Annotated in this window: 60 protein-coding genes, 1 tRNA gene and 1 pseudogene; 13 read left to right on the forward strand and 49 right to left on the reverse strand. The window is 63.5% G+C overall.

Annotated elements, in window-relative coordinates; translation table 11 throughout:
* Window positions 1-85: 85 nt before the first annotated feature.
* From der to trmJ, 19 genes are all read right to left on the reverse strand, one after another.
* A complete protein-coding gene (gene der / locus SB765_RS14185) occupies window positions 86-1,549 on the reverse strand; it encodes a ribosome biogenesis GTPase Der (protein ID WP_016501390.1) in 1,464 nt (487 codons plus the stop codon).
* Window positions 1,550-1,665: 116 nt separating this feature from the next.
* A complete protein-coding gene (gene bamB, locus SB765_RS14190; RefSeq protein WP_003248513.1) occupies window positions 1,666-2,808 on the reverse strand; it encodes an outer membrane protein assembly factor BamB in 1,143 nt (380 codons plus the stop codon).
* Complete coding sequence (locus tag SB765_RS14195) at window positions 2,809-3,450, reverse strand: tetratricopeptide repeat protein (RefSeq protein WP_016501391.1); 642 nt, start codon at window positions 3,448-3,450, stop codon at window positions 2,809-2,811.
* Between the two features lie 39 nt (window positions 3,451-3,489).
* Window positions 3,490-4,779: a histidine--tRNA ligase gene (hisS, locus tag SB765_RS14200; RefSeq protein ID WP_049274109.1), complete on the reverse strand. Its 1,290-nt coding sequence runs from the start codon at window positions 4,777-4,779 to the stop codon at window positions 3,490-3,492.
* Between the two features lie 25 nt (window positions 4,780-4,804).
* Window positions 4,805-5,914, reverse strand: coding sequence for a flavodoxin-dependent (E)-4-hydroxy-3-methylbut-2-enyl-diphosphate synthase (gene ispG, locus SB765_RS14205; protein ID WP_016501393.1), 1,110 nt, complete (start codon window positions 5,912-5,914; stop codon window positions 4,805-4,807).
* 3 nt (window positions 5,915-5,917) lie between these two features.
* Window positions 5,918-6,943: a RodZ domain-containing protein gene (locus tag SB765_RS14210; RefSeq protein ID WP_016501394.1), complete on the reverse strand. Its 1,026-nt coding sequence runs from the start codon at window positions 6,941-6,943 to the stop codon at window positions 5,918-5,920.
* Entirely contained in the window at window positions 6,940-7,701 is a 762-nt protein-coding gene (pilW, locus tag SB765_RS14215) for a type IV pilus biogenesis/stability protein PilW (RefSeq protein ID WP_341797618.1), read from the reverse strand. The genes SB765_RS14210 and pilW overlap by 4 nt, the downstream gene beginning before the upstream one ends.
* A 14-nt stretch (window positions 7,702-7,715) precedes the next feature.
* The gene (rlmN, locus tag SB765_RS14220) at window positions 7,716-8,861 is read right to left on the reverse strand and encodes a 23S rRNA (adenine(2503)-C(2))-methyltransferase RlmN (protein WP_016484976.1); all 1,146 of its coding nucleotides are present in this window, start codon (window positions 8,859-8,861) and stop codon (window positions 7,716-7,718) included.
* A 28-nt stretch (window positions 8,862-8,889) separates the two neighbouring features.
* Window positions 8,890-9,315: a nucleoside-diphosphate kinase gene (gene ndk / locus SB765_RS14225; RefSeq protein WP_033701183.1), complete on the reverse strand. Its 426-nt coding sequence runs from the start codon at window positions 9,313-9,315 to the stop codon at window positions 8,890-8,892.
* 88 nt (window positions 9,316-9,403) lie between these two features.
* Window positions 9,404-9,604 (reverse strand): Fe-S cluster assembly protein IscX, encoded by a 201-nt coding sequence (iscX, locus tag SB765_RS14230; protein ID WP_003248529.1) that lies wholly within the window; start codon window positions 9,602-9,604, stop codon window positions 9,404-9,406.
* Between the two features lie 10 nt (window positions 9,605-9,614).
* Window positions 9,615-9,956, reverse strand: coding sequence for an ISC system 2Fe-2S type ferredoxin (gene fdx / locus SB765_RS14235; protein WP_016501396.1), 342 nt, complete (start codon window positions 9,954-9,956; stop codon window positions 9,615-9,617).
* Between the two features lie 3 nt (window positions 9,957-9,959).
* On the reverse strand, window positions 9,960-11,822 hold the full coding sequence (gene hscA, locus SB765_RS14240; RefSeq protein ID WP_341797617.1) for a Fe-S protein assembly chaperone HscA: 1,863 nt from the start codon (window positions 11,820-11,822) through the stop codon (window positions 9,960-9,962).
* Between the two features lie 42 nt (window positions 11,823-11,864).
* On the reverse strand, window positions 11,865-12,386 hold the full coding sequence (gene hscB / locus SB765_RS14245) for a co-chaperone HscB (protein WP_016501398.1): 522 nt from the start codon (window positions 12,384-12,386) through the stop codon (window positions 11,865-11,867).
* A gap of 8 nt (window positions 12,387-12,394) precedes the next feature.
* Window positions 12,395-12,718, reverse strand: coding sequence for an iron-sulfur cluster assembly protein IscA (iscA, locus tag SB765_RS14250; RefSeq protein ID WP_016501399.1), 324 nt, complete (start codon window positions 12,716-12,718; stop codon window positions 12,395-12,397).
* Between the two features lie 32 nt (window positions 12,719-12,750).
* The gene (gene iscU / locus SB765_RS14255; protein ID WP_003248539.1) at window positions 12,751-13,137 is read right to left on the reverse strand and encodes a Fe-S cluster assembly scaffold IscU; all 387 of its coding nucleotides are present in this window, start codon (window positions 13,135-13,137) and stop codon (window positions 12,751-12,753) included.
* A gap of 46 nt (window positions 13,138-13,183) precedes the next feature.
* Entirely contained in the window at window positions 13,184-14,398 is a 1,215-nt protein-coding gene (locus SB765_RS14260; RefSeq protein ID WP_016501400.1) for an IscS subfamily cysteine desulfurase, read from the reverse strand.
* Between the two features lie 46 nt (window positions 14,399-14,444).
* Window positions 14,445-14,936, reverse strand: a complete 492-nt coding sequence (gene iscR, locus SB765_RS14265) for a Fe-S cluster assembly transcriptional regulator IscR (protein ID WP_008092572.1) — start codon at window positions 14,934-14,936, stop codon at window positions 14,445-14,447.
* 179 nt (window positions 14,937-15,115) lie between these two features.
* Entirely contained in the window at window positions 15,116-15,901 is a 786-nt protein-coding gene (gene cysE, locus SB765_RS14270; RefSeq protein WP_016501401.1) for a serine O-acetyltransferase, read from the reverse strand.
* Between the two features lie 3 nt (window positions 15,902-15,904).
* The gene (trmJ, locus tag SB765_RS14275) at window positions 15,905-16,660 is read right to left on the reverse strand and encodes a tRNA (cytosine(32)/uridine(32)-2'-O)-methyltransferase TrmJ (protein WP_043196986.1); all 756 of its coding nucleotides are present in this window, start codon (window positions 16,658-16,660) and stop codon (window positions 15,905-15,907) included.
* Window positions 16,661-16,811: 151 nt separating this feature from the next.
* On the opposite strand from trmJ, the gene suhB reads away from it, so the two are divergent.
* Window positions 16,812-17,630, forward strand: coding sequence for an inositol-phosphate phosphatase (gene suhB / locus SB765_RS14280; protein WP_012270588.1), 819 nt, complete (start codon window positions 16,812-16,814; stop codon window positions 17,628-17,630).
* A 205-nt stretch (window positions 17,631-17,835) separates the two neighbouring features.
* Here the strand turns inward: suhB and SB765_RS14285 are convergent, their stop codons facing one another.
* From SB765_RS14285 to queA, 6 genes are all read right to left on the reverse strand, one after another.
* Window positions 17,836-18,378: a glycine zipper 2TM domain-containing protein gene (locus SB765_RS14285; RefSeq protein WP_026034597.1), complete on the reverse strand. Its 543-nt coding sequence runs from the start codon at window positions 18,376-18,378 to the stop codon at window positions 17,836-17,838.
* Between the two features lie 121 nt (window positions 18,379-18,499).
* The gene (gene secF / locus SB765_RS14290; protein ID WP_016484966.1) at window positions 18,500-19,408 is read right to left on the reverse strand and encodes a protein translocase subunit SecF; all 909 of its coding nucleotides are present in this window, start codon (window positions 19,406-19,408) and stop codon (window positions 18,500-18,502) included.
* Window positions 19,409-19,418: 10 nt separating this feature from the next.
* A complete protein-coding gene (secD, locus tag SB765_RS14295) occupies window positions 19,419-21,281 on the reverse strand; it encodes a protein translocase subunit SecD (protein ID WP_410910782.1) in 1,863 nt (620 codons plus the stop codon).
* Between the two features lie 63 nt (window positions 21,282-21,344).
* On the reverse strand, window positions 21,345-21,680 hold the full coding sequence (gene yajC, locus SB765_RS14300) for a preprotein translocase subunit YajC (protein WP_016484964.1): 336 nt from the start codon (window positions 21,678-21,680) through the stop codon (window positions 21,345-21,347).
* A gap of 42 nt (window positions 21,681-21,722) precedes the next feature.
* Window positions 21,723-22,838: a tRNA guanosine(34) transglycosylase Tgt gene (gene tgt, locus SB765_RS14305; protein ID WP_016501406.1), complete on the reverse strand. Its 1,116-nt coding sequence runs from the start codon at window positions 22,836-22,838 to the stop codon at window positions 21,723-21,725.
* A 14-nt stretch (window positions 22,839-22,852) separates the two neighbouring features.
* The gene (queA, locus tag SB765_RS14310) at window positions 22,853-23,902 is read right to left on the reverse strand and encodes a tRNA preQ1(34) S-adenosylmethionine ribosyltransferase-isomerase QueA (RefSeq protein ID WP_049274126.1); all 1,050 of its coding nucleotides are present in this window, start codon (window positions 23,900-23,902) and stop codon (window positions 22,853-22,855) included.
* A 107-nt stretch (window positions 23,903-24,009) separates the two neighbouring features.
* Between queA and SB765_RS14315 the strand changes: the two genes are divergently transcribed.
* A tRNA-Leu gene (locus SB765_RS14315) sits at window positions 24,010-24,094 on the forward strand.
* A gap of 74 nt (window positions 24,095-24,168) precedes the next feature.
* On the opposite strand, the gene SB765_RS14320 is transcribed toward SB765_RS14315, so the two are convergent.
* Complete coding sequence (locus SB765_RS14320; protein ID WP_063426328.1) at window positions 24,169-24,666, reverse strand: RidA family protein; 498 nt, start codon at window positions 24,664-24,666, stop codon at window positions 24,169-24,171.
* 79 nt (window positions 24,667-24,745) lie between these two features.
* Window positions 24,746-26,161, reverse strand: a complete 1,416-nt coding sequence (locus tag SB765_RS14325; protein WP_016501409.1) for an NAD(P)/FAD-dependent oxidoreductase — start codon at window positions 26,159-26,161, stop codon at window positions 24,746-24,748.
* A gap of 434 nt (window positions 26,162-26,595) precedes the next feature.
* Here SB765_RS14325 and SB765_RS14330 point away from each other — a divergent pair.
* Window positions 26,596-26,706 (forward strand): annotated as a pseudogene (locus SB765_RS14330) (effector protein); the annotation flags it as partial.
* Between the two features lie 15 nt (window positions 26,707-26,721).
* Here SB765_RS14330 and SB765_RS14335 read toward each other — a convergent pair.
* A complete protein-coding gene (locus SB765_RS14335) occupies window positions 26,722-27,144 on the reverse strand; it encodes a bleomycin resistance protein (protein WP_096425602.1) in 423 nt (140 codons plus the stop codon).
* Between the two features lie 342 nt (window positions 27,145-27,486).
* Here SB765_RS14335 and SB765_RS14340 point away from each other — a divergent pair, with 342 nt between their 5' ends.
* Both SB765_RS14340 and SB765_RS14345 read left to right on the forward strand, forming a co-directional pair.
* Window positions 27,487-28,134 carry a trypsin-like peptidase domain-containing protein gene (locus SB765_RS14340; RefSeq protein WP_341798855.1) on the forward strand — a complete coding sequence of 216 codons (648 nt, stop codon included), beginning with the start codon at window positions 27,487-27,489 and terminating at the stop codon, window positions 28,132-28,134.
* A gap of 152 nt (window positions 28,135-28,286) precedes the next feature.
* Window positions 28,287-28,766, forward strand: a complete 480-nt coding sequence (locus SB765_RS14345) for a GNAT family N-acetyltransferase (protein WP_341797614.1) — start codon at window positions 28,287-28,289, stop codon at window positions 28,764-28,766.
* Window positions 28,767-28,776: 10 nt separating this feature from the next.
* On the opposite strand, the gene SB765_RS14350 is transcribed toward SB765_RS14345, so the two are convergent.
* Complete coding sequence (locus SB765_RS14350) at window positions 28,777-29,073, reverse strand: addiction module antidote protein (protein ID WP_341797613.1); 297 nt, start codon at window positions 29,071-29,073, stop codon at window positions 28,777-28,779.
* A 320-nt stretch (window positions 29,074-29,393) separates the two neighbouring features.
* Between SB765_RS14350 and SB765_RS14355 the strand changes: the two genes are divergently transcribed.
* On the forward strand, window positions 29,394-30,287 hold the full coding sequence (locus SB765_RS14355) for a bestrophin family protein (RefSeq protein WP_063426321.1): 894 nt from the start codon (window positions 29,394-29,396) through the stop codon (window positions 30,285-30,287).
* A gap of 36 nt (window positions 30,288-30,323) precedes the next feature.
* Here SB765_RS14355 and phnE read toward each other — a convergent pair whose 3' ends face one another.
* The 4 genes from phnE to SB765_RS14375 are packed head-to-tail and all read right to left on the reverse strand — an operon-like array spanning window position 30,324 to window position 33,569.
* Window positions 30,324-31,091 (reverse strand): phosphonate ABC transporter, permease protein PhnE, encoded by a 768-nt coding sequence (gene phnE / locus SB765_RS14360; protein ID WP_410910781.1) that lies wholly within the window; start codon window positions 31,089-31,091, stop codon window positions 30,324-30,326.
* A complete protein-coding gene (locus tag SB765_RS14365; RefSeq protein WP_410910780.1) occupies window positions 31,088-31,915 on the reverse strand; it encodes a PhnE/PtxC family ABC transporter permease in 828 nt (275 codons plus the stop codon). The genes phnE and SB765_RS14365 overlap by 4 nt, the downstream gene beginning before the upstream one ends.
* Window positions 31,909-32,718 carry a phosphonate ABC transporter ATP-binding protein gene (locus SB765_RS14370; protein ID WP_019438899.1) on the reverse strand — a complete coding sequence of 270 codons (810 nt, stop codon included), beginning with the start codon at window positions 32,716-32,718 and terminating at the stop codon, window positions 31,909-31,911. Before SB765_RS14370 ends, SB765_RS14365 begins: the two co-directional genes overlap by 7 nt.
* Window positions 32,715-33,569: a putative selenate ABC transporter substrate-binding protein gene (locus SB765_RS14375; RefSeq protein ID WP_341797610.1), complete on the reverse strand. Its 855-nt coding sequence runs from the start codon at window positions 33,567-33,569 to the stop codon at window positions 32,715-32,717. Before SB765_RS14375 ends, SB765_RS14370 begins: the two co-directional genes overlap by 4 nt.
* A 126-nt stretch (window positions 33,570-33,695) precedes the next feature.
* Here SB765_RS14375 and selD point away from each other — a divergent pair, with 126 nt between their 5' ends.
* A complete protein-coding gene (gene selD, locus SB765_RS14380; RefSeq protein ID WP_341797609.1) occupies window positions 33,696-34,730 on the forward strand; it encodes a selenide, water dikinase SelD in 1,035 nt (344 codons plus the stop codon).
* A complete protein-coding gene (gene mnmH / locus SB765_RS14385) occupies window positions 34,730-35,842 on the forward strand; it encodes a tRNA 2-selenouridine(34) synthase MnmH (RefSeq protein ID WP_410910778.1) in 1,113 nt (370 codons plus the stop codon). The genes selD and mnmH overlap by 1 nt, the downstream gene beginning before the upstream one ends.
* A 123-nt stretch (window positions 35,843-35,965) precedes the next feature.
* Here the strand turns inward: mnmH and SB765_RS14390 are convergent, their stop codons facing one another.
* From SB765_RS14390 to hmpA, 16 genes are all read right to left on the reverse strand, one after another.
* A complete protein-coding gene (locus SB765_RS14390) occupies window positions 35,966-36,352 on the reverse strand; it encodes a lysozyme inhibitor LprI family protein (RefSeq protein ID WP_049274139.1) in 387 nt (128 codons plus the stop codon).
* 20 nt (window positions 36,353-36,372) lie between these two features.
* Window positions 36,373-36,912 (reverse strand): hypothetical protein, encoded by a 540-nt coding sequence (locus tag SB765_RS14395; protein WP_341797606.1) that lies wholly within the window; start codon window positions 36,910-36,912, stop codon window positions 36,373-36,375.
* Between the two features lie 67 nt (window positions 36,913-36,979).
* Window positions 36,980-39,505: a TonB-dependent siderophore receptor gene (locus SB765_RS14400; protein WP_410910777.1), complete on the reverse strand. Its 2,526-nt coding sequence runs from the start codon at window positions 39,503-39,505 to the stop codon at window positions 36,980-36,982.
* A 73-nt stretch (window positions 39,506-39,578) separates the two neighbouring features.
* Window positions 39,579-40,553 carry a FecR family protein gene (locus tag SB765_RS14405; RefSeq protein ID WP_410910776.1) on the reverse strand — a complete coding sequence of 325 codons (975 nt, stop codon included), beginning with the start codon at window positions 40,551-40,553 and terminating at the stop codon, window positions 39,579-39,581.
* On the reverse strand, window positions 40,550-41,077 hold the full coding sequence (locus SB765_RS14410) for a sigma-70 family RNA polymerase sigma factor (RefSeq protein ID WP_341797603.1): 528 nt from the start codon (window positions 41,075-41,077) through the stop codon (window positions 40,550-40,552). Before SB765_RS14410 ends, SB765_RS14405 begins: the two co-directional genes overlap by 4 nt.
* Before the next feature lie 56 nt (window positions 41,078-41,133).
* Window positions 41,134-41,697, reverse strand: a complete 564-nt coding sequence (locus SB765_RS14415) for a GNAT family N-acetyltransferase (protein WP_016501424.1) — start codon at window positions 41,695-41,697, stop codon at window positions 41,134-41,136.
* 194 nt (window positions 41,698-41,891) lie between these two features.
* Complete coding sequence (locus SB765_RS14420) at window positions 41,892-42,275, reverse strand: YkgJ family cysteine cluster protein (RefSeq protein WP_016501425.1); 384 nt, start codon at window positions 42,273-42,275, stop codon at window positions 41,892-41,894.
* Window positions 42,276-42,401: 126 nt separating this feature from the next.
* Entirely contained in the window at window positions 42,402-43,529 is a 1,128-nt protein-coding gene (locus SB765_RS14425) for a hypothetical protein (RefSeq protein WP_410931490.1), read from the reverse strand.
* 118 nt (window positions 43,530-43,647) lie between these two features.
* Window positions 43,648-44,856 carry an alanine transaminase gene (gene alaC / locus SB765_RS14430; RefSeq protein WP_063426301.1) on the reverse strand — a complete coding sequence of 403 codons (1,209 nt, stop codon included), beginning with the start codon at window positions 44,854-44,856 and terminating at the stop codon, window positions 43,648-43,650.
* 335 nt (window positions 44,857-45,191) lie between these two features.
* Window positions 45,192-46,079, reverse strand: coding sequence for a heme o synthase (cyoE, locus tag SB765_RS14435; RefSeq protein WP_016484944.1), 888 nt, complete (start codon window positions 46,077-46,079; stop codon window positions 45,192-45,194).
* An 11-nt stretch (window positions 46,080-46,090) separates the two neighbouring features.
* Window positions 46,091-46,423 carry a cytochrome o ubiquinol oxidase subunit IV gene (cyoD, locus tag SB765_RS14440; RefSeq protein ID WP_016484943.1) on the reverse strand — a complete coding sequence of 111 codons (333 nt, stop codon included), beginning with the start codon at window positions 46,421-46,423 and terminating at the stop codon, window positions 46,091-46,093.
* Complete coding sequence (gene cyoC / locus SB765_RS14445) at window positions 46,423-47,049, reverse strand: cytochrome o ubiquinol oxidase subunit III (protein WP_016484942.1); 627 nt, start codon at window positions 47,047-47,049, stop codon at window positions 46,423-46,425. Before cyoC ends, cyoD begins: the two co-directional genes overlap by 1 nt.
* 3 nt (window positions 47,050-47,052) lie before the next feature.
* Window positions 47,053-49,071 (reverse strand): cytochrome o ubiquinol oxidase subunit I, encoded by a 2,019-nt coding sequence (gene cyoB / locus SB765_RS14450; RefSeq protein WP_016501429.1) that lies wholly within the window; start codon window positions 49,069-49,071, stop codon window positions 47,053-47,055.
* A 3-nt stretch (window positions 49,072-49,074) separates the two neighbouring features.
* Window positions 49,075-50,019: a ubiquinol oxidase subunit II gene (gene cyoA / locus SB765_RS14455; protein WP_016501430.1), complete on the reverse strand. Its 945-nt coding sequence runs from the start codon at window positions 50,017-50,019 to the stop codon at window positions 49,075-49,077.
* A 559-nt stretch (window positions 50,020-50,578) separates the two neighbouring features.
* Window positions 50,579-51,085: a disulfide bond formation protein B gene (locus SB765_RS14460; RefSeq protein ID WP_341797601.1), complete on the reverse strand. Its 507-nt coding sequence runs from the start codon at window positions 51,083-51,085 to the stop codon at window positions 50,579-50,581.
* 502 nt (window positions 51,086-51,587) lie between these two features.
* Window positions 51,588-52,766, reverse strand: a complete 1,179-nt coding sequence (hmpA, locus tag SB765_RS14465; RefSeq protein ID WP_341797600.1) for an NO-inducible flavohemoprotein — start codon at window positions 52,764-52,766, stop codon at window positions 51,588-51,590.
* Window positions 52,767-52,920: 154 nt separating this feature from the next.
* Between hmpA and norR the strand changes: the two genes are divergently transcribed.
* From norR to SB765_RS14490, 5 genes are all read left to right on the forward strand, one after another.
* Window positions 52,921-54,477, forward strand: a complete 1,557-nt coding sequence (norR, locus tag SB765_RS14470) for a nitric oxide reductase transcriptional regulator NorR (RefSeq protein ID WP_410910773.1) — start codon at window positions 52,921-52,923, stop codon at window positions 54,475-54,477.
* 190 nt (window positions 54,478-54,667) lie between these two features.
* Window positions 54,668-75,925: a BapA/Bap/LapF family large adhesin gene (locus SB765_RS14475; protein ID WP_410931491.1), complete on the forward strand. Its 21,258-nt coding sequence runs from the start codon at window positions 54,668-54,670 to the stop codon at window positions 75,923-75,925.
* Between the two features lie 63 nt (window positions 75,926-75,988).
* Window positions 75,989-77,425 (forward strand): TolC family outer membrane protein, encoded by a 1,437-nt coding sequence (locus tag SB765_RS14480; protein ID WP_341797597.1) that lies wholly within the window; start codon window positions 75,989-75,991, stop codon window positions 77,423-77,425.
* A complete protein-coding gene (locus SB765_RS14485) occupies window positions 77,422-79,590 on the forward strand; it encodes a type I secretion system permease/ATPase (protein WP_016484934.1) in 2,169 nt (722 codons plus the stop codon). Before SB765_RS14480 ends, SB765_RS14485 begins: the two co-directional genes overlap by 4 nt.
* Window positions 79,587-80,771 carry an HlyD family type I secretion periplasmic adaptor subunit gene (locus SB765_RS14490; protein WP_410931492.1) on the forward strand — a complete coding sequence of 395 codons (1,185 nt, stop codon included), beginning with the start codon at window positions 79,587-79,589 and terminating at the stop codon, window positions 80,769-80,771. Before SB765_RS14485 ends, SB765_RS14490 begins: the two co-directional genes overlap by 4 nt.
* The last annotated feature ends 46 nt before the right edge of the window (window positions 80,772-80,817 follow it).

Raw genomic sequence — 80,817 nt, forward strand, 5'->3', positions numbered from 1 at the left:
CCCGCTCCCATTGGTGCTGCACAATATTCAAAATCTGTGGAGGACCTGTGGGAGCGGGCAAGCCCGCGAAGAAGCTGACGCGGAATCAGCGCTTGTCGCGGCGCTTCTTCTCAGCCTTCTTGTGGTGCGACATCAAGCGGCGCTTCTTGTTGACCTGGCGGTCGGTGAGGGTGTTCTTCTTGCCCTCGAACGGGTTCTCACCACCCTTGTACTCGATGCGGATCGGCGTACCGACCAGCTTCAGCACCCGGCGGTAGGTGTTTTCCAGGTAACGCGAGTACGACTTGGGAATGCTCTCGGTCTGGTTGCCGTGGATCACGATCAGCGGCGGGTTGGCACCACCAAGGTGGGCATAGCGCAGCTTGATGCGGCGGCCGTTGACCAGCGGTGGCTGGTGCTCGCTGACAGCATCTTCGAGGATCTGCGTCAGGCGGCTGGTTGGCCAGCGGGTCACAGCCGAGGTGAATGCGGCCTGCACCGACTTGTACAGGTTGCCTACACCGGTGCCGTGCAAGGCGGAGATGAAGTGGATGTCGGCGAAGTCGACGAAGAACAGCCGGCGCTCCAGTTCGGTCTTCACGTAGGCGCGCTCACCCGGCTCCATGCCATCCCACTTGTTCAGCGCGATGACGATGGCGCGGCCGGCTTCGAGGGCGAAGCCCAGCAGGTTCAGGTCGTGGTCGACCACCCCTTCACGGGCGTCCATGACGAAGATGACGACGTTGGCGTCCTTGATCGCCTGCAGCGTCTTGACCACCGAGAACTTCTCGACCTCCTCGTGGATCTTGCCGCGCTTGCGCACCCCGGCGGTGTCGATGAAGGTGTACTTGTCACCATCACGCTCGAACGGGATGTAGATACTGTCTCGGGTAGTACCCGGCTCGTCGTAGACCACCACACGCTCTTCGCCGAGCATGCGGTTGACCAGGGTCGACTTGCCGACGTTCGGGCGGCCGATGATGGCGATCTTGATGCCATCCTTCTCGCTCGGGCCAGGAATGCGCACAGCCTCCTCGCCTTCGGCGACGTTCTGGTCGAGGGCTTCTTCCTCGGCATCACGTGGCAGGTGGCCGAGCACGGCTTCCATCAGGGCGCTGATACCACGGCCCTGGGAGCCCGCCACCGGAATGGCGTTGCCCATGCCCATCGGCGAGAACTCGGCGCGGGCAACATCGGGGTCGATGTTGTCGATCTTGTTGGCGACCAGAATCGCCGACTTGTTGCGCTTGCGCAGGTGCTCGGCAATCATCTGGTCAGCGGCGGTCATGCCGGCGCGGGCATCGACCAGGAACAGCACATAGTCGGCTTCTTCGATGGCCATGAGCGACTGCTCGGCCATTTTTTCGTCCATGCCTACTTCGTCACCGGTAATACCGCCGGTGTCGATCAGGATGAAGGAACGACCCTGCCAGCTGGCATCACCATACTGGCGGTCACGGGTCAGGCCCGACAGGTCACCCACGATGGCATCGCGGGTTTTGGTCAGGCGGTTGAACATGGTGGATTTGCCGACGTTCGGGCGGCCCACCAGGGCAATTACGGGAACCATCGGCTCTCCACTCTCGAATTCTTGAAAATGCAAAGGCCGCTGCAAGGCAGCGGCCGGAGTTTGGGCGGCGTGTCCTACGCCGCGGCTTGAAGCCCGCCAAGGCTTCAAGCATAGCTTCAGCGGATGGTCAGTGCCTCGAGCTTGCCGCTGTTGCCAAAGACATAGATGGTGTCGCCGACCACAAGTGGGCGGGCGCGCAGGCCATCGCTATCGATACGTTCACGGCCGACGAAGCGGCCATCCACCTGGCTCAGCAGGTGCAGGTAACCCTCAAAGTCACCCACAGCCACGTAGCTGCTGAACACTTCAGGGGCGGTCAGCTGGCGGCGAGCCATGCTGTCGTTGCTCCACAGGGCGCTGGAAGAGCGCTCATCCACGCCTTCCACGGTACCCGAAGCTTCGCTGACGTAGACGTTACCGAAGCCCTGGGCGACGCCCACATAGCTGGAAGCATCGCGCTGCCACAGCTCGCGGCCGCTTTCCAGGTCCAGGCCCGCTACACGGCCCTGGTAGGTGCTGACGTACAGGGTACCACCAGACAGCAGCAAGCCGCCGTCGATATCAACCACACGGTCCAGCTCGGAACGGCCCTTCGGGATGGCCACGCGGCTTTCCCACACCGGCACACCGTTGTTGATGTCCACCGCCACCACCTTGCCGGTGGACAGGCCGGCGACGGCCAGGCGGTTGGTGGCGATCGGAGCACCGGTACCACGCAGGGTCAGTACGGCCGGGGAGTTCTCGTAGATCCAGCGGCGGTCGCCAGTGGCGGCATCCAGGCCGATCAGGCGATCGTCCTGGGTCTGCACCACCACCACATCACCGTTGTTGGCAGGCGGGGCCAGCACTTCGCTGGTCACGCGCGAGCGCCAACGCTCTTCACCGGTGCTAGAGTCCAGGGCAATGACTTCGCCCTTGAGGGTGCCGAGCATGACCAGGCCGTAGCCCACGCCGACAGCGCCGGAAACCTGCAGCTCCAGGTCCTTCTTCCACACCACGTCACCGGTGATGCGGTCGAGGGCGAAGACTTCGCCATTGACGTCGGAGGCGTAGATACGGTCGTTTTCGATGGCCGGTACCAGGGTGTTGTAGGTCTCACCCTGGCCGTCACCGATCGAACGGCTCCACTGCTTCTTCAGCACCACTTCCTCGGTGAACTTGGTCAGCTCGGCCGGGGGCAGTTCCTTCTTGCTGTTGCTGCTGCAACCGGCGGCCAGTACGGCCAGGGTCAGCACTGCTGCATGTTTCCAACCGATCACTTACGCGTCCCCTTTAGCCAGGTCATCCAGCTTCAATTGCAGGCCACCGACCGCCGCCTCATCGGACAACGCAGCCTTGGCTTTTTCGTAAGCGCTGTGCGCGTCGTCGGCGCGACCCAGCTGTACCAGCAGGTCACCCTTCAACTCTTCACGGCTGGCCAGGAAGGCTTTGTCGGCGTCGCCGTCGAGCAGCTTGAGGGCATCCTCGGCCTTGTTCTGGGCGGCCAGCACGCGGGCCAGACGCTGGCGCGAAATCTCGCCCAGGGTCACGTCGGCCGGCTTGTCCAGCACGCCTTTGAGCTCGGCAGCGGCGTCGTCGAGCTTGCCGCTCTCGACCGCGACCTTGGCCACGAACAGGCTGCCGTACTGGGCATAGGCGGTACCGCCAAACTCGCTCTTGAGCTTGCCGGCCAGTTCCGCAACCTTGGTGGCGTCTGGCTGGCCAGTCGGCGTCAGGCTGGTTTCAAGCAACGCCTGATACAGCTGCGAGGCACCTTGCGACTGGTTGTTCTGGTACTTGTGCCAGGTATTCCAGCCCAACACCACCACGCCTGCCAGCAATGCGCCAGTCAGCAGCGGCTTGCCGTTGCGGTTCCACCAGTCCTTGACCCCTGCCAGGTCATCATCATCGGTACTCGACACCCCAATACTCCTTTTCGCCTATTCGCTTGTTGAACCGCGTTACGCTTGCGCGATCGCAGTTTCCAGGTGCTCTGCCAGAGCATCCCAGGCAATGTTCTGTTGTTCGCCCTGGCCACGCAGGGGCTTGAAGCCGATTTCTTGCCTGGCCAGTTCCTCGTCACCGAGGATCAGGGCGAACAGCGCCCCGCTCTTGTCGGCTTTCTTGAACTGGCTCTTGAAGCTGCCACCGCCCGCGTTCACCGCCAGGCGCAGGCCCGGCAAACGGTCGCGCAGGGTTTCGGACAGGCGCAGGCCAGCCAGCTCGGCCTGCTCGCCAAAGGCGCACAGGTAGACGTCGATCTGGCGGTTGATGGACTCCGGCACCTTGCCCAGGGTTTCCAGCAGCAGGATCAGGCGCTCGATACCCATGGCGAAACCGACGCCAGTGGTCGGCTTGCCGCCCATCTGCTCGACCAGGCCGTCGTAGCGGCCACCGGCGCACACGGTGCCCTGGGAGCCGAGCTTGTCGGTGACCCACTCGAATACGGTCTTGCTGTAGTAGTCCAGGCCACGCACCAGCTTGGTATTGATCACGAACGGAATGCCGGCGGCGTCCAGGCGGGCCTTGAGGCCCTCGAAGTGCACGCGCGAGGCTTCGTCCAGGTAATCTTCCAGCTTCGGCGCACCCACCAGCACCGCCTGGGTGTTCTGGTCCTTGCTGTCGAGGATGCGCAGCGGGTTGCTCTTCAAGCGGCGCTGGCTGTCTTCGTCCAGTTGCTCCAGGCGCGCCGAGAGGAACTCGACCAGCGCGTCACGGTAGCGCGCGCGGGCTTCGCTGGTACCCAGGCTGTTGAGCTCCAGCTTGACCGCGTCCTGGATGCCCAGCAGGCCCCAAAGGCGCCAGGTCAGCATGATCAGCTCGGCATCGATGTCCGGGCCATCCAGGTTGAACACTTCCACGCCAATCTGGTGGAACTGCCGGTAGCGACCCTTCTGCGGGCGCTCGTGGCGGAACATCTGGCCGATGTACCACAGTTTCTGCACCTGGCCGTTGCCGGTGATGCCATGCTCCAGCACGGCACGTACGCACGCGGCGGTGCCTTCGGGGCGCAGGGTCAGCGAATCGCCGTTGCGGTCCTCGAAGGTGTACATCTCTTTTTCGACGATGTCGGTCACTTCACCGATCGAGCGCTTGAACAGCTCGGTGAACTCGACGATCGGCGTACGGATCTGGCTGTACCCGTAGGTATCCAGCAGACCGGCCACGGTGCCTTCGAAGTAGCGCCACAGTGGCGACTGTTCTGGCAGGATGTCGTTCATGCCACGGATGGCTTGCAGCGATTTGCTCACGAAAAGTCCTTACGAATTCTGTGTGTCAGCCACGGGCGATCAGCGCCGCGTCGGCTTCGACCTTTTCGGCCGCTTTCTGACGGATGAGCCTTTCCAGCTCATCGACCAGGTTGTCATTGGTCAGTTTCTGCGCCGGCTTGCCGTCGATGTAGATCAGGTTCGGCGTGCCGCCGGTCAAGCCTACATGGGCTTCCTTGGCTTCACCCGGGCCGTTGACCACACAACCGATCACCGCCACGTCCAGCGGCACCAGCAGGTCTTCCAGGCGCCCTTCCAGCTCGTTCATGGTCTTGACCACATCGAAGTTCTGCCGCGAGCAGCTCGGGCAGGCGATGAAGTTGATGCCACGCGAACGCAGGTGCAGCGACTTGAGGATGTCGTAGCCGACTTTCACTTCTTCGACCGGGTCGGCCGCAAGCGAGATACGGATGGTATCGCCAATGCCCTCGGCCAGCAGCATACCGAGGCCGACGGCGGATTTCACCGTCCCTGAACGCAGGCCACCGGCTTCGGTGATGCCCAGGTGCAGCGGCTGCACGATCTGCTTGGCCAGCAGCCGGTAGGCTTCGACGGCCATGAACACATCGGATGCCTTGACGCTGACCTTGAAGTCCTGGAAGTCCAGGCGGTCGAGGTGCTCGACGTGGCGTAGGGCCGACTCCACCAGCGCCGCCGGGGTCGGTTCGCCGTACTTCTTCTGCAGGTCCTTTTCCAGGGACCCGGCGTTGACGCCGATGCGGATCGGGATGCCACGGTCGCGGGCAGCATCGACCACGGCGCGTACACGGTCTTCGCGGCCGATGTTACCCGGGTTGATACGCAGGCAATCGACGCCCAGTTCGGCCACGCGCAGGGCGATCTTGTAGTCGAAGTGAATGTCGGCGACCAGCGGCACGCTGACCAGTTGCTTGATCTTGCCAAACGCCTCGGCCGCGTCCATGTCCGGCACCGAAACCCGCACGATGTCCACGCCGGCATCGACCAGGCGCTGGATTTGCGCCACGGTGGCGGCGACATCGTTGGTGTCGGTGTTGGTCATGCTCTGCACCGCGATAGGTGCATCACCACCTACCGGCACATTGCCGACCCAGATTTTGCGGGATTCGCGACGTTTGATCGGAGATTCGCCGTGCATGACTTACTGTCCCAACTTCAGGCGAGCAGTCTCGCCACTGGTGAACGGGGCAACATCGACGGCCTGGCCGTTGTAGCTGACCTGGGCGCCACGGGCAAAGCCCAGGCGCACCGCGAACGGCGGCTTGCCGGTCAGCTCGAGGTTGTCCCCCTTGCGCTTGACGGCGCTGAACAGCACCTTGCCGTTGCCATCGGAGACCTGGGTCCAGCAATCGGCGGTGAACTGGATGGCGACCTTGGCGCTGCCTGCCGGTACTGCGGCGGGCTCGGCAGCGGCCACGGCGGCTGCAGGTGCTGCGGGCGCAACAGCGGCCGGTGCTGGGGTGGCCGGTGCGACCGGAGCAGGCGCTACGCTGGCTGCGGGTTGCGCAGGCACCTGCTGGGCGGGTGCGGGTGCAGCAGCCGTTGGCGCCGGGCTTGCCGGGGCCTGTTCGGCGGTAGCGGCAGGCTGTTCGGCAGTGCCCTGCTCCAGTGCCAGCGGCGCGCTCTCAGGCTGCTGGCCAGCGGTAACAGCCTGATCTTCAGGCTCGTCAAGCGGGTGAATCTGAGTGGTGCCGTCGGCGCTTTCGACTTCGACGTGCTCCAGGGCCATCTTGGCCAGGTCCTTGCCACGCAGGCTGCCCTGGTCCTGCCACCAGACGAAGCCACCGCCGACCACGGCCACCAGCAACAACAGGCTGACGCCGCGCAGGATGTTGTGCGACAGGCGTACCGGCTCTTCGATGCGCCCCAGCGAGTGCACATCGCTGCCTTTGGCGTGGGTACCGGTGTAGCGGTCGAAGGCTTCTACCAGGGTGGCCTGGTCAAGGTCCATCAACTTGGCATAGGCGCGGATATAGCCACGGGCGAAGGTATGCCCGGGCAGCTTGTCGAAGGCGCCGGTTTCCACATGGTTCAACGAACTGACAGTGAGGTTGAGCTTGCGGGCCACCTCGGCTTGAGACCAGTCCCGTTTCTCACGGGCCAGGCGCAAAAGCTCACCGGGGTTCTGGCCAGGCGCTACTGCTACTTCGGGATGCGCGGCGTTCATCGTTGCTCCGACAGGTATTGCTGATATTCCGGCGTACCGGGATAAAGTCGTTGTAATTGCTGGCCCAGCTCGGCCAATGTGCCCTGCTCGTCGAACACCCTGGCAAGGCGGCTACCCAGCAGCAGGCTACGGGCATCGTGGTCGCTCAGCTGGCTGAAACGATCGTAGTAGTCCCGGGCCGGCACATAATGCCTGTTTTCGTAGGACAACTCAGCCATTTCCAGCAACGCTTTCGGTTGCCGCTGGTTGAGTTGCAACGCTTTGAGCAGATACGCGTGCGCCGCCTCGCGGCTATCGAGCTTGAGGGCGGTCAGGCCCAGGTTCTCGTACACGCGTGAGCGCTCAGGATACAGGGTATCGCTACTGGCCAGGCGAAACATCTGCTCGGCCTCGGCAAATCGCCCCTGAGCATAAAGGAAACTGCCGTAATTATTGCGAATTCGCGTGTCGCCCGTGCGGGCCTGCAAGGCTTTGCGAAAATGCGCCTCCGCCAGTGGCGGCTCACCTTCGGCCTGGAACACCAGCGCCAGGGCGGCATGTGCGTCGGCATCACGGCTATCCAGGGCCAGGGCCTTGCCCAGCGGCGCCTTGGCCTGCTCGGTCAAACCCTGTTGCAAATAACCCAGGCCAAGCTGCACATAAGCACGCCCCGCATCCGCCCTGCCCTGGCGGCTGGCCAGGGGGTCGCCCGCGCCGCCCGACACGCAGCCGGCCAGCAGCAAAAGCGCAAGGATCGACAGCGCAGCGCGCAGGCTCATGGGCTAAGTCCCGGTCAGTGGCTGGCGGCGCTGTCTTGCAGCTCGACGTCCGCGGAAAGCTGGCGTACGGCGATGTAGCGCTCGCTGCGACGGGTGCGGTCGTTGACCTGGCCGACCAGCTGGCCACAGGCGGCATCGATGTCCTCACCACGGGTGGTACGGGTGGTGACGTTGAAACCACCGTGGTGCAGCAGGTCCTGGAAGCGACGAATGGCGTTGTTGCTCGGCCGCTCGTAGCCCGAATGCGGGAATGGGTTGAACGGGATCAGGTTGATCTTGCACGGCACATCGCGCAGCAACTCGATCATCTGCGCGGCATGCTCGGGCTGGTCGTTGACGTCCTTGAGCAAGGTGTACTCGACGGTGAGCACGCGCTTGCCACCCAAGGTGGACATGTAGCCCATGCACGACTCCAGCAGCACTTTCAGCGGGTACTTCTTGTTGATAGGTACCAGTTTGTTGCGCAGCTCGTCGTTCGGTGCGTGCAGCGACAGGGCCAGCGACACGTCGATGTGCTTGGCCAGTTCGTCGATCATCGGCACCACGCCCGAGGTGGACAAAGTGACGCGACGCTTGGAAATGCCATAGCCCAGGTCATCCATCATGATTTTCATGGCAGCGATGACGTTGTCGAAGTTCAGCAAGGGCTCGCCCATGCCCATCATGACCACGTTGGTAATCGCGCGGTCGACTTTGGCAGGAACGGTCCCGAAGGATTTGTTGGCAAGCCACACCTGGCCGATGACTTCAGCGGCAGTGAGGTTGCTGTTGAAGCCTTGCTTGCCGGTGGAGCAGAAGCTGCAATCCAGGGCACAGCCGGCTTGCGACGATACGCACAGGGTGCCGCGGTCGTCGGTAGGAATGTAGACGGTCTCGACGCAGCTGCCGGAGGCAACGCGGATCACCCACTTACGGGTGCCGTCGGCGGAAATGTCTTCACTGACCACTTCCGGTGGGCGAATCTCGGCAACGGCCTCAAGCTTTTCGCGCAAGGCCTTGCCTACGTTGGTCATGGCCGCAAAGTCGGACACGCCAAAATGGTGAATCCATTTCATCACCTGGCCGGCACGGAAGCGCTTCTCCCCGATTGAGTCGAAGAATTGTTCCATTTCCGGCTGGGTCAGACCCAACAGGTTGATTTTGCCAGTAGATGTCGTCATGGATTCACCCTCACCCGTAAGCTTTCGCTTAGCGAGTGGTTACCTCGGTAGCAGCGAAGAAGTAAGCGATTTCGCGAGCAGCAGCAGCTTCGGAGTCCGAACCGTGAACGGCGTTGGCGTCGATCGACTCGGCGAAGTCAGCACGGATGGTACCGGCAGCAGCTTCTTTAGGGTTGGTAGCGCCCATCAGCTCGCGGTTCAGAGCGATGGCGTTTTCGCCTTCCAGAACCTGAACAACAACCGGGCCGGAAGTCATGAAGGCAACCAGGTCACCGAAGAAGCCGCGCTCGCTGTGCTCAGCGTAGAAGCCTTCGGCTTCGGCTTTGGACAGTTGCTTGATTTTCGAGGCAACGATTTTCAGGCCGGCGTCTTCAAAGCGAGTGGTGATCTTGCCGATGACGTTTTTGGCAACTGCGTCAGGCTTGATGATCGAGAAAGTACGTTGAACAGCCATGGAAAACTCCAGAATATGAGTGTTACGAAAAATTAAACCCGCGAATTATACGCGGGTTTCAGGGGATTGCCTAACCTGCACATGACGCTTAGTCGGCTTCGTCGATCCAGGCGGCCTGGATTGCCTCAAGCACTTTCTCACCGCCGCGTGACGGATCGTCGCTGAACTCTGGCAATGCCAGCACCCAGCGGTGCAGGTCCACGAAATTCACATAACGAGGATCGACCTCAGGCTTGCTTTCTGCAAGCTGGATGGCGATCTCAAGTACATCAACCCATTTCAGACTCATGTACAAGACCTCAGTGCGGCGCTTCGGCAGCGTGGTTGAGCGAATACTTGGGGATCTCGATGGTCAGGTCGGTATCCCCCACGACCACCTGGCAACCAAGGCGCGACTGCGCTTCCAGGCCCCACGCCTTGTCCAGCATGTCCTCTTCCAGCTCGTCGGCTTCTTCGAGCGAATCGAAGCCCTTGCGCACGATGCAGTGGCAAGTGGTGCAGGCCTTGACGCCGCCGCAGGCGCTTTCCATCTCGATGTGATGGTCGTGGGCCAGCTCCAGGATGTTGGTCCCGGGCTCGACCTCCACGGTCAGCCCTTCTGGGCAGAACTTCTCATGCGGCAGGAATGTCACCAGCGGCATCGGTTACTCCTCGATCTCATTCAGGTTGCGCCCGGCCAGTGCGGCTTTGACCGTCGAATCAAGGCGACGGGCGGCAAATGCGTCGGTCACCTGCGACAGACGCTTGGTCTGTTGCTCGATGGCTGCGCCATCGGTGCCGGCCAGCAAATCACGTAGTTCTTGCATCTGGAATGCAATGGCGTCGCGCTCGTCGCTGCTAAGCAGGCGCTCACCGTCGGCGTCCAGGGCGCCCTGTACCGCTTCGAGCAAGCGCTCGCCGTCCACCTGGTGCTCACGCAACTGGCGGGCCTGCTTGTCGGAACCTGCGTGTTCGAAGGAATCCTTGAGCATGCGGGCGATTTCGCCGTCGGTCAGGCCGTAGGACGGCTTGACCTGGATGCTGGCTTCCACACCCGAACCCAGTTCCCGGGCGGCAACGCTGAGCAGGCCGTCGGCATCCACCTGGAAGGTGACGCGAATTTTTGCAGCCCCGGCAACCATCGCTGGAATGCCGCGCAGCTCGAAGCGCGCCAACGAGCGGCAGTCGCTGATCAGCTCGCGCTCGCCCTGCAGCACGTGGATCATCATGGCCGACTGGCCATCTTTATAAGTAGTGAACTCCTGGGCACGCGCCACCGGAATGGTGGTGTTGCGCGGGATCACTTTCTCCATCAGCCCACCCATGGTCTCAAGACCCAGGGACAGCGGGATGACGTCAAGCAGCAGCAGTTCACCGCCTTCGCGGCGGTTCCCTGCCAGGGTATCGGCCTGGATGGCGGCACCGATGGCGACCACCTGATCAGGGTCGATCGAAGTCAGCGGCGTGCGGCCAAACAGTGTACCGACAGCCTCACGCACACGCGGTACGCGGGTCGAACCACCGACCATGACCACCGCACCCACCTCCTCAAGCTCGACACCGCTGTCGCGCACGGCGCGGCGGCAGGCCTTGAGGCTGCGGGCGATCAGCGGCTCGATCATGGCATCGAAGGCCGCCCGGCTGAGCTCGCCCTGCCAGGCACCGTGACTGACGCTGACCACGTCAGCGTCGGTCAGGGCTTCCTTGGCGGCGCAGGCAGCCTGCAACAGTTGGCGCTGGGTACCCGGGGAGAGGTCGGAGGACAGGCCGGCCTGCTCGATGATCCAGCCAGCAATGGCGTGGTCGAAGTCGTCACCACCCAAAGCGGTATCACCGCCAGTGGCCAGCACTTCGAACACACCAGCAGTCAGGCGCAGGATCGAAATATCGAAAGTACCGCCCCCCAGGTCATAGATGGCCACCAGGCCTTCGGCATTCTGGTCCAGGCCGTAGGCAACGGCAGCGGCAGTTGGCTCGTTGAGCAGGCGCAGCACATTCAGGCCGGCTAGCTTGGCCGCATCCTTGGTCGCTTGGCGCTGAGCGTCGTCGAAATAAGCCGGCACGGTGATCACCGCGCCTACCAGGTCACCGCCCAGGGTCGCTTCGGCACGCTCACGCAGCACCTTGAGGATGTCAGCGGACACTTCCACAGGGCTCTTCGGCCCTTGGACGGTGTCGATGAACGGCATGTGCGATTCACCGCCAATGAAGCGGTACGGCAGCTGCTCACCCAATTGCTTGACGTCGGCCAGGCCGCGCCCCATCAGGCGCTTGACCGACAACACGGTGTTCAGCGGGTCACTGGCGGCCGCCTCACGCGCAGCCTGGCCGACCTCAGTGTGGTCAGCCAGGTAGCGTACCGCAGAGGGCAGAATGACGTTGCCCTGCGCATCGGGCAGGGGTTCGCTGCGACCGCTGCGTACGGCAGCGACCAGAGAATTGGTGGTACCCAGGTCGATACCAACCGCCAGGCGGCGCTGGTGCGGCTGAGGGCTTTGACCGGGTTCGGCGATCTGCAGTAGGGCCATGCTTATCTGAATACCTTAGGCGTCATCACGGGCAACGCCGGGTTAATCGTCGAGGCGCTCTTCCAGTTGGCGCACTTCTTGGGCGAGCTTGTCGAGGAACTGCATGCGGCGCATCAGGCGCTCGGCCTTGTCGCGCTCGGCAGGCACATCCCAGCAGGCGGCGAAATCCTCGTTCAGCGTGTCCTGTGCACCTTTGAGGCGCTTCTTGAACACGGCAACACCATCGAGGTCGGCTTCATCCTGCAGCTCTTCAAGCTCTTCGCGCCACTGCATTTGCTGCAGCAGGAAGTCGGGGTCGTGGACCGTGACCTCCTGGGGCACTTCGTGGCCGCCGATGGCCAGCAGATAGCGGGCACGGCGCGGCGCACTGCGCAGCGTCTGGTAGGCGTCGTTGAGGGCCGCGGACTTCTCCAGCGCTACCCGCTGCTCACGCTCGGAAGCGTCGGCAAAGCGGTCAGGATGGACCTCGCGGGCCAGCTCGCGGTAGCGAGTGGCCAGCTTGTCGAGGTCCAGCCGAAAGCACGGCTGGAGATCAAACAGAGCGTAATGACAAGGAGTACCCACAGCCAGCCTCAGACGTTGAAGCTTTCGCCGCAGCCACACTCACCGCGCACGTTGGGGTTGTTGAACTTGAAGCCTTCGTTCAACCCTTCCTTGACGAAGTCCAGTTCGGTGCCGTCAAGGTACACCAGGCTTTTAGGGTCGATGATGACCTTCACGCCGTGGTTCTCGAACACCTGGTCTTCGCCCGCCACTTCGTCGACGAACTCCAGCACGTAGGCCAGGCCCGAGCAGCCGGTGGTGCGCACGGCCAGGCGAATGCCTTCGCCCTTGCCGCGCCCCTGGAGGGAACGCCGCACGTGGTTGGCGGCGGCTTCTGTCATGCTGATAGCCATCAGAACTCCTTACCTCTTACCTTGCAGGCGACTTAGATCAAGCCTTTTTTCTGCTTGTAATCGCGAACGGCTGCCTTGATGGCATCCTCGGCGAGTACCGAGCAGTGGATCTTCACTGGCGGCAACGCCAGTTCTTCCGCCAGCTGGGTGTTCTTGATGGTTTCGGCTTCGTCCAGGGTCTTGCCCTTCATCCACTCGGTGGCGAGGGAGCTGGAAGCGATGGCCGAACCGCAGCCGTAGGTCTTGAACTTGGCGTCTTCAATGACGCCCTGCTCGTTGACCTTGATCTGCAGGCGCATCACGTCACCGCACGCTGGAGCACCGACCATGCCGGTACCGACATCCGGGTCCTCGGCATTCATCTTGCCGACGTTGCGTGGGTTTTCGTAGTGGTCGATGACCTTTTCACTGTATGCCATGGTGCAATTCCTTCCTCATCAGGGAGCCGCTCTTGCCGGCGACTGCTTAGTGGGCGGCCCACTCGATCTTGGAGATGTCAACGCCGTCTTTGTACATGTCCCACAGCGGCGACAGCTCACGCAGTTTGTTAACGGCCTCGCAGACTTTCTGCGCGGCGTAGTCGACTTCTTCTTCGGTGGTGAAGCGGCCGAAGGAGAAGCGGATCGAGCTGTGCGCCAGCTCGTCGTTGCGGCCCAGAGCGCGCAGTACGTACGACGGCTCGAGCGAAGCGGAGGTGCAGGCCGAACCGGACGATACGGCGATGTCTTTCAGCGACATCAGCAGCGACTCGCCTTCGACGTAGTTGAAGCTCAGGTTCAGGTTGTGCGGCACGCGAGCGGTGCTGCTGCCGTTGACGTACAGCTCTTCGAGGTCCGAGACCTGCTTGAAGAAGCGGTCGCTCAGGGCCTTGATGCGCACGTTTTCGGCGGCCATTTCCTGCTTGGCAATGGCGAACGCTTCGCCCATGCCGACAATCTGGTGGGTCGGCAGGGTGCCCGAACGCATGCCGCGCTCATGGCCACCGCCGTGAATGATGGCTTCAAGGCGTACACGCGGCTTGCGGCTGACGTACAGCGCGCCGATGCCTTTCGGGCCGTAGACCTTGTGCGCCGAGAACGACATCAGGTCGACTTTCAGCTTTTGCAGGTCGATTTCGACCTTGCCGGCCGACTGGGCGGCGTCGACATGGAACAGCACGCCGCGCGAACGGGTCAGTTCACCAATGGCGGCGATGTCGTTGATCGAGCCGACTTCGTTGTTCACGTGCATCAGCGAGACCAGAATGGTGTCATCGCGCAATGCTGCCTCGACCTGGGCCGGGGTGACGATGCCGTCTGCGCCTGGCTCGAGGTAGGTCACTTCGAAACCTTCACGCTCGAGCTGGCGAGCGGTATCCAGGACCGCCTTGTGCTCGATCTTGGAGGTGATGATGTGCTTGCCCTTGGTCTGATAGAAGTGCGCGACGCCTTTAAGTGCGAGGTTGTCGGACTCGGTGGCACCGCTGGTCCAGACGATTTCGCGCGGATCGGCGTTGATCAGTTCGGCAACCTGGCGACGACCGTTCTCGACCGCTTCCTCGGCCTTCCAGCCGAAAACGTGGGAGCGCGAGGCCGGGTTACCGAAGTTCCCGTCGACCAGCAGGCAGTCGGCCATTTTCTGGGCCACACGTGGGTCGACCGGGGTGGTCGCGGAGTAATCGAGGTAGATCGGCAACTTCATTTGTCTCTCCTATCAGGCGGTGGCGTCGCTCGTCGTCCCTGGGGGATCAATCGACGGCGGACGTCTCAATCTTGTCCAGCTGGGCGGTTCGGCCTGCGACACGACGCAGGTCCTGGCGCTGGGCAACTTCCTGCACCTCACGGCGCATGACGAGGTCGGCCAGGCTGATGCCGCTGAGGAATTCATGGATCTGCTGACTGAGGTCACACCACAGGTGGTGGGTCAGACAGGTATCACCGGCATGGCAGTCCCCGAGGCCCTGGCAACGGGTAGCATCGACCGATTCGTTGACCGCATCGATGACCTGGGCCACCTGGATGGTTTCCATGCCCCGCGACAGCTGGTAGCCACCACCTGGACCGCGCACGCTGGAGACCAGGCTGCTGCGGCGCAGCTTGGCGAACAGCTGTTCCAGATAAGAGAGGGAAATGCCCTGGCGCTCGGAAATGTCGGCCAAAGACACCGGCCCATGCTGCGCGTGCAACGCCAGGTCGAGCATGGCAGTCACGGCGTATCGGCCTTTGGTAGTCAGTCGCATGGCTATTGGGTACCACGGGAGTTTCGGGATGTGTGCGAGTATGCGATTCCCGAGCATTTAAGTCAACTATTAGACCTACTGCTTTAGTCGGGTTTGCGTCGGGGAGGCGGGCGCGATTGTAGCAGACGAGGGGCGTGAGCACACGCCCCGTATGTCACCAGGGTTTCAGCGCGGCGCAATCAATGCGACTGAGTGTCGCGCTGGGCCACCTGGGCAACCTCGGTGAAATCATCTTCCGGCAGAGCCGGCAGCTCCTTGGCGCAGTAGTCGCTACCCATCTTGGTCAGGGCGCCACACATGCCCTCCAACCGCTCGTCGACGGCCTGCAAGTGGTCGAGCATCTGGCCGATGGCTCGCGCCACCGGGTCAGGCATGTCGCCACTGACACCGTAGGCATCGAAGCCGATCTTCTCGGCCATGGCCTTGCGCTTGGCCTCGACTTCGGTGTCCTCGCTCTTGACGATGATCCGCCCCGGGATACCCACCGCTGTGGCGCCGGCCGGTACAGCCTTGGTCACCACCGCATTGGAGCCGATCTTGGCCCCGGCGCCGACGGTGAACGGGCCCAGCACCTTGGCCCCCGCCCCTACCACCACGCCGTTTTCCAGGGTGGGGTGGCGCTTGCCTTTGTTCCAGCTGGTGCCGCCGAGGGTCACACCTTGGTAAAGGGTGACGTCGTCGCCGATCTCGGCGGTTTCGCCGATGACGATGCCCATGCCGTGGTCAATGAAGAAGCGCCGGCCGATGGTCGCACCGGGATGGATCTCGATACCGGTCAGCCAGCGGCCGAAGTTCGACACCAGCCGGGCCAGCCACTTGAAATCACGCTTCCACAGGGCATTGCCCAGGCGGTGCAGCCAGATGGCATGCATGCCCGGGTAGCAGGTGAGCACCTCGAAGGCATTGCGCGCAGCCGGGTCACGGTGGAATACGCTTTGAATATCTTCACGCAGGCGTTCGAACATCTGTCAGTCCTTCCGTTTATGCGGCTCGCCACGGACCACTTTCTGGGTCTCGGTGAGGATGCCGCGCAAAATGCTCATTTCCGTACGCTCGACCGCCACCCGCCCATACAGCCGGCGCAGGCGCGGCATCAGGTGCTTGGGTTTTTCGGGGTCGAGGAAGCCGATGCCCACCAGGGTTTTCTCCAGGTGGTCGTAGAACAGCTCCATTTCGTCCATTGTCGCCAGCTCGCTGGCGTCAACCTTCTCGACTTTGCCCGGCGCCTCACCGGCAGCCAGCGATGCCATGCGCACCTCGTAAGAGAGCACCTGCACAGCGGCCGCAAGGTTCAGCGAGCTGAAGTCGGGGTTGGAGGGAATGTGCACGTGGAAGTGACATCGCTGCAGTTCTTCGTTGGTGAGGCCGGCGTGTTCGCGTCCGAACACCAGGGCGATCTCTTCGCCCCCCTTGGCATGCTCCACCGCCTTGGCGCCGCACTCGCGCGGGCCAATCAACGGCCAGGGGATGCTGCGCTCGCGGGCGCTGGTACCCATCACCAGGTTACAGCCGACCAGCGCCTGTTCAAGGCTGTCGACCACCTGGGCGTTATCCAGCACATCGTCGGCGCCCGAGGCGCGGGCACTGGCTTCCAGGGCGGGGAATTCTTTCGGCTGCACCAGCACCAGGCGCGACAAGCCCATGTTTTTCATGGCACGCGCAGCGCCGCCGATGTTGCCGGGGTGGCTGGTATTGACCAGAACAACACGAATATTTTGCAGCAAGGTGTTGTGCTCACAGATGCAGGAATCAGGGCCTTCGATCTTACAGAACCGACAGACGTAACGCCATGAAAGCAAATGTGACACTTCTGCCGACAAACTTTTCTGCTAGAATGATCGGCTTTCTTCTTTAACATCTCCAGGTGACCCGCCCATGCAGCCTATGCTGAATATCGCCCTGCGCGCCGCTCGCAGCGCCAGTGAACTGATTTTCCGCTCCATCGAACGCCTGGATAGCATCAAGGTGGACGAGAAAGAGGCTAAGGACTACGTTTCCGAGGTTGATCGTGCCGCCGAGCAGAAGATCGTCGACGCGCTGCGCAAGGCCTACCCGAACCACTCCATCCAGGGTGAAGAGACGGGCATGCACGCGGGCACCGGCGAAGAAGGTAAAGACTACCTGTGGATCATCGACCCACTGGACGGTACCACCAACTTCCTGCGCGGTATCCCCCACTTCGCCGTCAGCATCGCCTGCAAATACCGTGGTCGCCTTGAGCACGCCGTGGTGCTCGACCCGGTACGCCAGGAAGAATTCACCGCCAGCCGTGGCCGTGGCGCCCAGCTCAATGGCCGTCGCCTGCGTGTCAGCTCGCGCACCAGCCTGGAAGGCGCCCTGCTGGGTACCGGCTTCCCGTTCCGTGATGGCCAGATGGCCGACATGGACAACTACCTGGGCATGTTCCGCGCCCTGACTGGCCAGACCGCCGGCATCCGCCGCGCCGGCTCCGCCAGCCTGGACCTCGCCTACGTGGCCGCTGGCCGCTTCGACGCCTTCTGGGAGTCGGGCCTGTCCGAATGGGACATGGCAGCTGGCGTGCTGCTGATCCAGGAAGCCGGTGGCCTGGTGAGCGACTTCAACGGTGGCCACGACTTCCTCGACAAAGGCCACATCGTTGCAGGCAACATCAAGTGCTTCAAGGCCGTGCTGACCGCTATCCAGCCGCACCTGCCAGAAAGCATGAAGCGCTAAGCGCGAATTGCCAGAAAGCAAAAAGCACCCCTCGGGGTGCTTTTTTTGTGCCCAGAGCTTACGCAGTCCTTGTGGGAGCGGCCTTGTGTCGCGATAGGGCTGCAAAGCAGCCCCGGGAATCTCTGATGGATCACAGATCCTGGGGTCGCTGCGCACCCCATCGCGACACAAGGCCGCTCCCACACAAAGCAGACCGCGTACGAAATTACTGGGCAGCTTCGCTCAGGATCAGCTTGCCATTCTTGTCCAGCGGAATGGTGGACCCCGGCTCGCGGTCCATCTTCACCTTGCCTACCTGATCACCGATGGAATAGGTCACGTTGTAACCCACCACCTTCTCGCTGATGTCATTGACCGTATTGCAGCGGGTTTGCGTGGTGGTGTAGGTGTCACGCTGCTGCATGCCTTCCTGCACCTTGTTACCGGCATAACCACCACCGACCGCACCGGCTACGGTAGCGATCTTCTTGCCAGTACCACCACCAATCTGGTTACCCAACAAGCCACCTGCCAGCGCACCGACCACGGTACCGGCAATCTGGTGCTGGTCCTTGACCGGCGCCTGACGCGTCACGGCCACGTCCTTGCATACTTCACGCGGGGTTTTCACCTGCTGCTTGATCGGCTGCACGTCCGTCACCTGGGCGACTTCGGGGCCTTTGTTCACCAAGCTGTAGGTCGCCACAGCACCTCCGGCTGTTACACCGACAGCACCCAGCACCGCACCCACCAGCATTGATTTGTTCACGTGAACCTCCTGATCGTACCAGCGGGCATTAACCCGCGCTTCTCCCAGCCTTGGAGCAAAAAAAAAGGCGCGAGTTCAACACTCGCGCCTTTTGGTCGCCGCACGACGTAGGGACAAGGCCTTACGGGCGCTCGTCCACACCTTCAGCCTTGACTGGAGGGATCAGGTCTTCGCTGTTCAGGTTCAGCCAGATCAGTACCACGTTGGCGATGTAGATCGACGAGTAGGTACCGGCCATGACACCGATGAACAGGGCCAGCGAGAAGCCGAACAGGTTGTCGCCACCGAAGAACAGCAGTGCGGCAATGGCCAGCAAGGTCGAAACCGAGGTGGCGATGGTGCGCAGCAGGGTCTGGGTGGTCGAAACGTTGATGTTCTCGATCAGCGAAGCCTTGCGCATGACGCGGAAGTTTTCACGCACCCGGTCGAACACGACGATGGTGTCGTTCAGCGAGTAGCCGATGATCGCCAGCACCGCCGCCAGCACCGTCAGGTCGAAGGTAATCTGGAAGAACGACAGGATACCCAGGGTGACCACCACGTCGTGGATCAGCGAAACGATCGCACCCACGGCGAACTTCCACTGGAACCGGAAGGCCAGGTAGATAAGGATGCCGCCCAAGGCCATGAGCATGCCCATGCCTCCCTGGTCGCGCAGCTCTTCCCCCACCTGCGGGCCAACGAACTCGACACGCTTGAGCGTGGCCGGGTTGTCGCCGCCAGCCTTCTGCAGGGCAGCGGCTACCTTGTTACCCAGCTGCGGGTCATCGCCCGGCATACGCACCAGCAGGTCGGTGGTAGCGCCGAAGCTCTGCACCACGGCCTCGTGGAAGCCGGAGTCGACCAGCTCGGCACGCACCGCCTTGAGGTCGGCCGGGCGCTCGTATGTCAGCTCAATCAGCGTACCGCCGGTGAAGTCCAGGCCAAAGTTGAGGCCCTTCTGCCACCAGCTGAACAGCGCCAGCACGGTGAGGAGCACGGTAATGGCGAACGCAACATTGCGCACGCCCATGAAGTTGATGGTTTTCATCGCAGCTCCCTCAAACCCACAGCTTCTTGATGTCACGCCCGCCGCAGGTCAGGTTGACCATTGCGCGGGTCACCATGACGGCGGTGAACATCGAGGTGAAAATCCCGAGGGACATGGTAACCGCAAAGCCTTTGACCGGGCCGGTACCCATGGCGAACAGGATGCCGCCGACCAGCAGGCTGGTCAGGTTGGCGTCGATGATCGCGGTGTAGGCGCGGTTGAAGCCTTCGTGGATGGCGCGCTGTACCGACATGCCGGCTTTCAGCTCTTCGCGAATACGCGAGAAGATCAGCACGTTGGCGTCCACCGCCATACCCATGGTCAACACGATACCGGCAATACCCGGCAGGGTCAGGGTGGCACCGAGCAGCGACATCAGCGCCAGCAGCAGCACCATGTTGCCCGCCAGGGCGATGGTGGCGATCACGCCAAAGCCGCGGTAGATGGCGATGATGAACAGCGAGACGAACAGCATGCCCCACAGCGACGCATCGATACCCTTGGTGATGTTGTCGGCACCCAGGCTTGGGCCAATGGTACGTTCTTCAGCGAAGTACATCGGCGCGGCCAGACCACCGGCACGCAGCAGCAGGGCCAGCTCGGACGATTCGCCCTGGCCGTTCAGGCCGGTGATGCGGAACTGGCTGCCCAGTGGCGACTGGATGGTCGCCAGGCTGATGATCTTCTTCTCTTCCACGAAGCTTTGTACGGCAACGTCCTTCTCGACGCCGTCGACGGTCTGCTTCACGTAGCGGGTGACCGGCTTCTGCTCGATGAAGATCACTGCCATGCTGCGGCCGACGTTGCTACGGGTAGCACGGCTCATCAGCTCGCCACCGTGGCCATCCAGGCGGATGTTCACTTGTGGGCGACCGTGCTCGTCAAAGCTGGCCTGGGCGTCGGTAACCTGGTCACCGGTGATGATCAGGCCGCGCTCGACCGGCGCAGAACGGCCGCCTTCGCGGAACTCGAACACTTCGGTAGTGGCCTTGGACGCACCCGGCTCGGCACCAAAGCGGAACTCCAGGTTGGCGGTTTTACCGAGGATACGCTTGGCTTCGGCAGTGTCCTGCACGCCCGGCAGCTCGACCACGATACGGTTGGCGCCCTGGCGCTGTACCAGCGGCTCGGCCACGCCCAGCTCGTTGACACGGTTGCGGACGGTGGTGAGGTTCTGCTTGATCGAGTATTCGCGGATCTCGGCAACTTTTGCCTGAGTCAGCGCCAGACGCAGCACGGCGAGGTCGTTGCGCTCGGTGGTGGTCAGGTCGAAATCATTGAAATTCTTGCGGATCAGGGCACGTGCCTGTTCGCGGGTAGCATCGTCAGCGAAGCCCAGCATGATGCCGCCATCCTGCTGAGGCAGGCTGCGGTAGCGGACGCGCTCTTTGCGCAGCAAGGTCTTGACCTCGCCTTCGTAGACTTTCATGCGGGCCGTCATGGCCTTGTCCATGTCCACTTCCAGCAGGAAGTGCACACCACCGGACAGGTCCAGGCCCAGCTTCATCGGGCTTGCACCCAGGCTGCGCAGCCATTGCGGGGTAGTTTGTGCCAGGTTCAGGGCCACGACGTAATCATCGCCCAGTGCCTTGCGCACCACATCCTTGGCTGGCAGCTGGTCTTCCTGGTTGGTCAGGCGGATCAGCCCGCTGCCCTTCTCACCCAGGCTAACGCCCTTGACGGCGATCTTGGCATCGACCAGCGCCTTGCTGACGCGATCGAGGTCGGCCTGGTTCACCTGCAGCGCCGAACTGGCACCGCTGATCTGTACCGCCGGATCATCCGGGTAGAGGTTGGGAGCGGAATAAATGAAACCGACCACCAGTACCAGCACGATCAGTGCATATTTCCACAGAGGGTATTTGTTCAGCATCACGCCGCCCGTTCAAGACGCGGGGCGCTTTGCGCGCCCCGACTGGAAAATAAAACCGGTAACTCAGATAGCCTTGAGCGTACCTTTTGGCAGGGTTGCCGCGATGGCGCCCTTCTGGAACTTCAGCTCGACAGTGTCGGAAACTTCCAGCACCACGAAATCATCGGAAACCTTGACGATCTTGCCGGCGATACCGCCGTTGGTGACAACTTCGTCACCTTTCTGCAAGTTGCCGAGCAGGTTCTTCTGCTCTTTGGCACGTTTGGCCTGTGGACGCCAGATCATCAGGTAGAAGATGACCAGGAAACCGACCAGGAAAATCCACTCGAAACCGGTACCGGCTGGGCCAGCGGCAGGTGCTGCAGCGTCCGCGTATGCGGCGGGGATGAAGAAGCTCATTGGGCACTCCTAATGTAATTTTCTAATAATGGATGCAGACAGTCAGTCCAAAGGCGGTACAGGAAGCCCGCGCTTGGCGTAGAAGGCGTCGACGAAGGCGGCCAATTTACCCTGTTGAATAGCCTCGCGTAAACCGGCCATCAAGCGCTGGTAATGGCGCAAGTTGTGGATGGTATTCAGCATGCTGCTCAACATTTCGCCGCACTTGTCCAGGTGATGGAGATAGGCACGGGAGAAGTTGGTGCAGGTGTAGCAGTCACAGGTCGGATCCAGCGGCGATTCATCGTGGCGATGAAACGCATTGCGGATCTTGATCACCCCTGTATCGACGAACAGATGGCCGTTACGCGCGTTACGCGTAGGCATCACGCAGTCGAACATGTCGACGCCGCGGCGCACACCCTCAACGAGATCTTCCGGTTTGCCTACCCCCATAAGGTAACGAGGTTTGTCAGCAGGCATCATGCCCGGCAGGTAATCCAGCACCTTGATCATTTCGTGCTTGGGTTCGCCCACCGACAGGCCGCCGATGGCCAGGCCGTCGAAACCGATGTTTTCCAGGCCTTCCAGCGAGCGCATGCGCAGGTCCTGGTACATGCCGCCCTGGACGATGCCGAACAGCGCCGCCGTGTTGTCGGCGTGGGCGTTCTTCGAGCGCTGGGCCCAGCGCAGCGACAGCTCCATGGAAGTACGTGCCACGTCGTGCTCGGCCGGGTACGGGGTGCACTCGTCGAAGATCATCACCACGTCCGAGCCCAGGTCGCGTTGCACCTGCATCGACTCTTCAGGGCCCATGAACACCTTCGAGCCATCGACTGGCGAGGCGAAGGTCACGCCCTCTTCCTTGATCTTGCGCATGGCGCCCAGGCTGAACACCTGGAAGCCACCGGAGTCGGTGAGGATCGGGCCTTTCCACTGCATGAAATCGTGCAGGCCGTTGTGCTTCTTGATCACCTCGGTGCCCGGGCGCAGCCACAGGTGGAAGGTGTTGCCCAGGATCATCTCGGCGCCAATGGCCTCGATATCGCGTGGCAGCATGCCCTTGACCGTGCCATAGGTGCCCACCGGCATGAACGCCGGGGTTTCCACCGTGCCGCGTGGGAAGGTGATGCGACCACGACGGGCCTTGCCGTCGGTAGCCAGCAGTTCGAAGGACATTCGACAGGTGCGACTCATGCTTGATCCTCGGGGCCGCGTGGCGCCGGATTGCGGGTGATGAACATGGCATCACCGTAACTGAAGAAGCGGTACCCGTTCTCGACCGCCGCCGCGTAGGCAGCCATGGTCTCGGGGTAACCGGCGAACGCCGAGACCAGCATCAGCAGCGTGGACTCCGGCAGGTGGAAGTTGGTGACCAGGGCATCGACCACATGGAACGGCCGGCCCGGGTAGATGAAGATGTCGGTGTCGCCGCTGAAGGCCTTGAGCACGCCATCGCGCGCCGCGCTTTCCAGCGAACGCACGCTGGTGGTGCCGACCGCGACCACCCGGCCGCCACGTGCGCGGCAGGCCTCGATGGCATCGACCACATCCTGGCCCACTTCGAGCCATTCTTTATGCATGTGGTGGTCTTCGATCTTGTCGACCCGCACCGGCTGGAACGTGCCCGCGCCCACGTGCAGGGTAACGAAAGCCCGCTCCACACCTTTGGCAGCAATTTTTTCCAGCAGCGCTTCGTCAAAGTGCAGGCCCGCAGTGGGCGCGGCAACCGCACCGGCGCGCTGGGCGTACACGGTCTGGTAGCGCTCACGGTCGGCGCCCTCGTCGGGGCGGTCGATGTAGGGCGGCAGCGGCATATGGCCGACGCGGTCGAGCAATGGCAGCACCTCTTCGGTGAAACGCAGCTCGAACAGCGTGTCATGGCGCGCGACCATTTCGGCCTCGCCACCACCATCGATGAGGATCACCGCGCCCACTTTCGGCGCCTTGCTGGCACGCACATGGGCCAGCACCCGGTGGCTGTCGAGCACCCGCTCGACCAGCACTTCCAGCTTGCCCCCGGAGGCTTTCTGGCCAAACAACCGCGCCGGGATGACCCGGGTGTTGTTGAACACCATCAGGTCGCCGGGACGCAGGTACTCGAGCAGGTCGGGGAATTGCCGGTGCGCCAGCGCGCCGGTCGGCCCATCGAGCACCAGCAGACGGCTGCCATGGCGCTCGGCCAACGGGTGGCGGGCGATCAGGGAATCAGGGAGTTCGAAGGAAAAATCGGCGACGCGCATGATGATGTTCGGTTCGGCAGGGCCGGGAAGTTTAGCCCAATGTGTGAAAATTGACCATGAAAGCCGATTGACCGACTAGCGGCACCTCTCTATACTGCGCGCCACACGCCCTGATGGCGGAATTGGTAGACGCGGCGGATTCAAAATCCGTTTTCGAAAGGAGTGGGAGTTCGAGTCTCCCTCGGGGCACCAAAATCCGGAAAAAACCGACCTTATGGTCGGTTTTTTTGTGCCCGACGATTTTGTCGGGCTGGGCCAGGGTCCTCTCAGGGACGAACCGCTGTCACTTCGATCTCAACCCGCCAGGCGGGGTGCGCCAGGCCTGCAATCTGGAACGCCGAGCGCGCAGGTAGCACCGGCTGCTTGGCGGCTGGCCCGAAGAACTGGGTGTAGCCGGCCATGAAACCGTCGAAATCCATCTTGCCGCCGTTCTCCGGCCCGCCCACCAGGAATACCTGCATCTTCACCACGTCAGTCAGGCCAAGACCCAGCGCTTTCAGCTGCTGCTGGATGCTTTCAAGCACATTGATGGTTTGTGCCTTGGTATCACCGTAGGCTTCCAGCGAATCCTTGGGCGCGTCGGGATGGATCACCGACGGGACGGAACCGCTCAGATAGACGATCGACTTCCCGGCAGGAATCTCTACTGCCGAGGAGATAGGGAAACTACCTGCGCCATGGCGCACGATATCTTGTGCATGAACGCTGCCGGCACCGGCTAATCCCAACGCCAATGCAGCAACGGTCTTGAACGCGAATTTCATATTTCTCTCCTGATGGTTACACAAGAATGTACACGCACCGGTGATGCGTGTACGGGTCATTCCATTGCGGTATGTGTGCTTAGAATCGATACAAACTGAAGGGTTTAGGGTCCAGCACCGGCGCCTTTCCAAGCAGCAGGTCTGCCGTCAGCTCGGACGACACCGGGCTTTCCGTCATACCCCAACCGGTGGCGGTGTTGATGACCAGGCCAGGGTACTCATTGACCTGCGAAATGATCGGGTTCTCATCCGGGGCGATGGCCATGGCACCGCTCCACTGATCGATCAACTTCGCATCCTGGAAGGCAGGGAACTCGACCTTGAGCTTTTCCAGAGATGCATCCAGCTCTGGAATATCCGGGGCCGCCGTCATCAGCCTGTTTTTCTCGAAGGGCGATACCTCGTCCAGCCTCCACTGGGTGGGCTGAGTGAACGAATCAATCAGTTGCTTGTTGAGTGAGATGTGCACCGGGAAGTCGGGAATGGCCAGCAATGGCAGGTATTTATAGCCATACATGAACGATTCTTTGACCACCGGGGCAACGACGACGCGCGGTGAGGTGGCGTATGTACCGTCGGCCTGCTCGCGGAAGTAGATGTTCCCTGGCAATGCAACGTTGCCCCCCGGTGCACGGGGTGCCGCGCTGATGATTTGCTGGGACTGGTAGGCCGGCAAGGTAGGCACATCGACGCCCAGGTTCTGCATGAACAGCCTGGACCAGGCGCCGCCTGCCACGACCACGCGAGAAGTGCTGATGGCGCCCTTCTCGGTCACCACATCGGAGATGACGCCTGCCTGGGTTTCCAGACCCCTTGCGGCGCAGTGGGTGTAGATGCGCACACCCATTTTCTTGGCGTACTCCGCCATGACAAACGATGCGCGCTCGGCGTCCAGGCTACCGGAGTCTTCCTCGAAACCTGCAATTTTCCAGCTCGATGATGCACCGCGCAGCCGCTGTTCGAGTTCATTCCCCTGAATGATCCGAGTCTTGAAGGGGTTGTCCGCTGCTACTTCCCGGCTTTTGACATCAATCCACTTTCTGACGCTTTCCAGGTCTTCTTCATCGAAAGGAACTTCGACCCGGCCCTGTGTGCGATAGCTGGTATCTGCACCCACTTTGGCGTTCATCTCGCGCCACCGTTGTTTGGCAAGATGGTGCAACTGGAACGTCGCATCAGGCATCTTGTAGGTCATGACCTGACCATAGAACCTGCATGACTGCTCGCCGGCAATATCACCTTTTTCAACGACGACTACCGAGAGGCCACGCTCGACAAGATTGATCGCGGTCATGAGCCCCAGAATACCAGCGCCAACAACTACCACGTCCGCCTGCTTGGGAAGTGCACCTTCCGTGCCTTCTACAAAACCAAACCGCGGTTTGCCGGGGATCAACCGGCCTTCGCGGGTCAGCAAGGGGGTCAGAATGCCTGCGCCACCTGCAATGGCCACGACGCCGCCGCCGATCAAAAACTTACGCCTCGTCATTCCCATGACACTTTCCTTTCCTGGTAAACGGTGTGGGGTCATCAGTTCAGGCGGAGAGTCACCTACTTGGCCGCCAGCCGCCGCGGTCAACTTTCGGCCACCGCGTCAGGCTGATGGTTAAAATTGAAGGGCGGCTATTTTGTTGATGACCCGCTTCGGGAAAAAGCGCTGTGGGCAAATACTTAGTTCAGCCATTTTGAAACTATCGTGCAAGGGACATAAATAGTTGATATAGCGACACTCAACACTCGAAAGAGAGAAGTTAGTCCGGGCGAAGATACTGGATTAGTTCCGAAAGTGCGCGGAGGCAATAAGCGCCGCAAATTCAATAACTGTGTGGGTGTATAGCGATATGTGGCGACACTTCATTGCCACATATTCAGTGTGGACAAAGGCATCAGCATCTGACGGTGGTAGATCTGTCCAATGCACAGGGTGGCATCGAGCGGATCGGCACGGATTTGCAGAGCCTGTTCAGGTTCAGTGAGCACCAGACCCAGATGGATACCCTTTTCGAGACCATCGAGCGCAACCTGGGGTCAATTTTCCGTGGATCCGCCCTTGGCTCAGGCGCTCTTCACGCCGAGATCTTCAGCAAACCGAAGCAGGTAGCCGTCCGGGTCTTGCACCAGGAAATTGCGCTGGCCGACCAGCATGCCGCCCTGGCGGTACCAACACTCTTCAATCGGCTTTCTGATGCTATGCCCCGCAACCCCCAGCGACGCGACCAAGGACAGTGCATCAGCGCATTCGATCGACAGGTTGATGCCTCGACCATACGGCGGCTCCAGCGGGCCGACCCGCCAGGGTGACTCACTCTGCCAGTCCTGCTCCAGCATCAGCTGGCTGCCACCAAAGGACAGGAAGGCAAAATGCTCTTCTGGCCGGTCGTATTCAATCTTGAAGCCGAGTACGCCGCAGTAGAATGCCAGGCTGCGAGGTAGATCAGAAACGATCAGCTCGGGCACCAAGGGATTTAGCTTAAACAATGTTCTGATTCCTTTCAGGGTAAGTCGACTGGCAACTATGAACAGGTCGCCCTGAAAAAGGTAGCTTGTCAGTGTGATAGCCCAATGCAGCCCAATGCAGCTCACACCCATCAGATCCGCCCGAAAAAAATCCCTCCACTTTGACGCCGCCCCAATGGCTCTGGGACCTGTAGCCATACCTGCATTCTATTGGCCGCCGTCATGACTAACACTTAAGCTGTCATTCGTCGGGTATATGCCGAAAGTATTGCCAGCGTAATGGCACTTAGCCATAGTTGCGCTCCCATTTCTCCACACCCTGTGTGACACATGAAAACAATCGCGCCCTGCATGGCGGCAATGATGCTGCTCAGTGGGTGCAATGGAGTGCCAACGTCGTACGTTTCAGACCCCGTCTACAGCCAGGCTTTCGTGGTCACTTCCGGTGCACCGCTGCCGATGTTGCTGATGGCCAGCGCCATCCAGTGGAACGAGGATTACGCAGTAACCGCCAAACACACCCCCTTCCTGCGCAACGTGGTCCACGAGGGCCTCGGTGACGTAGTGTTCTTCAAGCACAAGGCCAGCAGCGTGCCGCACTGGCGCCAGTACGTGCCTGGGGAAGCCGTGACGGCGGTGGGTTTCAACAGTTTCATGATGCCAATGCAGGGCAAGGGCCATGCCCTGTCGTCACTGGTACGGCTTGAAGGTACGCCTGGCAGCGTCTTCTACTCAGTGCATGACGGCCCGATCACCAAGGGTATGTCGGGTGGGCCGGTGTTTGCCGATGACGGCAAGGTGGTGGGCATCAACGTGGCCATCATCCCCACCAGCGAGATCGACGCCGGCAAGCGGCCGGACCTGGCCGGCAAGGACCGCATCAGCGTGTTCATGTCGTTCAGCGAAATCGACAAGGAATGGCGGCGTTACCAGTACCTGCTGGCGCACAAGGCCAAGCCCCAGGCACCGGCTTCGGTCAAAGGCTACGTGGCGGTGGCCGCCAAGCCGTGAATCGGGTCGCGGTATTGGATGGAAAGCGGCCTATGATGTGAGGCTGATGGCCTCTTCGCGGGTAAACCCGCTCCCACAGGGCCTGCACAGGATTTGAGCCTTGTGCAGTACCCGCGAAGAGGCCGTGCCAACCAACGCGAGAAGGACCTGCCATGCACCTGACCCACCGCCCCATCCGGCCTGAAGACATCCCCGTCATCTGCAGCTTCCCGCAGAACCCGGACGAACTGTTCTACATGTTCCCCAAAGCCACCTACCCCCTCACCCCCAACCAGCTGAGCGACGCCATTGCCCAACGCAGCGGCTCCACGGTAGTGGAAGGTAACGGCGCTGTCCTGGCCTTCGCCAATTTCTACAAAGCCGAACATGGCGGCGTATGTGCCCTGGGCAACGTAGTGGTGGCCCCCAGCGCCCGCGGCCTTGGTGTAGCGCGTTATCTGGTAACGGCAATGATCGACCTCGCCCGTCAGCAGTACAGCGCTCGGGAGGTCTGGGTGTCATGCTTCAATCACAACACCGCCGGCCTGCTGCTTTATCCACAGCTGGGCTTCACACCGTTCGGCATCGAGGAGCGGCAGGCGTGGGACGGCACGCGGGTAGCGTTGGTGCAGATGAAGCAAATACTGACTTAACCGAGCTGGATCAGCGGGTCATTGCATGTGGCTGAACGAGAAGGTCCACCCCCAGAGCACGAATGACCCTCAATACAGTGTCAAAACGAGGCTTCGCGCCAGGGCTCAGCGCCTTGTACAGGCTTTCTCTACCCAGCCCACTCTCCGTAGCAATATTTGTCATGCCTCGTGCACGAGCGATATGTCCAAGTGCTCGAATGATTTCCTCGGTATCGCCATCTGATAGCACCTGGCTAAGGTATTCACTGATTGCCTCATCGCTGCTCAACAAGGCTGCCATATCAAACGGGATCAATTTTTCGCTCATTTCATCTCCTTCAGCAGCTTTCTGGCTTTGAGGATATCGGCGGCCTGGGTGGCAGTAGCCAAGCGGCAAAGCTTTTCGTCTGTTCAACGAGAAACATCAAGTGGTCACCCAATCGTATCCTTATGGATACACCTATTCAAGGATTGAAGCGACCCACTCTGTCGTTTTTGAGCTGAATCAGGAATTCAGGCACATCTGACAGGCTGGTCGGATTTTTCCCTTCGTTTCAGCTACAAAATCCCTTGCAACATTCAACCCTCGAACCTTCGACGAGCCTCGGCGTCCCATCCTGCATCCCCCGCGTTTCGAGGTGCCCCCGCGTGAAAGACATCATCACCCGCAAGTACCGCCTGGCCGTGAAGACCATCGGCTACATCGGCTGGTCGCTGTTCTGGCTGCTGATCTGGGATGTGCTGGTCACCATCGACTTCATGCTGTTCTTCAACAGCAAGTTCACCCTGCCGCTGATCCCATTGACCTTGCTGGGCTCGGCGCTGGTGGTGCTGGTGAGTTTTCGCAACAGTAGCGCCTACAACCGCTGGTGGGAGGCACGCACGTTGTGGGGGGCGCTGGTGAACGGGTCGCGCAGCTTCGCCCGGCAGACGCTGACCCTGATCGACGACCCGGATGATGGCCTGAACCCGGTCAAGGCCACCCTGCTGCGCAGGCATATCGCCTATGTGAACTGCCTGGCGGCGCACCTGAAGGGTGAACGCTGCCCGGACGAGCTGATGGCCTTCATCCCGCCTGCGGAGTTCGAGCGGCGCAACCGTTCGAATAACTTCGCCAATGACATTCTCGGCGGTTCAGCGGCCTTGCTGGCGCGGGAATACCAGGCCGGGCGGCTGGACAGCATCCGCCTCGCACGGCTGGAGTCGACGCTGGTGGACCTGTCCAATGCCCAGGGTGGCATGGAGCGGATCGCCAACACGCCGCTGCCCTACCCTTATGTGTATTTTCCGCGGCTGTTCATTACTTTGTTCTGTTTGATCGTGCCGGTGGGGCTGGTGGAATCGCTGGGTTGGTTCACGCCGCTGGCATCGACGGTGGTAGGGTTCATGCTGCTGGCCATCGAGCGGATCGGCACGGACTTGCAGAGCCCGTTCAGGTTCAGCGAGCATCAGATCCAGATGGATACCATATGCGAGACGATCGAGCGTAACCTGGAGTCGATGCAGCGGGAGGCGCAGTGTGCCGAGGCTGTAGACGCCTGAGAGATGTCGGGGCTGCATTGCAGCCCGGGCTTTCCGTCAGGCCCGCACATAGCGCTGGCGCAACACGTCACTCAACACATCCACCAGCAACACCAGCACCAGCATCCCGATGATCACCGTGCTGGCCTGGGCCTCCTGGAACAGGCTCAAGGTGGTGTACAGCATCTGCCCCAACCCGCCCGCCCCGACGAATCCAAGCACGCTGGCCATGCGGATGTTGTTCTCCCAGCGGTACAAGCTGTAGGCCAGCAACTGCGGCCACAGGTTGGGCAGGGTACCAAAGCAGAACGCCGCCACTTGGCTGCCCCCCTGCAAACGGATCGCCGCCGCCGGCTCTGGCGGTGCGTTCTCCAGCGCCTCGGCAAACAACCGCCCCAGCACGCCAGCGGTGTGCAACGCCAAAGCCAGGGTACCGGCATTCGGCCCCAGCCCAGCCGCCAGCACAGTCAGCGCAGCCCACACCAGTTCAGGGATGGCCCGCAGTGCATTCAGCAACAACCGCGCCGCGCCCTGCAACGGCCAGCCGAAGCGCCCCGCCGCCGGCAGCGCCAGCAACATCCCCAGTACCATCGCCAACAAGGTGCCCAGGCCAGACATGGCAAGGGTCTCCAGCGCCCCACGCCACACTGCCTTCAGGTGATCGGTAGACAGGTCCGGGTGCAGGAAGCGCCCGGCATACTCGCCCATCTGCCCCAGCCCGCCGTTGCCTACCAGTGCGCGCAGGTCCAGCTCCAGGTAAGCAAACGAGGCCACCACCGCCACCGCGATGGCGCCAAGCAGCAACAGGTTGATTGCGCGGTTCATGCCAGCCTCCAGCGCAGCAGGCGGCTGAGCAGGTCGGCCAGCATCACCAGCAGCAAGAACGTAAGCAGCATGCTCGCCACTTGCGCACCATCGAACATGCGCATCGACAGGTCGATCTGCTGGCCCAGCCCGCCGGCACCGACAAAGCCCATCACCACCGAAGCCCGCACCGCGCACTCCCAGCGGTACACGGTGTATGACACCACTTCCGATGCAGCATTGGGCAGGATGCCGTAGAAAAACGCCGCCAGCCGGCCACTGCCCGCCTGCAACAAGGCATGCGCCGGGCGCTGGTCGACCGACTCGAATATTTCGGCGTAAACCTTGCCGAGCATGCCACTGTAGGTGATGGCGATAGCCAGTACGCCCGCCGTCGGCCCCAGCCCCACGGCGCGCACGAACAGCAACGCCCAGACGATCTCCGGCACGCTACGCAGGAAAATCAGCAGCCCGCGCACCGGCAGACGCAACAGTCGCGACCAGAACCCGGCCCGCCCGCCGCGTGAAGCAGCACGCAAGGACAAGGCACGGCTGGCCAACAAGCCAGCCGGGATCGCCAACAACAACGCCAGCGCCATGCCGGCAGTCGCCACGGCCAGGGTCTGCAAGGTGGCTTCATAGAGCAGTGCAAGAAAATCGGCATCATGTGCCGGCGGCCAGAAGGCGCTGGTAAAGCTGGCAATCTGCTGACGGTTGTCCGCCTGCAACAGCACCCCGGGGTTCAGTTCGCTTGTCAGGATAGCCGGCCACAGTACCGCTACCGCCAACAGGGAAAGCAGCAACCGCGGCAGCAGCGCGGGGTCGCGGGCGTCGGCCTTCAGCATCGCGGAATCTGCACGGTCAGGGTCGGCCCCTGGGTTGGCGGCGGAGCCAGTTGTTCGTTGGCGTATAGCGCGTCCAGCAGTTGCTCGGTGACCGCTTCGGCCGGGCAGTCGAACACAACCTGCCCTTCCCGAATGCCAATCACCCGCGGAAAATGCGCCAGCGCCAACTCTACGGCGTGCAGGCTCGCCACCAACGTCACGCCAGTGGCCTGGGCATGGCGATTGAGCAAAGCCAGGCTGTGGTCGGCCAACACCGGATCCATGGCCGACACCGGTTCGTCGGTCAGCAGCACCTGCGGACGCTGGTACAACGCCCGAGCAATGCCCACCCGCTGCAACTGGCCACCGGACAACTGCCCACACTGCACGAATAGCTTGTCGGCCAGGCCCAGTTCAGCCAACACCTGGCGCGCCCCCGGCACATCGCTGGGATACAGCAGGTTGAGCAAGCCGCGCAGCGTACCCCACTGCCCCAGGCGACCCGCCAGCACGGCGGTCACCACCCGCTGACGCGGTGGCAAAGGCGGCGACTGATGCACCAGGCCAACCCGCGCACGCAGTCGCTGGCGTGCCCTTGCCGACAGTGCCCAAGGTTGCTCGCCAAGCAACTCCAGGCGCCCACTGCTGGGCTGGATGGCCGTGGCCATCAGGTGCAGCAAGCTGGACTTGCCCGCCCCCGACGGCCCGATGATGGCGACACGCTCGCCCTGCGCGATACGCAGGCTCACCGCGTCAAGCGCGCGTACCTGGCCATGGCGCAGGCTGGCACCGTGCAGATGAATTGCCGCATTCGAAGCTGTCACTTGAGCAGGCCGGCCTCGCGTGCAGCCTGTTCGGTGCCCTTGTAGTTCTCAGGCTTGGTCTCGATGAAGCGGCTGGCGGCCTGCAGGTCAAGGATCGCCTTGTGCTCCGGGTTGCTCGGGTCGAGGTCCAGGAAGGCTTTCTTGATTTTCTGTTTCAACGCCGGGTCCATGTTGCCGCGCACGGTCCAGTTGTAGTCGAAGTAGGTTGGGGTGGTGGCGAACACCTTCACCTTGGTGGTGTCGACCTTGCCTGCATCCACCAGCTTTTGCCACACGCTGGCGTTCAGCACGCCACCCTCGACCTTGCCAGCCTGCACCCAGGCCACGGTGGCATCATGGGCGCCAGAATAGGCCACGCGGCTGAAGTACTCTTCAGGCTTGATATTGTCCTGCTTGAGCATGAAGTAACGCGGCATCAAGCTGCCCGAAGTAGACGAGATGGAACCGAAGGCAAACGACTTGCCCTTCAGATCGCTCAGGCTCTTCACGTCGGGGTTGGCGGTGATGAACTTGGACGTGAATTGTGCGTCCTGCTCACGCTGTACCAGTGGCGTGGCGGTCGGGTCCTTCAGGTGCACCTGAACGAACGTGAAGCCCCCCAGCCAGGCCAGGTCGAGACGGTCTGCGGCCAGCGACTCCACCACCGCCGGGTAGTCCGCCACGGGTACGAACTTCACCTCCATGCCCAGTTGCTTGGCCAGGTACTCACCCAGTGGCTTGAATTTGCGCTGCAGCTCGGTCGGCGCTTCGTCGGGGATGGCGCTGACCCGCAGGGTTTCAGCGGCCTGTACGACAACGGCACAGCAAGACAGCACGAGGCCGGCGGCGAGCGCCAGGGGGCGTTTGAGCATGGGTGTTCTCCGGTTCAATAGCGGGGAAGTGCCGACAAATCCGCCGACATCGGGAATTATAAGAGGCAAGGGCCCAAAGGCCAGCTTTGCTACAATCGCGCAACAATTTGACCTGCTGAGGTACACATGAGCGAGCCGATTCGCCTGACCCAGTACAGCCATGGTGCCGGCTGTGGCTGCAAGATTTCCCCCAAGGTGCTGGACGTGATCCTCGCCGAAAGCGGCACCCAGGCCCTGGACCCTAAACTGTGGGTCGGCAACGCGTCACGTGACGATGCAGCAGTGTACGCGCTGGACGAAGAGCGCGGTGTGGTCTCGACCACCGACTTCTTCATGCCGATCGTCGATGACCCGTACGACTTCGGCCGCATCGCCGCCACCAACGCCATCAGCGACATCTACGCCATGGGCGGCGACCCTCTGATGGCCATCGCCATTCTTGGCTGGCCAGTCAACGTGCTGCCACCGGAAGTGGCCCGTGAAGTGATCCGTGGCGGCCGCGCCGTGTGCGCCGAAGCCGGTATCCCGCTGGCGGGTGGCCACTCCATCGACGCCCCCGAGCCAATCTTCGGCCTGGCCGTCACCGGTGTGGTCAGCAAGCGCCACCTCAAGCGCAACGACACCGCCACTGCAGGCTGCCAGCTGTACCTGACCAAGCCACTGGGCATCGGCATCCTCACCACCGCCGAGAAAAAGGCCAAGCTACGCCCGCAGGACCAGGGCCTCGCCCGCGACTGGATGTGCACCCTTAACACACCTGGCAGCCGCTTCGGCAAACTCGACGGGGTCAAGGCCATGACCGATGTCACCGGCTTCGGCCTGCTCGGCCACCTGGTCGAGCTGGCCGAAGGCAGCGGCCTCACCGCGCACCTGGACTACGCCGCGGTACCGCGCCTGCCCAGTGTCGACCACTACCTGGCCGAGGGCTGCATCCCCGGTGGGACCCTGCGCAACTACGACAGCTACGGGCACAAGATCGGCACCCTCACTGACGACCAGAAGCACCTGCTGTGCGACCCGCAGACCAGCGGGGGCCTGCTGGTGGCCGTTACCCCGGAGGGTGAAACCGACTTCCTCGCCGTGGCTGCCGAACTGGGCCTGCAACTGTCGCCTATCGGCAAGCTGGTCGAGCGACAGAGCCACGCGGTCGAGGTGATCTGATGCGCCCCGACTGCACCGACTTCCGTCAGCTGTTCCTCGACGACGTGCCGATGATGGACATGCGCGCGCCGCTCGAATTCGCCAAAGGCGCCTTCCCTGGCGTGGTCAACCTGCCGCTGATGAACGACCAGGAGCGGCAGAAGGTCGGCACCTGCTTCAAACAGCAAGGCCAGGCGGCCGCCATCGTCCTGGGTCACCAGCTGGTCAGCGGCGCCACCAAGCAGGCGCGGATGGATGCCTGGGTAGCGTTTGCCCAGATCCACCCGCAAGGTTACCTGTACTGCTTCCGGGGCGGCCTGCGTTCACAGATCGTGCAGGGTTGGCTGCGCGATGAAGCAGGCATCCAGTACCCGCGTGTCAAAGGTGGCTACAAGGCCATGCGCACCTTCCTGCTGGAAACCACCCAGCAGGCGGTGGCGCAATGCGATTTTGTGCTGGTGGGCGGTTTGACCGGTACCGGCAAGACCGATGTGCTGCACCAGCTGGACAACGTGCTCGACCTGGAAGGCCACGCCAACCATCGCGGTTCCAGCTTCGGCAAACGCGCCACCGCGCAGCCGGCGCAAATCGACTTCGAAAACCAGCTGGCCATCGATGTGCTGAAAAAGCGCGCCCGCGGCTGCGAGCAGTTCGTGCTGGAAGATGAAGGCCGCATCGTCGGCAGCTGCACGGTGCCACTGGAGTTGTATCAGGGTATGCAGCAGTACCCGCTGGTGTGGCTGGAAGACAGCTTCGCCAACCGCGTGGAGCGCATCTTGCGCGACTACGTGGTCAACTTGAGTGCCGAGTTTATCTCCGTGCATGGCGAAGAGGATGGCCGCCGGTTGTTTGCCGAGCGCATGCTGCAAAGCATGGCCAACATCTGCAAGCGCTTGGGTGGGGAGCGCTATCAGCGGCTTTCGCAGATCCTGCGCCTCGCCCTTGAAGCGCAACAGCGCAGCGGCGCGGTGGACCTGCACCGGGGCTGGATCGAAGGCTTGCTCAACGAGTATTACGACCCGATGTATGCCTACCAGCGTGCAGCCAAGGCAGAGCGTATCGAGTTTGCCGGGGATGCCGTGGAAGTGCGCGAATACCTCAAGGCCCGGGCGCTGCGCGAGCCTCGCCAGTAAAAGCGGGGCCGCTTCGCGCCCCATCGCCGGCAAGCCAGCTCCCACAGGTTGAGTGCCATCTTCTGCCTGTGAGCTGTACCTGTGGGAGCTGGCTTGCCGGCGATGGGGCCGGGACAGGCAACCTCACTGCCCGGGGCTGAGCACCCGTTCCAGCTCCGCCGCCCGGTCGCGGGTCATGTCCATCATGCATGACCCTCCCTCCAGCTGCGCCATCGTCCCGCCACTGGCCTGCACATGAAACTGGCAATTGCCATCGCGGTAGGCAAGCCATTTACGCTGCACATCCCGCAAGCTTTTCTGCTGCCCGGCATCCAGCTTGCCCATCAGCTGCTTGTACACCCGGTTCAGACGCTGGTCCTGCACGTGTGTCTCGGCCTGGATGCACTCGCTCATGGCCACGGTGCTGGAGGCCTTGTCCATGCACTTTCCGTAGGCCGGCGTGTAATCGTCCGCCACGGCCAGCGGCAAAACGCAGGCCAGTGCCAGGCCTGTCAGGCAATGCTTGATCATGCAAACCCTCCTTGCGGGTATCAAAACGACTGCGGTTGTTCCGGCGGCATCAGTACCTTGCCTGGGTGGAAGCGCAGCGATGGCATCTGCGTGGCTGAATAAAGCGCCACGCCCAGCGCCGCAATCAACGCCACATCCAGCCAGTTCCAGCCCGGCATGTCGTCGGCGCTACGTGCCTTCCAGCAATGCCAGGCCTGCCCCAGGCAGAACACCCCGATGGCCGCCAGCCACAGATAGAAACCAGCACCAAAACCGGTCAGGTCGTGAAACTCATAACTCTGGTTGTCGGGCAGGCGGGTGATGCCGAAGCTGCTGGCTGCCAGGTACACCGCCGCCAACCCGGCCAGCAATGCCAAGCGGCGGAACCGCCGATGGGCAAGGATGGCCAGGGCCAGCAGCGGGTTGGCAAACCATTGGTACAAACCGAAGGGCATGCCCCATGGCCCGTACAGCAACATCTGCAAGGCCGGCATATGACGCTCGCCGCTCATCAGCGCGCCATCGAAGAACAGGGCGAGCAAATACAGCAGCAGGCTGATACTCAGGTAGAAAGCGGGCAAAGGGGATTCCTGAGAGAAACGGGACAGCCTACGACCTTAACCCAGGCCCTGCCCCGCTTCCAAACCCTCAATAGGTGCCGCGCAGGGTCACCATGAAGTTGCGTGGTTCACCATAGTAGTTGCCATAGGTCGAAGTACCCACGGTTTCGTAGTACTTCTTGTCGAACAGGTTGTTGCCGTTGAGCGTGACGTTCCAGTGATCATCGACACGGTATTCGACCAACGCGTTCCAGATCGCATAGCCGCTCTGGTCGAAGTCGAACGGTACGTTTCGCTCAACCAGCGCGCCGCTGCTGTCGTAGCGATTCACTGTACCGCTCATGTACGTGGCGCTTTGCACCTGCACGCCGCCGCCAACCTTGAAGTCGCTGAGGATACCCGGCAGCCGGTAGGTGCTGTACAGCTTGAACAGGTGCTTTGGCATCACCGTGCTCAGCGGTGCATCGGCGCTGCGGTTACGGTTCAGGTTGAAGGTGTAGCCCCCCACCAGCATCCAGTCCGGCAGCAGCTCGCCAGACAGCTCCATGTCGATGCCCTTGCTCACCACCTTACCGTTGGACACATAGCAGCAGCTGCCCGAGAAGCCGGCATTGGTGGCCAGGAAGTTCGGGTCTTGCACCGCTTCGTTTTCGCGGGTGCTGTAGTACAGCGCCACGCTGGCGTTGAGTGCGCCATTGAACAACTCACCCTTGAGGCCGGTTTCGTAGGTTTTGCCGGTCATGGGCTCAAGCGGCGCACCGCTTTGCGCAGGGCCGCTGATTCGGCTGGACTGCGGTTTGTAGATTTCCGAATAGCTGACGTATGTCGACCATTGATCGTCAAGGTCGTAGACCAGGCCACCGAACGGGGTGACCTTCGTGCCTATACGCTGCTCCGGGCTGGAGATACTTGCTGGCGAGGTCAGGTTGTTGGTGTAGGTCTGCCAAAAGTGGAAACGCTGTGCACGCGCCCCGACAATCAGGTGCAGGGGTTCAGCCAGCTGCAAACGCAGGCTGCCGTACAGGCCGTACTGGCGTTGCGAGTTGGGGCTGTAGTCGCGCTTGTAGTCACGCCCGTTGCCGGGGTCGTCGAACGCTGAGCTGTCGGGGTCGAATACGTTGGCCGGCGCGCCCGAGGCGGCATAAGGCGCAGTGCCCAGCCACCGACTGTCGATCTTCTGGTAGTCGGCACCGAAGACCACTTCATGGTCCAGACCAAAGGCCTGGAAGTGGCCAGAGACGTTACCGTCATACAGGTGCTGCTCGTTCTCCTGGCGGGTCGAGGTGCCGTACCAGGTCGCCCCGCTATTGGTCACCGGGTCTACTGCATTCAGGGTGGTCGCCGTCTTGAACAACCCAAGGTCCCACGTGTTGGTGTAGCTGAGGTTGAGCTTCCAGTCGTCGTTGAATCGGTGGTCCACCTTGGCGAAGTACTCGCGCGCGGTGGCGTCGAGGTAGGCCCAATTCTTGGTCAGGCCGGTATGCCGTGGCAGGTTCAGGTCAGCACCATTGCTGTAGCGCGGCACCGCGCTATTGCTGCCGGTTTCGTGGGATTTGTTGTAGCGAGCACCGAAGGTGAGCATGGTGTCGTCCGTAACGTCCGCCTCCAGCACGCCATACACCAACGGCCGCTCGGTGGCGCGGTTGTCGGTGAAATACTGGCGATCGGTGTTGGACATCACCAGGCGTCCGCGCAGGCGGCCATCCCAGCCTAGCGGGCCGGAGAGGTCGAACTCCTGGCGGTAATTGTCCCAGGTGCCGGCCGACAGGGTCATCTTGAGCTGGTTGTAAGCAGTCGGCCGCTTGCGAACCATGTTGATGATGCCGCCCGGGTCGCCCGAGCCGCCATACAGCGCCGCGGTACCGCGCAGCACCTCGATATGGTCGAACTCGGCCAGCTCGAAGATGTTCGACGAATAGAACGAGCCCATCGCGGTCCCCAATGCCTGTGGCGCAGCGCCGTCGATCTGCAGGTTCTGGATGCTGAAGCCGCGTGAAAGGAAGTCTTGGGTGCGGAAGGTGGTGCTCTGGGTGACGATGCCCGGCGTTACTTTCATCGCCTGGTTGATGTCGGTCAGTTGCTGATCTTCGATCAGCTGTCGGGTCACCGTCGATACCGATTGCGGCGTCTGGCGCAAGCTGGTCGGGGTCTTGGAGCCGACGCTGATCAGGCCTGGGGCATACGAGCCGGTGTTCTCGGTACTTTCGCCCATGCCTTGGCCGGCCACGGTAGTAACGCCCAGTTCCATCGGGTCACCCGCCACGGCCACCTGCGGCTCGGCCACCAGCCGGTAGCCGTTGTCGCTGCGCTTCACCCGGTAACCACTGCCAGCCAGCAACACGGCAAAACCGCTGTCCACCGAATACAGACCGTGCAGGCCACTACTTTGCAGCCCGGTCAGCGCTTCGGGGGTGAAGGCCAGCGACACGGCGGCTTGCTGGGCATAGCTGCCAAGCGCCTCGGCCAGGTTGCCGGCGGGCACGTCGAAGCTACGGCGGGCGGCCTCCTCGGCCACGGCCGGCAGGGCTGCAATGGATAGGGCCAGCCCGGCGCAGGACAGGCGCAAGGCCAGGGCTAGCGGGCTGAGGACGGGGTGGCCAGGGAATCGGCGCATGGTGGATCGGCTCCTTGTTCTTGATCGGTTGGCCTCTTGTTTGACGGGCCACTGCGCAGAAGCGGAACCACCTTTATCGATTTTCTCGCGGGGCTGGCTCGACCGTGGTCCACCAGCGGCCAACACCGCCGATACGAATCGGCAACGCCTCGGCCAGCAGGCGCAGGGCGCGCTCGCTGTCATCCAGCGGCAGCACCGCCGAAACCTTGATGGCCTGCATGGCCTGGCGGTCGAAGCGCAGCACGCCGCGCCGCTGTTGCGACAACGCGTCCAGCACCTGATCGAGCGGCACGCCTTCGGCCACCAGTTGGTGGTGCTGCCAGGCCCGGTCTACCCGCGCCGGGTCGATGGCCGGCAGCGGTCCAAGCCCGTCACGTGCCACCCAGGCGCGTTCACCACGCCCGGCGACCAACTCATCACCGGACACCGCACTGCGCGCCTCGACCCTGGATTCGAGCATGGTCAGCTCGCTGCGTGCGTGACCTTGGCTGACCACGAAGCGCGTTCCCAGCGCCTTGAAGCTGCCCTCATCGGTTTGCACCACGAACGGCCGCGTCGGGTCATGGCTGACATCCACCAGCACCTGGCCATGCAGCAGGCGGATGCGCCGCTCGCCAGCGCTGAACTGCACATCCACGGCAGAATTGCCCGCCAACGTCAGCTGTGAGCCATCTGCCAGGGTTTCGCTATGCCACTCGGCCGGCGCGGTGTGCAGGTCGGCCAACCAGTCCGTTGGCGATACGCCGGCAAGCGGCAAGCCGCCCAGCAACGAGGCCGCCAGCACCAGGCCGAACAGGGTGCGCCGCGCACCCGAGCGTGGCGTCGAAGGCTGTAACCCGGCGCGCAACCCGGCGCCCACCGGCCCGCGTTGCTGGCGCAGCGCCTGGACCTGGCTGATCACCCCCTGCATGCGGCGCAAGGTGGCGCCGTGGCGCGGGTCGGCCTGCAGCCAGGCCTCAAGTTCGCACGCATCAGCGGCATCCAGTTCGCCTTCGCCCAGGCACAGGGCCCACTCGGCAGCCTCCTGTTCGATGCGGGACGGGTTCACGGTGCGGCAATGTCCAGCGTGCGGTGGCAGTGGATAAGCGCTTGGGCCAGGTACTTGCGCACCATGCGCGGGGAAATCTGCAGACGCTCGGCAATCTGCACCTGGGTCAGGTCGTCCAGGTAGTAACCCACGAACGCTTCACGTGCATTTACATGCAGGCCTTCGAGCAGGAAGGCGATCTGCTCCAGCGCCTCAAGGGTGATGAGGATGCTCTCGGGGGACTGGTGCCCTTCCAGTGCCTCGGCAGCCTGGGCCAGTTCGCTGAGGTAGGCCGCTTCGATCTGCTGCCGGCGTACCCGGTCGATCAGCAGGCGGCGCGCCGTAGTGCTGAGGTAGGCGCGTGGCTCGCGCATGCCCAGCAGGGCATCACGCGAAGCCAGGATGCGCACGAAGGTGTCCTGGGCCAGGTCGGCTGCGCTGTGAGAGCAGCGCAGCTTGCGGCGTAGCCAGCTGAACAGCCAGCCGTGGTGCTCGCTGTACAGCTGTTCAAGCGGGTACGGGCTGGTTGAGTCGGCTACGGGCATGGGGTACCGGGACACAAGTGAGAATTGTTCCCGAATAGTAGCTATTCGCCGTAAGACTATGCAACAGGTGGTTCAAGCAACAACCCGTAGATACCCGAGTCGGACAGCTCGCCGGCCACGCACCAGCGCGCCCGCAGGGTGCCTTCCAGCACAAAGCCCTGCCGCTCGAGTGTGCGCGCCGAGCCCTGGTTACGCGGGTCAATCTCCCCTTCAAGGCGGCGCATGTGCAGGGTGTGGGCGAGGTAGTCGATGAAGCAGGTCAATGCTTCGTCCATGTAGCCCCTGCCCTGCACGGCACTGGCCAGGCAGTAGCCGATTTCGCCGCGGCGGGACACATCGTCAATATTGAACAGCTGCACCATGCCGATGAGCTCGCCGTTATCACGGCGATACATGCCGAGCTTGAGCTGGTCGCCATTGGCATAGGCTTCGCGGTCGGCGGCCAGGGCGCTTTCGGCTTCGGCCAGGTCTTGCCAGGGGGCATGGTGCCAATAACGCATGACCTCGGGGTCGGCCATGATCGCCAGCCATTGCGCAGCATCGGCATGGCGCATGGGGCGCAAGTGCAGACGCGGGCTGTCGAGGCAGAGGTCACTGGGGAAACTGCGGGGTGGGGTCACGCCGGATCTCCTGTCCATTGCTGGGGAGATGACAGTTTAACGTCAAGTGCAGGGTTCAGGCATCCCGGGGCTGCTTTGCAGCCCATCGCCGGCAAGCCAGCTCCCACCAGGCCACCACAAAACCTAAGCCTTGTGCAGTACCTGTGGGAGCTGGCTTGCCGGCGACAGGGCCAGCCCAGGCGAGCATAAAGGGTTCAGGCCACCTCAGCCCCATCATCCGGCCAATGCGGCTCGTTGGCGCCTGGCGGCGTCAGTGGTGGCAGCCCATACGCCGCCCGCGCATCGTCGCAGCTGGGGTTATGCACACCCCCCTCCCACGATGCTTCGAATTCGCGGCAAGGGCTGGAGCGGTTGGCGTAAATGGTACAAGCGACTTCCTTGCCGATCTCGCCTTCAAGGCTGACGCAGCGGCAGGGCTTGGCATCGGTGCCGATCATGGCAACGCGGGTGGGGTTGATCTGTACCACCAGGTCGTCCGGCACAACGCCCCCGGCAGACTGGCATTCGCCCCAGAAGAAAGACACACGGAAGTACCCGCAGCAGGCGCCGCAGTCAAGGCAAGGGTTATATTCAGACATGATGCCACGGAGGGAAGGTTGTTGTTATCGGGGTTGGCCCGCGGCGCCATTCTCAATCGAACCCGGGGCGGCTGGATAGAGGGTGCATGCAAAAAAATTTGCCACTGATCCGGCCGCCCGCTTCGTTCAGCGCAATGCCTTGTAGGTGGAGACATCCCAACGCTGCAAGGCAAGCCCTTCGGTCGGGTCATAGTCATCACCACACACCTTGCTGAACTGCGTACGGTCCTCGCCGCAATGCACCAACCGGTCATGCTTCTGACCCTCGGTCAGCACTGTGTAGGATTTGACGCGCATGGCTTGGTACTGCGCTTCGGCTGCGGCCATGGCTTGGTGACACTTCATCAACTGGCTGTCGTTCAACGCCAGCTGCCTGCCCAGTTGAACCCCCCAGCGGGTCAGGCAGACTTCAGCGAAATGTCGCACGATCAGCCCGGGCTCCTTGAGCACCGTGCCGTCGCTTGCACCATCTACCGATGCGTTGCCGACCAGCGTGGCATGACGCCCGGGCATCGGATAAATACAGATTTGCGTGCCACTGGCGACTGACGGGATCACGCAGGCAAACCCTTTGGAACGCTCATCCCGCGAGTAGAAGCCGACATATTCACGCACGTTTTCCGCCAGTGCGATGCGCTCGGCTTGCACATTGCCGACACCAGGCACCGGGTCGATCGCAAAGATATTCACCGGTACGTTTCGCAATACCGGGTCTTTCGCCATGGCGTTGGCCAGCATGTGGCAGCTGATGCCGCCCCGGCTCCAGCCCACCAGGTTCACCTGGGTCGGAATGCGCGGTTTGCGGAACATGCTGATGATGCGCTCTTGCAACTCTTGCGGCGTTGGGTGGCGGTCACCGTAGTCGTAGGTACGCCAGAACCACGAGGCCGTGGATGACACTTCCGGAACAGGTACGCCAGCATCCTTCAGCCGCCCGTACTCTTCCTCGCTCAGCTTGGTGCGCTGCCAGTTGCTTTCGCCTTTGATCACCTGCAGCACGTGGTTGACGTTTTCTTCCCAGCCGCTACCGAACAACTGGCCGGTCCAGTTGAAGTAGCCGCCGGGCTCTACGAACAGCTTGTCATCCTGAAGGTTGCCGCTGCCGGGACCGTCAACGGCAATCCAGTGGGCGAATTCGCGGCCCTGGTCGTTGGCGGCCAGGGTCGAAACCAGCTCGCCGTTCCAGAAGTTGGGGTTTGCATCGTCGAAGCGATGCGAGCCGGTGCCGCAGAAGTAGGCGGTGAACACACTCATGGGGAGGGATCTCTTTGGTGAGAAATGAGTGCTGAAGATAGGTAGGCTGATCGGTGAAACGCAGGCGGAAAGCTCGCCCTGCTGGAAAATCGAGGGGCTGCTTTGCAGCCCCGGTTGCTTATTTGCGGGCCACCCCGTCAGCCCGGAACATCTGCCGGATGCCGCGAATGGCCTGGCGTATGCGGTCCTGGTTCTCGATCAGGGCAAAGCGCACGTGGTCATCGCCATACTCACCAAAACCGATGCCCGGCGACACGCACACCTTGGCCTCAGCCAGCAGCTTCTTGGAAAACTCCAGCGAGCCCATGTGTGCATATTGCTCAGGGATCTTCGCCCATACGTACATCGATGCCTTGGGGTTCTCGACCATCCAGCCCAGCTCGTGCAGCCCTTTCACCAGCAGGTTGCGGCGCTGGCGGTACTGCTCGGCAATGTCACGGACGCATTGCTGGTCACCTTCCAGCGCCGCAATGGCAGCGACCTGCAGCGGGGTGAAGGTGCCGTAGTCGTGGTAGCTCTTGATCCGGGCCAGGGCGTTGACCAGCTCGGGGTTACCGACCATGAAGCCGATCCGCCAGCCCGCCATGTTGTAGCTTTTGGACAGGGTGAAGAACTCCACCGCAATGTCCTTGGCGCCAGGCACCTGCATGATCGACGGGGCTTTCCAGCCGTCGTAGACAATGTCGGCGTAGGCCAGGTCATGCACCACCAGCACGTCGTACTGCTTGGCCAGGGCCACCACGCGCTCGAAGAAGTCCAGCTCCACGCACTGGGCGGTCGGGTTGGACGGGAAGCCGAGGATCATCATCTTCGGCTTGGGGATCGACTCGCGAATGGCCCGCTCAAGCTCGTTGAAGAAGTCCACACCCGGCACCAGCGGCACCGAACGCACCTGGGCACCGGCGATCACTGCGCCGTAGATGTGGATCGGGTAGCTGGGGTTGGGCACCAGCACCGTGTCGCCCTGGTCGAGTGTGGCCAGCATCAGGTGGGCCAGGCCTTCTTTCGAGCCGATAGTTACGATGGCTTCGCTTTCCGGGTCGATGTCAACCTCGTAGCGTTCCTTATACCAGTTGGAGATGGCCCGGCGCAGGCGCGGGATGCCGCGAGAGGTGGAGTAGCCGTGGGTGTCTTCACGCTGGGCGACCTGTACCAGCTTCTCGACGATGTGCGGCGGGGTGGCGCCATCGGGGTTGCCCATGCTCAGGTCGATGATGTCCTCGCCACGGCGGCGGGCGGCCATCTTGAGCTCGGCAGTGATGTTGAAGACGTAAGGGGGGAGACGATCGATGCGCGCAAAGCGGCGCGGCGAACCTGGGTTGGCCATGGCTTCCTCTGAGGACGTAAGCGCCCGGAACCGTCCGAGCGACGCTGGCCGATGTGGCGGCCTGAGACAGAAGATAGTGCCGAAACATGATTCCTGTAAAGGGCAAAATCCTGTTTTTCTAGATCTTTTTAGAAGTATTTTTTGAAAATACAGGATTTATATTTTGCTGTGATGGCCTCTTCGCGGGCTCGCCCGCTCCCACAGGGTTACTCACAGCCCTTGGGACCTGCGCCGTACCTGTCGGAGCGGGCAAGCCCGCGAAAGGGCCGGCACAGAAAAACGCCCACAAAAAACCCCGGCACATGGCCGGGGTTTTCGTGAAACAGGCAGCAGTATCAGCGTGCGTAAGTCATCAGCACGTCCGCAGCAGTCTGGCTGTCCACGCCCATCATCACGCTCAGAGCGGTGACAGTGAGGATGGAGAAGCCGAACACCTTGCGGGCCCACTTGCTGTCGTCCTCGGCCTTGTAGCCACCCCAGGCCATGTACAGCCAGTACAGGCCCATGGCAGCTGCCACGGCCAGGTAGCCGAGGCCGGCGTAACCGCCGAGGGTGAGCATCAAGGTGGCGAGCACGAAGGCCAGCACGTACAGCACGATCTGCTTCTTCGCCGCGAGGATGCCACGTGCCACCGGCAGGACCGGAATGTTGGCAGCGCTGTAATCCTTGAAGCGGAAGATTGCGATGGCAAAGCTGTGTGGCATCTGCCACAGGCTGAACATCACCAGCAGGGTTACCGCAGCCAGGTCGAAGCTGTTGCTAACGGCGCAGTAGCCGATCACCGGAGGCATGGCACCCGAAAGGCTGCCGACCAAGGTGCCGTGCACCGATTTACGCTTCAGCCACAGGCTGTAGAAACCGACATAGACAATGAAGCCTACAGCTGCGCAGAACGCCGACAGTGGGTTGGCCTGGACATACAGCAGGCTGAAACCCGCCACCCCGAGCAGGGTGGCGTAGATCAGCGCGAGGGGCAGCGACATGCCGCCCTGCACCATGACGCGGTTCTTGGTGCGCTCCATCTTGTGGTCGATGTCACGGTCGATGCAGTTGTTGAACACGCATCCGGACGCAACCACCAGCGAAGTACCGATCACCACCGCCAGGAACAAGGCGAAATCCACATGGCCCTTCGAGGCAAGGAAGAAACCGCCTGCCACGGAAAGCACGTTACCGAAAATGATCCCCGGTTTGGTGATTTGGATAAAGTGCTTAACGGACATGCAGTCTTACCTCACTTGGCCATCATTTCGATGTGGATGTTGAACATGATCCACAGCGACAGGCCGACCAGCAGTGCAATTACCAGCACGGTGAACAGGAACGTCGACACGTTGTTGCGTTGCTCTTTCGAGCGGTCCATGTGCAGGAAGTACACCAGGTGTACCACTACCTGGATCACGGCCATGGCAACAATGATCAGAACGGTCAGGTTCTTCGGCAGGCTGGCAGTCATCGCCAACGCGAACGGGATCGCGGTCAGGATGATCGACAGGACAAAGCCGATCATGTACGACTTGACGCTGCCGTGGTTACCTTCGTGATGAGTGTCGTGTGCGCTAGCCATTACAGAACCCCCAGCAGGTAGACGACGGTGAATACGCAGATCCAGACCACGTCCAGGAAGTGCCAGAACAGGCTCAGGCAGCTCATGCGGGTCTTGGCGGTCGGCGTGATGCCATGCTTGTTGATCTGGTACATCATGATTGCCATCCAGATCAGGCCGGCAGTCACGTGCAGACCGTGGGTACCTACCAGGGCGAAGAACGCCGACAGGAAGCCACTGCGCTGCGGGCCGAAGCCCTCGCTGATCAGGTGATGGAATTCATAGATTTCCATCGCGATGAAGCCTGCACCGAACAGGAAGGTCACAGCCAACCAGCCCAGTACGCCAGCTTTCTTGCCATCGAACATCTTCAGCATGGCGAAGCCGAAGGTGATCGAGGACAGCAGCAGGAACAGCGTTTCAACAGCTACGAAATCGAGCTGGAAGATGTCATGACCCGACGGGCCGCCGGCAAAACTGCCGGACAGCACCGCGTAGGTGGCGAAGAGCGACGCAAACAGGATGCAGTCGGTCATCAGGTACAGCCAGAAACCCAGTACGGTCATCTGGCCCGAGTCGTGGTGGTGGTCGTCATGCCCATGGTCGTGACCATGAGCAGCGCCGCCGTGCATTACTTGACTGGACATTGATTACACCCGCTCAAACGATTCGACACGTGCGCCGGCAGGCAGAGCACCTGCTTTGGCCAGCGCTTTCATACGCTCGCCTTCGATGCGCGCCACTTCTTCGGCCGGAACCATGTAGCCCTGGTCGTCACGTGCAGCGTGGCGAACGAAGACTGCGATGGTTGCCAACAGGCTCGCGCCCACCAGCCACCAGATGTGCCAGATGAAGGCGAAGCCGAACACGGTCAGGAACAGACCCATGAACAGACCGGTGGAGGTGTTGCTCGGCATGTGGATCGCTTCGTACTTGGCCGGAACCTTGTACGCCACACCGGCTTCCTTGGCTTCGTGCCAGGCGTCCAGACCAACTTTTTCAGGCATGTGAGCGAAGTTGTAGAACGGCGGTGGCGACGAAGTGGACCACTCGATGGTACGGCCGCCCCATGGGTCGCCAGTGACGTCCATGTTGTCTTTGCGGTCGCGAACCGACACGTAGATCTGGATCAGCTGGCAAGCGATACCGAACAGGATCAGCACGGCGCCGACAACGGCTACGTACAGGTAGGGTTCCCACAGTGGGTTGTCGGAGTGGTTCAGACGACGGGTCATGCCCATGAAGCCCAGGGCGTACAGCGGCATGAACGCAACGTAGAAGCCCGACAGCCAGAACCAGAAGGCAGCTTTGCCCCACTTCTCGTTCAGGGTGAAGCCGAAGGCTTTCGGGAACCAGAAGGCGAAACCGGCGATGTAGCCGAATACCGCGCCACCGATGATCACGTTGTGGAAGTGCGCAATTACGAACAGGCTGTTGTGCAGAACGAAGTCAGCACCTGGAACGGCCAGCAGTACGCCGGTCATGCCACCGATGGAGAAGGTGACCATGAAGCCCAGGGTCCAGAGCATCGGTGCGGTGAAGCGCACACGGCCTTGGTACATGGTGAACAGCCAGTTGAACAGCTTCACACCGGTCGGGATGGAGATCAGCATCGTCGCCAGGCCGAAGAAGGTGTTGACGCTGGCGCCGGCACCCATGGTGAAGAAGTGGTGCAGCCATACCGCAAAGCCGAGGATGGCGATCGCGCCCGATGCGTAGATCATCGAGTGGTGGCCGAACAGGCGTTTGCCAGAGAACGTCGAGGTAACTTCCGAGAACACGCCGAAGGCCGGCAGGATCAGGATGTACACCTCAGGGTGACCCCACGCCCAGAACAGGTTGACGTACATCATCGGGTTCCCACCAAGCTCGTTGGTGAAAATGTGGAAGTCCAGATAACGGTCAACAGTCAGCAGAGCGAGTGCAGCAGTCAGAATCGGGAACGAAGCAACGATCAGTACGTTGGCCCAGGTGCAGGTCCAGGTGAAGATCGGCATGTCCATCAGCTTCATGCCAGGTGCGCGCATCTTCATCACGGTGACGAGGAAGTTCACGCCGGTAAGCGTCGTACCCAATCCGGATAACTGTAGCGCCCAGATGTAGTAGTCGACACCTACCCCAGGGCTGTACTGGATGCCTGCGAGCGGCGGATAGGCAACCCAGCCGGTCTTGGCGAATTCACCAACGCCCAGCGAGATGTTGACCAGCAGCACGCCTGCCAGCAGCAGGTAGAAGCTCAGGGAGTTCAGGAACGGGAAGGCAACGTCACGTGCACCGATCTGCAGAGGAACCGCGAGGTTCATCAGGCCGGTGAAGAACGGCATCGCCATGAAGATGATCATGATCACACCGTGAGCGGTGAAGATCTGGTCATAGTGTTCAGGCGGCAGGTAGCCTTCGGAGCCACCGGTAGCGGCAGCCAGCTGGGTACGCATCATGATGGCGTCGGCAAAGCCGCGCAGCAGCATGACCATCGCGACGATGATGTACATCACGCCGATCTTTTTGTGGTCGACAGTAGTCAGCCACTCGCTCCACAAGTAGGTCCACTTGCGGAAATAGGTGATAAGACCGACGACAGCGATACCGCCGAGCGCGATCATGGCAAGCGTCACCATGACTATCGGCTCGTGATAGGGTATCGCCTCCAGGCTTAGTTTACCGAACATCTCTTACTCCTCTGCACCGGCAGCTGGTTGCATACTCGATTCCACACCCTTGGTTGTGGCCAGATCTTTGCTGCCTGCTTCTTCGTGGACCGGCTTGCCGCGGTTCATGCCTTCGTACTTGTCGACGATGGACTGGAACAGCTCTGCTGGCGCCTCGCTGTACAGCGCGACTGGGTTGTATTCGCTAGGCTTGGCCAGAGCTTCGTACTCGGCTTTGCCCAGTTTCAACGGCGACTGCTTGACCTCGGCGACCCATGCATCGAAGTCGGCCTGGGAAGTGGCAGTAGCCTTGAATTTCATGCCGGTGAAACCAGCACCGCTGTAGTTGGCGCTGATACCGTCAAACACACCGTTTTCGTTGGCGATCAGGTGCAGTTTGGTGGTCATGCCGGCCATGGCGTAGATCTGGCCACCCAGGCCCGGGATGAAGAACGAGTTCATCACGGCGTCGGAGGTGACACGGAAGTTCACCGGGGTATTAGCCGGGAAGTTGATCTTGTTGACGGTGGCAATGCCCTGTTCCGGGTAGATGAACAGCCACTTCCAGTCCAGTGCGACCACGTCGATCTGAATCGGCTTCACGTCCGAGTCCAGCGGACGGTAAGGGTCCAGCTTGTGGGTGGAGTGGTAGGTGACGTAACCCAGGGCGATGATGATCAGGATCGGGATGATCCACACCGCGGCCTCGATCTTGGTCGAGTGCGACCAGTCAGGGGTGTAGGTGGCTGCCTTGTTGGAAGCACGGTACTTCCAGGCGAACGCCAGGGTCATGATGATCACAGGAATGACCACCAGCAGCATCAGGCCGGTAGCGATCAGGATCAGGTTCTTTTGCTCAATGCCGACCTGGCCCTTCGGGTCGAGCAGGGTCCAGTTGCACCCACTGAGTAAAAGCATGCCTAAAAAGGGCAATATGCCAAACAGTCTGGGGTAACGCTTTTTACTCATCTCACGACCTCTAGATCAGCTTGCTTCAATGCAATTTGTGTTTTGGTAGCCAACACTTCGTCCTGCCAAGTGAGGCATTTTGCGCCCGTACTCGCTCCTGCCTGGGGTCCGACTGCAGGACCTTGGCTTCAAGCGTGTTAGCGGTGCTTATGGTTTCGTAGGCAACAGGCCTGTACTTCAGACCAAGTCCATTTGGTGCGGGAAAACGCGGAGGGGGGTCCGCCCGGTATCGCCGTTGGGCGAAACTTGACGAAGTCAGCAAAAAGGAGCGCTGGGGCTTCCTTCAATCCTGCGACTCGCAAGCAGTGCCGAACGGAAATTGGGGGCGATTGTAGTGAGGTCGCCAACCCTTGACTATGACTTATTGAGCAACAGTCTTTTACAGAATGCGTAACAATGCTGCTCGATAATTCAACTTCGCGACAGTTTGTCGCACCCCGCTTGCTAGGCCTCAAAGCCGCATTCTGCAAGGCTTTGTGGTTGATCTGGATCAAGCGGTGAGCGACTTTTCCCTCTTCTCATGCGGTGTAAAAGACCACATGCAATTCAGGACTTTTGTCTAAGCCTGGCGTCGGTTGCGGTAGATCCCGAGCGGAACCAGGATGGCGGTCAGCACGAACGCCACGAGCGCCCATTGCGCCAGCGACAAGCCGAGAAGCGGCGGGTACGGCGTGCTGCAGAAGCCGTCGACCTGGAATGCCAGCGGCCAGAGTTTGGCCAGAGGCAGGTCGTCAACGATCGGCTGGAGGGTATCGATGCCACAGCTGACCATGGGGTTGGCGAGTATATACACATGGTTGCCGGCCGCAATGATTCCGCCAATTGCGCTTAGCACCACCAGTGCCTCGAAGAAGGTCAGGCTGCGGCGCCCGGGCATCGCCGCGGCGACAAAGGCGAATACGGCAATGAACAGCAGCGCGTAACGCTGCAGGATGCACAGCGGGCACGGTGCCTCGCCCAACACCACTTGCATATAGAGGGCGCCGCCGATCAGCGAGAGGCAGATCAGGCCCAACAGCACCAGAAAGCGCCGTTCCCGATTCAGGCGCGATGTTTGTTCGTTCATTGCCGGTTCCTTCGATGGATAGTGGCAGCGTGGTCCGCCTGCCTGAGCGCAAGTCTACACGCTGGGCAGGGCCTTTGAGCGTGCCGAGGAAGCAGCGTGATCGCACTGCGCAGGGCTATCCGGTGTGGCTGAGACCGGCTATCACAACGTCGGTTCAACGCTGGGCGGCAAAAAAACGGCAGCCCGGGTGCCGCGCAGGGGCAAGCCCCTCGACACCCGGGAGTGAAGGATACCGTGATTAAAGGAGGATTAAAGATGAAAGCGCAGCGCGCGGTTTCATCTTTCCTTTATATATAAGCAGGAAGGTGTGGTGCGACCCACCGGCTGGGATGAAAGGCCCGGGAATGGCTTGCACTCTCCCTGTAGGAGCGGCCTTGTGCCGCGAAAGGGCCGCAAAGCGGCCCCAGGGTCTCAGCTTCGCAGCTGATATTGCAGGGGCCGCTTTGCGGCCCTTTCGCGGCACAAGGCCGCTCCTACAGGTCAGCGCAGTACCTTCGGTGGATTACTCCAGGGCAGCCGCCGGCCCGAAGAACTCGTAGCGGCTCTGCTGCTCCGGCACACCCAGGCCCTTCAACTGGCGCTTCACTGCCGCCATGAAGGCCTTGGGCCCAAGGAAGTAGGCATCCACATCACGCTCCGGCGGCAGCCACTCGGCCAGCAGGTCCTCGCTCAGCAGGCCGATGGCATCGGCCTCAGCGCCACCCGCAGGCTCGGCATAGCAGTAGAAGCGCTTGAGCTGCGGATGACGCGCCGCCAGGCCATCGACCCAGTCACGGAAAGCATGCACCGCACCGTTACGGGCGCAGTGAATGAAATGCACCTCGCGCCGGGTCTGCAACGCCGCCTGCAACATCGCCAGGGTCGGCGTGATGCCCACGCCCCCGCTGATCAGCACCAGCGGCTTGTCGCTGGCAGCCAGGGTGAAGTCACCCGCAGGCGGGAACAGTTGCAGGGTATCGCCCACCACCAGCTCATCGTGCAGGTAATTGGAAACCTTGCCGCCCGCCTCGCGCTTGACGCTGATGCGGTACTCCTTGCCATCGCACAGCGCCGACAGGGAATAGTTGCGGCGCTGCTCGGCACCGTCGATGTCCAGCTTCAGGCCGATGTACTGGCCTGGCTCGGCCTTGAGCACCGGCTTGCCATCTACCGGGGCAAAGTAGAACGAGACGATCTCGCTGCTTTCCTGCTCGCGACGCACCAGGCGGAATTCGCGGGTACCGCGCCAGCCGCCCTCGGCCTCTTCCTTCTGTTTATAAAGGTTTTCTTCAGCACCAATCAGGATGTCGGCCAGCTGGCCATAGGCCGCGGCCCAGGCATCGATCACCGCGGGGGTGGCGATTTCCTTGCCCAGCACTTCCTCGATGGCGCGCAGCAGGCAGCTGCCGACGATCGGGTAGTGCTCCGGCAGAATCTGCAGGGCAACATGCTTGTTGATGATCTGCCCGACCAGGCCGCCCAACTGCTCCAGCTGGTCGATGTGGCGGGCATACATCAGCACGCCGTTGGCCAGGGCCCGCGGCTGGTCACCACTGGCCTGGTGGGCCTGGTTGAACAGTGGACGGACCTCGGGATACTCGTTGAGCATCATCTTGTAGAAGTGGGTGGTCAGCGCTTCGCCGCCGCTTTCCAGCAGGGGTACAGTGGCCTTGATGATTGCACGTTGTTCGGCATTGAGCATTGCGACAACTCCTGAGCCTGTGGCTTCAAATGACTGCTCTAGCCATTTCAGAAATCGTGCCAACTTTTATCGCCAGCAAAATCAGGGGTTTGACGCAGGTCATGTCAAAACGACCCACCCCGGCGTATAGTCATATCGACCCACTGGAGTCTTTATGACCACAAAGCCATTGCTCACCGCCTTGCTGCCCCTGGTCAGCGACCTGTCCCGCGATTTGCCCGATCAGGAGCGCTACCGGCGCCTACTGCAGGCCATGCGCGGCCTGCTGCCGTGCGATGCCGCCGCGCTGCTGCGCCTGGATGGTGAATGGCTGGTACCGCTGGCTGTGGATGGCCTGAGCCCCGACACCCTCGGCCGGCGCTTCCGGGTCAGCGAGCATCCACGGTTCCAGATCTTGCTCAGCCGCTCGGAACCCACCCGTTTTGCCAGCGACTCCGAACTGCCCGACCCCTACGATGGCCTGGTCAATGCCCCGGACGTCGACCTTGAAGTGCACGACTGCATGGGTTGCCCGTTGATGGTCGATGAACGCCCTTGGGGCCTGGTCACCCTCGACGCCCTCACCCCCGGGCAGTTCCAGAGCCTGGAACTGGATGCCCTGCAGGCCTTCGCCAGCCTGGCCGCCGCCACCGTTACCGTGGCCGAGCGCATCGAGCACCTGGCCCTGCGCGCCGAGGACGAACACCACCGCGCCGAGATCTACCGCCAGGCCAGCGGCCAGGATAAAGAACTGATTGGCCAGAGCCCGGCGCACAAGCGCCTGGTAGAGGAAATCCGCCTGGTCGGTGGCAGCGACCTGACCGTGCTGATCACCGGCGAAACCGGCGTCGGCAAGGAACTGGTGGCCCTTGCCCTGCACCAGGCCAGCAGCCGCGCAGACAAGCCGCTGGTCAGCCTGAACTGCGCCGCCCTGCCCGACACGCTGGTAGAAAGCGAACTGTTCGGCCATGTACGCGGTGCCTTTACCGGTGCGCACGGCGAGCGCCGCGGCAAGTTCGAACTGGCCAACGGCGGCACGCTGTTCCTCGACGAAGTAGGTGAATTGCCACTCACCGTACAGGCCAAGCTGCTGCGTGTGCTGCAAAGCGGCCAGTTGCAACGCCTGGGCTCGGACCGCGAGCACCGCGTGGACGTGCGCCTGATTGCCGCCACCAACCGTGACCTGGCAGCAGAAGTGCGCAACGGCAACTTCCGCGCCGACTTCTATCACCGCCTCAGCGTGTACCCGCTGCACGTGCCGCCCTTGCGCGAACGTGGTCGAGATGTACTGCTGTTGGCTGGCTACTTCCTCGAACAGAACCGTTCGCGCCTAGGCCTGAACAGCCTTCGACTGAGCCACGACGCCCAGGCCGCGCTGCTGGCCTACGACTGGCCAGGCAACGTGCGCGAACTGGAACACCTGATCGGCCGCTCGGCCCTCAAGGCACTGGGCCAACACCCCGATCGGCCACGCATCCTCACACTCGCAGCCATCGACCTGGACCTGCGCGTGTCTTCGGCAACACCGGGGCCCCTACTCTCCCCCACAACCCCGCTCCAGGTGGCAGCATTACCTGAAGGCGGCCTGCGCGAAGCGGTCGACCTCTACCAACGCCAGGTGATCGAAGCCTGCCTGCAACGCCACCAGGACAACTGGGCGGCAGCCGCGCGCGAGCTGGGCCTGGACCGCGCAAACTTGAGCCGATTGGCCCGCCGGCTGGGGCTCCGCTGAGGATCACCTACAAAAGGATTAACCCAGAAAGCCTCTGGTTGCTTCCTGCCCGACTGCTATATCTCCCTAACCACCCAAATCTCGACTGCCTGGTCGAGGCTGCGCGTAACACCCCGGCAAGGGCTCTGTTATGGCGGTTGTGGCCCGAACGTTTCGGGCCGGGGGATCCGGATACCAGCAGGGAGCATCCATGGACAACATCGTCATCGCCGACAAGCAATCCGAAGTCGCCACTCAGAGCGCCTGGGGCAATATCAATCTCAAAGCACCAGGCGTCGTGCAGATGCCGGTATCTCCCGACAAAGTAGCCACCGTTACCCAACGCGGGCAGGACCTGATCATCACCCTGAAGTCGGGTGAGAAAGTCACCGTCGGCAACTTCTTCGCGGTGGACCAGGCCGGGGTCGGCAGCGACATCGTCTTCGTCGGCGAAGACGGCACACTGTGGCACGCCCAGTACGACGCGGCAGCGTTCACCGGCTTTACCTTCGAAGACGTAGCCTCGCTGGACGAACTGGTCGCGGGTATCGGCACCGCCGGTAACGCCATGCCGACCTGGGCGATTGCCGGGCTCAGCCTGCTCGGTGTCGGTGGCGCAGCAGCTGCAGCCGACAGCGGCGGTGGCGGAAGCAGCGGTGGCGGCTCGGACCCCGATACCACTGCCCCGGCCACGCCCATCGACCTGCTGGTGTCGCCGGATGGCCTGCGCCTGACCGGCCGGGGTGAAGCGGGCAGCACGGTGAATATCCGTGATGCCGCCGGCAACCTGATCGGCAGCGGCACCGTGGGTGCCGACGGCAGCTTCAACGTGACGTTGAACCCACCACAGATCAACAGCGAGAACCTTGAAGTCACCTTGACCGATGGTGCCGGTAATGTCTCGGCACCAGGCACCGTCACCGCCCCGGATGCAACCGCGCCACTGGCACCGACCGACCTCGCCATCGATGAACAGGGCACCACCCTTACCGGGCGTGCCGAACCTGGCTCGACAGTTTCCGTACGCGGCGCTGGCGGCGTGTTGCTGGGCACTGCCGTAGCCGGTGCGGATGGCCAGTTCAGCATCACCCTGCAACCGCCACAAACCGACGGCCAGGCCCTGGAAGTCAGCGCCGCGGACGCAGCCGGCAATACTTCGCCAGCTGCGAGCATCACGGCACCGGACGTCGACAACCCTGACACCACCGCCCCAGACCAACCAACCGAGCTGGCCCTGGCGAACGGTGTAACCCTCACCGGTCGCGGCGAGCCCGGCGCCACCGTGCAGGTGCGCGATGCTGCCGGCAACCTCATCGGCAGCGGCCTGGTCAACGCTGACGGTACCTTCAGCCTCGCCCTCTCGCCTGCCCAGGCCAACGGCGAAGCCCTGGACATTCGCCAGGTCGATGCCGCGGGCAATAGCTCGATACCACTGGAATTCACCGCCCCGGACATCACCCCGCCTGATGCCGTCACCGACATTCTGGTCGGCCCGGGAGGCACGGCCCTGAGCGGGCGTGGCGAACCTGGCGCCACCGTAGAAGTGCGCGATGCCGACGGTAACGTGATCGGCTCTGGCGTGGTGAGTGCCAACGGTACCTTCCTGATCGACCTCAATCCAGCCGCGCAACCAGGCGAGCAACTGAGCTTGGTACAGACAGACCCAAGCGGCAACGCCTCGGTGGCCCTGGAGTACGACGTACCGCTGACCACTGCACCAGTCAGCCCGAGTAACCTGGCCATCGACGCCGACGGCACCACCCTCACCGGTTCCGCCCCGGCGGGTACTCGCGTGGAGGTGCATGACGCCAACGGCACCCTGATCGGCAGCGCCATCGCCAATGCCGACGGCACCTTCAGCATCGAACTGAACCCGGCCCAGGCCAACGGCGAACTGCTGGACGTGGTTGCCATCGATGACAGTGGCGTTTCTTCGTTGCCGGCGCAGGTCACCGCACCAGACATCACCGCGCCTGCCGCCCCGACCGAACTGGCTGTCAGCGCGGATGGCACCGTGCTCACTGGCCGTGCCGAACCGGGCAGCACCGTGCGCATCGTTGCTGCCGACGGCAGCGAACTGGGCACGGCCGTGGTCGGTCCGACCGGCGTGTTCAGCATCAACCTCAACCCACCGCAGCTGGACGGCGAAGTCCTCCAAGCCACTGCGACCGATGCCGCTGGCAATACGTCCGTGGCCAGCTCGGTCACTGCACCGGACATCGACGGTGGCGATACCACACCGCCTGAAGCCCCGACTGACCTGGTAATCGGCCTGGCCGGCAGCCAACTGAGCGGCCGCGGCGAAGCCGGCACCACCGTGCAAGTGCGTGACGCCGAAGGCAACATCCTCGCGACCGGTACCGTTGGCGCCGATGGCACCTTCGTCATTGCCCTGACTCCTGCCGTGAACGACGGCAGTACCCTGCAAGTCACCCTGACCGATGCTGCTGGCAATGTGTCGCAGCCGGGCTCGGTCACCTCTACCGACCTGCTGCCGCCTGCTCAACCGACTGACCTGGCCTTGGCCGACGGCGTGACCTTCACCGGTCGCGGCGAACCGGGTGCCACCGTGCAAGTGCGTGATGCCGCCGGCACCCTTATCGGCACTGGCATCGTTGGCGCCGATGGCCTGTTCAGCTTGACCCTGAACCCTGGGCAGGCCAACGGCGAAGCCCTGGATGTGCGCGTGGTGGATGCCGCCGGCAACAGCTCGGCGCCGCTGCAATTCGATGCACCGGACATCACCCCGCCTGGCGCAGTAAGCAATATCGTGGTCGGCGCTGATGGCCTGGCCCTGAGTGGCCGTGGCGAGCCGGGTGCAACGGTCGAAGTGCGCGATGCCAACGGCACCGTGATCGGCACTGGCATAGTCGGTGCCAACGGCACCTTCCTGATCGACATCGACCCGGCGGTGCAGCCGGGCGAACAGCTGACCCTGGTGCAGACCGACCCGAGCGGCAACGCTTCCGTGGCAGTCGAGTACGACGTACCGCTGACCACCGCGCCAGACAGCCCGAGCAACCTGGCGATCGATGCCGACGGCACCACCCTCACCGGTTCCGCGCCTGCCGGTAGCCGCGTAGAGGTACACGATGCCAACGGCACCCTGATCGGCAGCGCCATCGCCAATGCCGACGACACCTTCAGCATCGAACTGAACCCGGCCCAAGCCAACGGCGAACTGCTGGATGTGGTCGCCATCGATGACAGCGGCGTTTCTTCGCTGCCGACGCAGGTCACCGCGCCGGACATCACCGCGCCTGCCGCCCCGACTGATCTGGCTGTCAGCGCGGATGGTAGCGTCATCACCGGCCGTGCCGAGCCCGGCAGCACCGTGCGCATCGTTGCCGCCGACGGCAGCGAACTGGGCACCGCCGTGGTCGGCCCGACCGGTGTATTTAGCATCAGCCTTGCTCCGCCACAGGTAGACGGTGAAGTCCTGCAGGCCACCGCGACCGATGCCGCCGGCAACACATCGCCCACCAGCGAGGTTACCGCGCCGGACATCGACGGTGTCGATACCACGCCACCGGCAGCCCCGACTGACCTGGTAGTCGGCCTGGCCGGTAGCCAGCTGAGCGGGCGCGGCGAGCCTGGCACCACCGTGCAGGTACGCGATGCGGCAGGTACTGTGCTGGCCACCGGCACTGTTGGCGCCGATGGCAGCTTCGCAGTTACCTTGGCCCCTGCCGTTACCGACGGCAGCGCCCTGCAAGTGACCCTGACCGATGCCGCTGGCAACGTCTCGCCACCCGGTTCGGTCACCTCGCCGGACCTGCAGGCCCCTGCCCAGCCCACCGAGCTGGCTTTGGCTGACGGCGTGACCTTTACCGGTCGCGGCGAACCCGGTGCCACCGTGCAGGTACGTGATGCCGCCGGCACCCTTATTGGCACTGGCATCGTTGGCATCGACGGCCTGTTCAACGTTACCCTTGCACCCGCTCAAGCCAACGGCGAAGCCCTGGATGTGCGCCTGGTGGATGCCACCGGCAACACCTCTGCCCCACTGCAGTTCGATGCACCGGACATCACCCCGCCTGAGGCGGTCAGCAACATCGTGGTCGGCAACGGCGGCCTGGCCCTGAGTGGTCGCGGCGAAGCCGGCGCCACTGTCGAAGTGCGCGATGCCAACGGCACCGTGATCGGCACTGGCGTTGTCGGTGACAACGGCACCTTCCTGATCGACCTTAGTCCAGCTGCACAGCCGGGCGAACAGCTGAGCCTGGTGCAGACCGATCCGAGCGGCAACGCTTCCGTTGCCCTTGAATACGATGTACCGCTGACCACTGCACCAGTCAGCCCGAGCAACCTGGCCGTCGACGCCGACGGCACCACCCTCACCGGTTCTGCCCCGGCGGGTACTCGCGTGGAGGTGCATGACGCCAACGGCACGCTGATCGGCAGCGCCATCGCCAATGCCGACGGCACCTTCAGCATCGAGCTGAACCCAGCCCAAGCCAACGGCGAACTGCTGGATGTGGTCGCCATCGATGACAGCGGCGTTTCTTCGCTGCCGACGCAGGTCACCGCACCGGACATCACCGCGCCCGCCGCTCCGACTGACCTGGCTGTCAGCGCGGATGGTAGCGTCATCACCGGCCGTGCCGAGCCCGGCAGCACCGTGCGCATCGTTGCCGCCGACGGCAGCGAACTGGGCACTGCCGTGGTCGGCCCGACCGGCGTGTTCAGCATCAACCTTGCTCCGCCACAGGTAGACGGTGAAGTACTCCAAGCTACCGCCACCGATGCCGCTGGTAATACCTCCGTGGCCAGTTCGGTAACCGCGCCGGACATCGACGGCGTCGACACCACGCCGCCTGAAGCACCGACTGACCTGGTAATCGGCCTGGCCGGCAGCCAACTGAGCGGCCGTGGCGAAGCCGGCACCACCGTGCAGGTGCGTGACGCAGCAGGCAATATCATCGGTACGGGTGTAGTCGGCGCCGATGGCCTGTTCAGCCTGACCCTGAACCCTGCGCAGGCCAACGGCGAAGCACTGGATGTACGCCTGGTGGACGCGGCCGGCAACAGTTCGATACCACTGGAATTCACCGCCCCGGACATCACCCCGCCCGATGCGGTCAGCAACATCGTGGTTGGCAACGGCGGTCTGGCCCTGAGTGGTCGCGGTGAAGCCGGTGCCACTGTCGAAGTGCGCGATGCCAACGGCACCGTGATCGGCACTGGCGTAGTCGCTGCCAACGGCACCTTCCTGATCGACCTCAGTCCAGCTGCACAGCCGGGCGAACAGCTGAGCCTGGTGCAGACTGACCCAAGCGGCAACGCTTCCGTTGCCCTTGAATACGATGTACCACTGACCACTGCACCGGTCAGCCCGAGCAACCTGGCCGTCGATGCCGACGGCACCACCCTCAGCGGTTCCGCGCCTGCCGGTACTCGCGTGGAGGTGCATGACGCCAATGGCACACTGATCGGCAGCGCCATCGCCAATGCCGATGGCACCTTCAGCCTCGAGCTCAATCCTGCCCAAGCCAACGGCGAACTGCTGGATGTGGTCGCCATCGATGACAGCGGCGTGTCCTCGCTGCCGGCGCAAATCACCGCGCCAGACATCACCGCCCCGGCCAGCCCGACCGAACTGGCCGTCAGCGCTGACGGCACCGTCCTCACTGGCCGTGCCGAACCGGGCAGCACCGTGCGCATCGTTGCCGCCGACGGCAGCGAACTGGGCACTGCCGTGGTCGGCCCGACCGGCGTGTTCAGCATCAACCTCAACCCGCCACAAGTCGATGGTGAAGTGCTGCAAGCCACGGCAACAGATGCCGCCGGCAACACATCGCCCACCAGCGCGGTTACCGCGCCGGACATCGACGGTGTCGATACCACGCCACCGGCAGCCCCGACTGACCTGGTAGTCGGCCTGGCCGGCAGCCAGCTGAGCGGGCGTGGCGAGCCTGGCTCCACCGTACAGGTACGCGATGCGGCAGGTACCGTGCTGGCCACCGGCACCGTCGGCGCCGATGGCAGCTTCGCAGTTACCCTGACCCCTGCCGTTACCGATGGCAGCGCCTTGCAAGTAATCCTGACCGATGCTGCTGGCAACGTCTCGCAACCCGGCTCGGTCACCTCGCCGGACCTGCAGGCCCCTGCCCAGCCCACCGAGCTGGCCCTGGCTGACGGCGTGACCTTCACCGGTCGCGGCGAACCCGGTACCACCGTGCAAGTACGTGATGCCGCCGGCACCCTTATTGGCACTGGCATCGTTGGCACCGACGGCCTGTTCAACGTTACCCTTACACCCGCTCAAGCCAACGGCGAAGCCCTGGATGTGCGCCTGGTGGATGCCACCGGCAACACCTCTGCCCCACTGCAGTTCGATGCACCGGACATCACCCCGCCTGAGGCGGTCAGCAACATCGTGGTCGGCAACGGCGGCCTGGCCCTGAGTGGTCGCGGCGAAGCCGGCGCCACTGTCGAAGTGCGCGATGCCAACGGCACCGTGATCGGCACCGGTGTGGTCGCCGACAACGGCACCTTCCTGATCAACCTCGACCCAGCGGTGCAGCCGGGCGAGCAACTGAGCCTGGTGCAGACCGACCCAAGCGGCAACGCCTCCGAAGCGCTGCCGTTCGAAGTGCCGGTAGCCACCGCCCCGGAAAGCCCCAGCGAGCTGGTGTTCGCCGAAGACGGCAGCAGCATCAGCGGCACGGCACCTGCCGGCACCCGCGTGGAAGTGCATGATGCCAACGGCACGCTGATTGGCAGTGTCGTGGCGGGCCCGGATGGCAGCTTCACCGTGGTCCTCGACCCGGCCCAGGCCAATGGCGAACTGCTGGACGTGGTGGCCATCGACGATGCTGGCGTAGCGTCCCTGCCAACACAGATCACCGCACCGGACATCACCGCACCTGCCGCCCCGAGCGAACTGGCCGTCAACGCTGACGGTACAGTAGTCACCGGCCGTGCCGAACCCGGCAGCACCGTGCGTGTGCTGGCCGCCGATGGCACCACCGTGCTGGGTAGCGTGGTAGTGGGCGCCACGGGCAGCTTCAGCATCACCCTGGACCCGGCACAGGTCGACGGCGAAGTGCTGCAAGTCACCGCCACCGATGCGGCAGGCAACACCTCGACCGCTGGCTCGGTCACCGCGCCAGACATCGACGGGGGCGATACCACACCACCTGACGCACCCACCAACCTGGTGATCGGCCTCGCCGGCAGCCAGTTGAGCGGGCGTGGCGAAGCCGGCACCACCGTACAGGTACGCGATGCAGCAGGTACTGTGCTGGCCACCGGCACTGTCGCTGCCGATGGCAGCTTCGCAATTACCCTGACCCCTGCCGTTACCGACGGCAGCGCGCTGCAAGTCACCCTGACCGACGCCGCTGGCAACGTCTCGCAACCCGGCTCGGTCACCTCGCCAGACCTGCAAGCCCCGACACAGCCCACCGAGCTGGCCCTGGCTGACGGCGTGACCTTCACCGGTCGCGGCGAACCCGGTGCCACCGTGCAAGTCCGTAATGCCGCCGGCACCGTCGTCGGCACCGGCATCGTCGGTGCCGATGGCCTGTTCAGCATTACCCTTGCGCCCGCCCAGGCCAATGGCGAAGCCCTGGATGTGCGCCTGGTGGATGCCACCGGCAACACCTCTGCCCCACTGCAGTTCGATGCACCGGACATCACCCCGCCGGCTGCGGTCAGCAACATCGTGGTCGGCAACGATGGCCTGGCCCTGAGTGGTCGCGGCGAAGCCGGCGCCACTGTCGAAGTGCGCGATGCCAACGGCACCGTGATCGGCACCGGTGTGGTCGGCGACAACGGCACCTTCCTGGTCAACCTCGACCCAGCGGTGCAGCCGGGCGAGCAACTGAGCCTGGTACAGACCGACCCAAGCGGCAACGCCTCCGAAGCGCTGCCGTTCGAAGTGCCGGTAGCCACCGCCCCGGAAAGCCCCAGCGAGCTGGTGTTTGCCGAAGACGGCAGCAGTATCAGCGGTACGGCACCCGCCGGCACCCGCGTGGAAGTGCACGATGCCAACGGCACACTGATTGGCAGTGTCGTGGCAGGCCCGGATGGTAGCTTCACCGTGGTCCTCGACCCGGCCCAGGCCAATGGCGAACTGCTGGATGTGGTGGCCATCGACGATGCTGGCGTAGCGTCCCTGCCAACGCAGGTCTCCGCACCGGACATCACGGCACCTGTCGCCCCGAGCGAACTGGCCGTCAACGCTGACGGTACAGTAGTCACCGGCCGTGCCGAACCCGGCAGCACCGTGCGTGTGCTGGCCGCCGATGGCACCACCGTGCTGGGTAGCGTGGTGGTTGGCGCCACCGGCAGCTTCAGCATCACCCTCGACCCGGCACAGGTCGACGGCGAAGTGCTGCAAGTCACCGCCACCGATGCAGCAGGCAACGCCTCGACCGCTGGCTCGGTCACCGCGCCAGACATCGACGGTGGCGATACAACGCCACCCGATGTACCGGCCAACCTGGTGATCGGCCTCGCCGGCAGCCAGTTGAGCGGGCGTGGGGAGGCCGGCACCACCGTACAGGTGCGTGACGCTGCGGGCACTGTTCTGGCAACCGGCACTGTCGGCCCGGATGGCACCTTCGCTGTAACCTTGTCCCCCGCCGTGAACGACGGCAGCACGTTGCAAGTCACCCTCACCGATGCTGCTGGCAACGTCTCGCAACCGGGCTCGGTCGCCTCGCCAGACCTGCAAGCCCCGACACAGCCGAGCGAACTGGCCCTGGCCGATGGCGTCACCTTTACCGGGCGCGGCGAACCTGGCGCCACGGTGCAGGTGCGCAATAGCGCCGGCACCGTGATTGGTACCGGCCTGGTCAACGCAGACGGCACCTTCAGCGTCACCCTGTTCCCCGCCCAGGCCAATGGCGAAGCCCTGGATGTGCGCCTGGTGGATACCGCCGGCAACAGCTCTGCACCGCTGCAGTTCGATGCACCGGACATCACCCCGCCTGCTGCTGTCAGCAATGTCGTGGTCGGTACCGGTGGCCTGGTGCTCAGCGGTCGCGGCGAAGCCGGTGCCACCGTGGAAGTGCGTGATGCCCTCGGCACTGTCATCGGCACTGCCACGGTAGGCGCCAACGGCACCTTCGTGGTCAATCTCGACCCGGCGGCCCAACCGGGTGCCGCACTGAGCCTGGTACAGACCGACCCGAGCGGCAATGCCTCCGAAGCCTTGCAGTTCGAGGTGCCCCTGACCCCTGCCCCGGCCAGCCCAAGCGACCTGGTAGTGGCCGCGAATGGCACCAGCATCACGGGTGCTGCACCGGCCGGCAGCCGCGTGGAAGTCCACGATGCCAACGGCACGCTGGTAGGCAGTGTGGTGGTGGGCGCCGAAGGTACCTTCACCGTCATCCTCAACCCGGCCCAGGCCAATGGTGAGCTGCTGGAGGTGGTAGCCATCGATGGCACGGGAGAATCGTCCCTGCCGGTGCAGATCAGTGCGCCGGATATCACCGCCCCGGCCGCCCCGAGCGAACTCGCGATAAATGCCAACGGTACCGTCGTCACCGGCCGTGCCGAATCGGGCAGCACCGTGCGTGTGCTGGCAGCCGATGGCACTACCGTGCTGGGTACGGCGGTAGTGGGCGCCACGGGCAGCTTCAGCATCACCCTCAGCCCCGCACAGGTGGACGGTGAAGTGCTGCAAGTCACCGCCACCGACGCCGCCGGCAATGCCTCCAGCGCCGGTAGTGTCACGGCCCCAGACATCGACGGTGTCGATACCACCCCACCCCAGGCCCCGACCAACCTGGTCGTCGGCCTTGCCGGTGGCCAGCTGAGCGGCCGTGGCGAAGCGGGCGCCAGCGTGCAAGTGCGCGATGCCCAGGGCAACGTGCTGGCTAACGGTACGGTCAACCCGGATGGCACCTTCCAGGTCACCCTGGCCCCGCCGGTCGCCGATGGCAGTACCCTGCAAGTGGTGCTGACCGATGCCGCCGGCAATGCCTCCACCCCTGGCACGGTGGCCACCCCAGACCTGCAAGCCCCCGCACAACCGACCGGCCTGGACCTGGCCGACGGCGTCACCTTGACCGGTAGTGGTGAGCCTGGCGCTACCGTGCAGGTACGCGACGCCTCGGGCAACGTGATTGGCACCGGCGTGGTCAACCCCAGCGGCAGCTTCAGCGTTACCCTGTCCCCTGCACAAGCCAATGGCGAGGTCCTCGACATCCGCCTGGTGGACGCCGCTGGTAATGTCTCGACCCCGTTGCAGTTCGATGCGCCGGATACCACGCCCCCTGCCGTAGTCGACAACATCGTGGTCGGTGCAGACGGTTTGACCCTGAGCGGTCGCGGCGAAGCCGGGGCGACCGTCGAAGTGCGCGACGTCAATGGCACCGTGATCGGCACTGGCACGGTGACCGCCAACGGCACCTTCCTGCTCGACCTGGACCCGGCCGCGCTGCCGGGCGAGCGCCTGAGCCTGGTGCAGACCGACGCCAGCGGCAATGCCTCCGAGGCCTTGACCTTCGACGTACCAATGGTGCCCACACCGGCCAGCCCGAGCGACCTGGTCGTCGCTGCGGATGGCACCAGCGTCAGCGGGTCCGCGCCGGTCGGCAGCCGCGTGGAAGTGCATGATGCCAACGGCGCCGTGGTCGGCAGCATCGTGGTTGGCGCCGACGGCACCTTCACCGTGGTGCTCAACCCGGCCCAGGCCAACGGCGAATTGCTGGACGTGGTCGCCATCGACAACAACGGCGCTTCGTCACTGCCGGTACAAGTGACCGCGCCCGACATCACCGCACCCGCCGCACCAAGCGAACTTGCAGTCAATGCCGATGGCAGCGTGGTGAGCGGGCGTGCCGAAGCCGGTAGCACCGTGCGCGTGCTGGCAGCCGACGGCACTACCGTACTGGGCAGCGTCGTAGTGGGTGCCAACGGTACATTCAGCATCGGCCTCACCCCGCCACAAGTGGCGGGCGAGCAGTTGCAGTTGACCGCCACCGATACCGCAGGCAACGCCTCCACTGCCGGCAACGTCACTGCACCGATCATTGATAACGGCGGTGATACCACCCCTCCAGCGCCAGCCACCCAACTGGCCATCAGCGATGATGGCCGCACGGTCTCCGGCCGTGGTGAAGCAGGCACCACCGTGGAAGTGCGCAACGATCAGGGCCAGGTGCTGGCAAGCGGCACCGTGCAACCGGATGGCAGCTTCAATGTGCAACTGCCAACCCCGGTGGTGGATGGCTCGTCACTGCAAGTGACCCTCACCGATGCCGCCGGCAACGTCTCTACACCTAGCCCACTGACGGCGCCGGACCAGGTAGCACCGCTGCAACCAGCCGACCTGGTGCTGAGCAATGGCGACAGCTTGGTCGGCACGGCAGAAGGGGGCGCCCGGGTGGAGGTGAAAGATGCCTCGGGCAACCTGATCGGCAGCGCCATTGCCGGGCCGGATGGCAGCTTCAGCCTGACCCTCGACCCGCCACAGGCCAATGGCGAAACCCTGTCCATCACTGTGACCGATGCGGCAGGCAACACTTCGGTGCCGCTGAGCTATGTGACGCCGGACATCACCGCACCGACAATCGTCACCGACGTGGTGGCAGGCGATGGCAGCCTGGCCGTGTCTGGCCGTGGTGAGCCCGGTGCCACGGTGGAAGTGCGTGATACCCAAGGTGCTGTGCTCGGTTCTGGCATCGTGGCGCCAAATGGCACCTTCGTGGTTGACCTGGACGCACCGCTGGCCGCAGGTGAGGAAATTGTGCTGGTGCAGACCGATGCCGCCGGCAATACCTCGGCAGGGGTCAGTGTGACGGTTGCCGATACACCGCTGCCCGAAAGCCCGAGCGGCGTGGTGGTGGCCAGTGACGGCTCCAGCGTTTCCGGTACTGCACCGGCAGGTACGCAGGTGCAAGTGCGTGACGCACAGGGCAATGTGCTGGGCAGCGTTGAGGCCGGCCAGGACGGCAGCTTCACCATCGGCCTGAGCCCGGCCCAGGCCAACGGCGAGACACTGGATGTGGTGGCAGTTGACGGCGCTGGCAACAGCTCGCTGCCTACCCAGATCACCGCCCCCGATATCACCCCGCCCAATGAAGCCAGCGAACTGCAACTGAGTGCCGATGGCGGCCTGCTCACCGGCCGCGGCGAAGCGGGCACCACCGTGCAGGTGATCAGTGCCGACGGCACTGTGCTGGGCAACGCCCAGGTTGGTGTCGACGGTGTGATCAGCGTGGTATTGAACCCACCGCAAACTGACGGCCAGGAACTGGACGTAGTGCTGCGCGACCCCGCGGGCAATACCTCGACCGCCACCATCGTGGCACCGGACACCGATGGCCCGCTGCAACCCTCGGGGCTCGCTATCGATACCGCGGGCATTCACCTTACCGGCCAAGGTCAGAGCGGCTCCATCGTCACCGTGCGTGACGCTGACGGCAACGTGCTGGGCACCGCGACCGTGGGCGGCGACGGCCGCTTCGACATCACCCTCGGCGCACCGCAGCGCAATGGCGAAAGCCTGACCGTCGAAGCCACCGACAGCCTGGGCAACAGCGCAGGGCCGGTGAACTTCACGGCGCCAGACTCTACCCCACCGCAAGTGGTCACCAGCCCGGCCATCGATGGCAACGGCACCACGGTCACCGGTAACGGCGAACCGGGCGCCACCGTCACCGTGCGCGGGCCGGACGGCAGCGTGCTCGGCAGCACCGTGGTCGGCACTGGCGGCGCATTCGAAATCACCCTCGACACGCCGCAGACCAACGGCCAGGCACTGACCGTGGAACAACGCGACCCGGCCGGCAACCTGTCAGCGGCGGTCGACTTGTCGGCGCCGGATACCCAGGCACCGGATATACCCACCGGCCTGGTCCTGGCTGGTGACGGCAGCAGCGTGAGCGGTAGCGGCGAGCCAGGTGCGCAGGTGACCGTGACCGGCACCGGCGGCGCCGTACTGGGCACCGCAACGGTCCAGCCGGACGGTACCTTCCAGGTGACAATCGACCCGCCACAGCTCAATGGCCAGACGCTGTCTGTCACTCAGGCCGACAATACTGGCAACGACTCGCTCGCTGGCACCGTCACTGCACCTGACCTCGAGGCACCGCTGCCGGCACAAGGCCTGGACCTTGACCCTACCGGAACAGTGCTCAGCGGGCAGGGTGAGGCTGGCAGCACCGTAGAGGTACGCAATGCTGCGGGCGACCTCCTAGGCACCATTGTGGTGGATACAGACGGCACGTTCGAAGTGACACTTGTCCCCGCCCAGACCAACGGTGAAGTATTGTCGGTGGTGCTGATCGATGGCGGCGGCAATGCCTCGCCGTCGGCCACCTTCACCGCTGACGACAGTACTGCGCCAACTGCGCCGGCCGACCTCACCATCACCCCAGGCGGCAACGCCATTCAGGGCTCCGGCGAGGCAGGCAGCACCGTTGAAGTACGCAACGCTGGCGGTGACCTGCTTGGCACCGTGGTAGTACCGGCAGGTGGCAACTTCACCGTGCCGCTGGCACCTGCACAGCTGGACGGCCAGCCCCTGCAGGTAACCCTGACCGATGCCGCGGGCAACGTTTCCGACAACACACCGATCAATGCACCGGACATCACCCCACCGGCCCTGCCGACCGGGGTTGAGGTCAGCGAGGATGGCACTACCGTCAGCGGCAACGCGCCGGGTGCAGAAACCGTGACCGTGCGTGACGGCGCTGGCGTAGAAACCACGGTTCCGGTGAATGCCGACGGCAGCTTCAGCGTGACGCTACCGACCACGCAGAACAACGGCGAAACCGTGACCGTGATCGTCACCGACCCGGCTGGCAACAGCTCGGCGCCGATTACCGTCACCGCACCAGACAACACCGATCCGGAACCCGCCACCGGCGTGACCGTGAGCCCGGATGGCAGTACCGTTGGCGGTACCGCCGAGCCGGGTAGCACCGTGGTCATCCGCGACCCGGTCACCGGCGACGACCTCGGCACCACAACTGCGGGCCCGGATGGCACCTTCGTGATACCGGTCAACCCGCCGTTGACCTCGGACGATCAAGTCAGCGTGGTGGTCATCGACCCTGCCGGCAATGAATCCGATGGCGTTACCCTGACCGGCCCGACCGGCACCGAGGTAGCAACGCCAGCAGGCTTGGCCATCAGTGCCGACGGCTTCGTGCTGACGGGTACCGGCACGGTCGGCTCGCTGATTACCGTGACTTCCGGCGGCACCACCTTGGGCACCGCGACAGTGGGCAGCGATGGCTCCTTCCGGGTGTTCTTCGGCAACGCCCAGCTCAACGCGCAAACCTTGCAGGTCAGCGCACGTATCGGCGCCGATGGCCAGCCATCGGTTCCGGCCACCGTAGTCGCCAACGACACCACCGCGCCCAACGCACCTACCGCAGACATCGACCGCACCGGCAGCACGCTGACCGGCCAGGGTGAAGTGGGCGCAACCGTGCGGGTCACCGACGCCCAGGGCACCCTGCTGGGCAGCGCCGTGGTTGGCAACAATGGCTTGTACAGCGTCAACCTCTCTCCGGCTGCGGCAAACGGCCAGAACCTGATCGTCACCCAGGCCGACGCCGCCGGTAACGTATCGTTGGCAGCCAGCGTGCAGGCACCCGACCTGCAAGCACCGCTGGCGGCCAGCAACCTCAGCCTGAACAGCGCGGCTACCGTGCTCAGCGGCCAGGGCGAAGCCGGCGCCACAGTGACCATTCGCGATGCCAGTGGCGCCATCCTGGCCACCGGCACCGTCAACCAGAGCGGCCAGTTCCAGGTCACCCTGCCCAGCGCGCAAACCACCGGCAGCCCGCTGCAGGTGACTCTCAGCGATGCTGCCGGCAACGTCTCCGGGCCGGCCAACCTCGCCACGCCAGACCGCACGCCACCCGCCGCCATCACCAACCCGGCCTTGAGCCAGGACGGCCGGCAGCTCTCCGGCAGCGGTGAGGTGGGCGCCACGGTACAGGTACGCAACGCTGCCGGTGCGGTGCTCGGCACCGCCACGGTGGGCGCCGACGGTCGCTTCACGGTGACCTTCGACACCCCGCAAGCCAACGGCCAGGCTATCGGCGTCACGCAAGTGGATGCCGCCGGCAACACGTCGCCAGCAGTCAATGTGACGACCCCGGACCTGACTCCACCCGCGCCGCTGACCAACGTGGCGTTGAACAACAACGGCCTGACCCTGACCGGCCTGGGCGAAGCCGGCGCCACAGTCACCGTACGCGGCCCGGATGGCACCATCATCGGCACCGGCCTGGTGGCGGCCAATGGCAGCTTTACCCTCACACTCAACAGTGCCCAGCTCAACGCCCAGCACCTGAGCGTTACGCAGACCGACGCGGGCAACAACACCTCCACCGCCGTGGCGGTCACCGCGCCGGACTTCACCCCGCCTGCGGTACCCACCGCACTCGCCCTGTCCGGTACCGGGCTGCAACTGACCGGTAACGCCGAAGCCGGCAGCACCGTGACCGTACGCGATGCTAGCGGCAACGTGCTGGGCACGGCGGTAGCCGGCAGCAACGGCACCTTCCAGGTCGCCCTGAACAGTGCCCAGACCAATGGCCAGACCCTGCAGGTGACCGCCACCGACGCAGCCGGCAACGTGTCGCCGACCGCGCCTTACACCGCAGCCGACACCACGCCGCCAGCCGCCGTGACCAACCTGGCGGTTTCCGCCAGTGGCGCCACCCTGACAGGTAATGGCGAAGCAGGCGCAACCGTGAGCGTGCGGGCACCTGACGGTACCGTGCTGGGCACCGCCACAGTGGCAGCCGACGGCCACTTCAGCGTGCCCCTGTCGCCGGCGGCGATCACGGGTGAAAGCCTGAACGTGGTCCAGGCCGATGCCGCGCAGAACGTCTCCCCTGGGCAAAGCGTCACTGCGCCGGGTGCTCTGGCACCGGCAACACCGGACAACCTGGTACTGGCCGGCGACGGCCTGTCGGTGACCGGCACGGCCGACGCGGGCAGCACAGTCAAGGTGTATGGCCCCAACGGCGTTTTGCTGGGCAGCGGCCCGGTCGCCAACGACGGTACCTTCACTGTCAACCTGGGCAGTGCACAGGCCAATGGTGAAGTGCTGCAGGTCAGCGCAACAGGCACCGATGGCACCGTATCGCTGCCTGCCACCTTGCAGGCACCGGACACCACGGCACCGCAACCACTGACCAACCTGGTGCTGTCCAACGACGGCCTGGTCCTCAGTGGCCGCGGCGAGGCAGGTGCCACCGTTACCGTGCTTGGCGAAGGCGGTATCGAGCTGGGTAGTGCCGTGGTCGATGCCAGCGGCAACTTCAGCGTCAACCTGGGCGCCGCACAGATCAACGGCGAACAGCTCAGCGCCAGCCAGTCCGATGTGGCCGGCAACGAGTCCAACAGCGTCAGCCTGATCGCCCCTGACCGCGTCGCCCCGGAGGCTGCCGGCAACCTGGCCTTCGCCGGGGGTGGCAGCCTGCTCGACGGTACCGGCGAAGCAGGTGCCGCCGTGCGGGTGCTCTCCGCCGATGGTTCGGTGCTGGGCAGTGCAACGGTGCGCGCCGACGGCACCTTCCAGGTCAACCTCGCATCGCCTCAGGCCAACGGCCAGCAAGTGCAAGTGGTACTGACCGACGCGGCTGGCAACCAGTCTGCCGCCAGCGCCATTACTGCACCCGACACCACGCCGCCAACGGCACCTGCCGAACTGGCCGTTTCCGGGGATGGCGTCACCCTCACCGGTCGCGGCGAAGCAGGCGCGCTGGTGACCGTGACCAACCCGGCCGGCGACGAAATCGGCAGCGCCACCGTCGATGCCAGCGGCCATTTCACCATCACCCTGAACCCGGCACTGGGTAACGCCGAGCTGCTCAGCTTCACCCAGGCCGATGCGGCCGGCAACGTGTCGGCAGTGGCAACCCTGCAAACCCCGGACTTCACCCCGCCAGCACCGCTCACCCAGGTGGTGATCAACGCCGACGGCAGTGTGGTCAGCGGCCAAGGCGAAGCCGGCGCGACGGTAATCGTGAGCAACGCCGCCGGTACCGTACTGGGCACAGGTACCGTGCTTGCCGACGGCAGCTTCCGCGTCGACCTGTCACCCGCACAAATAAACAACCAGCTGCTGTCGGTGCTGCAGGCCGACCCACCCGGCAATGTCAGCCTACCGGTCAGCGTACTGGCGCCGGACCTCACGCCACCTGCGGCGGCAACCGAGCTGCGGCTCAATGCGGCAGGCGACGAGCTGGGCGGGCTCGGCGAAGTGGGCGCCACCGTGCGCGTCTTCGTCGGTGCCACGCAGGTCGGTACCGGCACAGTGGGCGCCGACGGCACCTTCATCGTCGAGCTTGATGGTGCGCAGCTCAACGGCCAGGTGCTGCAGGTAACCCTGACCGATGCAGCCGGCAACATCTCGCCAATCAGTTCGGTCACGGCGGTGGACACCACGCCGCCGGCCACGGTGATCGCCACCATCAACGACAGCGGTACCCAGGTGATCGGTACTGCCGAAGCCGGCACGCGTGTCACCGTGGTCAACAACAACGGTGACCTGCTGGGCCAGGTGACGGTCGACCCGGATGGCACCTTTGTCCTCAACCTGAACAACCCGCAGATCAACGGCGAAGTCCTCACCGTCATCGCCCAGGACACCACCGGCAACCCGTCGGCGCCCCTGCAGGTGAACGCGCCAGACCTCACGGCGCCAGTGCAACCCGATAACCTGTTGCTCAACCCGGCAGGCACGTCGATGACTGGTACGGCAGAGGCCGGCACCACCATCACGGTGCGTGACCCGAACAACAACGTCGTAGGCACCGTAGAAGTGGGTGCAAACGGCCAGTTCACCGTGCCGATCAACCCGCCGCAGAACAACGGCCAGTTGCTCACAGTGGTGTCCACGGACGATGCGGGCAACGCCTCGGTGATTGTGCCCTATCAGACCAACGACACTTCACCTCCTGGGGTGGTCACCGACATGGCCATCAACAATACGTTCGATGTGCTGACCGGCAAGGGCGAGCCTGATGCCACCGTCACCATCAGCCGCGGCGGATCGGTGATCGGCACTGGCACGGTAGATGCCGCGGGTAACTTCCAGATAACGCTGGTGCCGGCGGCGGGCTCGCTGGCAACCTTGGCAGTGACGCAATCCGACGGCATCAATACCTCTGCGGTCGCGACGTACATCACACCACTGATCGCACCGCCAGTGCCCCCCACCAACGTGACCCTGGGCAGCGACGGCCTGACCTTGGCCGGTAATGCGCCGAGTGGCGTGGGCATTCGCGTCTACGATGCCGCAGGCAACCTGATCGGCACAGGCGGCGCTACCCTGAACGGCACCTTTACCCTGACGCTGAACACAGCCCAGCTCAACGGCGAGCATATTTCGGTGACTGCTGTGGCACTGGTGGGCGGCGAATCGCAGCCGACCTTCCTGCAAGCCGCCGACGTCACGCCACCGGCCAACCCGCTGGTGACCAGCCTGTCACTCAACGGCCTGGTGCTGACCGGCACCGGTGAAGCCGGTGCCACGGTAACCGTGCGCGACGCCAGCAACAACGTGCTCGGCACGGCGGTGGTAAATGGCGGTGGTGTGTTCACCGTCAACCTGAACGCCGCGCAGCTCAATGGCCAGGTGCTGGGCGTGAGCCAAGCCGATGCTGCGGGCAATGTGTCCGGCAGTACCAGCTACACCGCCACAGACGTGCAACCACCTGCAACACCGACCAACGTCACCATCAACGGCGCGGGCACGGTGCTCACCGGTAACGGTGAAGCGGGCGCCACCGTTACGGTCCAAGGCCCGAACGGCCAGGTCGGTACCGGAGTGGTGCAAGCCGACGGCACCTTCACCATCAACCTGACCGCACCACAGAACGACGGGCAACTGCTGGTGGTGCGCCAGGCCGATGCTGCCGGTAACCTGTCCGGTAGCACCAGCCTGACCGCGCCAGACACCACCCCGCCAGCCGCACCGCTGGCCACCATCAACGCCAACGGCACCTCGGTCAGCGGTTCTGGCCAGATCGGCAGCACGGTCACCGTCCGCAACAGCGCCGGCACCGTGCTTGGGACCGCGACGGTGGGCAGCAACGGCCTGTTCGTGGTCAGCCTGACTGCGGCGCAGATCGACAACCAGGCGCTCAGCGTCACCCTCACCGACAGCGCCGGCAACGTCTCCACTGGCACTGGGCTGACCGCACCAGACCTGACCCCGCCTGCGGCTGCTGGCAACCTGCTGATCAGTGCCGACGGCGGTACCCTGACCGGTACTGGCGAAGTGGGCGCCACCGTGACCGTACGCAGCGCCAGCGGTACCGTGCTGCAAACCACGACGGTGCAGCCGAACGGCACCTTCACCGTGACCCTGAGCCCGCCTCAGGACAACGGCCAGATCCTCTCGGTGACCCTCAGTGACCCGCGCGGCAACGTGTCGGGCAACGTCAACGTCACCGCACCGGATGTGGATGCCAACGCGCCGCTCATCGCGAGCGACAACCTGGCCACGGCCACGGTCAACCTGGCAGCGGTCAGTGCCACCAAGACCTACACCGACAGCTTCACCACGCTGCTGTCGGGCTTCTCCAAGACCTACACCTGGACGGTGGCGCCAGGCACCACGGCCGACCCGACCCTTACACTGACCACCAACAGCGTGCTGGCGCTGCTCAACAACACCAGCTTCACCCTGCAGGTAAAAGACGCCAGCGGCGCCTGGGTGACCATCGCCACCGGCAACACGCAGGGCCTGCTCGATCTGATCGTGCTGCCGATCGGCTTGCAGGTGGACATCGGCGTGCTGCAAGCCGGTGACTACCGGCTGACCGTGGGCAGTGGCGGCATCGGCCTGGTGACCAACGTGAGCACCACGCTGGACATCACCTCCACCAGCCTGACCCAGTTCACCGGCACCGGCACGGCCACCTCGGGCAACGTCATCACCGACGTGGGCACCGATGGCGCGGTGGATGCCCGTGGCCCGGACAGCGCCGCCGTGCTGCAAGTGCTGAAAAACGGCAGCTATGTCTCGGCCGGTACCTCGACCACGGTCCAGGGCCAGTACGGCACCCTGGTGATCAGTGCCGATGGCAGTTACACCTACACGCCTAACGGCAGCCCGAACAGTGTCGGCAAGGTGGACGTGTTCAGCTACCAGCTGGTGCACCCGAACGGCCTGTCCGATACCGCCAACCTGTACGTGCGCATCGACAGCCCGCAAGCCACGGAGGTCTGGAGCAACACCAACTACGCTGCACCGGCCACGGTGGTCGACGCAGTCAACGATGTCGGTACCAGCCACGTCACCCTGGCCAACCGCGTGGACACCAGCAGCAGTACGCTGGGCTCGCTGAGCCTGCCGGTGATCGGCACCCGCCAGGCCACCTACACCACCACGGTTGCCGCCGATACCACGGCCAACCTGCAGGTGGTGGTCAACTCCACCAACCTGTTGAGCCTGCTCAACGGCACCACCATCGAGCTGCTCAAGCTCAACCCGGCCACCGGCCAGTATGTGCTGGTGCAGTCGGTACCGGGGGGTTCGCTGATCAGCCTGCTGGGTGGCGGCGCGGGGTATACCTTCCAGAACCAGGGGGCTGGCACCTACCACGTGCGTGTCACCGCCGGCGGCATCGGCCTGCTCAGTTCCATCACCACCAGCCTCAACGCCACCACCACGCACCTGACCGAGTTCGTGGTCAGCGGCGCGACGGCAGCCACCGGCAACCTGCTGAGTGACGACAACGTCGGTTCGGCACTGACCGTGCTGAGCGTGCTGACAGCGGCCAACACCTACACCATCCCGGGCTACAACGGGGTGAGCGTGGCCGGCACCTACGGCACGTTGCTGGTGCATGCCGACGGCAGCTACACCTACACCCTCAACCCGGGGCTTACCTCGGCGGTGGTCGGCCAGCACGACACCTTCACCTACGAGCTGACCCACCCGAACGGCACCACCGACACCGCCACGCTGACCGTCAACCTGGACAATGCTGCCGGCCTCACCACGACCACATCGCTGCTGACCGACACCGGCGACGAGGCAGTGGCGCTGGCCAGCCTGGCAGCCGCCACCGATGTGATCGCCGGCACCGACGGCAACGACCACCTCGATGGCAGCCAGGGTGGCCACATCACCCTGCAGGGTGGTGCGGGTGACGACACGCTGGTGGTGGTCGACCAGAACTTCGCCAGCGTCGAGGGCGGCACAGGTACCGACACCCTGCTGTGGGGCGGCGGCGATGCCAGCATCGACCTGGGCAACCTGGCCGGGCGCGTGCACGACATCGAAGTCATCGACCTCAACGACACCAGTTCGGTGGCGCTTACCCTCAACCTGGCAGACGTGGTGGCAATCACCGAAACCGGCACCGACACACTCATCATCAAAGGGGACGACAAAGACACGGTTCACATGACGGACAACTGGAACCTGGTCGGGAACCAAACTGCCGACGGCATCGACTATAACCAATACACGGCCCAGGAGGATCCAAGCCATCACTTGTGGGTACAGAACGGTATCCATGTGGTGTGAGGCCGCTGCAATCCCGCCGGGCAAATGCCCGGCGGCAAGGACGACCAGCAGTAAGGGAACTATGTGAAGCGAAGCAGTCCGCTGTCACCGCTGTTGCTGGGAGCCTTCGGGCTTCTGGCCCTGAACTTCCACCCGGTTGCCCAGGCAGCCGACGACATAGACCCTCAACTGCGCCAGGTCGGGCCATCGCTGTTACGCGATGCGCCCGATGCAGTGCCTGCCCGCCCCCCCACCGGCATGGCCCCGGTCGCCAGTGGCGAGCGGCTGCAGCTGACCGATGCGGTGCTGCAGGCAGCGCAATGGCACCCCAGCATCGCCGAGGCCATCGGCAACCTGTACAAGCAGGGCGAAGGCATCAACGTCGCCCGCGCGGGGTATTACCCGCAGATTTCCGGCGGTATCCGCACCGGTTATGACACCGGTTATGGCGGCGACCGCAACAGCCAGGCCCTGAACCTGTCGCTCAAGCAGATGCTCTACGACTTCGGCAAGGTCGACAGCGCCGTCAGCGCGGCCGAGGCGGCCGCCGCGCGCGCCCAGGCCAATATCCTGCTGGTGGTCGACGACCTGGCCCGCGACACCGCTTATGCCTGGATCGAAACCCGCCGCTACGAGCAACTGATGACCATTGCCCGCGACCAGATTCGCGGGGTCGGTGACATTGCCGGCATGGCCCGCCAGCGCAGCGACATGGGCGCCAGCACCCGCTCCGACGTGGTGCAGGCCGAGTCCCGGGTGGAAAGCGCCCGCGCCACGCTTGAGGAATACCAGTCGCAGTACGAGCGCTGGCGTTCGACCCTGGCGGCACTGATGGGGCGCATCACCCCACCGGCGCTGGCCGAGGATTCGCCAGCAGCGCTGAACCAAGCCTGCAAGCGGCCCTCGCAAGGCGATGACCGCCTGCCTGCTGTGCTCATGGCCCTGGCCCAGCGCGCCCAGGGCCAGGCCGAGCTGGCCCAGGCCAAGGCCGAGGCGTACCCGACCCTGTCGTTGCAACCGCAGGTCAACCACTACCTGGACAACGACTACAACCGCGACAACTCACGCATGGACCGCACCCAGGCAGGCATCTACCTGAACGTCGAGGTGCCTATCTATCAAGGGGGTGCCATCAGCGCCCGCAGCCGCGCAGCCGGCCACGCCCTGACCGCCGCCGACTCCGCCGAAGACGCGGCCCGCCTGCAAGCCCGTCGTGGCCTGGCCGAGGCCATGGCACAAACTTCCGGGCTAGGCCGCAGGCTGACTTCGCTGGAAGCGCGCCAGGTCAGCATCCAGGAAGCCCGCATGCTCTACGGCCGCCAGTACCTGGACCTGGGCACGCGGCCCCTGCTCGACCTGCTCAACGCCGAGCAGGAGATCTACCAGTCACGCTTCGAACTCGCAGGCACCCGCTCCGACCTGCTGCGCCTGGATGTCGACTGCCTGTACAACACCGGCGCCCTGCGCACGGCCTTTGGCCTTGAGGGGCGCAACCTGCAAGGGGTGGAGATCCAGCCATGACCGATTCGATCAATGTGACCCTGCCTGAACAGCCCACGGCCCCCGCGGCCGAAGCGCCTCATCGACCGGACCTTGGGCCTTGGCTGGAAGTGATGCTGCAGGTGGCGCACCACTACCGCCTGGACGTGTCGCCCCAGCGTATTCGCCTGGCCGCCGTCGAGGATGCCCGCCCGCTGGATGAAATCCTTCGCCACATGGCGCGCCAGGCCGGCCTGGCCCTGCGCTTCGTGCGCTTCGACGCCAAGGGCTTGAGACAGTGGCGTACACCGCTGGTACTGGAACTGGATGATGGCCAGCTGGCGGTGGTGGAGTCGGTCACCGAAGAGGACGACCTGGCGGTGGTGTTTGCCGGTGACCAGGGCCTGACCTCTCGCCTGCCCCGCGACAGCCTCAAGGGCCGCATCAACCGCGTTGCGCTGCTGCGCCCGGCACGGCCGCTGCGCGATGTGCGCACCGATGACTACACCGCACCCTACGACCGCCACTGGTTTGCCCGCATCGTGCTGCGCGACCTGCGCCCCTATGGGCAGGTGATGGTCGCCTCGCTGGTAGCCAACGTATTGGCCCTCGCGGGGGTTCTGTTCTCGATGCAGGTGTACGACCGGGTGATCCCGGCCGAGTCGCTGCCAACCCTGTACGTGCTGTTCGGGGGTGTAGTGCTGGCGCTGGTGTTCGACTTCAGCATGCGCCTGCTGCGGCTGAAGGTGACCGACCTGCTCGGCAAACGCGCCGACCTGCGGGTGAGCGACCTGGTCTACGGGCATGCCTTGCGCCTGCGCAACTCGGTGCGGCCGAAGTCCACCGGTTCGTTCATCTCGCAACTTCGCGAGCTGGAATCGATCCGCGACCTGATCACTTCCAGCACCGCCACGGCGCTGGCCGACCTGCCGTTCTTCCTGCTGTTCCTGTTCGTGTTCTGGCTGATCGGCGGCGTGCTGGTGTTCATCCCGCTGGTCGCTTTGCTGGCGATGGTGGTGCCTGGGGTGCTGGCGCAACGGCGCCTGGCGCGGCTGGCCAATGCCTCCATGCGCGAGTCGGCGCTGCGCAACGCGATGCTGGTAGAAAGCATCCAGGGCCTGGACGAGATCAAGGCACTGCAGGCCGAAGCACGCTTCGAGCGGCAGTGGAACCAGTACAACGCCGCCTGCGCCCACACCAACCTGCGCCTGCGCACCCTCACCAACGGCCTGGTGACCTGGACCCAGAACGTGCAGGGCGCGGTGTTTGCCGTGGTCATCGTGGTCGGCGCGCCGATGGTCATCGCCGGCGACCTTACTACCGGTAGCCTGGTGGCGGCGTCGATGCTGTCGTCACGGATGATGGCGCCACTGGCGCAACTGACCCATGTACTGACCCGCTGGCAGCAGGCCAAGGTGGCCCTGCAAGGGCTGGACAAGCTGATGCAGTCACCGGTCGACCACCCCGAAGGCGAAGCCCGCGTGCACTTGCCGGCGATTCGTGGCGAGTACCGCCTCCGCCAGGCCAACTTCCGCTACAGCGAGGAGTCCCCGCCAGTGCTGAACATCGGCCAGCTGGATATCCAGCCGGGCGAGCGCATTGCCGTTCTCGGGCGCAACGGCGCCGGCAAGTCGACCCTGCTGCAAGCCCTGGGAGGGGCCATGGACCTGGTGCAAGGCGAGGTCAGCCTGGACGGCATCGCCATGGGCCACCTCGACCCTGCCGACCTGCGCCGTGACGTGGGCCTGCTGCCACAGTACGCGCGTTTGTTCCACGGAACCCTGCGGGAAAACCTCACCCTCGGCGCCGGCCAGGCCAGTGACCAGGAGCTGGTGGCCGCGCTGGCTGCCACGGGCGCGCTGGACTTCGTCCGCCGCCTGCCCAAGGGCATGGACCATCTGATCCTGGAAGGCGGCCTGGGCTTGTCCGGCGGCCAGCGCCAGGCCTTGGTGCTGTCGCGCCTGCTGGTACGACAGCCGCAAGTACTGCTGCTGGACGAGCCAACCGCATCGCTGGACGACATGACCGAACGCAAGCTGCTGGATAACCTCGAACGCTTCTGCCAGGGCCGCACCCTGGTGATCGCCACCCACCGCCTGAGCGTGCTGCAACGGGTCGACCGCATCCTGGTGCTGGACGGCGGGCGCATCGTCATCGATGACACCCGCGATGCCGCGCTGGCCAAACTGCAAGGAGCCCAGGCATGAGCAACCATGAACTCCCGGCCTCCTACCTGGATGGGCAGGACGACCAGGCGGTGTTCCGCGCCGGCCGCATCATCACCATCTGTGCCTTGATGCTGGCCGCATTCCTGGCCTGGGCCGCCTGGTTCGAGGTGACCGAAGTGTCCACCGGCACCGGCAAGGTGATCCCCAGTTCGCGGGAGCAGGTGATCCAGTCGTTCGAGGGCGGCATCGTCGCGCAGATGAGCGTGGCCGAAGGCGACCTGGTCGAGCGCAGCCAGGTGCTGGCCCAGCTCGACCCGACCAAGACCGCCTCCAGTGTCGGCGAGAGCGAAGCCAAGTACCGCGCTGCCAAGGCCAGCCAGGCCCGCCTGCAGGCAGAGGTGACGGGCAAGCCGCTGACCTTCCCCGAAAGCCTGCGCGACTCGCCCGACCTGATCGACGCAGAAACCGCGCTGTACCAGACCCGCCGCCGCGGGCTGGAGCAGACCCTGGCGGGCATCCAGGACTCGCTGCAACTGGTGCGTAGCGAGCTGAAGATTACCGAGAACCTTGCAAAGATGGGCGCCTCAAGCCGGGTCGAAGTGATTCGCCTGAACCGCCAGCGTTCGGAACTGGAGCTCAAGGCCAACGAAGCCCGCTCCGACTACCTGGTACGTGCCCGGGAAGAGCTGGCCAAAGCCAGCGCCGAGGCCGACAGCCTGTCGGAAGTGGTCCGCGGGCGCAGTGACTCGCTTACCCGCCTGACCTTGCGCTCACCGGTGCGTGGCATCGTCAAGGACATCGAGGTCAACACCCTGGGCGGCGTGGTGCAGCCCGGTGGCCAGGTGATGAAGATCGTGCCGATGGACGAACGCCTGCTGATCGAAACCCGCATCGCGCCGCGCGATATCGCCTTCATTCACCCGGACCAGGCGGCCAAGGTCAAGATCAGTGCCTATGACTATTCGGTGTATGGCGGGCTGGAAGGCAAGGTGGTAGGTATTTCGCCGGACACCCTGCAGGATGAGGTGAAACCGGAAATCTACTACTACCGGGTGTTCATCCGCACCGAGCAGGACAGCTTGCAGAACAAGGCCGGCAAGCATTTTGCGATCGTGCCGGGGATGATTGCCACGGTGGATATCCGCACCGGTGAGAAGACCATCCTCGATTACCTGATCAAGCCGCTGAACCGGGCCAAGGAGGCCCTGCGCGAACGGTAGTGGCTGTAGGAGCAGCCTTGTGCTGCGAAGAGGCCATCGCTGCCCA

The organism is Pseudomonas sp. SIMBA_067, from assembly GCF_046534675.1.
Classification (GTDB): Bacteria; Pseudomonadota; Gammaproteobacteria; order Pseudomonadales; family Pseudomonadaceae; genus Aquipseudomonas; species Aquipseudomonas putida.

Coding starts and splice junctions, on each gene's coding strand:
- der (WP_016501390.1), bottom strand. CDS start 1,549: ATGGTTCCCGTAATTGCCCTGGTGGGCCGCCCGAACGTCGGCAAATCC.
- ispG (WP_016501393.1), bottom strand. CDS start 5,914: ATGCACGGCGAATCTCCGATCAAACGTCGCGAATCCCGCAAAATCTGG.
- SB765_RS14210 (WP_016501394.1), bottom strand. CDS start 6,943: ATGAACGCCGCGCATCCCGAAGTAGCAGTAGCGCCTGGCCAGAACCCC.
- pilW (WP_341797618.1), bottom strand. CDS start 7,701: ATGAGCCTGCGCGCTGCGCTGTCGATCCTTGCGCTTTTGCTGCTGGCC.
- rlmN (WP_016484976.1), bottom strand. CDS start 8,861: ATGACGACATCTACTGGCAAAATCAACCTGTTGGGTCTGACCCAGCCG.
- ndk (WP_033701183.1), bottom strand. CDS start 9,315: ATGGCTGTTCAACGTACTTTCTCGATCATCAAGCCTGACGCAGTTGCC.
- iscX (WP_003248529.1), bottom strand. CDS start 9,604: ATGAGTCTGAAATGGGTTGATGTACTTGAGATCGCCATCCAGCTTGCA.
- fdx (WP_016501396.1), bottom strand. CDS start 9,956: ATGCCGCTGGTGACATTCCTGCCGCATGAGAAGTTCTGCCCAGAAGGG.
- hscA (WP_341797617.1), bottom strand. CDS start 11,822: ATGGCCCTACTGCAGATCGCCGAACCCGGTCAAAGCCCTCAGCCGCAC.
- iscA (WP_016501399.1), bottom strand. CDS start 12,718: ATGGCTATCAGCATGACAGAAGCCGCCGCCAACCACGTGCGGCGTTCC.
- iscU (WP_003248539.1), bottom strand. CDS start 13,137: ATGGCATACAGTGAAAAGGTCATCGACCACTACGAAAACCCACGCAAC.
- SB765_RS14260 (WP_016501400.1), bottom strand. CDS start 14,398: ATGAAGTTGCCGATCTACCTCGATTACTCCGCGACCACCCCGGTCGAC.
- iscR (WP_008092572.1), bottom strand. CDS start 14,936: ATGCGACTGACTACCAAAGGCCGATACGCCGTGACTGCCATGCTCGAC.
- cysE (WP_016501401.1), bottom strand. CDS start 15,901: ATGTTCGAACGCCTGCGTGAAGATATTCAAAGCGTATTCCACCGTGAC.
- suhB (WP_012270588.1), top strand. CDS start 16,812: ATGCAGCCTATGCTGAATATCGCCCTGCGCGCCGCTCGCAGCGCCAGT.
- secF (WP_016484966.1), bottom strand. CDS start 19,408: ATGAAAACCATCAACTTCATGGGCGTGCGCAATGTTGCGTTCGCCATT.
- secD (WP_410910782.1), bottom strand. CDS start 21,281: ATGCTGAACAAATACCCTCTGTGGAAATATGCACTGATCGTGCTGGTA.
- yajC (WP_016484964.1), bottom strand. CDS start 21,680: ATGAGCTTCTTCATCCCCGCCGCATACGCGGACGCTGCAGCACCTGCC.
- tgt (WP_016501406.1), bottom strand. CDS start 22,838: ATGTCCTTCGAACTGCTGGCTACCGACGGCAAGGCCCGTCGTGGTCGC.
- queA (WP_049274126.1), bottom strand. CDS start 23,902: ATGCGCGTCGCCGATTTTTCCTTCGAACTCCCTGATTCCCTGATCGCC.
- SB765_RS14320 (WP_063426328.1), bottom strand. CDS start 24,666: ATGAAATTCGCGTTCAAGACCGTTGCTGCATTGGCGTTGGGATTAGCC.
- SB765_RS14325 (WP_016501409.1), bottom strand. CDS start 26,161: ATGGGAATGACGAGGCGTAAGTTTTTGATCGGCGGCGGCGTCGTGGCC.
- SB765_RS14340 (WP_341798855.1), top strand. CDS start 27,487: ATGCTGCTCAGTGGGTGCAATGGAGTGCCAACGTCGTACGTTTCAGAC.
- SB765_RS14345 (WP_341797614.1), top strand. CDS start 28,287: ATGCACCTGACCCACCGCCCCATCCGGCCTGAAGACATCCCCGTCATC.
- SB765_RS14350 (WP_341797613.1), bottom strand. CDS start 29,073: ATGAGCGAAAAATTGATCCCGTTTGATATGGCAGCCTTGTTGAGCAGC.
- phnE (WP_410910781.1), bottom strand. CDS start 31,091: ATGAACCGCGCAATCAACCTGTTGCTGCTTGGCGCCATCGCGGTGGCG.
- SB765_RS14365 (WP_410910780.1), bottom strand. CDS start 31,915: ATGCTGAAGGCCGACGCCCGCGACCCCGCGCTGCTGCCGCGGTTGCTG.
- SB765_RS14375 (WP_341797610.1), bottom strand. CDS start 33,569: ATGCTCAAACGCCCCCTGGCGCTCGCCGCCGGCCTCGTGCTGTCTTGC.
- selD (WP_341797609.1), top strand. CDS start 33,696: ATGAGCGAGCCGATTCGCCTGACCCAGTACAGCCATGGTGCCGGCTGT.
- mnmH (WP_410910778.1), top strand. CDS start 34,730: ATGCGCCCCGACTGCACCGACTTCCGTCAGCTGTTCCTCGACGACGTG.
- SB765_RS14390 (WP_049274139.1), bottom strand. CDS start 36,352: ATGATCAAGCATTGCCTGACAGGCCTGGCACTGGCCTGCGTTTTGCCG.
- SB765_RS14400 (WP_410910777.1), bottom strand. CDS start 39,505: ATGCGCCGATTCCCTGGCCACCCCGTCCTCAGCCCGCTAGCCCTGGCC.
- SB765_RS14410 (WP_341797603.1), bottom strand. CDS start 41,077: ATGCCCGTAGCCGACTCAACCAGCCCGTACCCGCTTGAACAGCTGTAC.
- SB765_RS14420 (WP_016501425.1), bottom strand. CDS start 42,275: ATGTCTGAATATAACCCTTGCCTTGACTGCGGCGCCTGCTGCGGGTAC.
- SB765_RS14425 (WP_410931490.1), bottom strand. CDS start 43,529: ATGAGTGTGTTCACCGCCTACTTCTGCGGCACCGGCTCGCATCGCTTC.
- alaC (WP_063426301.1), bottom strand. CDS start 44,856: ATGGCCAACCCAGGTTCGCCGCGCCGCTTTGCGCGCATCGATCGTCTC.
- cyoE (WP_016484944.1), bottom strand. CDS start 46,079: ATGTCCGTTAAGCACTTTATCCAAATCACCAAACCGGGGATCATTTTC.
- cyoD (WP_016484943.1), bottom strand. CDS start 46,423: ATGGCTAGCGCACACGACACTCATCACGAAGGTAACCACGGCAGCGTC.
- cyoC (WP_016484942.1), bottom strand. CDS start 47,049: ATGTCCAGTCAAGTAATGCACGGCGGCGCTGCTCATGGTCACGACCAT.
- cyoB (WP_016501429.1), bottom strand. CDS start 49,071: ATGTTCGGTAAACTAAGCCTGGAGGCGATACCCTATCACGAGCCGATA.
- cyoA (WP_016501430.1), bottom strand. CDS start 50,019: ATGAGTAAAAAGCGTTACCCCAGACTGTTTGGCATATTGCCCTTTTTA.
- SB765_RS14460 (WP_341797601.1), bottom strand. CDS start 51,085: ATGAACGAACAAACATCGCGCCTGAATCGGGAACGGCGCTTTCTGGTG.
- hmpA (WP_341797600.1), bottom strand. CDS start 52,766: ATGCTCAATGCCGAACAACGTGCAATCATCAAGGCCACTGTACCCCTG.
- norR (WP_410910773.1), top strand. CDS start 52,921: ATGACCACAAAGCCATTGCTCACCGCCTTGCTGCCCCTGGTCAGCGAC.
- SB765_RS14475 (WP_410931491.1), top strand. CDS start 54,668: ATGGACAACATCGTCATCGCCGACAAGCAATCCGAAGTCGCCACTCAG.
- SB765_RS14485 (WP_016484934.1), top strand. CDS start 77,422: ATGACCGATTCGATCAATGTGACCCTGCCTGAACAGCCCACGGCCCCC.
- SB765_RS14490 (WP_410931492.1), top strand. CDS start 79,587: ATGAGCAACCATGAACTCCCGGCCTCCTACCTGGATGGGCAGGACGAC.